The sequence below is a fragment of the Candidatus Nanobsidianus stetteri genome, assembly GCF_003086415.1.
Classification (GTDB): domain Archaea; phylum Nanobdellota; class Nanobdellia; order Nanobdellales; family Nanobdellaceae; genus Nanobdella; species Nanobdella stetteri_A.
In genome coordinates, this window is sequence record NZ_QEFP02000004.1 from 1 (window position 1) to 95961 (window position 95961).

The window sequence follows — 95961 nt, forward strand, 5'->3', positions numbered from 1 at the left end:
GATCATCTATTTTTTCAGTTTTTGCTTCATGATTATAATAATTTTTATTATTATAAATTTCCATTCTTGGTATAGATTCTGCTATTCCATTTCCTTCTATTAAAGAGTCACATTTAGATATAATAATATTAAATAGTAACTTTGCTGAAAAATTAGAAAATACTGGAATAGGAAAAATAGTTAATTAAACTTATAAAATTATTTAATATAATTATCTTTAATGAAATTGCCAAAGATTGTTAACAAATATTGCCCATATTGTAGAAAAGTTACCGAACATAAAGTAATAATTATAAAAAGTGTAAAAGCTAGGACTGGTTTGGTTTGGGGTTCTAGAAGAGCTAGAGAAGGAAAAAAAGGTAGAGGAAATAAAGGAAAATATAGTAAGAGACCTTTAACACAGAGAAAAAGAGGTGTCATAAAGACATCTAAAGGTGTTGATATAAGATTAGAATGTAATATATGTAAAAAACAAACTATATGGAGAATAGAAGGTAGATACAAAAAAGTAGAGCTATCAACTTCTATAAAATGAAGTCAAAGCTATATTTTGAAGCATTTTCTAATGATAAAGACAAATTAACAGAATTTTTAAATAAAACATTTGAGGCGATATCAAAATTCAAGAATTTCCAAGTAATAGATAAAAAAATTGCTGATCCTATAACAAAAGATATAAAAACCCCTGATGGAAAAACTATAAGTGGCTGGTCTTCTTATTTAGAAATATATGCAGATTTCAAAGACTTTGATTCATTAATAGATTTTATACTATTTTATACACCATCAAGAATCGATATAGAAGATATAAAAGAAATGAAAATTATAACAAAAGATAATGAAATAAAATATAACAAAGAGAAAATTAATTTATTATTAAATCAAATACCTCAAGCTATAAATATGAAAGTATCTGCATTATTGAATATATATCTTGCTCAAGTTAAAAAGGATTCTAAAGGACCAGACAATCCAGCATTAACAAATTTAAAAATAAAATAAAATTCTATCCATAATAATATCCAGAACTTTTTTCCCTCTTCATTTTTTCTTCCTCTAATTTCTTAATCATATTCAAATCTTTTTCTATTCTTTCTTTTAATTTCTTACCCTTTTCCTTTAAATCACTTGTATCAACCTGAAAATCATATAACTTACCCAAAATTTCCAATGCCTTTGAAGCACCAAAATATCCATTAATTTGATTCGATAGATACGTTTCGACTAACAATAAATAAGCTGGTTTTTTGAATAGTTGAGAATAATATAAAAATAGTCCACTCATTCCAATAACATTATTTGATTTATATAAGTTTAGTTCCCCCAATTTTTCTTTTATCTTATTTATATCATAATATTTATTTAATGCAAATAAATAGTTTGGATTTTCTGGTTCTAATTGATGTGAACCTATTCCACCAATTATACTTATCTCTAATAAATTAAACTTACTTATTATTCTAAACAGTCTATTCATAAATTTATATCTAAAGTATAAAGATAATCCAGGATCTTCTAGAATCATTATTTGAAAATCTCCATATAATACTAGAAAATTATAATTACCAATTGGAACAGAATACAATTTATAACTTATATTATCAGATATATATCCATCTTTATTTATTCTAACTACATCTGGAAAGAAATCTGTAATTATTCTTCCAACAACTTTTCCTTTATAAGTATCTATTAACTTTTTTCCAACTATTTTTGACAAATTTCCATATCCCCCGCCTATTGAATAAAGAAAAACTATGTTATTCATATTTTTTATTTTCTCTTTATCAATTATGAATTCCATAATATATTATAATATATTATTTTTATATAAAGTTTCTTTTTTCATTTTTCTTCTATAATCACCCCACTTATCATCTGGAGAAAATTTTGGGGGTATTATTCTAGATGTTTTATTACCGCAAATTGGACAGATTTCTTTAAATGTATATATTTTACAATTTTTACATTTTCTAATCTCCTTCATATTTATTTATTTCATAAACTATATTATAATTTTTAGCTTCTTTACTTATTAATTCTAACATTTCTTTTTCCTTTTTTTGTAGATCAGATGGGCTCGTAGTAACATATTTTAACATATAAGTAGGTGATCCCAAATATTTAATCATTATATTTAGATCCTTTATTTTTTTAAGAAATTCCTTTATTTTATATATTCCATCTCCATCTAAACAATATGCCTGCATTATATATGTAAACTCATATTTTGGTGGATTTAAATATTCAATTATATATTTATATAGTAAATCAGAATATTTTTTACTTATTTTATATTTATCTAAAACGCTTTTTCCATTTATATAAGTTTCCAAAAATACACTATAAAGTTTATTTTCTGGAACGATTTTAAATATTATATCTTTTTCCAATTTACTCATATCTATATTTTCCTTCTCACTCATTATTTTCAATATATTATAAGCAACCATCTCTCTTTTATATTCGAAAATCTTTGCTTTTTGTTTATTTTTGTCAACTCTCTTTAAAGATAAAGTAACCAATCTATTTTGCTCATCTACATCAAGTACTAAACATACAATCTTTTTACCTTCTCTAACCAAAATCCTAGGATTTGTAATTCTTTTATTCGATAATTCATCTATTGGAATTATTCCATTAAAATTTTCATATTCGTCTAAGCTAACTTTTACATCTACATCCGATATATTTTTTACAGTACATATGACATAATCATTCACCTTTGGAGAATCTTTCCTCTTATACATTTTTTAAAATATATTAAAAATACTTATTAAATTTATATACTGCTCTAGGTTTTTGTTACTGGAATATTATATATATCTTCTTCATAACAGTTATATGAAAGATTCATTAAAACATATGCTTGTAATTCTAAATTTGAATTTAGTATATTTTGAATTTCTGGATTATTTTGTGCTAATTGTTGAATATTTATACTACATGATATTGTAGATGAATTTATTGGAACATTTTGTGTTGGTGTACATGAAAAACCTTCCTCTCCATTTGGTATATTTATTTTATTTGCTGCAATAATATCTAATTCTGCATTTACATTAAATGTAGCCTGATTATTGGAATATACATTACTGAAGCATCCAACAGAATCTTGGAAAGCTATTGAAAAATATACATTTCCATTAGTTTCATTCACATTAATATTAGAATATTCTGGTGTTATTGGGGATGATGAATAATATACAGGTTCAGTTAATGTTATCTGACTATTAGAATAATTTAATTGTAATGGAATTAATATATTAGTAACAACATTTGATATATTATATTCTACAACTATTGGTATTTGAGTTGGTACTGCTTGAAGACCTGGACTCAGAGAAACTTCAATATTTCCAATGGTAGAATTTGAAGGAATAAGTTGATTAGAAGAAGAATTATAAATTGCTGGTTCTGCATTAAAATTACCTGAGTAAGGAGAAGATAAAGCATAACTATAAATATAATATGAAACTTCTAATTGGGAATTTGACATTGTATAAATATTGTTAACATAAATAATGGGTAATTCATAATTTAAACCATTTGATTCACTATAATTTAATGAGGAAGGAGCTTGAACATATAAATATATATTTCCAGGTTGATTTAATGCCCAGGAAGGTTGGTATAAATTAGAATTTCCACTATTAAAGAATCCAGAATTTCCAGATCCAATATTACCAATTGGACATGTAGAAAAATAAAATAGAGTAGTACCTGCAAATAATATTGGTAACATATATATAAATCTTCCAGACTTCATTAATTATATATTTATTTTATCAATTAAAAATTTTTGTGATAATATTAACTTGATGTATTTGTATTATTTTGATTACTAGATGTATTTGTATTATTTAAGTTAATATTTCCATTTAATGCATTTTGAACAGTATTATAGGCTTGCTGACTTTCATTGATAAATTGCATTGTACTATTTTTGATATTTTGAAAAATTGTATTATTTTCTAAATATCCAAGGATTTGATTGTGATATAAATAGGCTACTACTATTAAAATTATTAGAATTAATAAAAAGATCACCCCACTTCCAGAGCTTTTAACTCCTCTCTTCTTCATAAAGCAATTATAAATTTCTTTATTTATAAATTTTAAGATATTTGTAAATAATCTATCTCAAGATAATTATCTGTCTTTATTTCTAATAGATTCTCTGGCAATAGACAATTATATATATTTATTGCATAAGCACCTACGGATGAACTTATATTGTATATGCAATTATTATTTAGTATAACTTCTCCAGATCCTTGACCAACTATAATATCTAATATATAATTTGTTAAATTATTTGGAAATGCTATATAAAATATGTTACTCTTTGATTCTATATATAGATTATTTATATTAACTGGATATGATGATACTAAACTAATACTATTTTCTCCAACATTTAAATATGGAGTTAAATAAAATAAACCAGAACAAGAAGATAAAGGAATTGATAACCCATTTACAATTAATTCTACATTTTGAGGAGAATATGGACAAAAATCATAAAACATATATACATCTCCAGATATATAATAATAATTAAAATTTAATGATGAAAACTTTAGATAATTTACATTTATATTATTCAATACACCATTTCCATTGAATATTATACTAGATGGGGAAAATTCTATTTTTAACTCATTATCACCATTATATAGATAATTTGGAGGGACAAAAATACTTATTTCACCATTTTGACATCCAGAATATAATTCATAATTATTTACGTATATATTAAAGTTTCCATTGTTACATGTAGAATAAGCAGTAATATTTATTCCGTTATAATTATTGGAATAATAAAAATATAATGTCTTACTAACTGTTCCATAAAATATATTTGTTTCAAAATTTAAAGTTCCTAAATTAATATAATATACTGGCGTATAGATTCCTATTGTATAATTACTTGCTATATAATAATAATTTTGGCTTTTTGATAATTGTATATTTTGAAAAACATATTGATTACTAATATTTGTATATGAAGAATTTGAAGAAGAAGACAATGTTATATTAGTTCCATTAATTAATTGTTGTATTAAATATTGTTTATATTGATATGGAAGAATTGCCCAGTATACAAAAATTATTATACCCAGTAATATGAAGAATATACCCAAACCTGTTGTTTGCAATTTTTTCATATTTTAATAAGATATCTTTAATATTTATATTTTATACCTTAATTTTCCAACAATACAAAATCTATCAATTAATTCGAAATTATTGACATTATTATTAACAAAATATATTTCCGCATCTATTTTATCAAGAATATTAAATAAATTTATAATTTTATCAATATTATTTTCTTCTTTCATTTTTTTAAAGCATTCTTCAGAAATTAAAACATATTCTATATTATTATACATTGCATTATTATATACATCATCATATCCAAATGCTACCATGTTTTTTTGTATTAAATATAATATTTCTTCAATTAATTTATTTATTTCTAAAATTTCTAAATTTTTTAATGTTTCATAATATTCTGTTCTCCTAACAAATTCATATATACCATTTACACCTCCGTTAGACACTTTATATATTTTTATATTTTTTATATTTAATTTATCCTTTATATAATCATAAAATTCTTCAGGATAAAATAATGGACCAATTATACATAGAAATTTAATATTATAATCTCTTAATGCATTTAAAAATTCTGAAAATATTTTATATAATTTTGCTTTTTCTTCTGGGTCTCCCTTATTTATCTTATAATATTCTTCTTTTATAATTTTTATCCCATTATTTATTATACCTAAAGCTATTTCATTACTATCTATAGATATTACAAAAATATCTTCCTTTTTTCTAGAAGATTTTTCCAATATCTTTTCTTCATATTTCTTTATCTCTTCCTTTTTATATAATGTAAATTCTGTAGATATTCTTATATCAAATGTATGATAATGGCCAATAGAATCTTTATCATTTGAATCAATTATTTTTCCAGAAATCCTTAGCGAATCTCTATATTCGGAAAATTTAATATTTTCAACTTCTATTTTTATCCTTATTTTTTTCTTTTCTTTCTCATTCTCAAATTTTAATGTTCTATAATCATATCCTTCTATTATATCCCCAACATTAACTATTTTATACAAATATAATAAATCTACTTCATCTTCCACCCTAATTTTTATTGTTTTCTTATCTATTATTTCATATTTCATATTAGTAATAATATTAAAGAAAGAAATATTGGAGGAATAAATGGCGCCCCTTCCTTTACTTTTACTTTTATATCATTATATTCTCCCAATTTTTTTAATATATTTATTTCTTCTTTTGAAAGACCAAATCTTCCAATAAACAATTTATTCTGGAATATATGATAAAATATTATGATAAATGGCATAGAATAATAAAAGAAAATTTCATTTAAAAAATAAAATATCAATGGTAGAATTACAATAAATAAGATAATAATAGAATTTATTAATTTATTATTGCTCTTAAATTTCAATATATACTTATTTTCATTTTCAAAAATATCAAAATATTTTATCAATATTTCTTTATCTTCCTTTTTTATATTATTAACTTCTATTCCATCTTCTATCCAATCTCCCTCAACCAATTCATTTACATTTCTTATAAATGTTAGTTTTTCTTCCAGATCTTTTGATATATATCTAAATAGAAAATATGGTATATATACAAAAATTAGAGAAATTAATAGATAATAAATGTTAAAATATAATATGAAAAGGTTGATAAAATATATAGAGATCAATATTAATACAATATTAAAGATAGAAATATAATATTTTTTTCTATTTTCTTTATATATTTTGATAGCCTCTATATTGTGAAATATAAATCCAAATAATACTAGATAAAATAAAAATAATAACATCTTATATGGAGAAAAAAATGATAATAGAAAGAATATTGAAAAGAAAATATACAAATCTCCAATGGCCAATAATCTAAATAAATATAGTAATACAAAAAATAAAAGAATAAGATATGAAAATATAAGATTTTCTGAGTAAATATTTTGAATAATTAAGTATAAAAAATAAAATACATTAAATATTAATAAAATATATATTATTATATCATCTACAGATTTGTATTTTATATCCTGGTACGATGAATATAATAATATTATCATATCAAATATCAATAAAGGGAGTATTTCATTCATATAAAAAATAAAAAATAGAATTCTTATAAATAATTATTATGATGATGTGGACACAATCTGAATTAATGATGAAAGGAGTAGCTACTGATTTTTAAATTTCCATATATTAATATTTATTATGCCATTAATAATACCATCTCCAGAATATGCTAAAAGAAGGAAAATATTACAGATTAATAACAAAATTAAAAAATTGGAAAAAGATAGGACTGGAAAGATAACTTTAGTATTAAAAAAGGAAATAGATCTAAACAATCTCAATGAATCATTAAAATTTATATCTATGTTAAAAGAATTGGAGGGAAGAAATTTCTTTGACGAATTATATATTGTTAAATCCGATAGAGTATTTGATTATTTAGATATAGAAAGAGGATTAGACCAAAAAAGTATAGAAAAAGAAAAATTAATAAAATTGTATAATATAATAAGTAGGTTCTCAAATATAATAGATAAAATTAAAAAAATCTATTAGTATTTATATTCTTTTTCTACTTTTATATTTTTAGATAATAATAATCTCTTTATATTTTCTATATCATTCTCTATTATTTTTATTTTTTCTATTTCATTTATTATATATTCAAAGTTGGTCAAATCAATAAAATTCTCTATTTTCTTTATTTTATTCATTAAATTTTCATAATCTGATAATACAGATTCCAATATATCTTTAGAATCATATAATTCTACTTTTATCTTTCTAATTTCTTCTTTAATATTATTTAGACCTTCCTCCAATTTGTTATATTTTTCATTAAGCTCTTCTATTTTATCTATATCATTTACTTTTGATCTTAAATCTACAACCAAATTATTTAATTCTTCAAATAATGCATATATACTATTTAATCTATTTTCGAAATTTACATATTTGTTATATAATTCTTCATAAGCCTTAAATTGTTTTATATTTTTAATATCATCGTTTGTTAATTGTAATAAGTAATTCATATTACTTATTTTATTATTAATTTCAGAATATTTTTCTTCATATTTCTTTTCTATCTCTTCCAATTTACTATTAACATTATATAGATCTTTTTCCCTTATCTCGCTTATCATTTCAGATATTTTATTGTACTGTAATAGATCTTTAGATAAATTATCTAGTGTTTTGGATAATAAATTTGTTAAATTATCTACTTTTAGTTTTAAATCATTAAAATCATTAATATTTTTATACGAATCTTCTATTTTATTTAACTTATCAGTTAAATCTTCTATTTTATTTCTTAAATCTTTTACGCTATTTATAACATCTTCATATTTTGTTATTTTATTACTTAAAGAATTTATATCGAGCTCTAATTTATTTATCTTTGATTTTACATTTACTATAGCAGAATAATCAACAAAATTTTTCTGATTATTTTCTAATACATCTACTCTTAGTTTTAAATCGTTTAAATATCTTACTTTATCCAATAAATCTTCATTTAATATTTCCTTATAATTATTTAATATTTTTTCTACATTTTCTAATTCTTCTTTCAAAGCTTTTAATTGATTATTGAATTCTTCCCTACTTACAAAATTATTCAAGTTTCTTTTTATTTCTAATATCTTATTGTTAAAATTTTTTACATATGAAAAAAATTCATCTATTATATCTACATTTTTATTTAAATCCATAAACTATTATTTATAATAAATTTTATTAAACTTACCAAATACTTTTTAATAATTCCTTTCTTATGTCATCAATTTCTTTCTTTATCATATCATATTTTAATTCTAAATTATATAACCTCTTTTTAATATCATCTATGTCTTTGAGTTTTAAGTTTATTTCTAATAAAATTATTTTTAATTCATCCAATAATTTATTGTATTCATTATTTTTATCAAAAATATTTTTTAATTTTAAATATTTATCATAAATCTCTTCTTTTATTTTTTTATTTTTTTCCAATTCTTCTTTTAAATTCTTAATTTTATTTTCTAGATCTTCTATAATTTTTTCATATTCGCTTATTTCATCCATTTTTAAAAAATGATAATATATCTTTTTGAGCTTTTCCTATATTTTCTATAGATATATTTAATGCCCTTAGTATTGGTTCTATAGCCGGTAAGACTTGTTTATATATATAATATTCGGGATCATATTCATTATCTTTAACTTCATCTAATATCCTAACTTTATCAGAAATTTTTTCCCCACCTTTTGCTATAATATATTCGACTATAAATCCTCTTCTAACATCATAGCCCCTTTCCTTATATTTTTTTGCTGCTATAATATGAGGAGCAGTAACTTCATATTCTGATGGATCTTTTCTTAATTGTTCTCTTAATATAAATTTCTCTTTGGGATAAACATGATATCTTATATTTTTAATAACTTCAGACAAATAATTATTTATTTCTTTTATTTTTCCTTCTAATGCTAATTTAATTACCTTTTCCTGAACCTCTCCAGCAATTTCTGACCAATCCCTTCTAACAACTTCAAAACCTCTCAATTTAATATTTCCATTTTCAGATAATAATGCATATTTTTTTCTAGCACCACCTTCTCCAGATCTTTTTTCTACAAATATTCCTGATATATAATAATCTTCAAATTCCATTTCCAATGGTTTTGGTAAAATATTATTTATTTTATTTAATAAATTTAGAGCATTTTCTTTATTATCTACAATAACAAATATAGAATCTGTATCTCCATATAATATTTTATATCCATTTTTTTCAATAAAATCTTTTACTTCTAATATATGTTTTCTACCTAGAGCAGTTACTGAAGCTGCACATTCTAAACAATACCATCTAGAATTTGGAAATCCCAAATAACCATATGTAGAATTTATTATATATTTTAATGCTGTTTGCCTACTATCAATTATTTTATATTCTTCAGAATTCTTATCTAAACCTTTTAAAGCTTTCTTTAAATTTGCCCTTTCTTCAAACACTTTTTCTAATACTGTAGATATAAATCCTTTTTTCTTTTTACAATACCATACTTCAGATTTTCCTAGACTTGTTTCAATATTTATTTTATCCTTCATACATTCTTCATGTTCACATTTCAATGTATCTGGAGAAATATTATATCTAATTATTATTGATGGATATAGAGATCTAAAATCAAAAACCGCAATATTTTTATACAAACCCGGTTTTGGTTCTAGTACAATAGCACCAGTGTATGTTACTCTTTTTCTATTATTTACTTCATTTGGATCCGGTCTGTTTGGTATTATTTCATTAAATTCTTTTGCCCTTTTTATTAGATAATTTTCTACAAGAATTCCATATGTACTTCCTGATAATTCATATAAAGTAATTCCAACCAATCTCGCCAATTCTAATAAAATTCCTTCAAAATGTTTATATAATCTATAAGTTAATTCTACATCTTTTCTATTATATTCTATTAGATAATTGAAATCTTTTTTATTATAAATTATATCTGACATTTTATCCAAATTCATGTCCAATTTTCCTTCTCCCAATATTTCCATAGCAACTTCATCTAAAGAATATGTTTCAGAATTTAACTGAGGTGCAAATATTGTTGTAACAATATCATATAAATCTACATTTTGTATTCCAACTATTCTATATTTTTTATCTTCTTCTCTTTTTTTAGTATATATTATTCCTTTTCCATCCCATCCAAAATCAAAATTAAATCCCAATCTTTTTGCTTTCTCATATAAAAAATATAAATCAAAATTATTAGAATTATATCCAACAATTACATCTGGATCTAAACTTTTAACTATTTCATTAAATTTTTTTAATAATTCTAATTCACTATTTACTTTTATTCCATCATTTGCTTCTCCTCCCCAATATATTGAATAATATTTTTGCCCATCATATATTGAGATAATATAAATATTTGCCTTTTCTGGTGATATTATGGATTTATTAGAAGCTGTTTCTATATCAAATGCTATAACCTTTAATTTATATTTATTTTCAACAATTCCGTTATTTTTCTTTAATTTGTAATAATCTATATTATCTCCTTTCTTTATTAATTCTAATTCCAAATCATATGTATATAACGGATATATATCATTATCTATTTGAAACTTTTTTATTATACTAATATCCCCCTCTTTTTTTCCAATTATTTTTCCTTCCTCCTTCAATTTATCAGCAAAGTTTTTTATTTTATCATAATCATCCTGATTCAAATAAACTTTTATTACATTATATTCTTTTCCTATAAAATTTTTCTTTGAAATTTCAAAATTTTTTACATATTTTTCATCTTTCAATTTATTCTTTATTTCTTCTAAATATTTTTCGTCCTTTAATATTAAATATACATAAAATGGTTGATCATATTCTATTCTTACTTTTTTTCCATTTTCATCCCTCCCATAAATATAAATTTTTTCTTTATCATGATCAAAATCTAATACAAATATTTTCATAAAAAATTATTGTAAAATATTAATTAAAGTTTAACCTTTTATAACTGCTATTGGTCTTAATCTTACAACCATTTTAGATATACCCAATTCATCAGTTACTTTTACAACTTCATCAACATTTTTATAAGCTTCAGGTACTTCTTCAACTACACCTTCTTTTGTTGTAGATTTTACATATATTCCCCTTTCTTCTAAATTTTTAATTACTTCATTATAATTAAATGATCTTCTCGCAGCAGCTCTTGACATATTTCTTCCTGCACCATGTGCTGAGGATCCAAAAGATAATTCCATAGATTTTTCAGATCCTATTAATACATATGATGCAGTTCCCATTGAACCTGGGATTAATACTGGTTGTCCAATACTTCTATAATCTTCAACCAATTCTTCTGAACCTGGCGGAAATGCTCTAGTAGCACCTTTTCTATGAACAACTAATTTTTTCTTTTTACCATCAACCTTATGTTCTTCAATTTTTGCAATATTATGGGCAACATCATATATAACATTTAATCCAATATCCTCTACTGGATGATTATATACTTTTTGGAAAGATTTTCTGATAAAATATGTTATTATTTGTCTATTATTCCATGCAAAATTTGCTGCAGCACTCATTGACTTCCAATAATTATTTCCATCTTCGGATTGAAATGGTAAATATACTAATTCTTTATCTGGTAATTTATTTATTTCTTCTCTATATTTTTTCAATCCTAGATCTATATAATCTGATGCAATTTGATGTCCAAAACCTCTAGAACCTGTATGAATTAATATTGTTACCTGCCCTTCTTCATATATTCCCAATTTATTTGCTATATCTTTATCAAATATTTTATCAACTATCTGTATTTCTATAAAATGATTTCCGGATCCTATAGTTCCCAATTGATCTATTCCTCTTCTAATTGCTAAATCTGATACATGTTCTATCGAAGCATCTTTTAATCTACCATAAGATTCTACATGCTCTAAATCCTCTTTCCATGCATAACCTTCTCTATAACTCCATTCTAAACCTTCTTCTACTACATCTTTAAATTGTCCTGGAGATAAAACAATTTTTCCAGTTTCTCCAACTCCAGCAGGTACATTTCTAAATATTTCATTAACAATTTCCTTTAATTTTGGTTTTATCTCTTCATATTTTAAATTTGTTCTTAATAACCTTACCCCACAATTTATATCATATCCTATCCCACCTGGAGATATTATTCCTTCATTTATATCAAATGCTGCAACTCCTCCAACTGGAAATCCGTAACCTTCATGACCATCTGGCATTACAATAGAATATTTTTGTATTCCTGGTAAACTAGCAACATTTTTTCCCTGTATTAATGTTTTATCTTCTCTCATCTTCTCTATTAACTTATCATTTGCATATACTCTAACTGGAACATTCATTCCTTTTTCTTGTGGTATTTCATATATATTTTCAGATATTTTTCTTAACTTTATATCCATAAAATATTATTGATTATAATTCTTTAAAACATGATTTAAGAAAAAGAAAGAAATTCCTAAAATGATAAATGACAAAAACAATCCATATTGAACTGAAATATAATAAAGTAATAAAGATCCTATTGTACCACCCAAATTTCTAAATAAATATATATTTCCAAATTTTTGTGGATAATTTAATATTATATAATTATCAAAGAAATATTGAAACATTGTCCATGAAAATGCGGCTAATATAAATAATATTAATAGTATTATAGCATTATATATTTTTGATAAAGATAATATTAGGGACAATAATATTATGATACCTATTAAAAATCTAGAAAGTATTCCTATTTTTATTTTTCTAAAATCAATTTCCCTTTTATATATCTTATATAATATTGATGTATATAATCCATTTATAAATAATAAAAATGGAAAAATTATAGATAAAGAAAATATATTTACGGAATAAACTAAAGATGTCCAGACTAATGAAAATCCAATCAAGACAAATAAATTATATAATTCTAAATATCCTATTCTCAACTTTTTTATATTCAGTGGAAATATTAAACCTTCAAATATAGGATATAGAGCCCCAAATCTATCTATATTATTTTCTGCAACTGAAAACATTTTATCAATTTTTTCCAATAAATTTAATTCATATGCTGATGAGAATAAGAATAAATATAATTTCCTATACATTATAACTATTATGGACAATAATAAAATAATGGAAACTATATATATGTTATAAATTATGGAAAGAAAAAGAAGAGAAATTTGTGGTATTATTTCTCCAAAAGTCCAATAAATATTAAAATGAAAATTTAAACTCACATCCTTATAATATAATAAAAATGAAAAGTATGTAGATGAATATGTAATAGTAAATAATAAAAATGATAATATTAATAGATAAATATTTGGATAAAATAATAATATAGAAGATAAAAGAGGTCCTATTACGCCAATCATAGCAATATTAATATAATTTTTCTCATTTATTTTAATATTTCCAAATATTGCAGAACTTATTATTGATCCTATATAAGATATAGCAACTAAAGAATAATATACACTAGATGAAAAATTAAAATAATATGGATAAACAAAAAATAAACTATTTAACATTCCTCCAACTAAATTATTACTAATTATAATAATTTTTTCTTTATAGTTCATTTTATTATTTCTCTAATTTTTTCTTTTAATATATCTCCTAATGCTATACCTATAGCAATTGAAATAGATATAACTATTCCGCCAAAAAGTATTATGAACATATAGAGAAGAACTGGAGATAGTATATTTAAATAACTAAGCGTTAACACTAATATAAAAAATAAAACAATAAATCTTATTGAACCTAATATAAAGTTTACATACTTAAAATTCTGGATTGCTGGATATAAAAAAGATCTCAATATAAATTCCATCATTGCATACGAAATTATTATTACTATTATTATTATTAGTAAACTGTTTAATATATTAAAAATAATAGTTCCTATATTACTAACATACGGAATTATATAAAATGAAAATCCAATAAAATAAAAGTATATAAAGAACTTAGTTATATTTACTATTAGATCTGTAAGAGAATATGTTGTCATTATTTGTTTATCATGCAACCATCTATCGAGACCAAGAACTTTTTTCAATATTATTTTAAGTATTAATGCTATAAGTTTTCCTATAAAGTATCCAATTATTATAATAGAAATAGAAATTAATATTATTTTTAATATATTATAGTTAAATATTTGAAGTATTTGATTGGTAATATTTTCCAGCATAATATTATCTAAAAAAATGGTAATTTATAAATTCATAGTCCTATTAAAATTGATATAACTTTTAAATAGTAAAATAATTTTACTGCTAGAGAGATCTTCAAAATATTTTTATGTTACCTAAATTTAGATAGCCCCGCGGGGATTCGAACCCCGGTCTCAGGGACCAAAACCCTGAATCCTAGACCACTAGACGACGGGGCTATATAGCATATCATGTTCTTTAAATTTAATAATATTTTTATTAAACAATTTTATATGAATGATACTGAAATGCTTAATTTTTTTAAATTAAAAGATAATCCTTTTAAATTAGAGGTAATTCTAGAAACTTTTGTTGGATATAATTTAGAAAGAACAAAATTATTAAATTCTATAAATAATAAAGAAAAAATTATTTTAGTTTCAGGTCCTACTGGAGCAGGAAAAACAACATTATTATTATGGATATATAATAATCTTAAAACAAAGAATAAAGTATATATTTATAGACCCTTTGAAAAAATGGAAGAATTTGAAAAATATTTTATTGATAAATTATCTTTCTTTGAAAGAATAATATATAAATTTAAGAAATTCAACATAGTAGAATATTTAAATAAGAAAAATCTAATAATATTTTTAGATGAAGCCACATTTTGCGATGATAATATCTTAGAATGGATAAAAGTAATATCGGATCAAACAAATTGTACATTTATATTAGCTGGCTTGCCAGAACTTGAAGAAAGATTATTAAAACAACATAGGACATTATATGAAAGAATTGTAACAAAAATATATTTAAAATCTCTTGACCCTGAAAGCGGTAAATTATTAATTAAAAAAAGGTTAGAACTTGCAGGTAATCCAAATTTATTTACAGAAGATGCAATAGAAGAAATATACAATTTATCAGGTGGCTTACCAAGGGAAATATTAAAATATTCTTATGAAGCATTATTAATTGCATATAGAGAAAAGAAAAATATTATTGATAAAGATATTGTAGAAAAGATATATGAAGCAAAGAAACCACCAACAGATTTATTAAAATTAACAGAAAAACAAAGATACATAGTAGAATTAATAACAAAATATGGTCCAAAAACAGTTAATGAATTATTAAAATTGTTTAAAGAAAGATATTCGGACACAACAATTCATGCAATATCAAATATATTAAAAAGAATGACTGAAAGTAAAATATTAATTAGGACAAAAGTAAAGGGTAAATTTGTATATGATGTTGTACCTGCAATAAAGGATTATTTCATAAGAGAAATAAATAAATGAAGTGTAGTTTTTGTAATAATAATGCAATATATAAAGATATTGATGGAAATTATTATTGTAAAGATCATTTTATAAAATATTTTGAAGAAAAAACAATAAATACAATTGAAAAGTATAAATTGATAAAACCTGGAGAAAGAATTGGCGTTGGAGTTTCTGGAGGAAAAGATTCAAATGCATTGTTGTTTTTCTTAAATAAATATAAAGAATATTTTAATATTGAAGTTTTTGGAATTCATATTGATGAAGGAATAAAAGGTTATAGAGATAAGGATACAGAAAAGTTATTGGAAATTTCAAAAAAATATAATTTAAATGTAAAAATATATAGATTCACAGAATATTTTAATATTAGATTAGATGAAGCAGTAAAAATATCAAAAGAATATAAATCATGTACAATTTGTGGTGTATGGAGGAGATGGTTAATGTGGAAAGCTGCAAAAGATTTGAATTTGGATAAATTTGCAACTGCACATAATTTAAATGATGAAGTTCAAACAATTCTAATGAATATTTTTGAAGGAAATTTAAAAGATTTATTAAAAGAAGGACCATATGTAGGAATAGTTGAAGGAGATTTTATTCCTAGAATTAAACCTTTCTATTTCAATACAGAAAAAGAAAATCTACTATATTCAATATTGAATAATTTAGAACCACCTTTTGGAGAATGTCCCTTTATTGTTGGAGAATTTAGGGATATAATTAGATCAAAATTATATAAGTTAGAAGATAAATATCCTGGATTTCATAGAAATTTCTTAAGAAATATTTTAGAAATAATATATAAAGCTAAAATCGATTATAAAATGAAGAATAATATAAAATTAAGAAAATGTAAAATTTGTGGATACCCAACTACTAGAGAAATATGTAGAGCTTGTGAAATAAAGTTAAAAATAAACAATATTTAAAAATATTTAATTATTTTTATATCCATGCGCAATTATATGTCTTGTCTAGATGAAAAAAGTTATGATGATTATTTTCAATGTATTAGAAATTGTGTAAATTATAAGAATTCATTTGAAGGAGCTTCATATATTATAAAAACTAATTCAGGAACGGAAGCAATAAAAAAAGAGGAAATATTTTATAGCATTTATGGACCTATAATATTAAACTATCACAGTTTAGCATTTCTTAGTAAAACTTATAGATTAAAATTAGAATATCCTTATTTACCAGAAAATTCACAACTTATAGTATCATTAAAGAAGAAAAATAAAACTGTAGAATATATTATAGATATCGGAAAAAGAAGAGAAGATATACATTTCGATGCTGATTTGAGAACAAAACTCCCTGAATCTATTTTATTAACAAATTTAGAAGATCCTGAAGATATTAAAAAATTGATAGAAGCCAGACCATATGGTTTTAAAACAAAAAGAGATATAGAAAAATTAAAGAATGCTTTAGCTAAAAGATATATCGATATTTTTTATGCTCCATTATCTTTATCACTAATATTACCACTTAAAAATCAAGAATATTTTCCAAATATATATTATATAAGTAAACCTTATACAATAAGTACTCCTTATGTATTTGAAATATTACTTGGAACTTGGGATATTATCAAGGTACCTAAAAAATTATATACTTATAAGTTGAATTTTCTTTCAATTATAGGATTTGAGAGATCTCCTACAATGGTGCCTCATTTAGTAGATCTGAATCCTTACTTTGAATTGAATCGAAAAAATCTCAATAAATTTGAAATACAAATAAAGTATGATGAGTTTCAAAATAGATTTTATAATTTTATGACTGAAACTCTAAAAGTAATTTCGATTTTAAAGTTTTCTCCAGCGGATATAGGACCACAACAGATGGTAATGAAGAACGGTAGGGTTATATTTATAGATATTGCATCCGGAAATGATATAGCAATAAGTCAAAAAGGATTAGAAAAAATCATAGTTGAAGCTACTAAAGATATCATAGAAGGAATTGAAAACTCTCCATTATTAAAACATTGTATAAAGAAAGAAAATTATGTTATTTGTAATGAAAAAATAAAAGAGTCTGAATTGTCTAAAATGTTAGTTGCAGATATAAGAAGATCTTTAATAGAAAATCTTAATTATAATAGAACTTATAACTTAGATAATTTACTTAAGAATATTAAAATTGGTGATCATAGATTAGATGATATAATTATACAATATAAAGATGATGAATTTGAAGAAAATAGAGAAATTGTATTAGGAGCATTAAAATTATACTTAGGAAGTCTTACTAATTAGTTTTTAAATTTTTCTATAATTCAAAAAAATATGAATAATATAGATATAATAAAGGAATTTTTGTATACTCTTTTACTATTATTTTCTGTAGAAACATTTTTAGACTTAATATCATTTATTATATATCCATCAATTTTTCCAAATTATGTTAATATTTCTGTTGAAATTTTCTTATTTATAATTTTTTTATTATCAATATTTTCAATTTATTTAATAAGAGAAGATAATTTATATGGTTATATAATTTCATTATTTATATCAATATTAATTTTGTTTTCGGCTTTTACATTAAATTCTAATAATATAATAGATATAGCAGTAAGAAATGTAGCATCTAATTATGGTATATATCCAAATCCAATAATATTGTTTTTCGGTATTTCAATATTTTTAATAAGTATAAGAAAAATAATTCAATTAAGAAAAACTAAAATTTCTTCAACTTAGCAATTATTTCTATTTGTTGAACGTGTCCTAGAAATACCTGTCTGCAACAAGCTCTTTCCAATCCCAATTCATCTAAAGCCTCTTTCATTGTTTTACCTTCATTTAATAATTTAATATATCTTTCATATAAATGTCCAATTGGTTTTCCACATGTAAAACATCTAATAGGTATTATCATAGTATTAGAATTTTTACAACATTTTTATAAATCTATGCATTTGCAACTATTTGAATCACATCTCTATGTTTTAATATATAATCCTTTCCTAAGAATTTTCTTGTCCTAACATCTATAGCTCTTACAAAATTCTTTGCTAAATCAGAATGTATTTTATTTGCAAAATCTATTACAGTACTCCCTGGAGGCATTAAAAAACAATCTGGCAATATTCTTCCTTCCTTATCTGCTAAAGAATCTACACCCCCAGGAAATACTGCTACATATTTTAGAACATCAAATACAGTTATATCTAAAATATTTTGAACACCAGTACTTCCAAATTCTTTAAATATATAATTTTCAATAAATTCTAAAGCTTTCTTTTCTTTATCATTTAAATCCCCTTTAATTTCAAAATAACTTTCTCCAGGTATATAAAATATCTTTCCCTGTTTATCCAATTCTTTTAATATTAATTCTGCATAACCTGAAGTAGGTATTATAACTTTATCTGGATATTCTTTCTTTAACCTTTCTAAATTTTTCTTTGCAATATCTATATTTATATCTATCCTATTTGCTGCAATAACAATTGGTTTTGATATTTTCCTAATTTTAGATGCAAGCTCAAATAATTTTTTATCATCATTTATTATATCATACTCATCTTGATTAATTTTCAATTCTTTAAATGCTTTTGATACATGTTCTTCTTTAACATTTAATCCAGAAATTAATTTTGCCAATTCTTTATCTAATTCCAAATGTTCATTTTTTATTTTTCTTATATTTTTTTCCAAATTTTTCTTTATTACACTATAAAACCACCAGTCTATTTCTTCTTCATACCATTTTACATCTTTTATTGGATCATAATTTCCAGGACCAATATATTGTCCCTCTTCATTTGTTGAACCTGAAATATCTATTACATGTATCAAGGCATCTGCCTGTCTTACATCATCTAAAAATTTATTACCTAAACCCCTACCTTCATGTGCACCAGGAACTAATCCAGCTATATCTAATATTTCTATTGGAACAAATCTATATTTTCCCTTTATAAAACCATATCTTGGATTTGATTTAACATTAAATTCTGGTCCAACATCTTCTACTCTAACATATCCATAGCCCTTATTTGGTTCTATTGTGGTAAATGGATAATTCGCAATTGCAACATCTTGTAATGTTATTGCTTTAAACATAGTAGACTTTCCAACATTTGGTTTTCCAGTAATACCTATTTGCATTATAATTTAATAAATAGAATCTTTTTAAAATAAATAGCGGGGGGAGGATTTGAACCTCCGACCTGGGGGTTATGAGCCCCCCGGGCACTCCTGGCTGCCCTACCCCGCTATATTAAATAAATAATTATCAAAAAATATAAAAAAGATTACTGTTTTTTAACAAGTACAATTTCTATACTTGATATCCTTCTCTTTTTACCACTTTGATCTACTTGCCTTTCTTCAGAATCTATACTTATACTCTTTATATCGACTTGTCCTGCCATAAATTTCTTCCTTACAACTTCTGCTACATCTACTGCTCTAGATATATATCTTCCCCTTGCCTTTATTACAACTTCTTTTGCATCCTGGCTTGTAAATTGCATTGCTACAGCTGTTACATAGTTCATAAATGGCTTATTTCCTATATATATTATTGTTTGTTCTGCCATCATGAGCTTTGTAATTTCTTAATTTGCCTTGTTATATATCCAGCCAACATATTTCTTAATCTTTTTGATGGAACTTCAGCCACAACTTCTAATATTTTTACATTTTTCTTATAATCCGTAGTAAATAGATTGGAATATTTTTCTAATATTTTATCAGCCTCTCTTCTAAATTTACCATGAAGTATTCTGCCCATAATTCTTTATTATAAAAAATAAATTTATAAAAAGATAGTAAACTATAATAAAAATGAAGGCTGGAAAACAACCTCCAGAGGATATAAATGTATTCATAGAAATACCAAAGGGTAGCAATATAAAATATGAATTCGATGAAGAAGAGAAAGTAATAAAGGTAGATAGAATATTATATACAGCAATGTTTTATCCATTTAATTATGGATTTATACCAGAAACTTTGGAAGAAGATGGTGATCCATTAGATGCTTTAGTTATTACATATGAATCATTCATTCCTGGAGTATTAATAAGGGCAAGACCAATTGGTGTATTAATAACAGAAGATGAAGAAGGAATTGATAGAAAGATAATTGCAGTACCACATGAAAAAATAGATCCAAGATTTTCAAATATAAAGGATATAAAAGATTTGCCAGAAGCAATATTAAATCAAATAAAACATTTCTATGAACATTATAAAGAATTGGAACCTGGAAAATTTGTTAAAGTTAAAGAATTCAAAGGAAAGGAAGAAGCATTAAAGATAATTAATGAGGCTATAGATAGGTTTAAAAATAAGAAATAATAAATATTTTTTAGTGAGGAAGCATTACGCTTCTGAAAAATGATGAAAAAATATTTTTCTGATGATAATTAAAAAGAGTTTTGAAGAACATTTCAAAGAATTATTGGGAGATAAATATGAATTGTTTTTGGAATGGTCTTTTAAATTATTAAAGAAATCTATAAGAATAAATACAATAAAAGTAAAGGATAATATAAATTTTGAAAACTTAAAAGAAATATTATTATCAAAACAAGATCATTTAAAAGAGAAAGAATTGGAAGAAATATCTGAAAAAATTGATAATTTATATAATTTAAAGCAAAATCCTTTTAATTTAAATATAAATGCAAAAGAAATATTATCAAGATTAAAAGAATATGGATGGGAGATTGAAAGGATACCTTTTTATAAATATGGATTTTGGATAAAGGGAGAAAGAAGAGATATTGGAAATACTATAGAATTTCAATTGGGATATTATTATCCACAGGAAGCTGCATCAATGATACCACCTTTAGCATTGGATTTAAAAAAAGATGATTTGGTTTTAGATGTAGCAGCAGCACCTGGTTCTAAAACAACACAAATTGCAATGCATATGGAAAATGAAGGATTAATAATTGCAAATGATGTATCAATTGATAGAATTAAAGCATTAAGTGAAAATTTACAAAAGATGGGTGTAATAAATACAATTGTAACAATGATGGATGGAAGAAAATTATATAAGTTAAATTTAAAATTTGATAAAATTTTATTAGATGCTCCATGTTCTGGAACTGGTGCAATAAGAAAATCATATAAAACATTAAAGATATGGAATGAAGATACAATAAATAGATTAGCAAATTTACAAAAGAAATTATTATTAACTGCATTTGATTTATTAAAGGATAATGGAATTTTAGTTTATTCTACATGTTCTGTTGAACCATTAGAAAATGAATTTGTAATAGATTATTTATTATCTAAAAGAGAAAATGCTAAAATTGAGAAAATAGAAATATCAAACTTAAAGAAATCTGAAATAATTTCTGAATATAATGGATATAAATTGGAACATGAAGAAGAAATAAAAAATACAATAAGATTATGGCCTTGGGATAATGATACAGAAGGTTTTTATATTGCAAAGATAAGAAAAACATAATTTTAAATGCCCCCGAGGGGATTCGAACCCCCGATCTCCAGGACCGAAGCCCGGAATGTTGTCCTGGCTACACTACGGGGGCTTTATTACATATTATTTTTTTATATGAATTAAAATATTCATCAAAATATTGATCAAATGTATAATTTATATTATATTTCTTTGCTATTTTATTATATATATCTATTAATCTTTTTGGATAATTTTTATCCGGAATTGAATTAGTCAATTTATGATATTCAAATATCTTAGAAAATCTTTTTTCTCTTTTTACATTTAATCCAATATTTTCAACATTATCTACATTATTTACTTCATAAGTTGATTCAAATTTTCCAAAATTAAATCCCGAATATTCAACTGGATTCATTACATTCATTAAATAATCTGAAAAATATTTATCATATATTAAATTTGGTAAAAACAATCCTAAAGAAATATATGGATTAAATACTGCAGAACTTTTATTATTAAATGGAATATAAACTGAGATATCATTTAAATCAAATAAATTAGAAATATATCTTATATCTTTTCCCAATATTGATAATTCTCCATATGCATCTTTTTCTATTAAATATTTTGCAATATTATAATTTATTTCTGAAGATTTATCTAAATTATTAAAATCAAATAATGATTTATTTAAATCTTTAATTGATATTTTTCCAATATATAACCCTTCTAGAATTATTCCTAAAATATATCCTAAATATAATGTATCTAAACCATATCTATTTGATAATTCAATTAAATCTCTTATATATTCCTCATTTAATATTCCCAAAAATGGTCCTAAAATATTAAAAGGTTCATATGGGTATTCTTTCTTTAAATTATTAACTAAAGGGTAAATATAATCATCAAATATCTTCTCATTTTCTTCCTCAGATAAATATATATTTTTATAATTTAAAATTGGAATTTTATCTGGTATAGATTGATAAAAATCCCTTATTGATTCTCTTCCTTCTTCTATTAATTCTATATCTAATCTTTTATTTTCAATTTTATTATCTCCTCCAATTGATAAACCAGATATATTATGATATCTATATAATACAGATCCAATTCCACCTTTTGTAACTTTTATTTTATTATTTTCAAATATAATTAAATTTCCATATATTGTAAATTTTGATCCCAATCCATTTAATAAAATAATAAAATCTTTTCCACCATATATATCTTTTAAAGTATTGTATAACTCTTCTTTTCTTTTATATATATCTTCAGATATATCGTTTTCTAAAAATATAACATTATCATTTTCTATAATTAGAAAATATTTTTTATCAGATTTTCCATATAAAACTATTATATCATTACCCGTTAATTTAATATACTTACCAAAAGAGGATAAATTAATATCTAGAGAACCTGTTATTGGAGATCTATAAATAATTAATGAATTTATATTATCTTTATTTTTTTGATGTCCAACAGAAAATATTGTTAAATTGTTTTCAAATGGTTCCTTTTCATATGTTTTATAATCAAAATGTAAATCAATTGAATGATCCAATGTTTTTGAATCAGTTACATAATTTCTTGATTCTTTTTTATACAAATCTATAAACAATACCCTAATCATATAAGATAAATAATTCTTTAAACTATATTAAATTATGGACCCGTGCCCGAGTGGACAAAGGGGATCGGTTCAGGTCCGATTGGAGAGATCCTTCCGGGGTTCGAATCCCCGCGGGTCCATTAATATTCAATTTTATCTTACTAATATTAGTACAAAACTAATATAATATAAAATATTGTAAAGTTAAATATAATCTATAACTAAATTATAAAAAATATAATTATTTATTTAATCTACTTTCCTTTAATTTATTTAAAAATTCTGCAAATTTTTTTGCAGCTTCTTCTAATAATCCTTCTTCATTATTTATTACTTCTACTATTGTTCCATATTCAAACATAAATATTGTAGTAAAATATATTGTCAAATTTTGCTGAATTTCAATTCTTTTTAAATTTTCTATATCCCTTCCTCTTATTTGAATATCTTTTAATCTTCTAACAAAAATTTTATCTGGATCTGATATTATTACTGCAATTCCATCTGGTCTTAAAATTTCTGCATACTCTCTTAACATACCTGGAATATATCCTTCATATGATTCTATTACTAAGTGTGTATCCAAAATTATATCACTTTCCTTTTCCATTTCTTTTATTCTCTTAATTGCTTCCTTTTGTATTTCTTTTTGTTGTTCGAATGTTAATTTCTTTCTTATTTCATCTCTGTTATTTATATTATATTTTTCTTTTGCTAATTCAAACATGATATCTCCAGTATTTACAACTTTAAATTCGTATTTTAAATATTTTCTAGCTTCATTAATTACTGAAGTTTTTCCAACACCTGGTACTCCTACAACAATTACTATCATAAACTAAATAAATACTATGAAAAATAAAAATTTATTGAAAAGATAATGATAATTTTTTTATAACAATCTAAAGTAATTTCCAATATTCTGAATTATAAAGAATATAATTTTAAATGCGGCGGAGGGGATTTGAACCCCTGGCGGATCTTATCCAATCGGACCTCAACCGACCCCCTTTGGCCTCTCGGGCACCGCCGCGTATTTTATTTTATATCTTCTAAAATTTTAAAATATAAGAAATCATATTTACAAACAAATAAATAATTGTAACATAAAATCCTTTTTATATATTAAATTAATTAAATTTTGGAGAAATATATAATATTAGCATTATCAACGACAGTATGAATCTTCTTTATTATTTTTTGAAATCTTTAACTTTTTAATATCTTTTCTTTTATTTAATCCTAACAAAAATATTAAATTAACCATAAATAAAATATCACTGACAATTAATAGAATTTCTCCAAATTCAAATATATTTAACCCTAATATTGGGGCAAGTGTTGCAACTATAATAGCAAAGTAACCTGTACTACATCCAACCAAACATGCCTGAAATCCAGCAAAACCAAATATTGCAGAAATAAAAGATAAAATATTTCCTGCATAAAATTTCCTATAATTAATTATCATAAAAGAAATTAAAGCAAAATTTAAAGAAAATAAAATTACATATAAGCATGCAAGAATTTTTATATAAATTGATGCTAATAACAAACCTAAATATATTGATTTAATATAAAAATAACCAATTATAAAAAATGTTATAATTAAAATAATTCCAATTTTGCTTTTTATCATATCCTTAAAAATATTATTCATTTTTATAATATTCAAAATATCTTTTTAAATATATTTTTATAATTATTTGAAATGGATGCCAATCGGTGTAATTTATATATATAATACGCTAACGAAGAAAAAAGAAATATTCGAGCCAATAGAATATCCTTTTGTAAAAATATATCATTGTGGGATAACACCATACGATACATCACATATAGGTCATTTAAGGTCAGAAATTTCTTTAGATATTATAAGAAGAATATTCAGATATTTTGGATATATAGATATAGCAATTAGCAATTTTACAGATATAGATGATAAAATAATAAAAAGGGCAAGAGAGTTAAATTTATTAAATGATTGGCAAAAAATACCTGAAGAATATATAAAATATCATTTAGAACAAATAAAAAGATTAAATAATTTACCATTTTATATAAATCCAAGGGTTACAACACATATTAATGATATTGTAGACTTTATAAAAGATTTAATAAATAAAGGATATGCATACAAAGGAAAATATAGTATATATTATGATATAGATAAATATCCATATTATGGACAATTGTCTGGAACAAAAAAAGAACAATGGGAACAAGAAACAGAATTCTTAGAAGATAAAAAACATCCATATGATTTTGCATTATGGAAATTTAAAAAAGAAGATGAGCCATATTGGAATACAGAAATTGGAGAGGGAAGACCTGGTTGGCATATTGAATGTTCTACAATGTCATCAAAATATTTGGGCCCACAATTTGATATACATTCAGGAGGTCAGGATTTAATATTTCCACATCATGAAAATGAAATTGCACAATCGGAAGCTAGATTTAATACACATCCTTGGGTAAAATATTGGTTACACTTTGGATTTATAAAAATTAAAGGAGAAAAAATGAGTAAGAGTTTGGGAAATATAATACCTGCAAAAGAATTTTTAGATAAATATGGAGAAGATATTACAAGATTTTATATTGGATCTTATCATTATAGAGAACCAATTGATATAAATGAAGAAAGTATAAACCAAGCAAAAGAAAATTATAGATATATAACTTCAACAATCAAAACAATTGTAAATGAAATAAATAGTTTGGATAGAACATTTTATTTAGATGATAATAAAATAAAAATATGGAAAGAATTATTAAATTATGAAAAAGAATTTATAAATAGTATAAAGGATGATTTTAATACAAGAGAGGCTACAAGAATATTATTAGAAGCGACAAATTATATAAATAAAAATGTTATTGGATCTGAAACATTTACATTATATATTACTTCATATAATTTCTATAATATTGCTTCAAGGATTTATGGATTATGGGAAGATATATTTTATGGAAAAGAAAGTAAAGAAAATTTAACAAATATTTTACTAAATATAATAATAGATGTTAGAAATGAATTAAGAAAGAATAAAAATTATGAATTATCCGATAAAATAAGGGAAGAACTTAGAAAAATTGGTATAGATTTATTAGATCAAGGAAATAAAACAATATATAGATTTATATAAAAATTATTATTTTTTAACTTTTTTATTAAAAATAAGTGAATGGATGATATAATATATCCTGATCTATCGATAATAATATTAGGACATGTTGATCATGGAAAAACAACATTGGCAAAATCATTAACGGGTCAATGGTTATCTAAACATTCTGAAGAAATAAAAAGAGGATTAACAATAAAATTAGGATATGCAGATTTTACAATATATAAATGTGAAGAACATGGATATTTTACAGAAAAAATATGTCCAATATGTAATAAAGAAAATAAACCAATTAGAAAAATATCTATTGTAGATGCACCTGGACATGAAAGTTTATTAATGGTAATGTTAACTGGTGCTGCGATTGTTGATGCTGCTATATTAGTTATTGCCGCTAATGAACCAGTACCACAGCCACAAACATTAGAACATTTAGTAGCATTTAAATATTTGGGAAATAAACCATTAATAATTGTGCAAAATAAAATTGATCTAGTAACAAAAGAGGAAGCAATGAAAAATTATCAAGAAATATTAAATTTACTAGATAAATTAAATATTGATAAAAATAAAGTAAAAATTATCCCAATATCCGCAATAAATAATGTAAATATAAATTATTTACTAGAAGAATTGGTTAATTTACCAAAACCTGAAAAAGACGAAAATTCAGATCCAATATTTTTAATATCAAGATCTTTTGATGTAAATAAACCTGGTACAGATATAGAAAAATTGGTTGGAGGAGTTTTGGGAGGAAGTTTACTAAAGGGTAAGTTAAAATTAAATGATGAAATAGAAATAAGGCCAGGATTATTTATTAATAATAAGTGGATTCCTATAAAAACAAAAATAGTTTCATTAAAACAAGGTAATCATGATATAGAAGAAATATTACCAAGGGGAACTGCTGGAATTGGAACAACTTTAGATCCTTCAGTTACAAAAGATGATACATTAGCAGGTCAAATTGCAGGATATACAAATAAATTACCTCCACAATATGATGAAATAAAGGTAAAGTATGATGTAATAAAAGAATTGTTTAATGAAAATGAGAAAATTCAAAAGGGTGAAACAGTAATTGTAGGGTTATATAATATAATTTCTGATGGAATTGTAAAAAACATAGAAAAAGGAAATATAATTACTATAAAATTAAATAAACCAGTTTTAGGATATAAAGATGATAAAGTAATAATATTGAGAAATATTAATAAAAGATGGAAGATATTTGCAATTGGTAAACTATTATGAAATATAAAATATTAATTGATACAAACATATTTTTTATCCCCTTTTATGAAAACTTTGATGTAATAAATGAATTAAAGGATTTTTTAATGAAAAATAATATTGAACATGAAGGTTTTTATACATTAAGAAAAAATATTATTGAAATTGAAAATAAGATAAATAGTTCAAAATCAGAAAAGTGGAAAAAGATATATAATCTAGTATTAGAATATATAAAAAAGAATAATATAAATATTATAGAGACAAAGGAAAATTATGAAAAAACAGATAGACTTATAATAAAAACTGCATTATCCGATAAATTCATTGTTTGTACATTAGATAAAAATTTAAGGATGATATTAAAGAAATTACATATACCAGTAATTTTTTATTCAAATAGGAGATTACATATAATATGGTAACAAATGCTGGGGCAGAATTTTATGCTGCCAAAGAAAAATATGAAAATGCTAAAACTCCTGAAGAAAAATTAAAATATTTATATGAAATGTTAAGAACTGCCCCAAAACATAAAGGATCTGAACATTTAATTGCATGGATAAATAAAAAAATATCTGAATATGAAAAGATAATTGAAGAGGGTAAATATAAAAAAGGTGGAGGTAGTATAAAATTAATAGAAAAATCTGGTGATATTTTAATAGGTATATTGGGAATAGAAAATTCTGGAAAAAGTTATTTTTTAAGGAAATTTACAAATGCAAATGTTGAAGTAAGTGAAATACCCTTTTCTACAATAAACCCCGCAATTGGTACTATATTTTATAATTGTGTATATTATCAATTTGTTGAAATTCCATCTACATTTGAAAGAAAATTTAGATCAATTTTATCATTATCTGATTACTATATATTAATATTAGATGAAAAAAGAGATATAAAAGAACAATTGGAAAGAATAAATAAATTTTCTGAAGGAATAATTGAATTTAGTACAATTCTAAATAATAAATATAAAATAATATATAATAAATTTGATGATTTTAAAGATGTAAATTTACAAGAAATATTGGAAAATATAATTAAAGATTTAGATTTAATAAGGATAAAACCAGTAGATTCTGATCATTGTGTAATATTAAATAAAGAATCTACTGTAAAAGATTTTATTGAAAAAATAAATAAAAAATGGATAGATAAATTTAGATATGCAAAGATAATTAGAGAAAATAAAGTTATAAGAGCTGGATTAAATTATAAATTAGAAGATAAAGATATTATTGAATTAAAATTAAAAATATAATTATTTCTTCTTTTCAAGCTTTTCCTTTAATTCTATTATATCCTTTCTAGTATATTCTATTAATATTGCAATTATAGATAACCATAACACTCCTAACCATGTAAATAAAGATGCTATAACTACAGCAGCTGAACTTTGCAATCCAAGTGGTAGTTCTATGCTCTTAAATAATAAAAGATATCCTAATATCATATTAATAAAAAATCCTACCAGCAATATTATTTCCAACAAATTTGGCGTTTTGTAATCAAAGTTAACCATTATTAATTTTTAAATTAAATACTTATATATATTTCTATGAAAAGTTTAGATAAAAAATCAAGAAAAAATTTAATTGAGATATTAAAAAACAATTATAAAATAGAATGTGAAAAATTAAAAAACGAAAACATTTTTTTAGATGAAGAAAATAATATTTACATATATAATAATATTCCAATAGCATTTATAAAAGATAATAAAATATATCCAACAATATTTTTGATAAATGAATGTGAAACAAATATGAATTATATTAAAGTAAATATTGGAGCAAAAGAAAAAATATTAAATGGTGCAGATGTATTTAGACCCGGAATAATTGAATTTTCGGATTTTAAAAAAGATGAAATAATATTAATAATATCTGAAGATAATAAATTATTGGCAATTGGAAGAGCATTATATGATAGTAATGATGCTATAAAGATGGAGAAAGGGAAAATAATAGAAAATATACATTATTATGGGGATAAAATAACAAAATATTATTTAAATAAAATTAAAAATTGATTTCTGCTTTAATAAATTGCTATATTTTTTCAATTTATATACAGAAACATTATATTTATTCATAAATTTATTATTTAAATATGATATTAGTTCATTATAATTATTGAATTTTTCTACTAAATTATTTAGCATATACTTTGTCCCTTCTCTAACAACCCAAACACCCAAAGGAACTTTATATTCTCTTGTTACAAATCTAAATACAACCAAATTTCCAACCATTTTATAATTTCTCATAAATTCTGCAAAAGATAATTTTAGAGCACTATAACCCCCAGATTCATCATCTCTACCAATTATACTATATTTAGAGTTTAAATTATATATAGAACCTGGTATTAATGTTTCTATTAATTCACAATTTCCATTACCTGGAAAAAATACTCCATAAAAATCATTTCCATATAAAGAATAATAGAATAAATAATATTTATCATTAATTTTAGAATAATCTTTTATTTCTTCCTTTATTTTTCTCTCTAAGATTTCATGAACTGCAGTTATTGCCCACTTACTAGGAACCAATTTTCTATTTATCTTATATCCAAAAAATCCCATTGAAAACAATCTTGATAAATAATAATCGGACATTCCAGATTTATATAAATAGTATATGGAATCTTCAGCCTTCATTTCTTCTACTTTATATATTTCTTTTGGTATTTTTGGATTTTCATTTATTTTTATTTTATCTATTATTCCAGAATATCCATATAAACCAATTATCTTAGAAATTCTCATATTTTCACTTATTTTATTAAAATATATTTCCAAATTTATTGATTTAACTGATAACATCGAATCTAAAACTTCATTATATAATTTATCATTTTTTCTTGGTAAATTTGCATCTACAACTTTCTTTGCATTTATTAAACTTATTCTACTCTTTATAATTTCTTCAACATCTATATTATTCTTTGCCCAATATATTGGATTATCATATAATTCTATTTTTTCATTATAAGATGTCAATATACCTAAAGATAGTTTTGGATAATTGATTGGACTAATTAAATTTGATGGAGGAGTATAACCATTTATATCCTTTTTTAATATTATAGATTTTCCATATAATTTCTTGTATTTTTCTGCAAGTTTTTTTGCATTTATAACATCTATCATTAGATTTTTATTTATTTTTTAAATTATAAGTTTGATGGATATAATAAATATACCAACAAAATATAAATTGAAAGAAATTAAAAATTTGGATGAATTGAAAAAATATTTACCAAAAAAATTTGCCCTTGTATCTTTAACACAATATTCTGAATATGCTAAAAAAATATATGAAATATTAAAGAATGATTATGAAATAATATTAAAAGAGGGATTATATGGGATAAATGTTTTGGGATGTTATTCAGAACCTGCAAATATAAATGATATAGATACGGTATTATTAATTGGAAATGGAAAATTTCATGCAGAAAATATTATAAGAAAATTAAAGAAAAAGGTAATTGTTTATGACCCTATATATGGAGAAATAAAAGTTTATGAACCAGATTATAATTTCGATAAAATTATAGAATTTTTATTAAATAAAATAAAAAATTCAAAGAATATTGGAATAATATTATCTATAAAACCTGGACAATATTATTATTTAGAAACATTAAAGGTTAAAGATAAATTGGAAAAATCTGGAAAAAATGTGTACTTATTTATTGGAGATACAATTGATACTTTACAATTATTGAATTTCCCATATATAGATTTCTGGATTTTTTCTGCATGTCCAAGAATGATTGATGATATAATAGATAATAGTATAAATGGCATAACAATTGATATTTTAATTAAAAATTTAGACAAAGTAGTTAATATTTAATATTCCCTGTATGAATATATATAATCCTATTGAAGATAATGTAGAGAATATAAAGAATATTGTTATATTCATTATATAATATTTGTATAAATAGTAATAGAATCCCAATTTATCTCCACTATTTTCTATACTATTAATTGCATATATAATTACAAAAGCTATTGCCAAATTAAATATTCCAATTATAATTATCATTGTAGCTGGGGAAGTAAGAGAATTTAAGTTAAATATATTAAATATAACGTTTGGTAATGAATTTATATATTGAGAAAAATTAGAATTAGATGAAGCTAAATTGGATATTTGACTAAATTGAAAAGATAATTTATATAAAATTTCTATAATCATTACACTGACTGCACCCACTATTCCTAAAATAATTGGAGCTAAAATTCTTAATAAAGATTTTAATTGAGATAAATCTTCTGCTACAAGATCTTTAATTCTCTCTTTTACTTTTGACATTAATAAAAAATATTTTGCAATTATACTGGTTATAACAGCAGCTTCTGAAGGAGATTGACCGCTGGCTTCATATAATAATTCCATTGTAGCTCTCAATTGAGATGATGGAATTTTGGATAGAGCTCCGTATCTCATATCAAATATTGAATCATAAAACGATAAACCCGCCCTTAAATTTTGATATACTTTTGATATAAAATCTCCAATTGGACTACCTTTATATTTAGGGTAAACATATATCATAGCCTTTTCAACTGGATAACCTTCATTTAATGCTGAACTTAAAGATAATAAAAATGGTGGTAAATCTGTCGCTATTTTTTCTAAATTTTTATATAAATCTTTATAATGTGAATAATAAATAAAAGCAATTAATGAAACAGATAAACCCATCAAAAATACTAAAAATTCTGATAATAATATTCCTGAAACATCAAATTTATACAAATATTGAAATATTACAAAAAAGATTATGAAAAATAATAATATACTTACTGAAAGTCCACTTGCTATTGATATTAATTTATTTGTTAGATCTTCTCTCTTTAAATAATAAAATAGATATATATCATCATTTGAAAAAACATTAACAATTTTTGAGGAAATTGAATAGTTAATTGAATAAAATGCTAAAACGGGTATTAAAATATCAAATAATATAAATAAAACAAGAGGACTAAATATATTTTCTAAGAATATTGATGCAAGGGGAAATACTGTTAATAGCATAACTGGTAAAGTTATACCCAACATAGATACAAGATTTATTGTAGATCTTATTTCTCTAGAAAATTCATATAGTTCATTTACCAATTCTTCTAAAGCCTCTTCTATAGATTTATCTATCTGGAAATTTCTTCTATCCTTATCTGGATCATATAAAGCACTTAATATAAGCATAATACCGGTATAAAAGAATTTTGCATTTTTTTCCCAAGATCTTGAATACTCTATTAAAGCTTCCGATGCAGAAACATATTTTCTATTATATATATCTCTTAACAATCTTAACAAATCTAATTTTAATGGTAAGTTAATATTTTTTGCAGCAAATAGCATAGCTTGTTCTACATTTGGATTTTGTCTTAATTTAATAGCTAACAATAATAATAAACTTACTAATTGAGATTTCTTCTTCGTATTTAAATTATTGTATAAAATAATGTAATAATAATCTACCAATATATATGATAATAAACCAAGAGAAGTAAATAATAAGAAGTATAAGGGAGATATTATTAGTGTTGAAATTATTCCTATAAAGATAAACAATAGTAGAAAAAATATTGCTGTCGAATCTATTTGATCAATATTTACATCTAAAAATAATTCTTTATTTATTTTTTCAAAATTTCTTTTTTTATTATTATTTGATTTAATTTTTATTATATTTCCAAATGTTTTAACAATTTTTTCATAATATTTTAATTTATTACCAAAATAAAAATATTTATATAATTTTAATTTGCCTTCTAAATTCTGAGTATCTAATCTATTTAACTCAACTTCTGATATATCCATTTCTTCATATTATCTAATATATATTCTTTTACAATTTCATTATATTCTTTAATACTTTTGTCTACATATTGATAAAACACTTCATTATATGCAGAAACAAAATCTGCTTCTAAAATATCTTTCCTATTTTTTTCTCTTGCTATATCTACTAATATCTTTTTTGACAAACCTATTGTTTCTATCATATTCCATATCCTTTCCCAAGATTTTGACAAATATCTTATTCTAGATGCAACAGCCTTTAATATATCAGAATCTCCATTTATTAATTCTAATGTTGGTTCTAAATTATCCTTTTCTGCATCATAAACCATTAAATCAACAAAACCTTTTTCTCTTAATGGATCCTGATCCCATAATTTTCTTACTTCAGTTATCCTTAATACCCTTCTATATCTTTTTAAACCCGAAGGTTCTTTAATTGGATTTACAATTACTATTATATCTGTAGCTTTAAATGATGTTTTTGGAACTCCCAAATCATTTACAACTCTATCATATACTCCGTAAGGACTTTCTGCATGTAAAGTACCCATTACTGCATTCGCTACAGCACCAACTCTCATAGCTTCATACAATGTTAAAGCTTCCTTTGATCTAACTTCTCCAACAATTATAGCACTATCTCCCATTCTTAAAGATACTCTCAAACCTTCCTCAGCAGATAATTCTGCAGATTTTAGTGAAAATGGGCTCCTAACTTTCATAGGAACTATATTATATCCTATTGATCTGAAAAATTCTGTAGGTATTTCTAAAGTGTCCTCTACAGTTACTATCCTAACTTTTTTAGGTATTTCTAACATTAAAGCTGTTAATAATGATGTTTTACCACTTCCCCTTGTACCAGCAATTAAAATTGTCCTTCCATTTGCAACTAAAAAAGATAATAAACCTGCAGCCTGATAATTTAGCATTTTATTATCTATAAATAAAGGTAAGGTCCATGGTTTACTTCTATGTCTTCTAATTATATATGATAATCCAAAGGGAGATAATGGTGGAGATAATGCTGCAACTCTTAATAATATATTATTTCCAATTACTAAATCTGTATCTAAAACAGGATTTGCTTCATCAAAGGGTCTTCCAGATATTAATCTCAATTTTGTGGCCCATGATTCTACTTCCCTCCTAGTTGGAGTTACATTTGTAACACACATTTCATATTTGGAATGCTGTAAATATATTGGAGTTATACCCGCTGGTGGGTTTATAAATAAATCCTCTAAATTTTCATCCAAAACTATCTTTTCTATTATTCCAAAACCAATTGTATATCTAATTATTATACTTTTAATTAATTCCAACCTACTTTTATCTATATTTATATTATATATAGACATTAATTTCGCTAATATATTATTTAGTATATTATTATATATTTCTCTTAATCTTTCTACATCTAGATAATCTTCCTTTCTAGGTTCATATTCTTGTAAAATTTCTATTGCCTTATGGGATAAAAATGTTTCTTCAGAGAATATTTTATATTCTTCTGGAAATATATAATATCTAAAAACTGTTTCTTCAGGATTTTTTAATATAAAAACTTCTGTATTTTTATCCAATCTATAAGAATCTACAATATTATAACTTTCTGAAATTTTATTTATATATTTTGTATCTATAAATTTTGGTTTTATATCTCCCAATAATATTCTTCTATATATTTCCCTATTTCCAATTTGATATCCAATTAGAAATGGTTTAATATATTTATATATTGGTAATGATTCAAATTTTATTAAAAAATTATCTATTAATGATATTAAATTTGATATTTGATTTTCTAAATCCTTATTATTTTTTAATATTGACATCAATTTTCTTTTCATTCTTCTTATAAATATATATGTACCGATTGGATCTTTCAAATATTCCTTATCCAAATAATCTATTATAGTTTTTATTTCTGAATATAATGGATTTCCAGTCAATAAATACCTATAATATTCTGATATATTATTTTTAATAGAAAGATATACATCAAGAAAACTATTTAATACTTTTATACTATCTTCATAATATTCTATATTTTCATCTTGCTCAATTATTATAGTATTTACAAATGGATCTATAGACAATATATTTAATATATATTCCATTATATTTGGATCATCTTCAATTGTAGCAATATTATTATAATTTTTAGCATTTACATATAATACTCTTTCTTTTCCATTCATTTTAATTTCATATTGTAAATTATTTAGCATATAAAGATTAATATATATTAAAATATAATAGTTTTACTATGAATGATCCAGAGACACTTAGAAGATTAAAATATTTAGAAGAGAAAATTTCAATATTCAATAATATATTACAAACTATGGATGTAACTACTAGAACTTCTTTAGATGATTTTAAATTAGAGATAGAAAATATTAAGAAAGAAATAAATGATATAAAACAAGAAATAAATGATATAGAAATAAAAATAAAAGCAATAATGGATCAGTTATCAAATTTTGCTACTACAGATCAATTAAAAATTATAAATTCCATTCTAGATTATATAAATCCATTTGATTTTGTTACTAAGAAAGAACTGGATAAATTAATAAAAGAAAAAATTATGGAATACTTTGGTAACTTATACAATCAGAAAAGTTAAATTTATAATATTCAATATTTTTATTAAGAATTATGAGAAGCTTACTTGGTCTATTTAGTAAGAAAGGTAATAAAGATCACGATAATCAACAGAATTTAGACAACCTATTTCAGGACTTTAATAATTTAATACCACAAAATAATGAGTTATTCAATCAATTTCAGCAAAGTAATAATATTAATCCCATATCAAATAATTATCAGAATTTTTCTTTTGGTCAAACAAATCAGCAAATACCATTACAACAAAATACTCCAGGTCAATTTAATCAGCCATGGAATTTACCTCCACAACCAACTTCGAGTCCAAATCAATTTATACCATCCCAACAACAAATTCAAAGCCAACCAGAATTTGGACCAGGTGGTTTTGCTATAGATGATAGACTCGAACAATATATAAACAATACAATAAATGAAATATTAAGAGATAAATTGAATGAATTACATGATGAATTATCACAAATAAAAATATGGAAAGAGAAAGTAGAATATCTTATTAATAAAATGCAAGAACAAATTGATAAATTAGACAATAGAATAACTGAAATAAATAATCTAGCAACTAAGAAATTAGAAGAATATGATAAGGGAATGCAAGAGGCAACAACAGAAATACAAGCATTACACAGATTGATAAGAACAATGATACCCGCCATATCTGAATCTACAAAAGAATTAAAAGAAACAGTAGAAGAATTAAAATCTTTAAGAGATTCAATTAAAAAACCTTAAATTTTTTAATCCTTTTTAATAAATTTTATTGATGGATAAGAAGGAAACCATAATAGTTGGAATAATACTATTAATATTATTAGCATTAGGATTCATAATTGCTCCATTATTATATCCAATAAATAATAACCAGAATTTAAATCAGAATCAATTATATCAAATATCTCAGATTGCACAATATTGTCAAGCTCTATGTATATATGCAAAGTACAATTTATCTATAAATAACTTAAGCAATACTTGTCTAGTATCGGAAAATTCAATATTATATCAATCTTGGATTTCTTATCCGAATGCATATAATTGGGGTTGTGAAGTATCAGATAATAATTTGAATTTATGCAATAATAGTAATTATATAGTATTGGATGATAATTGTTCAATAATTAATATATATTATCAAAATAAACAATTAAATATAACATGAAGTATATAGATTCTCATTGTCATCTATATAAATTTAACGAAATAGAAACTAAAAGAATATTAAAAAATAAAGATATAATAATATTATCAGTATCTGAAGATTTAGAGTCCTCATTAAAGAATTTGGTTTTATCTCAATTAAACGAAAATGTAATACCTGCAATAGGAATTCATCCATGGAATATAGACAAAGTAAATGAAAATACATTTAAAATAATAGAAGATATAATAAAGGATAATAAAATAAAAATACTTGGAGAAATTGGATTGGATAAAAAATTTAAGCCAGAAACATTTGAAAAACAGAAAGAAATTTTTGAAAAATTCCTAAATTTAGCAAAAGAATATGATTTAAATTTAAATCTTCATACTCCAAATGCTTCAAATGAAGTATACGATCTTTTAATAAAGTATGACATTAAAAAGGCATATTTTCATTGGTATAGCGGGGATGAAAAATTATTGGAAGAGATAATCGATAAAGGATATTTTATAGGAATAAATGTTGCAACAATAGTAAATGAAAAATATAGAAAATATATAGAAATTACAAATATGAAAAATATAATAACAGAATCTGATGGTCCATACAATTATAAAGGTATTATACTTCATCCAGATATGTTAAAAGATCTTTATAAATTAATTTCAGATATAAGAAAAATAAATCTAGAAGAATTATCAAATATTATACAAAACAATTTTGCCAGGTTTATATATTAACATTTTGTTAACGTCATTTAACATGAAGTTAATATTTATAAATTTTAAGATAGATATTCATTAACGTTATATTAAATATGATTAACATGGTGTTAATCAATAATGCTTATAAATGTCAAAAAACCTTATAGGTATTATGAGCTACTTGCTCAATGAAAACTATTTAAAAATATTAGAATATATAGCGGATAAAAAGGAATTTACAGAAAAAGAAATAAAGAAACAATTAAAGATAAAGGAAGAAGAAATTAGGAAACTATTATATATATTAGAAGAAAATAATATAGTATATCCAATAAGCATAATAAATAATAATGGAAAATTTGATTTTAGATGGGGAAATAGAATACAAGATAAAGAAAAATTATTTAGCTTATTGATTAATAAAGAGATTGATAGAATTAATGAAGAAATTAAAAATACACCAAAAACATTATATTATTGTAATGAATGTGGAAGTGCATATACCTTCGATGAAGCATATGAAAATGATTTTATATGTAAAGAATGTGGATCATTATTAACTGAAAAGGAAAATTTCAGAATAATAGAATTGGAAAATATAATACATAATTTACAGATATTATTAGATAAATATTCTTCAAAGGTTACAAAGAAAGGAAAAGCATCAAGAGCAAAGGGTAAAAAATAATTTTTTATTTTTTATTTAAATTTATATTTAATGATATTTAAGGTTAAGATATATGATTTAACCGAAATATTTAAGGAAACAAAATCAAAACTAGTTAAAACGAATATAGATAATGGAGCAAGAGTATATGGAATAAAACTTGATAAAATGAAGGGAATGATTGGATTTGAAATATCACCAAATAGAAGAATAGGAACTGAACTTTCTGATATTGCAAAAAAATTTGGGTTAAAAGGAATATTACATTCTGATGAGTTACCAAACTATGGAATATCTGAAGAGGAAGTTAAAAATGTTAAAAGAATGTTAAACTGCTCAGATGAAGATGCTTTCATATTATTAATATCAAAAGATTATGAAGTAGCAAAGAAAGTTTTTAGTTTAATAATAAATAGAATAAACGAATCAATTAAAAGAGTACCAAGGGATACTAGACAAGCAAATGAAGATGGAACAACATCTTTTTTAAGACCTCAACCAGGTTCTGAAAGAATGTATCCAGAAACAGATCATCCTTATATATATATTAACAAGGATATTATTGAAGATAATGAATATAATATAATAAGATATAATATAAATTATGGAGATATTAAAGAAACATTTGATATATATTATTTAAAAAAATTTGATAGAGATTTATATATTAAATTGTTAAATGAAGGTAAAACAATGTTAAATACTATTGATCCAGAATTTATTAAACAAATGTTAAAATCTTTTGGATATAATGAAAAACAAATTGAAAATATAATATGGAGTGAATATATATATGATATAATAAAAATATCTTTTGATATAGATCCAAATACTGTATATTATTTATTTTTTCAAATGATTGGAGATACTGAAAATTTATTTAAAGAAAAAATAGAAAAATTTGATTTAGATTTTATATATAAAATAAAAGATTATTTAAAAGATAAAAAAATTGTAAAAAATGCAATTCCAATAATATATTATCATTATATTAAATATAATAAGGATATTGAAGATATAATAAGAGAAAATAATTTATATAAAAGAAATAGAGAAGAATTAAGGAAGGAAATTGAAGAATATATAAAATCTTTAAATAACAATGATAAAAAGGTTATTTTTTCAAATGTATTTAGTAAATTTAAATACGTAGCAGATAGTGAAGATATAAAAAGAGTATTAGAAGAAATATTAAACATATAAAATTTTTATATATTAAATTTTTATGGAGGAATGCATATTTTGTAAGATAATAAATAAAGAAATACCTTCATATATATTATATGAAGATGAATACTCTATAGCATTTTTAGATATAAATCCAATAAATAAAGGACATACATTATTTGTACCAAAAAAGCATTTTGAGAGAATATCAAATATTGATAATGAATATATTAAAAATTTCTATGAGAGTTTTACAAAGTTCTTAAAATTATTTGAGGAAAAAATATCGAAGGACTATAATATAATAGTAAATAATGGAAAAAAGGCTGGACAAGCGGTATTTCATGCACATATACATATAATACCACAATATAATGAAAATGGATATAAAAATATATTTAATTGGAATACTCATAAATTATCAAAAGAAGAAGCTGAAGAAATAATAAAAAAATTTAATTCTTAGACTTCTTTATATTCAATAATTCCGTCATTTACTATTTTAAATTTTACAGATATTCCCTCTGGCAAATATCTATGCTTTCTTAATATTGCTTCTCTAATTCCATTATCTAAAATTCTCAATTCAACCAAACATTTTGACCAATATTTTATTAAATCACCTCCAACGATTCCGATTGTATCCCTATTATCAAACAATGAATATACCTGATTTATAACTAGAACTGGTATATTATATTTCCTAGAAATTTCTGAAAATATTTGTAATTGCTTTGCAAGTTCTATATTTACTTCATTTACATTACTATCACCCCTCTCCAATCTATATAGCATTGATATAGAATCTACAACAATTAATCCAATATCATTAGAATTCTTTTTTACATAATCATATGTTAAATATATTGCCTTTTTTTGTTCAGAAAAATTTACAGGCTTATATAATAATATATTTTTCATTACATTCTCAAAATCCTCTTTTGCAATTTGTTTTAATCTTTCAAGAGAAAAACCACCTTCAGTATCTATATATATTACCTTTTTTCCCAATCTAGAAACATTATAAGAAGTTATTATTGCAATATTTGTTTTTCCAGATGCGGAAGGACCATAAAATGATGTAATAATATCTGTTTCGATTCCTCCATCTAATAATTTATCTATAGGATATATTCCAGTAGAAATTTTACTCATATAAAAATTTTTTTATTATTTTTTAAAAATATAACTAATACTTAATTTCAATTTCTTTTTCCCCTATCTTAATATATAAATACTTAACTTTTTTCCTAATACTATTTTTATAATTATTTATTATAAATTCTAATGCTTTATATATATCATTTATTTTTCTCTTTGTAACTGCATATATTTTTCCATTTCTAATTATTAGTTCTTCATTCTTATGTTTCTCATAAAATCTATTATAATTTTTTTCTTCCCATAACAATGGACCCTCTCTTATTTCATATTCTGGTAATTTATCCGGATAATATAATATATAACCATATAAATAATTTTCATCGAAAAAATAATAATAATTGAAAATTTTGAATCCAATATTATTTATCCACTTTTTAATATTATTAAACAATGATAAAGCTTTACTATTTTTTATATCTTTATTGTTTGAATCTCCTTCAATTTTTAAATATATCGTATTTACATTATATTTTTCAGCCAATCTTTTTATTTCATCATAATTCATATATATTTTATTAAAGAAGAATTTTTCTTTATCCTCTGATAATAAAAATATCCTAGAATAATATATAAATTCTGAAAATTTTTGTAAAGAAACTGAAGCCGCAACATTTCTATATTTATCAGTTGGATCAATTATTATTATTGGAGATTTTATTTTATCTTTAGATAAATTTTTCTTTATTTCATCATAGTTTTTATAATATTTTTCTAAATCTATTATTACTTTTGGTCTCCAATTAGATACATTTTTTATTGTATTTTCAAAAGATCCATAATTTATTAATATTAGTTCTAGTGCATATCCAGAAAATCCTCTAACATAAGATTCAGCCCCATAAACGTTTATATTTTTTGTAAATAATTTTAGTAATCTAACTTCATCCTTCATTTTTTCATCTAATTTGCTTATTACATATTTAACATGAAATGGAGAAAGATCTGTAGTATTTTTAGCTTCCTTTATATCATTTATCTTTAATATTGGGACTAATTCGAATATTAAACCTTTATAACTTACTTTAAAATAATCCCTAGAACCCCTTATCCTTATATAATCTAAATTCTCTTTCTTTAATACATTTTCAACAATATTAGATATATTTTTATCATCTTTAAATAATAAGAAAGTATCCACATCAAAATCATTTTTTATCCATGTATCCTTTGCAAAAGATCCTCCCAAAAATGGTTCTAAATTATTTGATCTTAATATATCAAAAAATTCATTTATTATATTATATACTTTCTTTTTTTCTTCTTCAGATGGTTTTATTTTAGATAATATTTTATTATAATCTATCATATTTTAAATCTTAATATTGCACCTATTTTAAAGTTTGAAAATTGTTCCCCTTCAGGATGATTTTTTGATATTATTTCAACTTTTGCATTTGTTTGTTTCATTAAATCCATTAATTCCTTAATTTTATCTTTATAATCTTCGGATATTAATATTGTATCTACTGCACCAATTTCTAATGCTCTTTTTACATCATCAAATCCATAAACCACCAAACCAGTACCTTTTCCAAGATGTTCAAAAAATAATTTTACTAATTCTATTTCTCTTACATATTCTGTTTTTTCTAATATATCTTTTGCTCTTTCCAATAATTCTTTTAATCCATATTCATTCGAATATGCTGTATCATATACACCCAAAATTTTTTGTTTAAGATGATATGGTAAATAATCTCCATTAACAAATTGTTCTTTAAGCAATCCAGGTCCTCCTACTAAAATACCAACCAATTTATCTAAATCTTTTTCAAAATAGTTTCTAACTTCATCTGCTAAATATTTTAACCATAAATGAACATCTTGTTCTATTAATCTTTGAAACCTTACAGAAGATTGTCCTCCTGCCCTTATTTTACCAGGAACCCATGATTGTTTATTTTCTAATATTATTAGTTGATTACCTTTTAATACTCCTATAGAAGCTTCTCCCCTATCTAAAACAATCAATCCATATATTTGTTTTGGTAATATTAGTTCTTTTAACGGATCTAATAAAAACCTAGAATCACATCTATATAATCTAATATTTAATTTGTCTGGAGGTTCTATTGCCCATAACCTTATATCAACATCTCCAGGTTTGTTTGAAATATTTCCACAGAATACTACTAAACCGTTATCGGGAAGTTTTTTTAATCCTTTTAGATAATTTATAATTTTTGCCAATGCATCCATTACATGCTGCCTAGTATTTTTATCTTTAATGTTTTGTGCAGTTGAATATTCATAACTTAAATGGTCTAAAACCTTTGTTAAATCATATCCAGCTGGTATATAGTATGAAATTAGTTCTGTAGCTCTACCATTATATTTACTTAATTCTTCTATTAACATTTGTAATTCAAGTTCTTCAACATCCATTATATAGAAAATTATGAATAATTTTTAAATACCAATGTACTCTCTTATATATTTCATATCATAATTTAAGTTCAATTTCTTTGATATATTTAATATATTATTTAAATCTCTATTGAGAAATTCTTCAGAATATGGAGAATCAATTGGTATTGATTGAGATACATCTATTATATATGGAACATTATTAAATATAATTATATTATATTCTGAAAAATCCCCATGAATTAATTTGGCTTTATTATATATTTTTTTATATTGATCTAATATATCGAAAAATAATCCTTCCTTATTTTCAATTGAATTATAACTATCATGCAATAATAATGGCCCATTTTCATAACCTATATATTCCATTACCAATATATTTCCCTTATATAGGTATGGAATGGGGACTCTTACCAAATTTTTATACATTTTTCTTAAATTCATATATTCTTTTTTTACCCATGTATATATTATCCCAATCTTTGTCCTTGGAAATTTATATATTCTAGGATCTGCTTTTAAATAATTTACTTGTTCTTTATAGCTTATTGACATTATTTTATATATCTTTATTGCAAATTTTCCAGACCTTACAACAATTGCCTCTTTACCTTCAGATATTAATGTTAAATCATCCTCAATATAATGATCTTTATACAATTTATCTAAATAGTATAGTGTATTTTTATCAAATACCTTTCCATATACTTTCCATATTTCCCTATATTTCATATTAATATATCTATAAGACTATTTCTTAAACCTGGTAGAAATCCCAAATAAAATAACATTAAATATATTACATTTCCTAGATCATCCTTTAAATAATATTTTGTATAAAGGGCAATAAATAATGTTAAAGATAATTTTAATCCATAAAATAATAAAGGATTATTATATTGAAAGATAATGATATTTAATAACTGATGTTCAGATTGTAAATTAAAATAATATATTGAGATAATTGAAAAAATAATCTCATATATTTCTCCAAATATTGATAAATAAAATAATTTTTCCTTATATGATAAATAAATTAAAATAGAAAATAATAAAATGAATATTAAAAATGGTAATAAATTTATTGGTCTTCCAAAAATAAAAAGGGGAATTTCCAATATTAAAATTGCCAATAATATATATAAGTAATATTTTCTATATTTGTATAAAAATAGAACTGGTAAAAAAGATATTAAAATCCATAGTTCTAATAGAGGTGTAAATAATAAATATGTTTTTATTGTATAACCGAGATCAATATTTACTCTTGGAATAATAAATATTAAAGTTAAGATAATTAGATCTAATAAAAAATATCTATCAATAATTACTTTTTTATTTTTTACAAATAGATAATAAAAGAGAATAAAACCTATAACAAATAATAATCCATATAAAAATGTATTATATATATTATATTGATATTGATATCCTATTACTGGATATATAAAATATTGATAAAAAATTTGATATAAATTCATTAACGCCTATAATATTGAAAATATTGGAGTAAATTATTTAATAGAGCAATTATATTATCTAACTTTGTTGCAATTGTATCTAACTTTGTACTTAGCATTTGTATTGCATTATAATCAAAATTTTGATATTGATTATTATATCCATAATTTTGTGGAAAGTTTGGTAAATATGCTTGAGGATTTAATTGTCCTGGGAATTGATTTTGTTGGAATACATTTTGATTTTGAACTGGTGGTGGAGGTGGTAATAATGGTTCATTTGGATATGGACCTGGAGGATAATTTCCTGGTCCTCCTGGTGGATAATTCATAAAATCTTCTTGCTGGTTTATATCATAATTTTCATTATCCTTTTTTCCAAAAAGATTCTTTATAAAATCCAATGCCATATAATATTATAAAATTTCTTAATATATAAAATTATTCTTCCTCCTCTTCCAAACCCTTTTCCATAAATTCTTCATAAGATATGGGTAATTCTCCCCTTTTAGATAATAATCCCCTATTTCTTAAATATTCCCTAGCAATAATATAATATAATAAAGCTAAAGATTTTGCTCCTCTATTATTTGCAGGTATAGCAATATCTATATAACTTAAAGAATTGTTTGTATCAACAAAGGCAATTGTTATTTTTCCAGTTCTATATGCATCCAATAATGCATTTCTATCAAGTATAGGATCTGTTATTATAACAACATCAACATCCTTAAATATATCTAAAGCAGGATTTGTTAATAATCCTGGAGGATATCTCTTTGGATAAACATTTATTCCAGTATACTTATTTAACATTTGAAGTGGTTTTCTTGCAGTTTCTCTTCTTCCAACTGCTAATATTTGATATGGCTCATATTTAGATAATAACTTTGTTGTTAATCTCAATCTTTCATCCAATTTTATTACATCTATAATTGCCAATCCGTCAGATCTTATTCTAGCAATAAACTTTTTTGTTTGTTTATTCTTTATTTTTGTACCTATATGAACCCCTGCCTTTATATATTCTTCTAAACTAACCAACCAAATATTTTCTTGCGCCATTTTATATTGCTTTCTTTCTTCCAGTCCTTCTTGAGCCATATTTACCATACTTTATTGGATATCCATGTTTAGGTAATGGAGTCATTCCACCCTTATTTCTCTTATGCTTACCTCCCAATGGATGGTCTGCAACATTTCTTGCAGTTGGTTTACTAATTGGCCATTTTCTATGATGGGCTTTTTTAAAGTAATATTTATTTCCAGCTTTAACAAATGGTTTATCTGTTCTTCCACCTCCGGCAACTGTTCCCAATATTGCTCTAGAATATAAATTGACCATCTTTGTTTTTCCAGATGGTAATTTTAATATTGCATATTTGTCTGTTTTTTGAACTAATATACATGATGTACCAGATGTTCTTGCAATCTTTCCACCATCACCAGGAGAAATTTCTACCATACAAACACTTGATCCATCCGGAATAACCTTTAATGGTAAAATATTTCCATTTTCTACTGGAGCATTTACACCTGCATAAATTTCTTTTCCAACATATAAACCTTCAACAGCAGGAACTAAAATTTCTTCCCCAGTTTCAAATTTTATCTTAGCAATTGGAGCATAATGAACCTTATCCTTTATTATATCTACAACAACACCTTTTACCTTATCTTTCATTTCTTTTTCATCTAAAGGTCTAAAGGAAAATTTTCCTATTGAATAAAAATCTGGGACCTTATATATATTCTTTCCTTTACCTAACCTCTGCTGTAATATTGTATTTCCACCCATTTTATATTAATCCTAATTTAGATAATATATCTTGGGCCTTATATTCCTTTTCTAATATAACATATGCCTTTTTTCTTCCTTTATAATCTATCAATGTATTTACTTTTTTTACTTTAACATTAAATAGTTTTTCAACAGCCTCTTTTATATCTTTCTTCGTAGATAATCTATTTACAATAAAAATAACCTTATTATATTTATCAAGTAAATACATATCTTTTTCTGTTAATTCAGCATAAAGTATAACATCTTTTATATCCATCTTATAATTTCATATGTATAAATTTCTTAAATCTTCTATTGCCTTTTCACTCCATATAATGAATCTACCTAATTTACCACCAGGAGCCAATTTTTCTATATTTAATTGATCTACTTTTGAAAACTCCACACCATCAATAGAAACCTTTGGTAATTGAGAATCAGAGGATAATACAAATAAAATTCCTCTATATTTTTTTATTCTTCTATTTCTCATTTTTCCTTTTCCAGCTCTTTGTTTTTTATTTTCTTTTACATATTCAATAAAGTTTATTATCTTTAATTTATTAAATAAATTCCTATATTCTTTTGCTTTCTTTAATTCTTCTAGATTGGATATAACAATTGGTAGACCAAAAGTATTAATTGCTTCATTTAAATAAATAAAAGATTTTGTATATCTATTTTTTATATAATCTAAATTTGAAGATGCAGAAATTGCAGATAATATTGCTAATCTTTTTTCTTTTTTATTTATTTTTCTATGCCAATCTTTTTCTGGTTTTGGTGGATGTGCTCTTCTTCCCTTTACAGAACCTGGTATTACTCTAGCTATCCATATAAAATTACCAGCAATTTTTGCAAATATTGATCTAGGAACCCTCGATATACCCCTTTTATATGAAGATCTATATGTATATCTCCTCTTTGATGTCCATGCGGAAGCTTCCATACCTGCATATTTATATGAACCATATGGTACTCTATGGCTTAACATATATGCTCTAAATACTTTATATACTATATCCTCTCTTATTTCATATTTAAAGTGTTCAGGTAACTCTATTTCTTTTATTTTATTACCTTCCTTATCATAAACAGGTATCATATTTTCCATGGCTATATTTTATATATAAAACATATTTAAATCTTTATAATAACTCACATTAACTATTAAGATATGTATGAACTTATTAATGATATTATAAAAAAGAGCCTTAGAAAGATTACCATAATATTTAGTATAATAATTGCATTAATAATTATAATAGGAAAATATTTACCAGTATTAAAAATATATTATCCAATTTTATATTTGTCTGCTGTTGTTTTTTCATTAGAAGTTATATTTCTAGAATATTATAAAACAAAAAAATCATTGGATAAATCTTTACTATATTATATAGCATATTTGTATTCTCTTTCATTTTCTACAAGCAATATTAAAAGATTATTAGAAATTGCAATTGAAGAAAAAGCAGAATTTAAAGATATAAATTATTATATGTCAAAGATACTTTTTTTAACAAAAAAATATAATTATACAATCCCAGAAGCTATAAGATATGTATTACCATATATTCCAAATAGTAATTTCAAAAGTTTTTTAGAAAGATTTGCAACTTCAATTGATATAGGTGAAGAAATATCAGAATTTTTATATAAAGAATATGAGACACAATTGGCAATATATGAAGCAAATTATGAAAAAGGTTTAGAAAATATAAGATTATTAGATGAATTTATAATATCTTTATTATCATCTTTAGGATTTGCATTTTCTATAATATTATTTATTCCATTCTTAATAGGTGCAAATATAATATTTTTACTGGCGGATTTCTTTATAATATTCATTGTAATTAATTTACTTATATATTATGTATCAAAATATTATATCCCAGATGATGGATTATGGTCTCATTCAAAAGAAAAACCAAAAGAATATATTACAATAAGATATTTATTTTACCTTCTATCTTTTTTATCCTATATATTATTTTTAGCATTATTTTTAGTATTAAAATTACAATTATTAGAGGCCTTTGCAATAGCAGTTACACCATTAGCATATGTAAGTTATAGGATGATATTATTAGAAAGAGCATTAAAAATAAAAGAAAATCATTTCCCAGCATTCTTTAGTAGTATAATAGAATATTCTGAAATATTTGGAAGTAATCAAACAAAAATATTGGATAATGTTATTATACATGATTTTGGTTTATTAAATGAAGATATTAATAGATTAAGGAAAAGGATAAATATAACAAAAAATTATTCCGAATCCTGGAGATATTTTATAGTTGAATTGGGTAGTTCTATCGCAGAAAAAATAATAAAGGTATTTGAAAAAGTTTTATCATATAATGGAGATACAAAGAAGGCAGGAGATATGTTATATAATATATTAATAAAGATAATTGAACTTAGGTCTAGAAAATCTCAATTTATATCAAATTTAAGGGGTATTATATATGGAACATATATAGCATTTATAGCAATTTTATTTATAATTGCTCAAATATTATATTTATTAAACCAGATGTTTCAGGGTATATCTACAGCACTCGGTACTGCAGTAGCTCAGATAGGTATAAATATATATACATTTTCAATACCTCTATATATATTGCAAGATTATATATTTGTAATATCTATTATTGAAGCTTTTATCTTAGCTGGAACATTAAAAAATATAGATGGGGGATCTAAACTTGGAATGTTCTTAGATGCGACAGTTATGATATGGTTAAGTGCACTATTAAATATTGGGGTATATTATTTATTTACATATGTATTCTCTGGTCTATCTTTAGTAAAAATATAATTTATTTTTCTTTCCTTTGGTATAAAATCTTTCAATATATTATTTTTAACATAAACACTACATAAAATATCATTATTATCTTTTGCTATATAAAAACCATTTTCATAATTTTTTTCCAATTTTATATTTTCATTATATTTATAAAAAAGATTTTCCTTTTTTATTTCAATATTTTTATTAGAATTTATTCCAAAAATTTGTGCACCTTCTATACTAAATCTGTATATATTATTTTTCTCTATTTTAATTACATATAAACCATATTTTTTTATATATTTTTCATCTAAAAAATCTGGAAAATTTTTATTAAACATATATATTTTATCTTTATTAATAAAAAATCTATATTTCTTTATTATTGATTTATCTATATTTGTATTATAATATTCTTCTATTTTCTTAAATATTTCTTCTATATTCTTTTTATTTAATTCTTTCATAATTTTTCTATAGCACTCTTTATATATGATATTTCATTTTCATTAAATCCTAATATTTTTGCATATTCTTTTCCTACTTTTTCATTTTCTTTCATTAAAACAATTAATGTATTTATATATACTTCTCTAATTCTCTTTTTTGATGTATGAACCTTCTTTTGTAAATTTTTTGATAATTCTTCAATTTTTTCTCTTATTTCTTTATTTTGTGATAATTTTTTTACATATTGTGGCATTCTATATTTTGTAAATTTATTATATCTTTTTTCTTTTGCCAATGCAACACCAGCATACATTAATGTTGTAAAATATTTTAATAGATCCCAATATTGTCTTCTATAAATTCTTCCATAAAATACAACTGCCAAAGATAACCAATTATAAGCTTCATATATTTCTTTTATATTTTCATATTCATTTGATATATTCTCTTCAACCCATGCTTTAATTTCTTCAGGGTCCATATCTACATCTGCAAATGGTAATGTAGCACCCATTATTGTATTTGCCTTAAACATCTGACCCAATGCTCTAAATATTGTAATTTCTCTTTCTCTATAACCTAAAACTTCTAAATCTTTCAATGTAATATGGTTAGTCATTGTTGCCAATGCTTGTAGATCATTTATTGCACTTCTTAAATCTCCAGAAGATCTTTCTACAAGTGCAGATAATGCATTTTCATCAATTGTTATCTTTTCATTTGCACAAATTCTCTTTAATTGTCTTATTATATCGGCATTTGATAATTTTTTGAATTCAACCATATCACATGAATCTCTTAATTTCTTAAATTTTGGATCCCATGGATCATTTGCAGTCAATATTATTGGCCACCTTGATTCTTCTATTATTTTTACCAATGCCCCAACTCCTCCTCTATCTTGAAATCCTGCTAATCCATCTACTTCATCAACCAAAATTATCCTTCCTTTTTTGAAAAATGGTTTTCCCTTTATTGCTTCTCCCAATTTCTCATGTATAACCCTTGCATTTCTATTATCTGAAGCATTTAATTCTACAACTTCATAATTTAAATCATTTGCAATTGCATATATTGATGATGTTTTTCCAACACCTGGAGGTCCATATATTAATAATGCCTTTTTACTTACATTTGGATATTTTTCAATAAAGGATTTTATTTTTCCAATAGCCTCTGATTGATTAATTATTTCATTAATATGTTTTGGTGCATATTTTTTTATCCATGGCTCAACCATTATTTATATTTTTATATCAAAATATATAGATTAATATTAGGTTATCTAATAGTTACTATTTGATGATAGATAGTAACGATAGATTTAAAAATTTTTTCCAACAATAATTATAGTATGGTAGATGAAGATCTATCAGAATTAGAAAAAATGTTAAAAAGAGCCCAAATAGATAAAGAATATAGAAGGGATAATAAAGATTATTTAGAAGAAACAAAAAAGTTATATGATGAAATATTAAAAAGAGCTCCACAAGCAGAAACAACATTAGAACTACTATTAAAAAGAATAAATAGCTGTGACCTATGCGATAAAGGAGAAGAATCTGGTGTATTTAAAGCTAGTATAATGAGTGCTTTTAGAGAATATGTTGAAGAAATAGATCCTACAAAACCGGATTATAAACAGAAAGTAAATAATTTAGAGTATAGTATGTTACATTTATCAACTAAATTGGTATTTACTGCAACATATATAACCTTCTTAGAAGAATTGCAAAATAATCTACGTAAATATGATTCATTAGAAGAAGCATATAGGTGGACATCTGAATACATTAAATCAGCTATAGGATATCTACTTGAAGATCCTATAGGACACAGAAAAAGATTTGAAGAGTATATGCAAGTTGACAAATTATTAAGGTAGATTATTATATAAAAAATAGAGAGTTCTTACATAAAAATATAAAATCTTTTTTATTTAATTTTTATTTAATGACTAAATAAAGATAAAAGTCTACTTAATATAACACTCTTTTTGTTGTATATTTTTATCCAGCTTAATCATTATTTAATATTTCTAATTAGAATATTAAAATATGTAGGATATATCTGCATAACTTCTATCTAGTGATAGATAGTAACGATAGATTTAAAAATTTTTCTAACAATATTTTTAGTATGGTAGATACCTCCTCATATCAAAAACAATCTAAAACATCGGAAGAATTAGTAACGAAAAAACTCAATAAAGCTATAGCAGCATATACTTCTTATCTATTTACAAAGAGTAACGTACTGGAGAGAGTATCAGAAAAAGAAATACGCGCATTAAGACCATTAGAAAGAATAATAAAAAAGTTAGATGAATTTGGTGAATGTAAAAGTTTTTTAACCAATGATCCAGAAACTCTCCAAAAGTGTATAGATGAATATGAATTTAAGGATGGCTTACTTAGAGGTATTTCTGCATATCACATATGGGAACGTACACCAGAACAAATTGAAGAATTTACAAAAGGTTTAGAAGCATTGTCAAGAGGAGGAAAACGAGCAATAAAAGATTTATATCAACGATTCCAGCAATATAAAATTACTTCAGTACCTCAGGAAGATTTAGATCCCAGATTATTTGCAATAATACCCGAAATTAGTGCTATTGAATCTCTTATACTTCGATATTTAGAGAATCCCAGAGATTATAGAGAACGAGTTAGTAAATATTTAGGAAAAAAACCATTAGAAGCAAGAATAGAAAAAGGAAAAGAAGTAGAATCATATGATGAATTAAGGAGGGCCATAAAGGGATACACCCTTTACTTATCTTACAAAGAATTTGCACTTAAGGTAGTATCAGAACATATACCAGAAGCTTTACCATCGTTAGTAAAATTAATAGAAAACTTAGAAGAATGGAGAAAGTACAGAATTTTTTCATATATCGATAAAAAATATCTCAAAGAGTATGCAGATAAATATTACGTTATGGCTCACATCCTTTCAATTATTCCAGAATGGTGGTTATCAAAGCATGAGCATACACTAGAGGAAATTAAAAGATTTACAGAAGGTTTGGAATTTTTAGCAAGAAAAGGCAAAGAAATAGCAAATGGTCTATATAAACTTTATAAAGAAGCATATAGATTGGCATTAGAAGATATATCAAAAGGTAAGCAAACTATATATCCATATGAGCTAGAAAATGTACGCTCAATTGCGGCTGGAAGGATAAGATATCTTCTAGAAAAGTATTTTAGGAATCCTGAAGAGTATGAAGATCAACTTATGAAATATGCAGGATTGAAGCCATTAGACTGGTTTGATAGAGCAATATGTAACTTATATGGCGGCTGTAAAACAGAAAATCAAAGTACATAAGACTTTTTGATAAGATCATTTTTTATTTAATCTTTTATTTAATGACTAAATAAGAAGAAAAATTTTCTTGATATACTAAACTTTTGCTATATATTTTTATCCATAATTCAACTCTAGATATTAAAATTATGGGATATATTGTATAACTTCTATCTGGTAATAGATAAAAACAATAAGTTTAAAATTCTTCCAATATAATATATATTATGGTTAAAACACTAGATGAAAAAATAGAAGAAGCTAAACGAAAAATAATAACAACAGAATCCAAATATGAGGATTATGCAACAGCAATAAGACATGCATATGAACAGATAAGAGAAGTAGATCAAGAAAGTATTCCATTATTGTGGAATTTAATAAAAACTATGGAAAAATTTTCAACCTTTGACATAGAACTTAAAGAGTTCATATTATCCAATATACGTAAAGTGGCATCTTATGTTGAATTATATCCATATTTCAAAGAAAGAATTATTCAAAACTTAAGAAGAGGTATAGAAATCTTAACAAATGAGGAAGGACTTCTTAAGATGAATGAATTATATTCCCTTATATTAGATGGAAAAATACCTTTACAAAATTTTGACAAATATTTAAAAGAAGTACATGATTGGGCCTATAGAAATAACCTAAAATGGGATCAAGAAACTAAAATAAAGTATGCACGGCAAAAAGGAGCATATGAGTACATTGGAGTTATTATAAAAGGTTTATTAATGGATCCAACTAAGTATGAACCATTATATAAACAACTTATAGAAACATATGATTTAGAAAAATTTGTTGAACATTTACAAAAAGAATATGAAAAGTTAATCCCAAAAAAAGATGTAACTTTTTAAGATATAATCATAGCATATTTTTAATAAAACTTTTCTAATTTTTTAGTGATTAAATAAAGAGAAAAATTTCCTTAATATACTAAACTTTTTGTTATATCTTTTATCCATGGCTCAACCATTATTTAATATTTCTAATTAGAATATTAAAGTATGTATAATGAATTTAATATAATTATTGCCTAATAGTAGATAATAACGATAAACTTAAAAAATTTTTAATAATTAATTAGTTATGGCGGACAGACCCTCTGATAAGAAACTTCTCGCCGAACTGTTTGCTAATGTATATCATAACATAGTCTCTGCCGAACGACATCAATGTAAATCATCTTTAGAGGATACACTAGCCGAATTAAATCGACAAATAGTATATATCGAAGTTGAAGTATTTGAAAATATGGGTGCTGAAATGTTCTATAAAGTGAATAAAAAACTTCGACCATCATTAGATAAATTAATGCGAACTATAAGAGAATGGATAAAATACGGAAAATCTTTAGAACCATCAATACCGATTATTAATAGATTATATTATACAAATATATGGAATATTATAGATAAATGCTATTTTGCAACCAGTATATTAAGACCTATTAATCAATACTTAGAAGCGGTAAGTTTCGAATCTAACAAATCGAATTTTGAAAAGAAATTTGATAATTTAAATAAAGTTATAGGTTATTTATTATCTCTAGAGATACTTAATGCTTTGTATGCAAGATTTTATAATAACGCTAAAGAAGTACTTGATAAATTAGATGAACCAATTGGAAATGATAAATTTGAAGATAGACCAATTAGCTATTCAGCAGGACTTAAGGATGTTATTGATGAAATTAGGCTTAGTTTTCAGGAAGCATCTAATGATATTGAAGGTATCATAAAGTATCTATTAAAAAATCCTGAAGAAAATATAAAACAAGTTAACAAAATTATAGGAATTAGTGAAGATTATAGAAATAATAAAAAATAGTTTGATATGTATAAAACTGAAAGAATTCTAGCATCTTTAGAGGCTTACCATTACTAAAAGATATGCGTATTTTTTATCCTTAGTTTAGTCATTATTTTTATTTTAGAATATTAAAGTTACATTGAATATATTAAAATAGTTACTATTTGATGCTAAATAAAAACAATAAATTTAAAAATTTTTCTAACAATATTCTTTAGTATGTCAAAGACCTCCAACAATTTAAATCCAGAAGCCTATTTTCAGATATTTAAATTATTAAGTACATTTAGTACAAGGATGTATGAGGAAGAGTTAGGAAAAGAGTTTGTAAAAGAATTTGGAGAAAAATTAATAGAATATGCAAAAAATTCATATGAAGAGTATCAAAAAGAGTTACAACAAGCTCATAACAAACTACCTCAAACATATAGAGAGATGCTAGATGTATTACTAAAAAAGATAGATGACTCAGTTCCATGTAAAGAAGAAAATTGTCTAAATTCATATGAATGGTCGGATATTTATCAATATATATATAAAAATCACTTTAAGGCCAATGTAATAAGAATTATTAACAAACATCTCGAAGGATTGGATTCTGCACTACCAAATTATAATAAAGAAATTAAAAATATAAGAGATGTTTTAATAACCCTCTCAGAGACGGAGGTAAATAAAACATTGTTTGCAGCTTATATGTTAACAGAATACAATGCCTTAATCGATATCCTAAGCAATCCAGCAAACTCATCAATTAATGATAAAATATTTAAACAGATAAAAAATTTAAAGGCATCTAATGATGTTCAAAACTATATTAATGCTATCCAAAACTATATTGAGAAACAAATGGAATGGATTGACTTATCATATAAAAAGGCATCTGAATATATTGAAGATACTATAGAAGAGCTTTTCCACAATAATGCAGAAGGATTTGTCGTAAAAATGTTAAGTGCATTATTTAAATATATTGCTTAAATATAATAGAAATAGTTTATAAGATAAATTGGTATAAATCTTTTTTATTTAATGACTAAATAAAGAGAAAAGTCCACTTAATATACCACCTTTACTTTCAACTATTTGGCATGGTAAAATTGCCTCATATTGATTACCATTCACAGTATAATATACTCTTACATATGCATTTAATATAATAATATTATTATTTACACTGCATGCATTCATAGATCCATAATTTATATTTCCTAAATTGCATGTTGAATTTTCATAGAAATTATATACTGTTACATTTTCCAAATTTTGTTTTGCAGTAATTATAACAAGGGATGTTCCATTTGCGTATTGACAACTATATGTAAAATATTCCAAATATGGAGGTAAATAAGATGTTACATAATAAATATATATTGCATATAGAACAACCAATATAAAAGCTGCTACACCAACCCAGATTACAAATTTTGGTATCTTTGATATATCCATAAAATTAATTTTGATCTACATATATATAAACATAGATATATTTGTTCCCCCTGTCTTCGATCTTCATATTTTTTATAATCTCTTCATATTTTTTACTATCTATATCAAATAGATCTGGATATTTATTTAATATATAATCCATTATCAATCTTTTTATCATAATATCCTCATTCTTATGCACATTTTCAGAATTATACTCATCTAAAATCCCTTCTATTATATATTTTGGAATCTTAAATTCATATTCAATATTATACGGCATGTAAGATTTTACTATTTTCCAAAATATAAATGATTGCTTTATATTCTTGAATTTCAAAAATGATTATCAAAAATTATTTTCTACTTTGTAAACCTCTAAGTCCTATATATGCTAGCAAAGCACCTAATTGTATTATTGGATCTGAACCCTCTAATAATCTATATTCTATCTCTCCAGCATAATATATTATATCTAATTTTTCTTTTTCTGGTATATTCATTGAATAAACTTCCTTAGATAAATATTTAATTATATCTTCTCCAGCAAGACCATATTTTATCATTAAATCAATTAATTTTTCTCTAGCCTCAACAAATTTTCCTTCATATGCCAATTTTAATACTTCTTGTAATTCCTGTGGTTTTGCTACAGAGGCAACTTCATATATTAATTCTGGAGTTATATCTTTAGAATATAAAGCCGCAGCTTGTAACATATTTATTGATTTTCTCATATCACCTTCTGAAATATAATATATTGCTTCTAATGCATCATCGGTTATATTTAAATTTTCTTTTTCAGCTATTGACCTTAATAAATCGAATACATCCTTTTTATCTAATTGTTTAAATCTAAATATAACAGTTCTAGATTGAATTGGTTCTATAATCTTTGATGAATAATTACATGCCAATATAAATCTTGTTATTGAAGAATATTCTTCCATTATTCTTCTCAAAGCTTGTTGTGCGTCTCTTGTCATTGCATCTGCTTCATCCAAAAATACAATTTTAAATGGAAAATCTCCAATTGGTTTTGTTCTTGCAAATTCCTTTACCTTTTCTCTTATTACATCAATCCCTCTATCATCTGAAGCATTTAATTGTAATACATTTTGTTCCCATTTATCCCCATACAATTCTCTTGCTAATGCTAATGCAGCAGTTGTTTTTCCAACACCCGCAGGTCCTGCAAATAATAAATGAGGCATATTTTTATTTTCTACAAATGCCTTCAATCTTTTTACTATTTCATCTTGTCCTTTTATATCATCCAATCTTTTTGGTCTATATTTTTCAGTCCATATTTCATTCTCTGGCATAAATTAATAATTTAAATTAAAACTTAAATATAATGTTATTATGGACTTCGAATATGTAAAACATAATGATCTAATAATATATTATAAGATTTATGATCTTGAATGTTATCCTCCAAAAGAAGATTCCTTTTTATTAAATGATCATATAAAAGAATTTGCTAGAGGTAAAAAAGTATTAGATATTGGATGTGGTTCTGGAATCCAAGGTTTAGAAGCATATAAATATACAAAAGATGTATCTTTTTCAGATATATCTGAAGAATGTTTAAAATTATCTAAAATAAACTTTTATATAAATTATATAGATAAAAATTCTGATCTAGATTATCTATATAAAAATATAGATAAAATAAATTTACCAGTAAAATTTTATCTATCCGATTTATTTAATAATATAAATGAAAAATTCGATCTAATATTATTTAATCCCCCATATTTACCAGAAGTAAGTTATGAAGGAATAAAGGTCAAAAGATGGGTTTCTGGAGGAAAATTTGGATATGAAACAATAGATAGATTTTTATATCAAAGCATAACTAAATTAAATAATTTTGGAGAAATATTAATAATAATGTCTTCAATAACAAATCCCCAATATATATTAAATAAATATTCAAAATTTTATAATTATAGAATAATAGATAACATACATTTTTTCTTTGAAGATATATATTTAATATATTTAAAGAAAAAGTTTTAATTATGATAGTTGATGACCATGCCCATTTATTTTTATATAATAATGTAGATGAAAAAATAAGGGAAAATATTGAAAGAAATGTAAAATATATAATTGAAAATTCTATAGATATTGAAAGTATAAATAAAGTAATTGAAGAATCTAAAAAGTATGATATAATATATTATGCTTTGGGATTATATCCTGAGGAAATTGAAAAAATGAATGATAATGATATAGAAAAAATATTTGAATTTATTGAAGAAAATAAGGATAGAAAATTTTTAGCAATTGGAGAAGTTGGATTGGATTTTTCTAATATAAATGAAGATAAAATTAGAAAACAAAAAATATATTTTGAAAAATTTTTAGAATTGGCTGATAGATTAAAAAAACCAGTAATAATTCATGCTAGAAAAGCTGAAAAGGAAGTATTAGATATATTAACAAGTTATAATAATAAAAAAGTATTACATACATTTTGGAAACCTTCTTTAGTAGATAAAGCAATTGAAATAAATTGTTATTTATCAATACCGGCAATTGTTTATAGAGATCCTGGATTTCAAAAAATTGTAAAAGATGTACCATTAGAATTTATTTTAACCGAAACAGATTCCCCATATTTGGATCCGATAGAAAAAGGTAAAGCAGTAAATAATTCATGGAAAATAATGTATTCCTTAGAAAAGATATCTGAAATAAAAGATATAGATAAGAAAGAGTTAGAAGAAATAATATTTAATAACTTTGTTAAAGTATATAATATAAATAATGATGAATAAATATAGGCTGAAAAATGATGTAGAACCCGGAAACTGATAAAATGAAGATTATATCATGGAATGTTAATGGATTAAAATCAATAATTCAAAAAGGTTTAATTGATTTTATTAAAAAATATAATGCAGATTTTTATCTATTTCAAGAAATAAAAACAAAAGAAATACCATTAACTTTCCAATTTCTTGGATATAATGTATATTCATTTCCTGCAGAGAAAAAGGGATATAGTGGGGTACTAACATTATCAAAAATAAAACCAAATAATATAAAATATGGAATTGGAATTGAGAAATTTGATATTGAAGGGAGGGTTATAACAATGGAATATGATAAATTTTATTTAATAAATGTATATTTTCCAAATGCTGGAGTTGGAACACTAAAAAGATTGGATTTTAAATTGGAATTTGATAAAGAATTTGAAAAATATGTATTATCTTTAAATAAACCATGTATAATTTGTGGGGATTTTAATGTAGCACATAAAGATATTGATATATATGATCCAATAAATTTGAAGGGCTATGCAGGATTTACAGATGACGAAAGACGATGGTTTGATCATTTTTTATCTTTAGGATTTATTGATACATTTAGATATATAAAAGGAAATATAATAAAATATAGCTGGTTTTCATATTCAATTATTGCAAGAAAGAAAAATGAAGGATGGAGACTTGATTATTGTGTAGTAAGTAAAGAATTAAAAGATAAAATAGTTAATGCAGATATTTTAGATAATATATATGGATCAGATCACGTTCCAGTATTATTAGAAATAAATATATAAAAAATAAAAAACATTTTTTATTTATGGGTATAACTTTGTTACCTGAAAAACCAAAAATTGAGATAAAGAGTGAAGAATTAAGAAAAATAATAAAATACGATAACGATGGTCTACCAATATTTCCATCATTTATTAATGGAGAATGGTATTATGGAAATGGAGAATATATAACTATTAATACACCAATAGATTTATCACCTGTTGCAAAAGTTCCAAAAGTTCAATATGAAATTGTAGAGAGAGAAATTGATAGATTATATAATGAAAGATTTAATGCGAGAAATTATTCAGGATATTTAAGGGTTGAAAAATTATTAAAAACTGCAGAATTATTAGAAAAATATTCGGAAGACTTTGCAAATTTATTAATTATAAATGCCGGAAAAACAAGAAAACAAGCTTTGGGAGAAATAGAATCTACAATTAATAGAATAAGAAATATTGAAATTGATTATAGAAAAATTGCTGGAGAGTATTTACCAGGTGAATTTGGTAAAGATTATTTAGAATCCGAAGGAATTATAAAAAGAGAACCTTTAGGATTAGTTTTAGCAATAGCTCCATTTAACTATCCATTATTTGACTCTGTAAATAAAATAATATTTTCACTATTACCTGGAAATGTATTAATTATTAAACCTCCATCTTTAGATCCATTACCAGTAATATTATATATTAGGTTATTAGAATTGTCAGGTTTTCCAATGAAATATATATCATTAATAACAGTACCTGGAAAAGATATGAATAAAATAACACCAAATAAAAAGATATCTTCAATAATATTTACTGGATCCACAGAAACTGGAGAAGAAATAATAAAGAATTCTGGAATTAAACAATATTTAATGGAATTGGGTGGAGGAGCTCCTGCATTTGTATTAAATGATGTTGATATAAATGATACAGCAAAAAGGGTTGCATCTGGTATTACATCATATTCTGGACAAAGATGTGATTCTATAAAAATAATATTTGTAGAAAAAGAAATATATGATAAATTTAAAGAAAAATTAATAGAAGAAATTTCAAAGGTAAAAATAGGAGATCCTAGAGATGATAATACAACATTTGGACCGATTGCAGATCCTAAGACTGTAGATGAATTTGTATATTCTATAGAAGATGCAAAACAAAAGGGAGGAAGAATATTATATGGAGGAAATAGATTAGATAAAACATATATTGAACCTACTTTAATAGAAGTTGATAAAGAAAATGTAGATAAATTATATTTATTTAATAAGGAAGTATTCTTATCTGTAGCATTATTAGTAAAAATAGATAATATAGATGAAGGATTAAAAATTATAGAAAAGAGAAGATATGGATTAGATGCCGCAATATTTGGAAATGACATAAATAAAATTAGAAAAATAGCGGAATATTTAGAAGTTGGGGCTGTATATATTAATGATATGCCAAGGCATGGAATTGGATATTATCCTTATGGAGGTAGAAAAGATTCTGGAATTGGTAAAGAAGGATTAGGATATGGAATTGAATTTACTACAACATATAAATCAATAGTATACAATTATAAGGATAAAGGCATTTGGAATTATAAGATATAATTTTTGTAATTAATTTTAGATCATTTGCAACGAAATTATTTTTATAAATACTAAAATTTATTATAGAAAATTAGTAACGATTATTTATATGTAAATTTGAGCAATTTGCATATATCAAAAGGTTTATATTCTTGATATTGAATATGCTACAATGATTGGTTTTCATCATTACATATATAATATGGACGTACGTAGTGATATGGCTGAACTAGTACTAAATTATTTACCACAAGGTGGAGTAGCTGCTGATCTTGGTTGTGGAGCAGGTAGGTTTTGTAAGGTGTTATTAAATAAAGCTAGCAAAGTTTACTGCGTAGATATAAATGACTATGCAATTAATATGGCAAAAGAAAATATTAAGGATGAAAGGGCTATATTTTTAAATGAAGATGCTTCATCAACATCAATACCTAATAGCTCTGTAGATCTAGTAATAATGGTTAATGCATTCCATGATATGGAGAATAAAAATAAGGTAGCTTTAGAAGTAAGTAGAATTCTTAAACCAGGTGGTTTAGTTTTAATTATAGAATCTAAACCAGGTTTAGCATCGTATGGACCACCTCCATGGTTAAGAATGAGTCCAGATGACGTAATTAAATACTTCAATAATCCTCAATTTAAAGTAGAAGGTATAAAGGACTTGGGTGATTTTAACGCTATATTAATTAAAAAGATTTGATCTTTTTAGCTATAAAAATTTTGATCAATATAAAAGAATGAAAAATAATTTTTAAGTACAATTTAGATAAATAATTTATAATGAAAAAAGTAGGTGATGTAGAATTAAGATTGGCAAAAGGACCTGTTCCACATTATAAAGAATTAAAAGAATTAGAAAGAAGTATAGTAAAAGTAATTATTGAAGAATTTGGGACAGAGGAATTAATAAAAAGATATTCAAACCCATTATGGTTCAATTCTTTAGCATGTTTACTCGGATTTGAATGGAATTATTCTGGAATGACTACTGTAACACTAAAAGCATTAAAAGAAATATCTATAGAAGATAATTTACCAATAATTGTTTTGGGAGGAAAGGGAAAAGATTCAAAAATAACTGAAGAAGTAGAAACTAAAGATATAAAAGATAAATTAAAAGACAAAATAAAGGATGTATCAATAACTTCTGCAAAGGTTGATAATTATTTAATTCAAGATGGATATAATTTATATTTTCATTTTTTAATTTCTGATGATAGAGGTAATATGACCATTATAAATCAAAAGATGTCAATAAAAGAACAAAAAGTTAGAAGATTTCACTGGATAAATATAAATTATTTTGATGATTCCCAAATTGGTTTTGGATCAAATACAAAAACATTAAATTTATCATCAAAAGAATCTGAAGAATTAAGAAAGAATATTTTAGAAATAATTAATAATGAAAGAACAGAAAAAATAAAAGAATATATAATAAGATTAAAATCATATCAAAATAAAAATAATACTATATTAAAATATATTAGTAAAGAAAATAATGATTATATATTTTATCAAGAATTGCCTTACTATTTAAAGATACCCGATAAAATATATTGGAAAGCATTGGAAATTAATAGAACTGTAGAAAATTTCAAAGATTTATTATTTATAAAAGGTCTTGGACCTGGATTATTAAGAGCACTAGCATATACTGCAAAAATAATATATGGAAGTGAATTATCATGGAGGGATCCTATAATATATACATTCGCACATGGGACAAAGGTCGGAAAACCATATTATGTTAAAAGAGCATTAATGTTAGAAGAAGCAGAATTATTAAGAAATGCAATTGAAGAAGCAAAAGTTAATAATAATTTTAAGTTAAGATCTTTGAGAAAATTAAATGAATTAATAGATATATGATAAATTTATAAAATAAAGATGTTATATATTATTAAATGGCTGAGGAAATTTTAAGTGAAGAAGACAAAAAAGCATTAAAAGAAATGTTTGATAAAAGTTTAAAAAATCCGGTAGAAATAACTGTATACTTAGATGAAAAAAATAATAAGGAAACAAGTGATTTTGCAAAGAAAATTGGAGAAGTATTAATGCAAATAAATGATAAGATAAAGTTTGAATTCTTAGATGCATATGATCCAAAGGTAGAAGAAGAAATGAAAAGTAAAAATTTATTAATAGATAAGTATGGAAATAGGAGAGGTCCAATATTTGTATTCAAAAAATATCCTGGGATTATATATTATGGATTGCCATCTGGAGAAGAATTTCCAATATTTTTAGAAGATATAATACATGTATCAAATGACCATTTTGACATAGATGGAGCTACAGCAAAGAAATTAGCATCAATAAATGAACCAATAGATATATACGTATTTGTAACCCCAACATGTCCATATTGTCCATATATGACACATCATTCCCATCAATTTGCAATGGTAAAAAATAATATTAGAGGTATAATGATAGAATCATATGAATTTCCAGAATTTGCTGAAAAATTCAAAGTATATGGTGTACCACATATTGCAATAATAAATAAAGATGGAAATGTTTTAACAGAATGGGAGGGGGCTATTGGAGAAATGGAAATATTTGCTAATAAAATAAAAGAAAGTTTAGAAAAAGCTTCTAAATAATTATATTTTTATAAATTTTAACATACATATTGGATTTTGATGTTGTATAGATATAAATTATCTACTATAGAAAATGGGCCAATAACTGCAATAAGTTCTGACCTATATATTGTTAACATACCCAGAGCTTCATATCTAAATATTGAAAATTTAGAAAACTCAGTTGAAGTAATTGGTAGCATTTATGTTCCTGAGAAGTCTTACAAAGAAATTATAGATAATTTATCTAAATATAATAAAAGATTATCTTATTCATATGGAGTAAAGGGATCTATTGTTGACATCTATTATGGAAGATATCAAGATAATAAATTAGAAGAAAATATAAAAGGAAAACCAGTAGAAATATTACCAGATCGTGACTTAGACTTAGATAATAAAATAGAGATGATAACAAATGATTGGAATTTATATCAATTAGCAAATAACGGAAAAGGTCTTGATATGATAGTTAAAATACCTATTTTCCAAGATTATCAAAGATTACATTTATAAAAATTTTTGAATAAATTTTTTTATGCCAATAAGTTTATCACTGGGTAATATATCAAATGTAGAGAATTTAGATAAAGAATGGGATGTAATTATTGTTGGAGGAGGTCCCGCGGGTTATACTGCTGCATTATACTCTGGAAGATATAGATTGAAAACATTGGTAATAACAAAAGATGTTGGAGGAACATTAAATGAGGCAAACGTTATTGATGATTATCCTGGATTGGAAAACTTTAAAGGACCCGAAATGGGAAAATTATTTAAAAAACATGCAGAAAAATATGGGGCAAAAACATTGATAGAAAGTGTTGTTAGAATTGAAAAATTACCTGATGGAAACTTTAAAGTTCTTACAAATTTAGGTAAAGAATTTATTGCAAAAGCAGTTATAATTGCAACAGGTTCTCAAAGAAGAAAACTAGGTGTTCCTGGAGAGAATTTGAAAGGTGTATCATATTGTGCAGAATGTGATGCTCCACTTTTTAAGGATAAAATTGTTGGAGTAGTTGGAGGAGGAAATAGTGCGTTCCATGATGCTCAAGTACTTGCTCAACATGCAAAGGAAGTATATATAATTCATAGAAGAGATGAATTTAGAGCAGATCCTGTAGAAGTTGAAGAAGCAAAAAAGAATCCAAAAATTAAATTTATACTAAATAAAGTTGTAAAAGAAATAAAAGGAACAGAAAAAGTTGAAGAAGTAGTTTTACAAGATACAAAGACTGGAGAAATAAGTTCAATGAAATTGGATGGTTTATTTGTAGCAATAGGATTAGTTCCATTATCTGAAATAGTTAAAGGTTTAAATGTAAATATGGATGAAAGCGGGCATATAGTTGTAGATCAATGTGGAAAAACAAACGTAGTAGGATTACTTGCTGCAGGGGACGTAACAACACAAATATGTAATTTAAGACAGGTTGTTACTTCAGCAGCACAAGGTGCTGTAGCTGCATATAGTGCTTTCCTATATATTAAAACAAAAAAGTGGTAAAAATTGAAGATATATTAAACAAATTAAGAGAAGTAACAGATCCAGAACTTGGATATGATATTGTATCTTTAGGAGAAATAGAAGATGTTAAAGTAGAAAATGGGTTGTATATTATAAAATTTTTGCCTACTTCTCCTCTTTGCCCATTTATATCTGCAATTTTAGAACAAATAGATGAAAAATTGAAAGAATTAAATATATATGAAAATTCAAAGATAGAGATAGATTTTGAAAATAAATGGAGTTTAGATAGAATAAGCCCAGAAGTAAGAAAACAATTGGGAATATAATGGAAAATAAGATTAAAAAAGAATTTGAAATGTTTTGTAAAATAAGTGGGGGAGAATATAGAGAAGGAACATATATAGAATGTGTAAGAGATAAATATTATATTAGATTATCTGAAGAAAATGGATTAACATTTATGGCGGGTTCAAATATAACTTCCGATTTCGAAATATTAAACATAAAAGATTGTAAAATAATTGATTGCGAAAGGCTAACAAAAAATAATGAAATGAATGAATTGGAATATTATATATTTAATATTTATTTAGATAAGGGTTTATTATCAATAAGAAGAAAAATAAAAGAAGATAAAATTATTGTATATTTAAAGACTTCAGATATTGAATATGAATCTTCAATAGTATTTTAAAATTTTTACAAAAATATTAAATGAAAGGGACCGTGGTCTAGTGGCTATGACGCCACCCTTACAAGGTGGAGGTCCGGGGTTCAAATCCCCGCGGTCCCAAAATTTATAAATAATTTTTATAAAAATCTTACATGCTAGAAATATCATTATTAGAAAAATCTACTGATAAATATGCAGTCGATAAAGATAAGAAAATATATAAGTTAAAATTATTGATAAGGGATGTAACCCCGAATTTCCTAAATGTTTTAAGAAGAGCAATCTTAGAAGAAGTAAAAACATTGGCAATTGAGGATGTTTATATTATAGAAAACAATTCTGCAATGTGGGATGAAATGATAGCACATAGATTGGGTTTAGTTGTATTAAATACCCCTGAAAATATTAAAGAAAATGAAGAAATAAAACTTTATTTGGAAAAAAATGAAAAAGGATATATATATGGTTCTGATTTAAAGACAGATAGAAAAGATGTATATGTAGTTTATCCGGAAACAATGATCGCATATATTGATGAAAATCAAAAAGTAAAATTAGAAGCTGTTGCAATACTTGGTAATGGAAAACAGCATGCAAAATTCATACCTGGACATGTTTATTATTATAGAACTGGAGAATTGAAATTGGAAGGAAAACTAGATGAAAAGGAATTAGAGAATTTAAAATTATTAGGAGTAGAGATAAAGAAAAATAAAGTACAGATACCAAAAGAAAAAGAATATGATAGAACCTTTTTGGATGCAATAGAAAGAGCATCAAATGAAAAAATAAAGGTTATACCGAAGGATGAATTTGTCTTTGTTATAGAATCCTTTGGTCAATATTCAGCAGAAAAATTAATACCATTGGCTATTAAAGAATTGCAAAATAAATTAAATAATTTGTTAGAATTTTTATCTAAATAAACTTATAAATAAATATTATATAATTTATTAATGGATTGGAGAAAGGTTGTTTTAGTTTCTGTATTTTCTGTATTAGTATCTTTTTTATCGGGAATAGGAATGGCAATAGCACTATCATTACTAATATATATGTTAGTAAAAGGTATGGATAAATGCATTTTATCAAATCTAGGATTAGTATTAGAATTTGCAGGACTTCTAATATATATAATGGGAACTCTATTACAACCAGTATATTCAAATACACAATCAATAATGCAAACTGGAGTTTATCTATTAATAGGAGGTCTTGTATTATTATTAATAGGAATGCTAGTAGTTATGTTGGTTAAAAACAAGGTAAAGGAAAATATATACGAAGTATAGTCTTTTATATATTTTTTATATATATATTTTTGAATGGATAAAAGACCTGATTATAAAATAATTGAAAAAGAAATATTAAACTTATGGAATAAAAATAAGGAAATTTTTAAATTTGATATTAATAAAGATCAAAGATATATAATAGATACTCCGCCACCATTTACTTCTGGAGAGGCACATATGGGTCATGCTCTAGAATTTATATGGATAGATTTTTTGGCTAGATATAAAAGATTGGAAGGATACAATGTATATTTTCCTTTGGGATTTGATTGTCATGGTTTACCAACAGAATTAAAAGTTATAAATAAATTAAAGATATCTAAAGAAAATAAAGAACAATTCATAAAAGCATGTATTGATTGGACAAATAAAATGATCGAATCTATGCATAAAACATTTGAAAGATTGGGATCATCATTTGATAGAGATAAAGTATATAAAACAATTGATAGAAAATATGAAGCATTTGTTCAATATACATTGATAAAAATGTTTAATGATGGTTTAATTGAAAGAAAAAGATATCCAATAATGTGGTGTCCAAAATGCCAAACAGCAATTTCAATGCAAGAAGCTGGATATTTAGAAAAGGAAGGATATTTAATATATATAAAATTGCCAACAAATAATGGAAAATATATATTAATAGCAACAACAAGACCTGAATTGATTAATTCATGTTCGTTAATATTAATTGCAAAAAACAAATATGTAGAAACTGAAAATAGTTTAATTGTATCAAAAATATATGCAGAAAAAAATAATTTAAAAATTATAAGGGAATATGATTATAAAGAATTAGAAAACTTAGAAGTTACAATTCCATTAATAAATAGAAAAGCAAAGATTATTTCTGATAATGATGTAGATTATAATTTTGGAACAGGAATTGTTTGGATATGTACATATGGGGATCCTTATGATATAAAATGGAAAGAAAAGTATAATTTACCTGAAATAATTTCTATATCGGAAGATGGGAGAATAATATCAAGTATAAATGAAATAAATGGATTAAAAGTTGAAGAAGCAAGAGAAAAAATGAAAGAAATATTAAAGGATTATATATATAAAATAGAAAAGATAAATCATAATGTATTATCACATACTGAGAGATCTGATTGTTTATCACCATTAGAATTCATTCCGAAAGAACAATTCTTTATAAAAATAAAAGATTTAAAGGAAAAAATATTGGAATGGCAAAAAGATATAAAAATAATTCCTGAAAGTGAAGTAAAAAGATTAATTGATTGGATAAATAATATAGATCAGGATTGGAATATTTCTAGGACAAAAATGTTATGGGGTCTTGCATTCCCATTTTATGAAAAAGATGGAAAAATATATCCAGTAAATATAGAAGATTTACCAATTGATCCAAGAATAGATAAAGAAAAAGTAAAAAAATATGCTGGTAAATTCTTTGAAGATGAAACAGTCGATGTATGGATTGAATCTTCAATAACACCTTTAGCAATATTATATTATGCGTTGACAGAAAATAAAGAATTTAATCCAAAAGAATTACCAGAATTATTTGATAAAATAAAGGAATATCTACCTGTAGATTTAAGACAGCAAGGATATGAAATAATAAGAACATGGCTATTTGATACAATTGTAAGGGTAAATTTATTAAAAAAATAAAAATCCATGGAAATATGCATTAATTCATGGAATGGTACTAGATGAAAAGGGAAGAAAGATGTCTAAATCTTTGGGAAATGCTATAGATCCAAATGAAATAATGGATAAATATTCTCCAGATGCTTTAAGATATTGGGCTCTATTAGCTGCACCAGGTAATGATTATAGATTTAATATAAAAGATATTGAATCTGGACAGGCTTTTATAATAAAATTATGGAACATTGGTAGATATATTGAAATGAATATAAAAGAAAAGCCGGAAAAGGTTCTAGAATTAAAAGATGAAGATAGAGAAATAATAAAAATATTAGAAAAAAATATTAAAGAATCTAAAGAATATGTTGATAAATTTAGATATTCTGAATATGTAAAATTATGGAGAAAATTTGCATGGGAAGATTTTGCAAATAATTATTTAGAAAAAATAAAGGAAAGAATAAAAAATGATGATAAAACTGCAAAATATCTATTATATACAATATATAAGATAATATTAATTATGTTACATCCAATATTACCATATATAACAGAATATATATATCAACAATTATATAAGGAAAATAAATTAATAATCGAAAATAAAATTGATGAAATAATGAAACTTATTTTATAAAGGATAGAATTAAAGATAATATTATGAGGAGATGTTGAATTATGGTTAAAGCAATCTTTGGAAGATTTAGATACAGCAAAAGTATTATTAAATAATAATAAATATTATGCTTCTGCATTTTATTCACATCAAGCAGCAGAAAAATGTTTGGAAGCCTTATTATTATATTTTGGAAAGTATGTAAAAACCTATGACTTAAGTAAAATGCTTGATATAATTAAAGAAGAAGTAAATTTAAATGTTGAAGAAATAAGAGAAGAAGCATTAAAATTAAATCCAAATTATACTATTTCTAGATATCTAGACACAGCAAACAGTTTACCATATTTATTATATGATAAAAATGATGCTAGAGAGTATTTAAATATGGCTGAAAAATGTTAATTGAGTTAAGAAATTTATTAAATGAAGGCAAAATCTGCTATTGAAAGTCAGAAAGATCTATTAAAAAAGGCTATAGAAGTAGTAAATAATATAAAAAAGAAATTAATATAATTGATGTTTATGTTGTAGGTTCTAGAGCTAGAGGAGATTATTTAGATACAAGTGATTTAGATTTAGTGATAATATCTGATGACTTTAAAAATTTAAGATATATAGAAAGGTTAGAAAAACTATATAAATATTCTAAAGGGGATATTGAATTTTTTGCATTTACAAAAGAAGAATGAGATAATCCAAAAAGTTTATTTATAATTAATATGAAAAAAGAAGCAAAAAGATTAGAAGATTTAGCAAAATCTTATGAAATAAATTTTTAAATTATTAAAAATAAACTAAAGGGATATATTTTTTTACTATTATTTATAATTCTTTCTCCACAATAATTTTTTGTAACAATTATAGAAAATTTACTATAATATCCTCCAAACTTTATATATTCATTTAAATACCAGAATTTTATTATCCTCTCAAAAATTATGTAAATAATAGGATCTTCATAATATCGTAACTACTATTTTATAATAGATGATAACAATATATTTAAAAATTTTTCTAATAGTTGATATATTATGGAAGATAAATATGATCCTAAAGAAATTATAAAAAATAGCTACAAGTATCTTAATCAAACAATAGAAGAGGCTTGGAATGTATTAAGCAAAAATGCTCCAGCAACGCTAAGATCATTAGATTCTTTAATTAAATTTATGAAGAAAAAGACTGTATCCTATAACAATGCTTTATTTAATTATGTAGAAGCAAAAAGCTGGATAGATGAAAAACATAATAAGAATGAATATTATGCAGATCGAATTCTATGGTATATTCTTGATAACTACTTCATGGCTGGTATGGTAAAAGGTATTAGCGAATATGCAAAAAAATTGGATCCCAAAGAATCAGATTATTACAAAAAAGTCAATCATATAACAGGTTTTATAAATTATTTAATAGATCTAGGAGAGTTTTCTACAATTTATGCAGCCTTTACAGAAAAGACTACTGAGGAATTAAAAAGTAAAGGAAAGAAGTCTCTTAAAGATTACAATAATGCACTCCAAAAAATGTCTGACTACCTCGCAAATATAGTAGAAAATCTATTAGAAGATCCAATAAAAAATAGAAAACAATTCTATAAAAGTCTGGAAACTAGAAGTAATTATATAAGTAAATTGATCGAACTTTTATATGAAGCATCCAAAAAAATCAAAAATATATTTTATCATAGATATAATTAAAGTATAAGTTTGATATATTGTAATTTTTTATTAAATATAACAAAATAAGAATTATTTTTTATTTAATAGATAAGTAAAGAATTATTATTATAATATTTTTTAACTATAAAAATAGTTATTTTTAATAATTTTTTCTTTCCGGACTATCTTAATCCTTAATTGATATAATTTCTCTTATAAATATAATGTAAGCTATCATACTTTTTCTGAAAACCTTTTAATTTTGGCATGGTCAAAATTAAAACATATTTAAAAATTATCTTATAAAACCTTCGGCCAATTCTTTTATTTTTTCATAAAAATTTTTAGCCTTTGTAACTGCAGATGCCAATAAAACACCCTCAGCTCCATATTCTAATGATTTCTTTACATCTTCTTTATTACTTATACCAGCTCCTACTAATACTTTAACATTTGGATTTACTTCTTTAATCATTTTAACAGAATTTATTACTATTTCTGGTTTAGCAGTTGATACAGAAATTCCCGTTCCTATTAATTCCGGTGGTTCTACTGCAACATAATCTGGATTTAATTTTGCAATTGCAGCTCCTACAATTTCATCATTTGCACATACTATTGTAGTTAAACCCAATCTTTTTGCCATATTTATTGCCTTTTCTATATCAATAATTTTCATTGGTTTTTCCGAATGATTTATTAAGGTTCCAACAGCACCAGCTTCTTTTACAGCTTCTGGTAATATATATCCTGTATGAGCGCCTGGTTCAATTGGATCTATATGCTGTGCAAATATTTTTACTTTCTTTGCATTCTTTGCCAATAAATATATATCAGTAAATTGTGGGGCAATCACTATATTAATACCATATTCTTCAGCAACCTTTTCAGCAGCTTCTAATAATTCTAACCCTCTTCTTCCAATTGTTTCTATGTAAGATTTCAAATTTATAACTAACATTTAATAATTTATAAAATTCGTAAATTTATAAGAATTTATAATGTGGCATTCTTTATCCATTGAAGAGGTATTAAAAAGGCTAAATACATCAAATAAGGGTTTAGATGATTATGAAGCTGAAAGAAGGTTAAAAATATATGGAGAAAATAAAATAAGATTAGAAAAAAAGAATTTTATAGAAATTATAATAGAATATTTAAAAAATCCCTTCTTATTATTATTTATTGTTGCAGATATATTATCAATTATTTTTGGTGGTATTAGTGAAGGTTCTGCAATAACATTATTTCTAATATTGTATATAATATCGGATTACTTACATGATAAAAAATCTGAAAAAATAATAAAATCTTTAGAAGAAAATATAGAAAGTAATGTTTTAGTTATTAGAAATGGAAAATATGAATATGTAAAATCATCAAAAATTGTTCCTGGAGATATTATTGTATTAAAATATGGACAGAGAGCTCCTGCAGATATAAGGATAATAGAATCAATTGATCTAGAAGTTGATGAAAGTTCCCTAACTGGTGAATCCGAACCTGTAAAAAAATATAATACAATATTACCAAAGGACATTCCAGTAAAAGAAAGAAAAAATATGATATATCAGAATAGTTATATAATAAAGGGAATTGCAATTGGTGTTGTAGTTGAAACTGGAAATAATACATATTATGGAAGTATATATAAAAATATAAGTAAACAAAGAAGGAGTAAATCTCTATTACAAGAAGAATTAGATAAATTTTCATATTATATGATAATAATTATATCAATAATTGTAATTATATCTTTTGTAATATTATTAATAAAAAATATACTAAATTTATATCAACTAATAATATTTGTAATAGCTTTGGCTATTGTTGTAATACCTGAGGGATTACCTGCAGCATTAGTATTAATATATACAATAAGCAGTCAAAAATTAGAAAAAGATAATATATATATAAAAGATCCAAATATATTGGAAGATATTAGCAATATAGATACCGCTGTTTTAGATAAAACAGGTACAATTACATATAATGAATTAATTATAGATAAATTTTTCTATAATGGTAAATTTTATGATGTAAAATATTATAAAGATAAGGCAGAGATAATATATAATAAAAAAATAATAAATATAGATGAAGTAAAAGAATTCTTAATATTTTTGTATAATTCAATAGAGGATTATTTAACAATAGATATAGAAAAAAATATTGGAGATCCTATAAATTTATCAATATACAGATTGGCAAAATATTTTAAGATTTCTAAATTTTTAGAAAGATATTCTGTAAATTATTTTGATCCATATAGAAAAAGATCTTCTGTAATAGTAAAATATAATGATAAGAAATATTCAATAATAAAAGGCTCTCCATCTTCCATTTTATCTATTTCAAAATATATAATAATAAACAATAAAATATTTAGAATAGATAAATATAGAGAAAAAATTGAAAAAATTGAAAAAGAATACGGAAAAAGGGGTTATAAAATATTGGCAATTGGTATTAAAGAAATAAAAGAAAATGAAGATCCAGAAAAGGATATAACATTCTTAGGATTATTATTTATAAAGGATAAAATAAGGGATGGAGTTTTAAAATATATAAAAGAATTGGAAGATCTTGGTATAAATATATATATAGTAACTGGGGATAATAAAGATCATACACTAGGAATATTGAAATTATTAAAATTAAATTATAAAATAATAGATGCAAATGAGATAAAAAAATTAAATGAAAATTATTTATACAAAATATTAAAGGATTATCATGTTATAGTAAATGCGGATCCTTTAGACAAATATAGAATTGTAAAAACACTAAAGGATAAGGGACATAGAGTATTATTTGTTGGTGATGGTACAAATGATGCTATAGCATTGAAGATATCCAATGTAGGTGTTTCATTTTATAATGCAACAGACATAGCAAAAGACTCTGCAAATGTTATATTAATGGATAAGGGAATAGATAATATAACAAAACTAATTATGGAAGGAAAAAGGATTATATATAATTTAAAAGTATATATTTTAGTAATGTTATCTGAATTATTGGGGATATTTTTATTTATTTCAATTGGATTTTTTATATATAATCAAATATTTTTACAAGCTTTACAATTATTATTATTAAATTTAGTAATTGAAACAATTAATTCATTATACATGGGTTCCTCAGATGTCAAAGATAAAAAAATATTAAAGAAAATGAAGGTTAAAATATTTGATAGATCTACAAAATTAGAAATAATAAGAAATATGATATTTATTGGACTTACTTCCTTAATTGTTGCTCTAGCTACAAATGATAATAGCTATATAATAATATTATTCTTGATAGCAACACAAGGAATATTATATATACATTATGAAAAAATATTCTCATTAAATATAACAAAAACAAAAGAATATTATTTATCAATATTTTTATCCACATTTATAACATCTATATTTTTAATTGGATATTTAAGAGAAATTATTCAATTTATAATACCATCTTTAATTGATATAGCAATATTTACAATAGTTTCCTTATATTTCTTCTTTATATATTGGGTAATAGAAAGAGTAGAAAATGTCAGAGGTATCTGAATTTCATCATGTATCAGCTAACTCTGACCTTCATCACTATTTTTAATAATATTAATATAAAATATAATTTTTATGGATCTCCCTAAAATATCAATTATATTTCCTATTTATAAAAAAAGTAAACATTTGGAAAATAATATTAAAAAAATATTAGAAGATCCTTATCCAAATGATCTAAAAGAAATAATAATATCAATAGACTCGCCGGAAAATGATTTTTTAAATAAATTAATGGAATTAAAAAGTAAGTATAAAAATATAACATTGGTTATATCAAAAGAGAGACGGGGAAAGGTTTCTGCAACTAATGATGCAGTAAAAATATCTTCTGGAGAAATTTTATTTTTCTTTGATTCAGATGTTTTCATTGATTATATCGATATAAAAAGTATTGTTAATGAATTAAAAGAATATGATATAATAGAATTTTATAAGGAAATAATTAAAAAAGGTTGGCTTGGATATCTTATGTTCATAGAATTTTCTTTATATTTTGATATTATTGATCCGATATTAAATAGGACAAAAAAACCATTATTCTTAAATGGTAGTGGATTTGCAACTAAAAAAAATGTATGGAATGATGTTGAAGGATACTCTAAAGTATATGTAGAAGACGTTGATTTTGCCATGAAAGCTGGAAAAAAGGGATATAAATATCATATGTCAAAAAATATAAGATTACTAATTGAACCATTAAAAAATTTAAGGCAATGGATTGATCAAAGGAAAAGATGGAGTTTTGGGTTGATAGAAGTAATATTAAATCATCTAGATTATATGGTAGATTTTTTTATTCACAATATGTTAACCTCTATATTTATAATTCTAATTTTATATTTACCATATTTAATATGGACTTATATATACATTTACCTACCAGCCTCTTTCTTATATCAGGTTGCTATAGGTATGTACGAAAACTTATCTAAAAATATTAGTTTTATATACTTAATAATATTAAATCCTACATCCATTTTCCAAACATTTTACATTCTATATCTAACATTACTATATATAATGATAACATCTTCTTACATATATTTATTAATTTCAGTAAAAAGAAGAAAGTTGTATAATTTTCTTTCATTTATATTATTTTCAGTATTATATATACCATTATATGAGATTATCTTAATATATGATATAATATATTATGGAATATTTGAAAGGGCTCCAAAGATGAATTGGAAGGTTTGATGATGAAAAGAATAGTAATATTGGGAACTTCATCTTCAATGCCTACTAAAAGTAGAAATCATCCAGGGATATTTATAAAATTCAATAAGAAAGGAATTTTACTAGATTGTGGAGAAAATATACAAAGACAATTAAGAATAATGAAAATCTCACCAACTGATATAGATTATATATTAATTACACATTGGCACGGAGATCATATTTTAGGATTACCAGGTATTTTTCAAAGTTTATCTAGCATGAATTATAATAAAAAATTAAATATAATAATTCCAAAAGAAAATATAGAAAATTTAAAAAAAATAATTGAGGGTTTTATTATTCCGATAAACTTCGATATAAATATAATAGAAGCAAGAGAGGGTTTAATAGTTGATGAAGAAGATTTCCAAATATATGGGATAAAAACAAAACATTCTACAATATCTTATTCATATTATATTATAGAAAAAGATTATATTAAACTAGATAAAGATCTTCTAAATAAATATAATATAAAAAATAAAGAATTAATTAAAAAATTAAAAGAAGGAAAGGAAATAGAAATAAATGGTAAAAAAATATCTTATAAAGATGTAGGATATATAAAGAGAGGGATTAAAATTACATATATTACTGATACAATATTTTTTGATAAATTGATTGAATTTGCGAGGGATAGTACAATATTAATATCTGAATCTACATATTTCTTCCAACCAGATCTTGCAAAGAAAAATATGCATATGGATTTTTTAGAAGTTAGAGAGATATTTAATAGAAGTAATAGCAAAATATTATTATTAACACATTTTAGTCAAAGATATGAGGAAGAAATGGAAAATATAAGGAAAGATATTGAAGAAAAAAATGAAAATATTTATATATTGGACGACTTTGATGAAATATATATCTACAAAGATAAAATAGAATTAAAATTAAAGAGAAAGGAAATTATTTATAAATATGATGAAAAAACTGGAGATGTATTAAGACTCAATTAACTTTTTCAATTCTTCCTTTAATTCTTCTAATTCTGCAGATATGTCGTCAAGTTCTTTTCTAATTTGATTATTATTTTCCTTATTTTCTTCATTCATTACTTCAACTTTTGGTTTCTTTCTTACTCTCTTTTTTTCTTTAATTTCTACCTTATCCAATTCTTCAGAATTAATTTCCTTATATAGTTCTTCTATACCTTTTGTTTCTGGTAATGAATTTAATAGTTCGTCTATTATATCTTTTATAGACTTTATATTTTCCAATAATTTATCTAATCTCTGAATCCTAATTTCATGATTCTTTATATCATGCAATACATCATATAGTTGCAAATATATATTTCTTTTTACTCTCTTAATTACTCCCAATACATCTTTCTCGGATTTTATTCCAACATATAGATCATCTAGAGACATTGTATGAACCATTTTATGCGCCGGCCGGGATTCGAACCCGGGTCTTAGGCTAGGCAGGCCTACGTCCTACCACTAGACTACCGGCGCTCTCCATTCTATCTAAATATATCTAACACACTATTTATATTACTTTTCGATTCTTCCAATTTTTCTTTTAATCCTTTTATACTTTCTAATCTCTTATTTTCATCTTCCTTTAATTCACTAACTAATTTTTCTACTTCAGACATCTTTTCCTTTAATTGTTGTAATAGTTCTCTAACTCTTTTATAATCTTCTACCTTTATTAATAATTCTTTTCTTACTTCTAATGGTTTTTCTTCCTTTATATGTTTTTTATGAACACTTTCTTTAACTTTTTCCTTCAATAATGGTTTATTTTCCTCTAAAGCTGGTTGTTGACTAAATCCTTGAGATCCAAACATTGGTTGTTGATTTCCAAATCCTCCAAATTGTTGGTTATTAATATTCTGAACTCCACCGATATTTTGTTGTCCCATTCCTGCAAATTGTTGTTGACCAAATCCCTGGGATCCGAATGCTGGTTGCTGGTTTTGGTTTCCTAATACGCCAAAACTACCCGGGTTGTTGTTATAATCATAAAGATTCTGGCCAGTTCCTGGAATATTATAATTATTACCCATATCCATTGACATACCGCCCATTCCTCCAAGTTGGTTTTTTAGATTGTCTAGGTCTCCATAAAAGTCTTCTTCATTCTTATTCTTTTTCTTAAATAAACTTATTACCATATAATATAATTAATAAGTCATAAAATATAAATCTTATTATTCTAAAAATACAATAGCTGGTTTATATGGCATTGCCCTATTCTTTTTAGATTCTTCTGATTCCTCTTCATATTCTATAATTATATCTTTAACATTTAATTCAGATTTAAATAAATCTACAGCAGAATTTAATAGTTCATATTCTTTTTCTCTATCTAGAAATTCGTCAAGTATGTATATATTCTTCTTTACAAACGATAATATATCCCTGTAGTTTGGATAATTATTTAAAAATTCATCAATCTTATTTTTATTATTTCTTAATTCATTAAATAATTCATATTTTTCTTTACTTGCAATTATTATTTTTACTTTATTAAATATTTTATTATTCATTAATATTTTTAACTTTATTAAATCATCTCTTACAGATTTTACATATTTCTCATACTTTTCATATTCATCTGTATAACTTAAATTTTCTGGATATCTTATATTAAAAGGATCCAGACCAATTTTTTCAAATATTTCAGAAATAATATGGGGAACAATTGGATATAAAAATATTGCCTTATATTCAATATATTTATTTACAATTTTTCCATTTATCTTACCAGAAGCTCTCTTTAAATACCATTCAAAAGAATTATCCAATTCAAATATCTTATTAATAACATTCATATAATTTAATTTCCCATATTCATCTTCAATTTCTTTTGCCAATTTATTTAATTTATTTTCAAACCATAGATCTATATAACTTTTTTCATATTCTTTATGTTTATTATAATTTTCTATTGAATAATTATAGAATGATATTAAATATTTCATTACGAATTCTGATTTTCCTAAATCTATCTTTGCATCATCATAGGATGAATTCGCAGACATTGCGATAATAAATCTTAATATATCTGCAGAATATTTTCTTAAAGCATCTTTTAATGATATATAATTTCCCAAAGATTTTGACATTTTTCTTCCCAAAGCATCTACGGCATATCCATTTATAGCAATACCTCTTGGCCAATATTTTTTATCAAATATTGCTACATGATGAAATATAAAGAATGATAGATGATTTGGAATTAAATCTTTTCCAGAACTTCTTAAATCTACAGGATACCAATATTCAAATTCTTCTTTCATCTTCTTTACAATATCTCCATATTTTCTTATTATTTCTTCCTCATTTCCTTTATTCAAAAATATATAATCAAATAAATCATCCTCAATTTTATCTGGATTTATATTTTTTATTAAATGAGCAATTGTATAAAATGCCATATATATTGTAGAATCTGATAACGATTCTATTACCCAGGATTTATCCCAGGGTAAAGGTGTTCCCAATTCATCCTTATTATGTGCACATGCCCAATCTTTCAACCAATCAATTTTTTGATGGAAATCTTGTCTTACATTTTCTGGATAAAAGTTCATATTATCTACACATTCATGAGCAAGTTTTTTCCATTCAGGATCTGAATATTTTAAGAACCATTGATTATCTATAATTTTTACAATACATTGATTACCATACCTAGATTCAAATCTTGGTTTTAATGTATAATGTATCTTTGCTATATTTTTATCTATAAAATCTTTAGCAATATTATCCTTTGCTTCATATATTTTCATACCACTATATTTTCCAAAGATATCAGTTAATACTCCATTATAATATTCTAAAGAATATACTTCTTTTGTTGCATCTTCCAATTTTTGTACATCTTTTTGATTATTTATTTTCATTTTTTCAACAATCTCCTTTGCAGGTATATTATATCCAGGAACCTTAAATAAAACTTTCATATTATCTAAACATTTCTTTGCTATTTCTTTATATTCTGTATTTAATAAATCTCTCAATCCAATATAATCATATGGAGCATGAGAAGGAACACTCATAACAATACCAGTTCCAGTTTTTGTATCAACAAATTCTGCAGGCAATATTGGTACTACTTCATTTGTTAATGGATTTATACATTCTTTTCCAATTAATTCTTTAACATCAATATCTTTAATTTTCTCTAATTTATATCCTTGTGCATTAAATTCATCAACAACTATTGTATCTGGTAATATATATTTATTACCACTTTCCTTATCTAAATATATTGAATATTTTCTATTTGGATTTATCCATATATTAGTTACTCCATATAATGTTTCTGGTCTTAATGTAAATGCTGGTAATATTATATTTTCATCCTTTAATCTAAATAAAATTATATAACCTTCTGTAGGACCTATTCCAGCATATTCATCAGGTCTATCATGATCTCCAACAGGTATATTTGCAACTGGATCATATACTACAGGATGCTTTCCAGTTATAACTAAACCTTTTTCTTTCAATTTTCTATATTGCCATTCTATAAATTTATTATACCATGGATGTAAATATGTTGTATAAAATTTTCTTCTCCAATCTATTGAACATCCCAAATTTTTTATATCTTCCTCAGCTTTTTCTACAAAGTATAAAGCCCATCCTGCTGGATCTTTTAATTTTTCTATATCTTCATCAGAAACTCCTTCATCTTTTAATTCCTTTATAAGTTTTTTATCACCATTTCTCAATCTCCATGATTTTGCAACAATTGGTGATCCAGTTAAATGAAAACCTTGGGGAAATAATACATTATAACCCTTTAATCTTTTATATCTAGCAATAATATCTACTCTAGTTAAAGATAAGGCAGTACCAATATGAAGAAATCCACTTACATATGGATAAGGAAATGTAACAAAAAACTTTGGTTTTCCTTTATCAGGATTCGAATAATATATTTGTTTTTCATCCCATATCTTTTGCCATTTTTTCTCTATCTCTTTAAAGAATTCTATATTATTTTCATTCATAAAGTAATTTAAATATAAAAATACTTTTAAAATTATTTTTTATGATTTTATTAAATGGCATATAATAAAAAGTATGCTGATTGGGGTAAAAAGGTATGGGTAGATATATATGCACCTGTAGAAATATTTAATGAAAATAAAATTGGAGAAACACCAGTAAATAAGGATAATATTGAAAATGTTATTGGAAGAACTGTAGATTTAAATCTTGCATTTGTATTGAATAATTTTAAGTATCAGAACTATAAGGTTATATTTCAAATAAATAAAGTATCCGGATTAAAAGCTTATACAGAAGTAAAGGAGGTAATGTTGTATCCATCATATATAAGAAGAATAACCATGAAGGGAACATCAAAGATAGAAGATTCATTTATAGTAAAAACAAGTGATGGATATGATGTAAGGATAAAACCATTAGTTATTACAAGATTTAAAGCACATAGATCACAAAGAACTGAAATAAGAAAAGTATATAGAAAATATTTAGAAGAGAAAGTTTCTTCATTAAAATATTATGAACTCATTGAGAAAGTAATAAATTATGATTTACAAAATGAAATAAAGCCAGCATTAAATAAAATATTTCCTGTTAGTTATGTTGAAATAAAGAGAATAACAAAAATAAGTCAAGCTAAACAAAGAATTCAACAAGCAGTAGAAAATAAATAGTTATTTTTTAATTTCTATTAGAAATCCTTTAAGATATGATAATTCTTTATGTGGAAATATAACTTTATGATCTAAAGCTTGATTAAATTTATACAATATTTCAAATTTCTTATTTTTTCTTCTTATTAATGTTCTAATTAATGAATAAAATTTTCTTTCATTTAAATCTTGAGAACATGAAAACGTTATTAAATATCCTTCATCAATTAAATCTAAGGCAATGGAATTTATTAATATAAAACTTCTAATTCCCTTTTCATAATTTTCTGCCAATAGATCTGGAGGATCCAATATAATTATATCAAATTTCCTTTTTTCTAAATAAAATTGTTTTAATATTTTATATGCATTACCATTTATTACATTATAATTTTCTATATTATTTAATTTCAAATTTCTATATAACATGCTAGTTGATTCTTTATTTTTTTCAATAAAATATTTTTCCTCACCATTAATAATTATACCAAAAGATCCTGAATATGAAAATACATCCAAAACTCTATCTCCATATAATTGACTAACAATTTTCCTATTTTCTCTTTGATCTAAAAACCATCCGGTCTTTTGCCCCTTTAATATATTTATATAAAATTTTTTATTTACTTCCTCTATTTCAGTTTCATATTTATTTCCATAAATAAACCTCTCTATAGGTTTTAAATATGATCTTTCCCTTTGTTTTCCAATACTCTTTTCATAAATTGTAATATCTTTTCCATATACATCTATTAATGCATCTCTAATTATATTAATATTTTTGTCAAAAAAAGCATTTGAATTTTGTATTACAAATATATTATTATATTTATCTATAATTAAACCAGATAAAAAATCTGATTCTGAATATATCAATCTATAATGATCTTTATAATTTATTGTTTTTTCTCTATATTCTTTCGCTTTCTTTATTTTTTCCTTTATCTCATTATATATATCTATATCTTCATTATATGAAAATATTCTAATATAATGATATTGATCTTTTGGATTTATTATCCCCCAAGCTAAAAAATTATTATTATATTTTAATTTAACCAATTCGCCAGGTTCTGCCTCAATTTTTTTAATCCAATTTACAGAAAAAACCTGTCTTCCTTTTTTTATTTCTCTTTTTACCCTTTCTCCAACTTCAATTTCATATTGCATATTCGGTTGATAATATTAAATAATACAAACCAGAATTTATATTGCCCATATTTATTAAATCTTTTCCAAATTGTAAATAATTATAAGAAGTTATAGAAAATCCATATTTATTATAGTAATAATAATCTAACTGTTCTATCGATTTTATAGTATCATTACTAATATAATTTGTACTATTTGTTATATATAAATAATATAAATTAGATAAATAGTCCATTTTTTCAAAACATGATAAATTTAATGGCAATTGATATTGATATAAATATTGCATTAATGTATATTGTTGATCTATTAATGAACATTCATTTTCTTTATATATATTATCTGTTATTGATAAAAATTGAGCCCAACCAATTGCTGAATAATATCTCCAATATGATTCTTGTAAATTATCTAAAGTTTCATTAGCATTTTCTAATCTTGATATTACTTGATATTTTATTTCTTCACATTCATAATTTCCAAAGCATTGATAATTATTTATATAATTGTAAAAATCTGTTATATCTTTTTCTAATTCTTCTCTAGTTATATTTGGATAAAATTTTGGATTAGTAACTTTTTGTTCAAAACATAAACTTGCCGCTGTATAATAATCTCCCAAAGAAATATAATAATTTACAGTACTATTATTTATTCCACTACATATTTCATTTGTTATATTTTTCATAACATCTATATAATCTTGAGGAACATTATATGTACTATTAAATTGCTCTCCAAAATATATTTTTTCCAAATCTAGTATTGTATATACAGGAATTATGTTAGAATTATTATAATATGGAGCCACCATATATGGAAAATATTGTAAAGTTGCATTTAGTTTATATCTAATACCTTCAACTGGTGCTATTATTCCATTTGGTAACATAAAACCTGTGATTGGATAATCAACTATTGCAGTTTTATTTGATAAGGCTTCTAAAACAAGTAACGTTAATCCTGCAGTACCTGAAAATCCTTCTGCAAACAATACATCATTTGAACTAAAATAATAATCATAATTATTACATTTATTTGGATATATATTACATGCAGCAACCTTTGCAAATAAATATGCTAACTCATAATCATCATATGATATTGGAGGAATACTTGCATACACATTTCCAGAACCTGGGGATATTCTTAAGAAAAACTGTGTAACTTCTCCAGATAAATTATTTGATTGATTTAGAACCGCAGGAATATATACTGAATATTCATTACTATATGAAAAATTAAATCTTTCACTATATAATATTAATAGAAATCCTAATAATACTATAAATAATGCAATTAAGTAATATAATATAATTCTTTTGCTCATTTTATTCAAAATATAGGAAATCTTTATAAATTTCTATTATCCACATAATTTGAAGATTTAATTATTTCATCTAGATTTTTTAGATAATATTTTACTATTTTTTGATTATAATATACTCTAAAATCAATTTCAAAGTAATATATTTTTTTATTGTTCATATTTGTAGTTCTTATATCTTTTAAACTTAAATTATAGACATTATATTTTATTGCACCTCTTTTAATTATTTTGAAATTCTGTTCTATTGTTTTTTTCGCCCAATTCACATATCCCAAATTCTCAGAATAAAAATAAATTATTCCATAAAGATTAATTTTATCTGTTTTTCTAATTAAGTCAAATTCTTGTGTCCTCTTTAATAAATATTGATATAACATTAATTGGCCTGAATTTATTTTTATTAGTCTGAAAATTTCTCTATTTAAAATATCTTCCCTTGATTCTTTTACATGATCGATAAAGTCAGTAAGATTAAAAGACTTTACTTCATGAATCTTTGCTTTATTATACATATCACCTTCAAAACTTAATCCATCAGGTTCTCCAACTATTAATATACGATATCCGTTACGGTATTCAATCGATATTAGAGGATATACTTTAGATTTTGTTTTTAATATTAACATTTTTTCAAAATGACTTGCAAATTCTTTATTACTAGCATACCAACGATTTTCTTTAGATATTTCATTGCTTCCTTTTTTATTATGTTTAACAAGAAGACTTGCAGCTACTACAGGTATATTTCCATATTCTTTTTTTATTTTATTTTCTAAAAAATCCTCTAATCTCTTTAGATATGAACTATCATAATTAGGATTATTTGTTTTTTCTTGTAAGTCTCCTATTAAAATTTCTAATATTGATACTCCGTGATGATGGTACATAATTATAGTAATTTAGTAAAGTTTATTTATAAAATAAACGCCGCGGGTGGGATTTGAACCCACGCCCCCTTTCGGGGAATGGATTAGCAATCCATCCCCTTGGGCCACTCGGGCACCGCGGCATATTAGATTTTTTAAAAATTATTATTTATAACTTTAAGTTGTTATGTTATACTCTATATCGTATAAAACATTATCAAATGTATACAATAATTGAATTAATGTATTATTCTCAATAATTATATTTTTTACATAGCATAATACTGATTGATTTGAATATATTATTTCTTTTTCACATGTTAAATTGTATATATTATCGGTTATATTTAATATAAAATTAGAAGTATTTATATATGGCAATTGATAATCAGTTATATTTAAATATAAAATATTATTTATATAATTTGCATTATATTGATATGGATTTGGATAAAATGTTATATTTATTGGCATATTTTCTGAACTACTTATATTTTTGCCAAATAATTTATAAAAGGCTATATAAAATATTACAAAGAATATTACTGCAAGCGCAATAAATGTTATTATGTCTTCTTTTTTCATTAAAATTTTTTAAGAATAAAACTTAAAAAATATTAATGAAAAAAATAAGGGTATTTATCGAAAGATATTATACTGAAAATAATATTGAATTTAATGGAAATACTGTAAAAGATTTATTAAATATGTTAAACTTAGATCCTTCAAGATTTATTGTTGTAAAAAATGGAGAAATTGTAACAGAGGATGATATAATAAATGATGGAGATTATATAAAAATATTGGATTCTGTTTCTGGAGGATAAATTTATAATATCTAAAATATTTTTCTATTTTATGTATGATCCGTTTTATTTAGATTATTATTCAATAATTAAAAAATATGAAAATATTGAAGAATTAAATTATAAAAAGGTATTAATATCTGGAATGGGGGGTTCTGGAATTTATGGAGATTATACAAAACAAATATTAAATGATAGAGAAATAGTTGTTTGTAAAGATTATTTTTTACCAAAATTTATTGATAAAGATTGGTTAACAATATTTATCTCATATTCTGGAGATACTGAAGAAACATTAAATTGTATGAACGAAGCAATAAACAATGGAAATAAAATTATAGCAATTTCTTCTGGAGGAGAAATGGAAAAAATAGCTAAAGAAAAAAATTTATATTATATAAAAATAGATAACAATTATCCAGCAACAAGATATACATTTCCAGTAATTTTAGGAATAATTTTATCTATATTAGATAAGAAAAAATATTATGAACTATTAGAAATATTAAAAAATTATAGAGAAAGATTAAAAGATTTATCAATATTTGTAAATGATGTAAAAAATCCAATAATGATTTATACAGATGTAAAACATGAACCTGTTGCTTTAGCATTAAAGATGCATCTAAATGAAGATGCAAAATGGTTTTCTGAATATGGAATAATTTCAGAATATAATCATCATGATTTAGAAGGTATATCAAAATTAAATATAGATTTTATTTTATTGAAATTTAATTATTATGAAAGAATTGAATATAGGATAAATTATATGAAAGATTTATTGGAAATGTATGGAAATAATGTTCTTTTATTTGATTTAAAATATAGAAATTTAATGGAAGAACTTGTTTTAGGTACATTATCATTAAGAACTTTTACATTAAAACTGGCAGAAAGGAATAATGTAGATCCTTATCATAGTAAAAATATTGCAGGACTAAAAGCATTTTTAAAGAATATTAAATAAAGTTCTGATTTTGTTTGATGATAATTTTTTAACTTATAAATTAATATTTAGTTTATGGAATGGTATAATAAAGATGAGATGAAAAAGTTAATAACTAAGAAAAACTCTGTTCTTGTAGTATGGGATGTACAAGAAGCTCTAGTTAATTCAATATTTAATAAAGATGAATTTCTTACCAAACTTAAAGAATTAATAAACTCTGCAAGACAATATAATATTCCGATAGTTTACACTAAGATAACACCTTTACCAGAAAGATTTCAGCCTCCATATTTAAAAAGGAGATTTAACCCAGGAGATATAGTAAAAGAAGTGTATCCTACAGAAAATGATATAATAATAAATAAAAACACGACTTCTATATTTGTAGGAACTAACTTTGAACTTATGTTGAGAAATGCTGGAATTAATGTTATTATTTTTACAGGAATTGCTACAGATATTGGGGTAGAGACTTCAGCAAGGCATGCCCACGCTTTAGGATTCTTACCAATAATAGCTAGAGAAGCGGTATCTTCTTCTGACAAACAAGCTCATGAAAGATCTTTAGCCAACATGAGTAAACTAATGTTAGTTCTAGACAACAAAGAAATAATAGAAAGGTGGAGTTCTGAATAATAAATTTTTTAAATCATTTTAAACTTTATTAATCATAATAATTAGTACTTAAGTAGCTATTTATAAACAAAATCTTTATCTAAATAAAAAAGAGAATAAAGTAGCAAATACAAAGCTTAAATATATCAGTGTTGTTAATGTAGATATGAAAATAGAAATAGATGGTAAGTTAATACAAATAATAGAAGGATCAAATGAAAGAGTTAGGGATTATCTAGATTTTATGAATAAACTTTCTCATGATCCTGACAATTATACATTAAGTAGATATAGTAAAATAGATGAACAAAAAATTATTGAATGGTCCAAATCTTGGGGAAAGAGTACTATTATGATATTAGCATACAATGATTCTAAAGTTGTAGGGTTTTTTCAAGCAACACGTGGTAAATATTTTGGTCCTGATAGACAATTTCATGTTGCAGAAATAGCCTATGCAGTTGATAAAGAATTTAGAGGTAAAAGATTAATATATATTTTATTTAATGAAGCAATAAAAAGGCTTGAAAACGTTAAAATACTTACTGCATGGGTAGATGAAAGGAATATAAGATCCAGGAAACTTTTAATAAAGTTGGGATTTGAAGAAACCTGTAAAATTAATAAATTTATATATTCTGAGAAAGAGAAAACGTTCTGTAATCTTATAATGTATATAGGAAATATAGATATAGTTAAGACTAAATTGGAAGAGGAGCTAGCAAAGAGAAATTATAATTTATATGAAGAATAATTCATATTATTAGAATTTGAATATTTCAAATTTCTCATGAAATTTTACTTTGTCAATAAAAGATTTTTTCCGAAAAAGAATACCAATCTCTTATCTTTCTTTCAACCCAATAAATATTAAACAAAAGGGAAAAATATTTTTAAGAACTAATATACTTCCATGATAAAATTATACCAACTATAGAAAGAACTGTGGCAAATATTATAAGATATATAAAATCTATTGTTAGGTTTGTTTGTATACCGAGTAACATTCCTCTTATTACCGCATTTGAATAAGTTAATGGATTTATTTCTGCAATTGGTTTTAACCATGAAGGCATTGAATTTATAGGATAAAATGCATTGCTAGTAAATAGTAATGGTAAATTTACTAAATTCATAACTGCCATTTGTGACTGCCACGAACTTGCCCTAATAGCTATCATCAAAAATAAAGAAGAAAGTCCAAATGACATTAAAAATAGAGCAGCATAAGCTCCAAGAAAGTCAAATATATTTATTCCAGGATAAAAGGACATTCCCAATAATACTGCAACAATTAGGACAATGGTGGCTTGTACCAAAGATCTAATTACTGAAGATAATACTTTACTTATAATTATGTTACTCCTTGATACTGGGGTTGTTAAAAGTCTATCCAATACACCCAGCCTTCTATCCCATACCATTGACATACCGCTTTGCATTGAAGTAAACAAAACTATAAAAGATAACATTCCAGCAGCTAGATAAGAAAAATAATCTGTTGTTCCAAAAGTTTGTTTTAATATTTCTTGCCCAATTTGATCAATTATTTCTTTTGGTATATTCAATCCTGGTATTGAAAGAGTTGTACCTGAGAAAAGAGCTTGTAAGTTCATTGCTTTCCCGAATAGTGCTATCCAAAGTATTGGTTGTATAATAGATAATAAAAGAATTACTGGAGCCTTGTACCATTTCTTTAACTCTCTATTTGTTAAAGTCCACAAACCATGGAAAGGGGATCTATCTATATCCTCTTCTCTATTTTTTATTTCCTTAACCATCTTTATTCTCTAGCTCTTCTCAAAGTTCTTCTCATTGCAAATACTTCTTTCGAATCAGCCTCCTCATCCCTCATTTTTCTACCTGTATATTCCATATAAACTTCATCCATTGTAGGTTCTGTTATTGACATTTTTAATACTTTTAGACCACTTTTTATTAATTTTTCAAGAATTTTAGGAGCCATTTCTTCTCCATCCTTTACTTTTATCCTTAGCATATTATCAACTTTCTTTATATCAATTATACCATCAAGATTTTGTAATAACTTTATAGCTTCATCATCATTTGAAGTACTCAAAGTAATTACATCACCTCCTATACTTTCTTTTAATTCTTTAGGTGATCCTATAGCAAGTATCTTACCATGATCAATTATAGCTATTCTATCAGCATAAAGATCAGCTTCTTCTAAATAATGGGTAGTAACAAATATAGTCATACCATATTCTTTCTTAAGCTTCATAATATAGTTCCAAATTGCACTTCTAGTTTGAGCATCTAAACCTATAGTTGGTTCATCTAAGAATAAGATCTTTGGTCTACTAATTAAAGACATTGCTATTTCTAGTCTCCTCCTCATTCCTCCGCTATATGTTTGTACTTTTCTATTCATTGCTTGAGTTAATTCAACCATATCTAATAATTCCTTAGCTCTTTCCTTAGCTACATCCTTCTTTATACCATAAAGCCCTGCCATTAACATCATATTTTCCCATCCTGTCAAATCTTCATCAGCAGTAAACTCTTGAGGTACTACTCCGATAGAGTTCCTTACTTTTGCTGGTTCTTTAATTATGTCATAACCATTAACTATAGCAGTTCCTTCAGTAGGTTTTAATACGGTAGTTAACATTTTTATAGTGGTTGATTTTCCAGCACCATTGGGTCCTAGAAAACCAAATATTTCTCCCTCTTTAACTTCAAAATTTATATGATCAACCGCTACAAATTTGCCAAAAGCTTTAGTAAGATTTATTGCTTTTATTGCTTCACCCACTTTTATGATTTTATCAATTTTCTTTAAAAGCTTTCCTATTTCTTATCTATTATATAAAGTTGGTTCTACATAAAATAAATTTTGTTAGATGCTTTTTCTATTCTAGACATTTATATAGCAAAAATAAAGTTCTTTCCAATAGAATATGAAAAATTTTATATAATGATTATGAATAATAACTTGAGAAATTGAAATATTGTAAATTTAAAATACATTAAAGTTAGAAGAGATAATTAAATCATTAAATCTTAAATTTGTAAAGACTGTTTTTCTAATTATTAGACTTAGAAATATATATTTAATAAAGATTAATAAAAACTTTTAAATACTTCTAATATAAAACTTAATATTCTTCATATTTATCAATAAATTTTGAATACCAATTTTTATATTCTTCTTCAGATATTATATGTAATTCTATAGGATCTTCTATACCTAATTTTTTATATATTTTTGCAGCAATTTCTGCTCTTTCAAAATTATCCTTAATATTTGGTAATATTATCAATATATCTATATCACTATCTATTCTATAATTTCCTCTAACAATTGATCCGAATAAAATTATTCTACAATTTTTATCTATTTCATTAACACAAATTTCTTTAATTCTTTTAACATATTCTCTCGCATTTTTTAATATTTTAATTCTTTCTTCCCACTTATTTTTAAAGTATTCCAAGTACATTTAATATATTTTTAACTACTTGATAAGCCTTTTCTGCAAATTTTTTATCATATGTAAATGGTAAATATCTTGAAGAAATATATGCTTGTTTTATTAATTCTAAAGTTGTATATTCTACATCCATTATTTCTTTTAATTTATTATCTTTCGCTAATTCAATAACTTTATTTAATAATATAATAATATCATTTGTTTTATCATATGTTCCAGTTAGTTCATATAATTTATATTTTAAACTTAATTGTAATGATTGTTCTAAATGAAACATAGCTAAATTATATTTTCCTTCATTTAAATTTCTTTCTCCTTCTTTAAAGAAATCTATTGAATTATTTTTAAGAAAATCCATATAAATTTTTTATTTTATAAGTTTTAAAATCTTCTTTTTTATTATTCGAATTATTTATTTCTTCTTTTAATTACTAGAAAATTTATTTATAATAATTTATATAAAAATTTGTTTAAGAAGCTATCTATAGTTTTTATAAATTTAATTCTCTAAAAACATTTAAAAACTTTTAAAATTTTACTACCATAATATAGTAGTATGAGTAAGTTATATGAAGAATATAAATGGTCAGAATTAGTAAATGATGAAGTAAGAAAATATAGGGGTAGCATAAGAGAGGGATCTCTCTTAGATGAATTCTTAGAACTTGCTAAAGAAAAGAAAGAGAAAGATCCAACAGTATATATAATAGATCGTTCTCTATTAAAAGAAATTGTAGGATGTGCTTTAACTGATGGATATAAAATACAAGACCAACAAGCTAGATTAGAATACTGTGTTAATGAACATTATTCTGAACTACCTGCAGATATTAAAGATATATTGAAAAGTATTTCTGAGGATGGTATACCACAAGAAAAAATTTACCTAGATAAAATACTACAAATGGACTCAAAATCTTTAGAAGACTTTATAGATTTATATACACAAAATATCGGTACAGGATATACTTTTTGGAGTCCATCAAAAACAAGAATAGTAATAATAAGAGATGACTTATTTTCCGGATCTGACCCTTTACTTAAAACAATTATACATGAATATGTTCATTCAACTGGTAAAGACAGTTCTGATATTTTCCCAATGACTTATCCTATGATAAATGATATAATTGAAAAGCATATAAAACCTCACGATCCTAGATATAAAGAATATGATTATAAGAAAATAAAATATTTGATGTTGAACCTTGAAACTACAACAGAACTATCAGCAATATATATATTGCAAGATTCTGACTTAATAGAGCCAATTATAAATAGAAAAGAATTCTTAGAGAAAAAACTTTATCAAATTAATCAACTAAAAGAAAAAACTGGAATTTCTAAAATTCCAAGAGAAGATGCAATCCTTGCTTATTTGGTAGGACATTTTATATTTGAACAAAAAGATAAAAATGATGATATAAGAGAAATATCGAAAAAGACTAATAAGATCATAGAAGATGTCTTAAGATTATATATTAAAGAAGTAAAGAATAAATCCGAAAAAGAAAATAGATCTTAGATTATATATTATGACTTGATATATTTTTAGAAGAATAAATAAAATCCAAAACAGATATATACGAAATATAAAAATATATTTTTTAGGGACATAAGAAATTTAAGTTAGAAAAGATTTTTAATATAAATGTTATAATCAACTTACATTCTTTGGTTAATTTAAATACCATCTAACATTAACATATAAAATTATAAGTATAATGAGAGCATAAAAAATATAGTAAAATAATTATATAAATTCCTACCTACTCATCTTTTCTATTTTTTTCGTAAAATTAATAAGAATCCACTTATAATATGTACTTTCATGTGAAAAATAATTACACCAAGCCCCAATTTTTCCTATATTATCTTTAATATGGAATAATCTGTATGCAAGAATCGTAGATAAATAACCTGATTTATCAAATTTATTTATTTCTTCAATAGCATCTAATATTTTTGTAATTAATTTTCTTTTCTTTCCATATTTTTTAACTATATGATCCAAAAGTTTTATCAAATAATCCGAAGTTAAACTATATTTACTTATTATACCTCTATATATTTCTTCCAATATTTTAGAGTCAGTTATAAGTTCATAAGGATCTCTTTTATTTAATTCATTTTCTAAATATTCTAAATCTTTTTCAGAATTTATCAATCTATATAATCTAAAAGAAACAAATTGAGGATAATATTTTAGTATATTTGAGTATTTTGTAAATAGATCCTTTCCTATTAAATTTATAACATTGTATAATTTATCATAATCTATAAAATTATACTTTTTATTATTTGTATGAATTATTATATATCTAACAATTCTTCCTCCTTTATTTATTAACTGATTAAATATTTCTAATTTTATTTCCTGATTTATTTTTTCATTAAAATATATATTTTCAAAGTACTTTGTTAGAATAAATAAGAAATCTTTTGCCTTTATTTTTTCGAAATTTATATTATCTATAAGATCAATAATTGAAGGATTTCTAACAACCTGATTTAAAATTAATATTAAATCTTCTTCATTTTGTACTTTATAATATAAACCATTGGAAGAAAATATATTTAATAATTTTACAAATTTTTCCTTCGGAATTTTATCTTTTAATTTTATTATAAGATAAGGTTCTCCACTAAAACTTCCAATAACTTTTATTATAAAGTCTCTTACTATCTTAATATCTATATCTTTATCAACAATTAAATTTAAACTCTCAGATAAAGCTGTATGCATAACTATTCTTAGTTTATATTTTTCTTTTATTAAATAAGCCAAAGTCTCTAATAAAACTTTTATTCTTTCTTTATCTAAATTTTCTATATTTTTTCCAATTGTTTCTATTATAGACATTGTATTTATTTGGTATAAATCTTCAAATTTCCTTAATATACGTATCAACCTCTTCAATATTTTTTTACCAAACTTTTCTCTAATTAAATATATATACGTTAAAAATTCTTTTGGAATATCTAAGATCTCTTTTACTAAGAATAATCTTCGAAAATATATAGTAACTACATCATTATTAATCATTTCTTCAACAGCTTTTTCACCTTTTAATCTAATTAAGTGATCTATATTTTCACAAATAATTCTTCTCATTTTTTCTATATCTAAATCTTCATAAACTTCAGGATATCTACTCAATGTTATTCTACTTAAAAATTCCTCACAATATTTCATAATATTAATATTTAATTTTAAATTTTAATTTCTTTATTATTTATTTATCGAGATTTCTAAGACTGAGGATCTACAACCTGGCCAATAAATAATATTTCTTTTGTCCTTAAATCAATTATCATAAATATAAATGGTCTATTTATTTTTATTATTGTTTGTCTTGGAATTATATTTATTGCTGCTCCTATTCCAACTTCTGTAATAGTTACTGCAGCAGCTTTGGTTCCTTCTTCATTATTTTCAATATAAGCAGCCTGCTTAAATAATGAAACATATAAATTCTCATTAGAGCCTTTAGAATATACTATATTTGAAAGATTTGAAGATCCTGGATTAAATATTGTATTTATACCCAAGGATTCGAGATATGGTATTAAATTGTATTCATCACTAAAACTAAACTTTGGCATGTATAATTCATTTGCTACAGTTCCATTTAAATTATTTAAATAATAATATAAGTTATTTAAAGTAAGATTTGATAATATATCTGATAAATTACATAAATTTTGTCCTTCTAATCCATCACATGGATTAGCTACATAACCGTATAAATCGTAATAAGGATTATATGGAAGAATTACAACCATAGCCATATCATTTCCTTTATAAGGTATTTCTATAACCCATATATTACCAAAAACCCCATCTTCTAATGAAACATCATTTGCAACCATTGTTGGCACTTTTATAACATTTGTTGGCGAAATATAGAAATTTCTAGGTTTAGTATCCCCCTTATTAAATTGTGTTGCCCATTTTCCATAGAAATATATAGCATTTACTATAACTAATAATGTATTTTCATCAATATCACATGGTGATATT

At 23.7% G+C, this 95961-nt stretch carries 107 protein-coding genes, 8 tRNA genes and 2 pseudogenes; 57 read left to right on the forward strand and 60 right to left on the reverse strand.

Annotated elements, in window-relative coordinates; all coding sequences use genetic code 11:
• The first annotated feature begins 220 nt into the window (after positions 1-220).
• Together DDW03_RS00535 and DDW03_RS00540 are read left to right on the forward strand one after the other, a co-directional pair.
• The gene (locus tag DDW03_RS00535) at positions 221-535 is read left to right on the forward strand and encodes an eL42 family ribosomal protein (RefSeq protein ID WP_228615109.1); all 315 of its coding nucleotides are present in this window, start codon (positions 221-223) and stop codon (positions 533-535) included.
• The gene (locus DDW03_RS00540; RefSeq protein ID WP_228615110.1) at positions 532-1002 is read left to right on the forward strand and encodes a hypothetical protein; all 471 of its coding nucleotides are present in this window, start codon (positions 532-534) and stop codon (positions 1000-1002) included. The genes DDW03_RS00535 and DDW03_RS00540 overlap by 4 nt, the downstream gene beginning before the upstream one ends.
• Positions 1003-1006: 4 nt before the next feature.
• On the opposite strand, the gene DDW03_RS00545 is transcribed toward DDW03_RS00540, so the two are convergent.
• The 8 genes from DDW03_RS00545 to DDW03_RS00580 are packed head-to-tail and all read right to left on the reverse strand — an operon-like array spanning position 1007 to position 7192.
• Positions 1007-1804, reverse strand: a complete 798-nt coding sequence (locus DDW03_RS00545) for a PAC2 family protein (RefSeq protein WP_228615111.1) — start codon at positions 1802-1804, stop codon at positions 1007-1009.
• A gap of 6 nt (positions 1805-1810) precedes the next feature.
• Complete coding sequence (locus tag DDW03_RS00550; protein ID WP_004578218.1) at positions 1811-1987, reverse strand: RNA-protein complex protein Nop10; 177 nt, start codon at positions 1985-1987, stop codon at positions 1811-1813.
• The gene (locus DDW03_RS00555) at positions 1974-2750 is read right to left on the reverse strand and encodes a translation initiation factor IF-2 subunit alpha (RefSeq protein WP_228615112.1); all 777 of its coding nucleotides are present in this window, start codon (positions 2748-2750) and stop codon (positions 1974-1976) included. The genes DDW03_RS00550 and DDW03_RS00555 overlap by 14 nt, the downstream gene beginning before the upstream one ends.
• A 44-nt stretch (positions 2751-2794) precedes the next feature.
• A complete protein-coding gene (locus DDW03_RS00560; protein WP_228615113.1) occupies positions 2795-3769 on the reverse strand; it encodes a hypothetical protein in 975 nt (324 codons plus the stop codon).
• 44 nt (positions 3770-3813) lie between these two features.
• On the reverse strand, positions 3814-4086 hold the full coding sequence (locus DDW03_RS00565) for a hypothetical protein (protein WP_228615115.1): 273 nt from the start codon (positions 4084-4086) through the stop codon (positions 3814-3816).
• 32 nt (positions 4087-4118) lie between these two features.
• Entirely contained in the window at positions 4119-5171 is a 1053-nt protein-coding gene (locus DDW03_RS00570; RefSeq protein ID WP_228615117.1) for a hypothetical protein, read from the reverse strand.
• Between the two features lie 24 nt (positions 5172-5195).
• A complete protein-coding gene (locus DDW03_RS00575; RefSeq protein WP_228615119.1) occupies positions 5196-6212 on the reverse strand; it encodes a pelota family protein in 1017 nt (338 codons plus the stop codon).
• Complete coding sequence (locus DDW03_RS00580) at positions 6209-7192, reverse strand: hypothetical protein (protein WP_228615122.1); 984 nt, start codon at positions 7190-7192, stop codon at positions 6209-6211. The genes DDW03_RS00575 and DDW03_RS00580 overlap by 4 nt, the downstream gene beginning before the upstream one ends.
• 118 nt (positions 7193-7310) lie before the next feature.
• Here DDW03_RS00580 and DDW03_RS00585 point away from each other — a divergent pair, with 118 nt between their 5' ends.
• Complete coding sequence (locus tag DDW03_RS00585) at positions 7311-7667, forward strand: hypothetical protein (RefSeq protein ID WP_228615124.1); 357 nt, start codon at positions 7311-7313, stop codon at positions 7665-7667.
• Here the strand turns inward: DDW03_RS00585 and DDW03_RS00590 are convergent.
• From DDW03_RS00590 to DDW03_RS00620, 7 genes are all read right to left on the reverse strand, one after another.
• Positions 7664-8827, reverse strand: a complete 1164-nt coding sequence (locus DDW03_RS00590; RefSeq protein ID WP_228615127.1) for a hypothetical protein — start codon at positions 8825-8827, stop codon at positions 7664-7666. The two genes, DDW03_RS00585 and DDW03_RS00590, sit on opposite strands and share 4 nt — an antisense overlap.
• A 31-nt stretch (positions 8828-8858) precedes the next feature.
• Positions 8859-9179, reverse strand: a complete 321-nt coding sequence (locus DDW03_RS00595) for a hypothetical protein (protein WP_228615130.1) — start codon at positions 9177-9179, stop codon at positions 8859-8861.
• Positions 9172-11592 carry a DNA-directed DNA polymerase gene (locus DDW03_RS00600; protein ID WP_228615132.1) on the reverse strand — a complete coding sequence of 807 codons (2421 nt, stop codon included), beginning with the start codon at positions 11590-11592 and terminating at the stop codon, positions 9172-9174. Before DDW03_RS00600 ends, DDW03_RS00595 begins: the two co-directional genes overlap by 8 nt.
• A gap of 30 nt (positions 11593-11622) precedes the next feature.
• A complete protein-coding gene (locus tag DDW03_RS00605) occupies positions 11623-13065 on the reverse strand; it encodes an RtcB family protein (protein ID WP_228615134.1) in 1443 nt (480 codons plus the stop codon).
• 6 nt (positions 13066-13071) lie between these two features.
• Positions 13072-14241, reverse strand: a complete 1170-nt coding sequence (locus DDW03_RS00610) for a hypothetical protein (RefSeq protein ID WP_228615136.1) — start codon at positions 14239-14241, stop codon at positions 13072-13074.
• A complete protein-coding gene (locus DDW03_RS00615) occupies positions 14238-14858 on the reverse strand; it encodes a hypothetical protein (RefSeq protein WP_228615138.1) in 621 nt (206 codons plus the stop codon). The genes DDW03_RS00610 and DDW03_RS00615 overlap by 4 nt, the downstream gene beginning before the upstream one ends.
• A gap of 128 nt (positions 14859-14986) precedes the next feature.
• A tRNA-Gln gene (locus DDW03_RS00620) sits at positions 14987-15059 on the reverse strand.
• A gap of 54 nt (positions 15060-15113) precedes the next feature.
• On the opposite strand from DDW03_RS00620, the gene DDW03_RS00625 reads away from it, so the two are divergent.
• Genes DDW03_RS00625 through DDW03_RS00640 form a run of 4 tightly spaced genes read left to right on the forward strand, consistent with a single transcriptional unit; the run spans position 15114 to position 18832 of the window.
• Entirely contained in the window at positions 15114-16130 is a 1017-nt protein-coding gene (locus tag DDW03_RS00625) for an ATPase, T2SS/T4P/T4SS family (RefSeq protein WP_228615139.1), read from the forward strand.
• Entirely contained in the window at positions 16127-17047 is a 921-nt protein-coding gene (locus DDW03_RS00630) for a TIGR00269 family protein (RefSeq protein ID WP_228615140.1), read from the forward strand. The genes DDW03_RS00625 and DDW03_RS00630 overlap by 4 nt, the downstream gene beginning before the upstream one ends.
• 24 nt (positions 17048-17071) lie before the next feature.
• Complete coding sequence (locus DDW03_RS00635) at positions 17072-18385, forward strand: hypothetical protein (RefSeq protein ID WP_228615141.1); 1314 nt, start codon at positions 17072-17074, stop codon at positions 18383-18385.
• Between the two features lie 30 nt (positions 18386-18415).
• The gene (locus DDW03_RS00640; RefSeq protein WP_228615142.1) at positions 18416-18832 is read left to right on the forward strand and encodes a hypothetical protein; all 417 of its coding nucleotides are present in this window, start codon (positions 18416-18418) and stop codon (positions 18830-18832) included.
• On the opposite strand, the gene DDW03_RS00645 is transcribed toward DDW03_RS00640, so the two are convergent.
• The 5 genes from DDW03_RS00645 to DDW03_RS00665 form a co-directional block, all read right to left on the reverse strand.
• A complete protein-coding gene (locus DDW03_RS00645) occupies positions 18813-19010 on the reverse strand; it encodes a DNA-directed RNA polymerase subunit N (protein ID WP_228615143.1) in 198 nt (65 codons plus the stop codon). The genes DDW03_RS00640 and DDW03_RS00645 overlap by 20 nt on opposite strands.
• 32 nt (positions 19011-19042) lie before the next feature.
• The gene (locus tag DDW03_RS00650) at positions 19043-20245 is read right to left on the reverse strand and encodes a redox-regulated ATPase YchF (RefSeq protein WP_228615144.1); all 1203 of its coding nucleotides are present in this window, start codon (positions 20243-20245) and stop codon (positions 19043-19045) included.
• A gap of 34 nt (positions 20246-20279) precedes the next feature.
• Positions 20280-20354: transfer RNA gene (locus DDW03_RS00655), tRNA-Met, on the reverse strand.
• Positions 20355-20391: 37 nt separating this feature from the next.
• Positions 20392-20679 carry a DNA-binding protein Alba gene (albA, locus tag DDW03_RS00660; protein ID WP_420887677.1) on the reverse strand — a complete coding sequence of 96 codons (288 nt, stop codon included), beginning with the start codon at positions 20677-20679 and terminating at the stop codon, positions 20392-20394.
• Positions 20679-20873 (reverse strand): hypothetical protein, encoded by a 195-nt coding sequence (locus DDW03_RS00665; protein WP_228615146.1) that lies wholly within the window; start codon positions 20871-20873, stop codon positions 20679-20681. The genes albA and DDW03_RS00665 overlap by 1 nt, the downstream gene beginning before the upstream one ends.
• Before the next feature lie 47 nt (positions 20874-20920).
• Here DDW03_RS00665 and ppa point away from each other — a divergent pair, with 47 nt between their 5' ends.
• Both ppa and DDW03_RS00675 read left to right on the forward strand, forming a co-directional pair.
• Entirely contained in the window at positions 20921-21442 is a 522-nt protein-coding gene (gene ppa, locus DDW03_RS00670) for an inorganic diphosphatase (RefSeq protein ID WP_420887678.1), read from the forward strand.
• A gap of 61 nt (positions 21443-21503) precedes the next feature.
• Positions 21504-22574 (forward strand): RsmB/NOP family class I SAM-dependent RNA methyltransferase, encoded by a 1071-nt coding sequence (locus DDW03_RS00675; protein ID WP_228615148.1) that lies wholly within the window; start codon positions 21504-21506, stop codon positions 22572-22574.
• 7 nt (positions 22575-22581) lie between these two features.
• On the opposite strand, the gene DDW03_RS00680 is transcribed toward DDW03_RS00675, so the two are convergent.
• Positions 22582-22656, reverse strand: a tRNA-Arg gene (locus tag DDW03_RS00680).
• Entirely contained in the window at positions 22642-24168 is a 1527-nt protein-coding gene (locus DDW03_RS00685) for an aldehyde ferredoxin oxidoreductase N-terminal domain-containing protein (protein WP_228615149.1), read from the reverse strand. The genes DDW03_RS00680 and DDW03_RS00685 overlap by 15 nt, the downstream gene beginning before the upstream one ends.
• A 36-nt stretch (positions 24169-24204) precedes the next feature.
• On the opposite strand from DDW03_RS00685, the gene DDW03_RS00690 reads away from it, so the two are divergent.
• Positions 24205-24287, forward strand: a tRNA-Leu gene (locus DDW03_RS00690).
• Between the two features lie 101 nt (positions 24288-24388).
• Here DDW03_RS00690 and DDW03_RS00695 read toward each other — a convergent pair.
• The 3 genes from DDW03_RS00695 to DDW03_RS00705 form a co-directional block, all read right to left on the reverse strand.
• Complete coding sequence (locus DDW03_RS00695; RefSeq protein ID WP_228615150.1) at positions 24389-24982, reverse strand: adenylate kinase; 594 nt, start codon at positions 24980-24982, stop codon at positions 24389-24391.
• 114 nt (positions 24983-25096) lie between these two features.
• Positions 25097-25180: transfer RNA gene (locus DDW03_RS00700), tRNA-Leu, on the reverse strand.
• 135 nt (positions 25181-25315) lie between these two features.
• Positions 25316-25807, reverse strand: coding sequence for a hypothetical protein (locus DDW03_RS00705; protein WP_228615151.1), 492 nt, complete (start codon positions 25805-25807; stop codon positions 25316-25318).
• Between the two features lie 55 nt (positions 25808-25862).
• On the opposite strand from DDW03_RS00705, the gene cysS reads away from it, so the two are divergent.
• From cysS to DDW03_RS00725, 4 genes are read left to right on the forward strand one after another with little or no spacing between them, the layout of a single operon-like run.
• On the forward strand, positions 25863-27299 hold the full coding sequence (gene cysS / locus DDW03_RS00710; RefSeq protein ID WP_228615152.1) for a cysteine--tRNA ligase: 1437 nt from the start codon (positions 25863-25865) through the stop codon (positions 27297-27299).
• 39 nt (positions 27300-27338) lie between these two features.
• Positions 27339-28538, forward strand: a complete 1200-nt coding sequence (locus DDW03_RS00715) for a translation initiation factor IF-2 subunit gamma (RefSeq protein ID WP_228615153.1) — start codon at positions 27339-27341, stop codon at positions 28536-28538.
• On the forward strand, positions 28535-28942 hold the full coding sequence (locus DDW03_RS00720; RefSeq protein ID WP_228615154.1) for a PIN domain-containing protein: 408 nt from the start codon (positions 28535-28537) through the stop codon (positions 28940-28942). The genes DDW03_RS00715 and DDW03_RS00720 overlap by 4 nt, the downstream gene beginning before the upstream one ends.
• Positions 28936-29784, forward strand: a complete 849-nt coding sequence (locus tag DDW03_RS00725) for a GTPase (protein WP_228615155.1) — start codon at positions 28936-28938, stop codon at positions 29782-29784. Before DDW03_RS00720 ends, DDW03_RS00725 begins: the two co-directional genes overlap by 7 nt.
• Here DDW03_RS00725 and DDW03_RS00730 read toward each other — a convergent pair whose 3' ends face one another.
• Complete coding sequence (locus tag DDW03_RS00730) at positions 29785-30045, reverse strand: hypothetical protein (protein WP_228615156.1); 261 nt, start codon at positions 30043-30045, stop codon at positions 29785-29787.
• Positions 30046-30081: 36 nt separating this feature from the next.
• Between DDW03_RS00730 and DDW03_RS00735 the strand changes: the two genes are divergently transcribed.
• A complete protein-coding gene (locus DDW03_RS00735; protein ID WP_228615157.1) occupies positions 30082-30555 on the forward strand; it encodes a DUF1947 domain-containing protein in 474 nt (157 codons plus the stop codon).
• On the opposite strand, the gene DDW03_RS00740 is transcribed toward DDW03_RS00735, so the two are convergent.
• A complete protein-coding gene (locus DDW03_RS00740) occupies positions 30535-31680 on the reverse strand; it encodes a hypothetical protein (protein WP_228615158.1) in 1146 nt (381 codons plus the stop codon). The two genes, DDW03_RS00735 and DDW03_RS00740, sit on opposite strands and share 21 nt — an antisense overlap.
• A 34-nt stretch (positions 31681-31714) precedes the next feature.
• Between DDW03_RS00740 and DDW03_RS00745 the strand changes: the two genes are divergently transcribed.
• Positions 31715-32392, forward strand: a complete 678-nt coding sequence (locus tag DDW03_RS00745) for a diphthamide synthesis protein (protein ID WP_228615159.1) — start codon at positions 31715-31717, stop codon at positions 32390-32392.
• Here the strand turns inward: DDW03_RS00745 and DDW03_RS00750 are convergent.
• Positions 32369-34378, reverse strand: coding sequence for a type II secretion system F family protein (locus DDW03_RS00750; RefSeq protein WP_228615160.1), 2010 nt, complete (start codon positions 34376-34378; stop codon positions 32369-32371). The genes DDW03_RS00745 and DDW03_RS00750 overlap by 24 nt on opposite strands.
• On the reverse strand, positions 34354-36597 hold the full coding sequence (locus tag DDW03_RS00755; protein ID WP_228615161.1) for a type II/IV secretion system ATPase subunit: 2244 nt from the start codon (positions 36595-36597) through the stop codon (positions 34354-34356). The genes DDW03_RS00750 and DDW03_RS00755 overlap by 25 nt, the downstream gene beginning before the upstream one ends.
• A gap of 38 nt (positions 36598-36635) precedes the next feature.
• On the opposite strand from DDW03_RS00755, the gene DDW03_RS00760 reads away from it, so the two are divergent.
• The 7 genes from DDW03_RS00760 to DDW03_RS00790 all read left to right on the forward strand — a co-directional run bounded on the left by DDW03_RS00760 (position 36636) and on the right by DDW03_RS00790 (position 41145).
• Positions 36636-36998, forward strand: coding sequence for a hypothetical protein (locus DDW03_RS00760; RefSeq protein WP_228615162.1), 363 nt, complete (start codon positions 36636-36638; stop codon positions 36996-36998).
• A gap of 32 nt (positions 36999-37030) precedes the next feature.
• Positions 37031-37732, forward strand: coding sequence for a hypothetical protein (locus DDW03_RS00765; protein ID WP_228615163.1), 702 nt, complete (start codon positions 37031-37033; stop codon positions 37730-37732).
• Positions 37733-37763: 31 nt separating this feature from the next.
• On the forward strand, positions 37764-38159 hold the full coding sequence (locus DDW03_RS00770) for a hypothetical protein (protein WP_228615164.1): 396 nt from the start codon (positions 37764-37766) through the stop codon (positions 38157-38159).
• Entirely contained in the window at positions 38156-38881 is a 726-nt protein-coding gene (locus DDW03_RS00775) for a TatD family hydrolase (protein ID WP_228615165.1), read from the forward strand. Before DDW03_RS00770 ends, DDW03_RS00775 begins: the two co-directional genes overlap by 4 nt.
• Before the next feature lie 136 nt (positions 38882-39017).
• Positions 39018-39533, forward strand: a complete 516-nt coding sequence (locus DDW03_RS00780; RefSeq protein WP_228615166.1) for a transcription initiation factor IIE subunit alpha family protein — start codon at positions 39018-39020, stop codon at positions 39531-39533.
• A gap of 30 nt (positions 39534-39563) precedes the next feature.
• Positions 39564-40715, forward strand: coding sequence for a GAD domain-containing protein (locus DDW03_RS00785; RefSeq protein ID WP_228615167.1), 1152 nt, complete (start codon positions 39564-39566; stop codon positions 40713-40715).
• 22 nt (positions 40716-40737) lie between these two features.
• Complete coding sequence (locus DDW03_RS00790) at positions 40738-41145, forward strand: HIT family protein (RefSeq protein ID WP_228615168.1); 408 nt, start codon at positions 40738-40740, stop codon at positions 41143-41145.
• Here the strand turns inward: DDW03_RS00790 and radB are convergent.
• Genes radB through rplD form a run of 10 tightly spaced genes read right to left on the reverse strand, consistent with a single transcriptional unit; the run spans position 41142 to position 48570 of the window.
• On the reverse strand, positions 41142-41834 hold the full coding sequence (gene radB / locus DDW03_RS00795) for a DNA repair and recombination protein RadB (protein ID WP_228615169.1): 693 nt from the start codon (positions 41832-41834) through the stop codon (positions 41142-41144). The genes DDW03_RS00790 and radB overlap by 4 nt on opposite strands.
• Positions 41835-41868: 34 nt before the next feature.
• Positions 41869-43149 (reverse strand): CCA tRNA nucleotidyltransferase, encoded by a 1281-nt coding sequence (cca, locus tag DDW03_RS00800; protein WP_228615170.1) that lies wholly within the window; start codon positions 43147-43149, stop codon positions 41869-41871.
• Entirely contained in the window at positions 43146-44228 is a 1083-nt protein-coding gene (gene prf1, locus DDW03_RS00805; protein ID WP_228615171.1) for a peptide chain release factor aRF-1, read from the reverse strand. The genes cca and prf1 overlap by 4 nt, the downstream gene beginning before the upstream one ends.
• Before the next feature lie 24 nt (positions 44229-44252).
• Positions 44253-44945 (reverse strand): RIO1 family regulatory kinase/ATPase domain-containing protein, encoded by a 693-nt coding sequence (locus tag DDW03_RS00810; protein WP_228615172.1) that lies wholly within the window; start codon positions 44943-44945, stop codon positions 44253-44255.
• Complete coding sequence (locus tag DDW03_RS00815; protein WP_228615173.1) at positions 44942-45694, reverse strand: DUF63 family protein; 753 nt, start codon at positions 45692-45694, stop codon at positions 44942-44944. The genes DDW03_RS00810 and DDW03_RS00815 overlap by 4 nt, the downstream gene beginning before the upstream one ends.
• Positions 45694-46083, reverse strand: a complete 390-nt coding sequence (locus DDW03_RS00820) for a hypothetical protein (RefSeq protein WP_228615174.1) — start codon at positions 46081-46083, stop codon at positions 45694-45696. Before DDW03_RS00820 ends, DDW03_RS00815 begins: the two co-directional genes overlap by 1 nt.
• 31 nt (positions 46084-46114) lie before the next feature.
• Positions 46115-46777 (reverse strand): 30S ribosomal protein S2, encoded by a 663-nt coding sequence (gene rpsB / locus DDW03_RS00825; protein ID WP_228615175.1) that lies wholly within the window; start codon positions 46775-46777, stop codon positions 46115-46117.
• The gene (gene rpl2p, locus DDW03_RS00830; protein ID WP_228615176.1) at positions 46740-47471 is read right to left on the reverse strand and encodes a 50S ribosomal protein L2; all 732 of its coding nucleotides are present in this window, start codon (positions 47469-47471) and stop codon (positions 46740-46742) included. Before rpl2p ends, rpsB begins: the two co-directional genes overlap by 38 nt.
• A gap of 1 nt (position 47472) precedes the next feature.
• Positions 47473-47733: a 50S ribosomal protein L23 gene (locus DDW03_RS00835; protein ID WP_228615177.1), complete on the reverse strand. Its 261-nt coding sequence runs from the start codon at positions 47731-47733 to the stop codon at positions 47473-47475.
• Between the two features lie 9 nt (positions 47734-47742).
• Complete coding sequence (gene rplD / locus DDW03_RS00840) at positions 47743-48570, reverse strand: 50S ribosomal protein L4 (RefSeq protein WP_228615178.1); 828 nt, start codon at positions 48568-48570, stop codon at positions 47743-47745.
• A gap of 63 nt (positions 48571-48633) precedes the next feature.
• On the opposite strand from rplD, the gene DDW03_RS00845 reads away from it, so the two are divergent.
• Complete coding sequence (locus tag DDW03_RS00845) at positions 48634-50283, forward strand: hypothetical protein (RefSeq protein WP_228615179.1); 1650 nt, start codon at positions 48634-48636, stop codon at positions 50281-50283.
• Here the strand turns inward: DDW03_RS00845 and DDW03_RS00850 are convergent.
• Positions 50235-50723, reverse strand: a complete 489-nt coding sequence (locus DDW03_RS00850; RefSeq protein WP_228615180.1) for a hypothetical protein — start codon at positions 50721-50723, stop codon at positions 50235-50237. The two genes, DDW03_RS00845 and DDW03_RS00850, sit on opposite strands and share 49 nt — an antisense overlap.
• Positions 50720-51946 carry a replication factor C large subunit gene (locus tag DDW03_RS00855; RefSeq protein WP_228615181.1) on the reverse strand — a complete coding sequence of 409 codons (1227 nt, stop codon included), beginning with the start codon at positions 51944-51946 and terminating at the stop codon, positions 50720-50722. The genes DDW03_RS00850 and DDW03_RS00855 overlap by 4 nt, the downstream gene beginning before the upstream one ends.
• Positions 51947-52060: 114 nt before the next feature.
• Between DDW03_RS00855 and DDW03_RS00860 the strand changes: the two genes are divergently transcribed.
• The 5 genes from DDW03_RS00860 to DDW03_RS00880 all read left to right on the forward strand — a co-directional run bounded on the left by DDW03_RS00860 (position 52061) and on the right by DDW03_RS00880 (position 56823).
• Positions 52061-52591, forward strand: coding sequence for a hypothetical protein (locus tag DDW03_RS00860; protein ID WP_228615182.1), 531 nt, complete (start codon positions 52061-52063; stop codon positions 52589-52591).
• Between the two features lie 254 nt (positions 52592-52845).
• The gene (locus tag DDW03_RS00865; RefSeq protein WP_228615183.1) at positions 52846-54042 is read left to right on the forward strand and encodes a hypothetical protein; all 1197 of its coding nucleotides are present in this window, start codon (positions 52846-52848) and stop codon (positions 54040-54042) included.
• A gap of 206 nt (positions 54043-54248) precedes the next feature.
• The gene (locus tag DDW03_RS00870; RefSeq protein WP_228615184.1) at positions 54249-54887 is read left to right on the forward strand and encodes a hypothetical protein; all 639 of its coding nucleotides are present in this window, start codon (positions 54249-54251) and stop codon (positions 54885-54887) included.
• A gap of 232 nt (positions 54888-55119) precedes the next feature.
• Positions 55120-55860, forward strand: coding sequence for a hypothetical protein (locus DDW03_RS00875; RefSeq protein ID WP_228615185.1), 741 nt, complete (start codon positions 55120-55122; stop codon positions 55858-55860).
• Positions 55861-56061: 201 nt separating this feature from the next.
• Positions 56062-56823, forward strand: coding sequence for a hypothetical protein (locus DDW03_RS00880; RefSeq protein WP_228615186.1), 762 nt, complete (start codon positions 56062-56064; stop codon positions 56821-56823).
• Positions 56824-56871: 48 nt separating this feature from the next.
• On the opposite strand, the gene DDW03_RS00885 is transcribed toward DDW03_RS00880, so the two are convergent.
• From DDW03_RS00885 to DDW03_RS00895, 3 genes are all read right to left on the reverse strand, one after another.
• Positions 56872-57291, reverse strand: a complete 420-nt coding sequence (locus tag DDW03_RS00885) for a hypothetical protein (protein WP_228615187.1) — start codon at positions 57289-57291, stop codon at positions 56872-56874.
• Positions 57292-57295: 4 nt separating this feature from the next.
• Positions 57296-57553, reverse strand: a complete 258-nt coding sequence (locus DDW03_RS00890; RefSeq protein ID WP_228615188.1) for a hypothetical protein — start codon at positions 57551-57553, stop codon at positions 57296-57298.
• A 73-nt stretch (positions 57554-57626) separates the two neighbouring features.
• Positions 57627-58595, reverse strand: a complete 969-nt coding sequence (locus DDW03_RS00895) for a replication factor C small subunit (RefSeq protein WP_228615189.1) — start codon at positions 58593-58595, stop codon at positions 57627-57629.
• A gap of 40 nt (positions 58596-58635) precedes the next feature.
• Here DDW03_RS00895 and DDW03_RS00900 point away from each other — a divergent pair, with 40 nt between their 5' ends.
• The 19 genes and pseudogenes from DDW03_RS00900 to DDW03_RS00990 all read left to right on the forward strand — a co-directional run bounded on the left by DDW03_RS00900 (position 58636) and on the right by DDW03_RS00990 (position 72387).
• A complete protein-coding gene (locus tag DDW03_RS00900; RefSeq protein WP_228615190.1) occupies positions 58636-59295 on the forward strand; it encodes a HemK2/MTQ2 family protein methyltransferase in 660 nt (219 codons plus the stop codon).
• A gap of 2 nt (positions 59296-59297) precedes the next feature.
• Positions 59298-60059 carry a TatD family hydrolase gene (locus DDW03_RS00905; RefSeq protein WP_228615191.1) on the forward strand — a complete coding sequence of 254 codons (762 nt, stop codon included), beginning with the start codon at positions 59298-59300 and terminating at the stop codon, positions 60057-60059.
• 41 nt (positions 60060-60100) lie between these two features.
• Complete coding sequence (locus DDW03_RS00910) at positions 60101-60850, forward strand: exodeoxyribonuclease III (RefSeq protein ID WP_228615192.1); 750 nt, start codon at positions 60101-60103, stop codon at positions 60848-60850.
• Between the two features lie 23 nt (positions 60851-60873).
• Positions 60874-62424, forward strand: coding sequence for an aldehyde dehydrogenase family protein (locus DDW03_RS00915; protein WP_228615193.1), 1551 nt, complete (start codon positions 60874-60876; stop codon positions 62422-62424).
• 199 nt (positions 62425-62623) lie between these two features.
• Complete coding sequence (locus DDW03_RS00920; RefSeq protein WP_228615194.1) at positions 62624-63106, forward strand: class I SAM-dependent methyltransferase; 483 nt, start codon at positions 62624-62626, stop codon at positions 63104-63106.
• Between the two features lie 80 nt (positions 63107-63186).
• Positions 63187-64278 (forward strand): DUF763 domain-containing protein, encoded by a 1092-nt coding sequence (locus DDW03_RS00925; protein WP_228615195.1) that lies wholly within the window; start codon positions 63187-63189, stop codon positions 64276-64278.
• Positions 64279-64313: 35 nt separating this feature from the next.
• Positions 64314-65018 carry a thioredoxin family protein gene (locus DDW03_RS00930; protein WP_228615196.1) on the forward strand — a complete coding sequence of 235 codons (705 nt, stop codon included), beginning with the start codon at positions 64314-64316 and terminating at the stop codon, positions 65016-65018.
• A 39-nt stretch (positions 65019-65057) separates the two neighbouring features.
• Positions 65058-65513, forward strand: coding sequence for a hypothetical protein (locus DDW03_RS00935; RefSeq protein WP_228615197.1), 456 nt, complete (start codon positions 65058-65060; stop codon positions 65511-65513).
• A gap of 22 nt (positions 65514-65535) precedes the next feature.
• Complete coding sequence (locus DDW03_RS00940) at positions 65536-66507, forward strand: NAD(P)/FAD-dependent oxidoreductase (RefSeq protein ID WP_228615198.1); 972 nt, start codon at positions 65536-65538, stop codon at positions 66505-66507.
• The gene (locus DDW03_RS00945; RefSeq protein ID WP_228615199.1) at positions 66501-66797 is read left to right on the forward strand and encodes a metal-sulfur cluster assembly factor; all 297 of its coding nucleotides are present in this window, start codon (positions 66501-66503) and stop codon (positions 66795-66797) included. Before DDW03_RS00940 ends, DDW03_RS00945 begins: the two co-directional genes overlap by 7 nt.
• Positions 66797-67165 carry a hypothetical protein gene (locus tag DDW03_RS00950; RefSeq protein ID WP_228615200.1) on the forward strand — a complete coding sequence of 123 codons (369 nt, stop codon included), beginning with the start codon at positions 66797-66799 and terminating at the stop codon, positions 67163-67165. Before DDW03_RS00945 ends, DDW03_RS00950 begins: the two co-directional genes overlap by 1 nt.
• A gap of 26 nt (positions 67166-67191) precedes the next feature.
• Positions 67192-67264: transfer RNA gene (locus tag DDW03_RS00955), tRNA-Val, on the forward strand.
• Between the two features lie 32 nt (positions 67265-67296).
• A complete protein-coding gene (locus DDW03_RS00960; RefSeq protein WP_228615201.1) occupies positions 67297-68070 on the forward strand; it encodes a DNA-directed RNA polymerase subunit D in 774 nt (257 codons plus the stop codon).
• 30 nt (positions 68071-68100) lie between these two features.
• Positions 68101-68436: a hypothetical protein gene (locus tag DDW03_RS00965; protein ID WP_228615202.1), complete on the forward strand. Its 336-nt coding sequence runs from the start codon at positions 68101-68103 to the stop codon at positions 68434-68436.
• Positions 68437-68469: 33 nt separating this feature from the next.
• Positions 68470-70089 carry a class I tRNA ligase family protein gene (locus DDW03_RS00970; protein ID WP_269140741.1) on the forward strand — a complete coding sequence of 540 codons (1620 nt, stop codon included), beginning with the start codon at positions 68470-68472 and terminating at the stop codon, positions 70087-70089.
• A gap of 31 nt (positions 70090-70120) precedes the next feature.
• Complete coding sequence (locus DDW03_RS02780; RefSeq protein WP_320412270.1) at positions 70121-70705, forward strand: class I tRNA ligase family protein; 585 nt, start codon at positions 70121-70123, stop codon at positions 70703-70705.
• Positions 70706-70750: 45 nt separating this feature from the next.
• Positions 70751-71089 (forward strand): annotated as a pseudogene (locus tag DDW03_RS00980) (HEPN domain-containing protein); the annotation flags it as partial.
• Between the two features lie 21 nt (positions 71090-71110).
• Positions 71111-71466: pseudogene (locus DDW03_RS02795) on the forward strand (nucleotidyltransferase domain-containing protein).
• Positions 71467-71718: 252 nt separating this feature from the next.
• Entirely contained in the window at positions 71719-72387 is a 669-nt protein-coding gene (locus DDW03_RS00990; RefSeq protein ID WP_228615204.1) for a hypothetical protein, read from the forward strand.
• Positions 72388-72643: 256 nt separating this feature from the next.
• Here the strand turns inward: DDW03_RS00990 and tpiA are convergent, their stop codons facing one another.
• A complete protein-coding gene (tpiA, locus tag DDW03_RS00995) occupies positions 72644-73309 on the reverse strand; it encodes a triose-phosphate isomerase (protein WP_228615205.1) in 666 nt (221 codons plus the stop codon).
• A 40-nt stretch (positions 73310-73349) separates the two neighbouring features.
• Here tpiA and DDW03_RS01000 point away from each other — a divergent pair, with 40 nt between their 5' ends.
• The 3 genes from DDW03_RS01000 (at position 73350) to DDW03_RS01010 (ending at position 78091) form a co-directional block, all read left to right on the forward strand.
• Complete coding sequence (locus DDW03_RS01000; RefSeq protein ID WP_228615206.1) at positions 73350-75908, forward strand: cation-translocating P-type ATPase; 2559 nt, start codon at positions 73350-73352, stop codon at positions 75906-75908.
• A gap of 72 nt (positions 75909-75980) precedes the next feature.
• Positions 75981-77108: a glycosyltransferase family 2 protein gene (locus DDW03_RS01005; protein WP_228615207.1), complete on the forward strand. Its 1128-nt coding sequence runs from the start codon at positions 75981-75983 to the stop codon at positions 77106-77108.
• 2 nt (positions 77109-77110) lie between these two features.
• Positions 77111-78091, forward strand: coding sequence for a ribonuclease Z (locus DDW03_RS01010; protein WP_228615208.1), 981 nt, complete (start codon positions 77111-77113; stop codon positions 78089-78091).
• On the opposite strand, the gene DDW03_RS01015 is transcribed toward DDW03_RS01010, so the two are convergent.
• The 4 genes from DDW03_RS01015 to leuS all read right to left on the reverse strand — a co-directional run bounded on the left by DDW03_RS01015 (position 78077) and on the right by leuS (position 82107).
• Positions 78077-78505, reverse strand: coding sequence for a hypothetical protein (locus DDW03_RS01015; protein ID WP_228615209.1), 429 nt, complete (start codon positions 78503-78505; stop codon positions 78077-78079). The genes DDW03_RS01010 and DDW03_RS01015 overlap by 15 nt on opposite strands.
• A 16-nt stretch (positions 78506-78521) precedes the next feature.
• Positions 78522-78592: transfer RNA gene (locus DDW03_RS01020), tRNA-Gly, on the reverse strand.
• A gap of 8 nt (positions 78593-78600) precedes the next feature.
• Positions 78601-79257 (reverse strand): hypothetical protein, encoded by a 657-nt coding sequence (locus DDW03_RS01025; protein WP_228615210.1) that lies wholly within the window; start codon positions 79255-79257, stop codon positions 78601-78603.
• 36 nt (positions 79258-79293) lie between these two features.
• Positions 79294-82107 carry a leucine--tRNA ligase gene (gene leuS / locus DDW03_RS01030; RefSeq protein WP_228615211.1) on the reverse strand — a complete coding sequence of 938 codons (2814 nt, stop codon included), beginning with the start codon at positions 82105-82107 and terminating at the stop codon, positions 79294-79296.
• Positions 82108-82161: 54 nt separating this feature from the next.
• On the opposite strand from leuS, the gene DDW03_RS01035 reads away from it, so the two are divergent.
• Positions 82162-82779, forward strand: a complete 618-nt coding sequence (locus tag DDW03_RS01035; protein WP_228615212.1) for an eS1 family ribosomal protein — start codon at positions 82162-82164, stop codon at positions 82777-82779.
• Here DDW03_RS01035 and DDW03_RS01040 read toward each other — a convergent pair whose 3' ends face one another.
• The 5 genes from DDW03_RS01040 to DDW03_RS01060 all read right to left on the reverse strand — a co-directional run bounded on the left by DDW03_RS01040 (position 82780) and on the right by DDW03_RS01060 (position 86691).
• The gene (locus DDW03_RS01040; RefSeq protein WP_228615213.1) at positions 82780-83928 is read right to left on the reverse strand and encodes a class I SAM-dependent rRNA methyltransferase; all 1149 of its coding nucleotides are present in this window, start codon (positions 83926-83928) and stop codon (positions 82780-82782) included.
• A complete protein-coding gene (locus DDW03_RS01045) occupies positions 83918-85240 on the reverse strand; it encodes a hypothetical protein (RefSeq protein ID WP_228615214.1) in 1323 nt (440 codons plus the stop codon). The genes DDW03_RS01040 and DDW03_RS01045 overlap by 11 nt, the downstream gene beginning before the upstream one ends.
• 23 nt (positions 85241-85263) lie before the next feature.
• A complete protein-coding gene (locus DDW03_RS01050) occupies positions 85264-86127 on the reverse strand; it encodes a hypothetical protein (protein WP_228615215.1) in 864 nt (287 codons plus the stop codon).
• A 38-nt stretch (positions 86128-86165) separates the two neighbouring features.
• Positions 86166-86249 (reverse strand) — tRNA-Ser (locus DDW03_RS01055).
• A 34-nt stretch (positions 86250-86283) separates the two neighbouring features.
• Positions 86284-86691 carry a hypothetical protein gene (locus DDW03_RS01060; protein WP_228615216.1) on the reverse strand — a complete coding sequence of 136 codons (408 nt, stop codon included), beginning with the start codon at positions 86689-86691 and terminating at the stop codon, positions 86284-86286.
• A gap of 35 nt (positions 86692-86726) precedes the next feature.
• On the opposite strand from DDW03_RS01060, the gene DDW03_RS01065 reads away from it, so the two are divergent.
• From DDW03_RS01065 to DDW03_RS01080, 4 genes are all read left to right on the forward strand, one after another.
• Complete coding sequence (locus DDW03_RS01065; protein WP_004578186.1) at positions 86727-86933, forward strand: MoaD/ThiS family protein; 207 nt, start codon at positions 86727-86729, stop codon at positions 86931-86933.
• 31 nt (positions 86934-86964) lie between these two features.
• Positions 86965-87882, forward strand: coding sequence for an SIS domain-containing protein (locus DDW03_RS01070; protein ID WP_228615217.1), 918 nt, complete (start codon positions 86965-86967; stop codon positions 87880-87882).
• Positions 87883-87936: 54 nt separating this feature from the next.
• On the forward strand, positions 87937-88500 hold the full coding sequence (locus tag DDW03_RS01075) for a cysteine hydrolase family protein (RefSeq protein WP_228615218.1): 564 nt from the start codon (positions 87937-87939) through the stop codon (positions 88498-88500).
• 145 nt (positions 88501-88645) lie between these two features.
• On the forward strand, positions 88646-89233 hold the full coding sequence (locus tag DDW03_RS01080; RefSeq protein WP_228615219.1) for a GNAT family N-acetyltransferase: 588 nt from the start codon (positions 88646-88648) through the stop codon (positions 89231-89233).
• A gap of 139 nt (positions 89234-89372) precedes the next feature.
• Here DDW03_RS01080 and DDW03_RS01085 read toward each other — a convergent pair whose 3' ends face one another.
• From DDW03_RS01085 to DDW03_RS01100, 4 genes are all read right to left on the reverse strand, one after another.
• Positions 89373-90260 (reverse strand): ABC transporter permease, encoded by an 888-nt coding sequence (locus DDW03_RS01085; protein WP_228615220.1) that lies wholly within the window; start codon positions 90258-90260, stop codon positions 89373-89375.
• A gap of 2 nt (positions 90261-90262) precedes the next feature.
• On the reverse strand, positions 90263-91258 hold the full coding sequence (locus DDW03_RS01090; protein ID WP_228615221.1) for an ATP-binding cassette domain-containing protein: 996 nt from the start codon (positions 91256-91258) through the stop codon (positions 90263-90265).
• A gap of 343 nt (positions 91259-91601) precedes the next feature.
• A complete protein-coding gene (locus DDW03_RS01095) occupies positions 91602-91946 on the reverse strand; it encodes a nucleotidyltransferase domain-containing protein (protein ID WP_228615222.1) in 345 nt (114 codons plus the stop codon).
• Positions 91927-92295, reverse strand: coding sequence for a HEPN domain-containing protein (locus DDW03_RS01100; RefSeq protein WP_228615223.1), 369 nt, complete (start codon positions 92293-92295; stop codon positions 91927-91929). The genes DDW03_RS01095 and DDW03_RS01100 overlap by 20 nt, the downstream gene beginning before the upstream one ends.
• Before the next feature lie 198 nt (positions 92296-92493).
• Between DDW03_RS01100 and DDW03_RS01105 the strand changes: the two genes are divergently transcribed.
• The gene (locus tag DDW03_RS01105; RefSeq protein ID WP_228615224.1) at positions 92494-93462 is read left to right on the forward strand and encodes a hypothetical protein; all 969 of its coding nucleotides are present in this window, start codon (positions 92494-92496) and stop codon (positions 93460-93462) included.
• 240 nt (positions 93463-93702) lie between these two features.
• Here the strand turns inward: DDW03_RS01105 and DDW03_RS01110 are convergent, their stop codons facing one another.
• Together DDW03_RS01110 and DDW03_RS01115 are read right to left on the reverse strand one after the other, a co-directional pair.
• Positions 93703-95133 (reverse strand): hypothetical protein, encoded by a 1431-nt coding sequence (locus tag DDW03_RS01110; protein WP_228615225.1) that lies wholly within the window; start codon positions 95131-95133, stop codon positions 93703-93705.
• A 56-nt stretch (positions 95134-95189) separates the two neighbouring features.
• Positions 95190-95961: serpin family protein (locus tag DDW03_RS01115; RefSeq protein ID WP_228615226.1), on the reverse strand; the 772-nt coding region annotated here is incomplete at its 5' end.

Coding starts and splice junctions, on each gene's coding strand:
- DDW03_RS00535 (WP_228615109.1), top strand. CDS start 221: ATGAAATTGCCAAAGATTGTTAACAAATATTGCCCATATTGTAGAAAA.
- DDW03_RS00540 (WP_228615110.1), top strand. CDS start 532: ATGAAGTCAAAGCTATATTTTGAAGCATTTTCTAATGATAAAGACAAA.
- DDW03_RS00545 (WP_228615111.1), bottom strand. CDS start 1,804: ATGGAATTCATAATTGATAAAGAGAAAATAAAAAATATGAATAACATA.
- DDW03_RS00550 (WP_004578218.1), bottom strand. CDS start 1,987: ATGAAGGAGATTAGAAAATGTAAAAATTGTAAAATATATACATTTAAA.
- DDW03_RS00555 (WP_228615112.1), bottom strand. CDS start 2,750: ATGTATAAGAGGAAAGATTCTCCAAAGGTGAATGATTATGTCATATGT.
- DDW03_RS00560 (WP_228615113.1), bottom strand. CDS start 3,769: ATGAAGTCTGGAAGATTTATATATATGTTACCAATATTATTTGCAGGT.
- DDW03_RS00565 (WP_228615115.1), bottom strand. CDS start 4,086: ATGAAGAAGAGAGGAGTTAAAAGCTCTGGAAGTGGGGTGATCTTTTTA.
- DDW03_RS00570 (WP_228615117.1), bottom strand. CDS start 5,171: ATGAAAAAATTGCAAACAACAGGTTTGGGTATATTCTTCATATTACTG.
- DDW03_RS00575 (WP_228615119.1), bottom strand. CDS start 6,212: ATGAAATATGAAATAATAGATAAGAAAACAATAAAAATTAGGGTGGAA.
- DDW03_RS00580 (WP_228615122.1), bottom strand. CDS start 7,192: ATGAATGAAATACTCCCTTTATTGATATTTGATATGATAATATTATTA.
- DDW03_RS00585 (WP_228615124.1), top strand. CDS start 7,311: ATGCCATTAATAATACCATCTCCAGAATATGCTAAAAGAAGGAAAATA.
- DDW03_RS00590 (WP_228615127.1), bottom strand. CDS start 8,827: ATGGATTTAAATAAAAATGTAGATATAATAGATGAATTTTTTTCATAT.
- DDW03_RS00595 (WP_228615130.1), bottom strand. CDS start 9,179: ATGGATGAAATAAGCGAATATGAAAAAATTATAGAAGATCTAGAAAAT.
- DDW03_RS00600 (WP_228615132.1), bottom strand. CDS start 11,592: ATGAAAATATTTGTATTAGATTTTGATCATGATAAAGAAAAAATTTAT.
- DDW03_RS00605 (WP_228615134.1), bottom strand. CDS start 13,065: ATGGATATAAAGTTAAGAAAAATATCTGAAAATATATATGAAATACCA.
- DDW03_RS00610 (WP_228615136.1), bottom strand. CDS start 14,241: ATGAACTATAAAGAAAAAATTATTATAATTAGTAATAATTTAGTTGGA.
- DDW03_RS00615 (WP_228615138.1), bottom strand. CDS start 14,858: ATGCTGGAAAATATTACCAATCAAATACTTCAAATATTTAACTATAAT.
- DDW03_RS00625 (WP_228615139.1), top strand. CDS start 15,114: ATGAATGATACTGAAATGCTTAATTTTTTTAAATTAAAAGATAATCCT.
- DDW03_RS00630 (WP_228615140.1), top strand. CDS start 16,127: ATGAAGTGTAGTTTTTGTAATAATAATGCAATATATAAAGATATTGAT.
- DDW03_RS00635 (WP_228615141.1), top strand. CDS start 17,072: ATGCGCAATTATATGTCTTGTCTAGATGAAAAAAGTTATGATGATTAT.
- DDW03_RS00640 (WP_228615142.1), top strand. CDS start 18,416: ATGAATAATATAGATATAATAAAGGAATTTTTGTATACTCTTTTACTA.
- DDW03_RS00645 (WP_228615143.1), bottom strand. CDS start 19,010: ATGATAATACCTATTAGATGTTTTACATGTGGAAAACCAATTGGACAT.
- DDW03_RS00650 (WP_228615144.1), bottom strand. CDS start 20,245: ATGCAAATAGGTATTACTGGAAAACCAAATGTTGGAAAGTCTACTATG.
- albA (WP_420887677.1), bottom strand. CDS start 20,679: ATGGCAGAACAAACAATAATATATATAGGAAATAAGCCATTTATGAAC.
- DDW03_RS00665 (WP_228615146.1), bottom strand. CDS start 20,873: ATGGGCAGAATACTTCATGGTAAATTTAGAAGAGAGGCTGATAAAATA.
- DDW03_RS00675 (WP_228615148.1), top strand. CDS start 21,504: ATGATAATTAAAAAGAGTTTTGAAGAACATTTCAAAGAATTATTGGGA.
- DDW03_RS00685 (WP_228615149.1), bottom strand. CDS start 24,168: ATGATTAGGGTATTGTTTATAGATTTGTATAAAAAAGAATCAAGAAAT.
- DDW03_RS00695 (WP_228615150.1), bottom strand. CDS start 24,982: ATGATAGTAATTGTTGTAGGAGTACCAGGTGTTGGAAAAACTTCAGTA.
- DDW03_RS00705 (WP_228615151.1), bottom strand. CDS start 25,807: ATGAATAATATTTTTAAGGATATGATAAAAAGCAAAATTGGAATTATT.
- cysS (WP_228615152.1), top strand. CDS start 25,863: ATGCCAATCGGTGTAATTTATATATATAATACGCTAACGAAGAAAAAA.
- DDW03_RS00715 (WP_228615153.1), top strand. CDS start 27,339: ATGGATGATATAATATATCCTGATCTATCGATAATAATATTAGGACAT.
- DDW03_RS00720 (WP_228615154.1), top strand. CDS start 28,535: ATGAAATATAAAATATTAATTGATACAAACATATTTTTTATCCCCTTT.
- DDW03_RS00725 (WP_228615155.1), top strand. CDS start 28,936: ATGGTAACAAATGCTGGGGCAGAATTTTATGCTGCCAAAGAAAAATAT.
- DDW03_RS00730 (WP_228615156.1), bottom strand. CDS start 30,045: ATGGTTAACTTTGATTACAAAACGCCAAATTTGTTGGAAATAATATTG.
- DDW03_RS00735 (WP_228615157.1), top strand. CDS start 30,082: ATGAAAAGTTTAGATAAAAAATCAAGAAAAAATTTAATTGAGATATTA.
- DDW03_RS00740 (WP_228615158.1), bottom strand. CDS start 31,680: ATGATAGATGTTATAAATGCAAAAAAACTTGCAGAAAAATACAAGAAA.
- DDW03_RS00745 (WP_228615159.1), top strand. CDS start 31,715: ATGGATATAATAAATATACCAACAAAATATAAATTGAAAGAAATTAAA.
- DDW03_RS00750 (WP_228615160.1), bottom strand. CDS start 34,378: ATGGATATATCAGAAGTTGAGTTAAATAGATTAGATACTCAGAATTTA.
- DDW03_RS00755 (WP_228615161.1), bottom strand. CDS start 36,597: ATGCTAAATAATTTACAATATGAAATTAAAATGAATGGAAAAGAAAGA.
- DDW03_RS00760 (WP_228615162.1), top strand. CDS start 36,636: ATGAATGATCCAGAGACACTTAGAAGATTAAAATATTTAGAAGAGAAA.
- DDW03_RS00765 (WP_228615163.1), top strand. CDS start 37,031: ATGAGAAGCTTACTTGGTCTATTTAGTAAGAAAGGTAATAAAGATCAC.
- DDW03_RS00770 (WP_228615164.1), top strand. CDS start 37,764: ATGGATAAGAAGGAAACCATAATAGTTGGAATAATACTATTAATATTA.
- DDW03_RS00775 (WP_228615165.1), top strand. CDS start 38,156: ATGAAGTATATAGATTCTCATTGTCATCTATATAAATTTAACGAAATA.
- DDW03_RS00780 (WP_228615166.1), top strand. CDS start 39,018: ATGAGCTACTTGCTCAATGAAAACTATTTAAAAATATTAGAATATATA.
- DDW03_RS00785 (WP_228615167.1), top strand. CDS start 39,564: ATGATATTTAAGGTTAAGATATATGATTTAACCGAAATATTTAAGGAA.
- DDW03_RS00790 (WP_228615168.1), top strand. CDS start 40,738: ATGGAGGAATGCATATTTTGTAAGATAATAAATAAAGAAATACCTTCA.
- radB (WP_228615169.1), bottom strand. CDS start 41,834: ATGAGTAAAATTTCTACTGGAATATATCCTATAGATAAATTATTAGAT.
- cca (WP_228615170.1), bottom strand. CDS start 43,149: ATGATAGATTATAATAAAATATTATCTAAAATAAAACCATCTGAAGAA.
- prf1 (WP_228615171.1), bottom strand. CDS start 44,228: ATGGATGTTGAAGAACTTGAATTACAAATGTTAATAGAAGAATTAAGT.
- DDW03_RS00810 (WP_228615172.1), bottom strand. CDS start 44,945: ATGAAATATAGGGAAATATGGAAAGTATATGGAAAGGTATTTGATAAA.
- DDW03_RS00815 (WP_228615173.1), bottom strand. CDS start 45,694: ATGAATTTATATCAAATTTTTTATCAATATTTTATATATCCAGTAATA.
- DDW03_RS00820 (WP_228615174.1), bottom strand. CDS start 46,083: ATGGCATTGGATTTTATAAAGAATCTTTTTGGAAAAAAGGATAATGAA.
- rpsB (WP_228615175.1), bottom strand. CDS start 46,777: ATGGCTCAAGAAGGACTGGAAGAAAGAAAGCAATATAAAATGGCGCAA.
- rpl2p (WP_228615176.1), bottom strand. CDS start 47,471: ATGGGTGGAAATACAATATTACAGCAGAGGTTAGGTAAAGGAAAGAAT.
- DDW03_RS00835 (WP_228615177.1), bottom strand. CDS start 47,733: ATGGATATAAAAGATGTTATACTTTATGCTGAATTAACAGAAAAAGAT.
- rplD (WP_228615178.1), bottom strand. CDS start 48,570: ATGGAAAATATGATACCTGTTTATGATAAGGAAGGTAATAAAATAAAA.
- DDW03_RS00845 (WP_228615179.1), top strand. CDS start 48,634: ATGTATGAACTTATTAATGATATTATAAAAAAGAGCCTTAGAAAGATT.
- DDW03_RS00850 (WP_228615180.1), bottom strand. CDS start 50,723: ATGAAAGAATTAAATAAAAAGAATATAGAAGAAATATTTAAGAAAATA.
- DDW03_RS00855 (WP_228615181.1), bottom strand. CDS start 51,946: ATGGTTGAGCCATGGATAAAAAAATATGCACCAAAACATATTAATGAA.
- DDW03_RS00860 (WP_228615182.1), top strand. CDS start 52,061: ATGGTAGATGAAGATCTATCAGAATTAGAAAAAATGTTAAAAAGAGCC.
- DDW03_RS00865 (WP_228615183.1), top strand. CDS start 52,846: ATGGTAGATACCTCCTCATATCAAAAACAATCTAAAACATCGGAAGAA.
- DDW03_RS00870 (WP_228615184.1), top strand. CDS start 54,249: ATGGTTAAAACACTAGATGAAAAAATAGAAGAAGCTAAACGAAAAATA.
- DDW03_RS00875 (WP_228615185.1), top strand. CDS start 55,120: ATGGCGGACAGACCCTCTGATAAGAAACTTCTCGCCGAACTGTTTGCT.
- DDW03_RS00880 (WP_228615186.1), top strand. CDS start 56,062: ATGTCAAAGACCTCCAACAATTTAAATCCAGAAGCCTATTTTCAGATA.
- DDW03_RS00885 (WP_228615187.1), bottom strand. CDS start 57,291: ATGGATATATCAAAGATACCAAAATTTGTAATCTGGGTTGGTGTAGCA.
- DDW03_RS00890 (WP_228615188.1), bottom strand. CDS start 57,553: ATGCCGTATAATATTGAATATGAATTTAAGATTCCAAAATATATAATA.
- DDW03_RS00895 (WP_228615189.1), bottom strand. CDS start 58,595: ATGCCAGAGAATGAAATATGGACTGAAAAATATAGACCAAAAAGATTG.
- DDW03_RS00900 (WP_228615190.1), top strand. CDS start 58,636: ATGGACTTCGAATATGTAAAACATAATGATCTAATAATATATTATAAG.
- DDW03_RS00905 (WP_228615191.1), top strand. CDS start 59,298: ATGATAGTTGATGACCATGCCCATTTATTTTTATATAATAATGTAGAT.
- DDW03_RS00910 (WP_228615192.1), top strand. CDS start 60,101: ATGAAGATTATATCATGGAATGTTAATGGATTAAAATCAATAATTCAA.
- DDW03_RS00915 (WP_228615193.1), top strand. CDS start 60,874: ATGGGTATAACTTTGTTACCTGAAAAACCAAAAATTGAGATAAAGAGT.
- DDW03_RS00920 (WP_228615194.1), top strand. CDS start 62,624: ATGGCTGAACTAGTACTAAATTATTTACCACAAGGTGGAGTAGCTGCT.
- DDW03_RS00925 (WP_228615195.1), top strand. CDS start 63,187: ATGAAAAAAGTAGGTGATGTAGAATTAAGATTGGCAAAAGGACCTGTT.
- DDW03_RS00930 (WP_228615196.1), top strand. CDS start 64,314: ATGGCTGAGGAAATTTTAAGTGAAGAAGACAAAAAAGCATTAAAAGAA.
- DDW03_RS00935 (WP_228615197.1), top strand. CDS start 65,058: ATGTTGTATAGATATAAATTATCTACTATAGAAAATGGGCCAATAACT.
- DDW03_RS00940 (WP_228615198.1), top strand. CDS start 65,536: ATGCCAATAAGTTTATCACTGGGTAATATATCAAATGTAGAGAATTTA.
- DDW03_RS00950 (WP_228615200.1), top strand. CDS start 66,797: ATGGAAAATAAGATTAAAAAAGAATTTGAAATGTTTTGTAAAATAAGT.
- DDW03_RS00960 (WP_228615201.1), top strand. CDS start 67,297: ATGCTAGAAATATCATTATTAGAAAAATCTACTGATAAATATGCAGTC.
- DDW03_RS00965 (WP_228615202.1), top strand. CDS start 68,101: ATGGATTGGAGAAAGGTTGTTTTAGTTTCTGTATTTTCTGTATTAGTA.
- DDW03_RS00970 (WP_269140741.1), top strand. CDS start 68,470: ATGGATAAAAGACCTGATTATAAAATAATTGAAAAAGAAATATTAAAC.
- DDW03_RS02780 (WP_320412270.1), top strand. CDS start 70,121: ATGGTACTAGATGAAAAGGGAAGAAAGATGTCTAAATCTTTGGGAAAT.
- DDW03_RS00990 (WP_228615204.1), top strand. CDS start 71,719: ATGGAAGATAAATATGATCCTAAAGAAATTATAAAAAATAGCTACAAG.
- tpiA (WP_228615205.1), bottom strand. CDS start 73,309: ATGTTAGTTATAAATTTGAAATCTTACATAGAAACAATTGGAAGAAGA.
- DDW03_RS01000 (WP_228615206.1), top strand. CDS start 73,350: ATGTGGCATTCTTTATCCATTGAAGAGGTATTAAAAAGGCTAAATACA.
- DDW03_RS01005 (WP_228615207.1), top strand. CDS start 75,981: ATGGATCTCCCTAAAATATCAATTATATTTCCTATTTATAAAAAAAGT.
- DDW03_RS01010 (WP_228615208.1), top strand. CDS start 77,111: ATGAAAAGAATAGTAATATTGGGAACTTCATCTTCAATGCCTACTAAA.
- DDW03_RS01015 (WP_228615209.1), bottom strand. CDS start 78,505: ATGTCTCTAGATGATCTATATGTTGGAATAAAATCCGAGAAAGATGTA.
- DDW03_RS01025 (WP_228615210.1), bottom strand. CDS start 79,257: ATGGTAATAAGTTTATTTAAGAAAAAGAATAAGAATGAAGAAGACTTT.
- leuS (WP_228615211.1), bottom strand. CDS start 82,107: ATGAATGAAAATAATATAGAATTCTTTAAAGAGATAGAGAAAAAATGG.
- DDW03_RS01035 (WP_228615212.1), top strand. CDS start 82,162: ATGGCATATAATAAAAAGTATGCTGATTGGGGTAAAAAGGTATGGGTA.
- DDW03_RS01040 (WP_228615213.1), bottom strand. CDS start 83,928: ATGCAATATGAAATTGAAGTTGGAGAAAGGGTAAAAAGAGAAATAAAA.
- DDW03_RS01045 (WP_228615214.1), bottom strand. CDS start 85,240: ATGAGCAAAAGAATTATATTATATTACTTAATTGCATTATTTATAGTA.
- DDW03_RS01050 (WP_228615215.1), bottom strand. CDS start 86,127: ATGTACCATCATCACGGAGTATCAATATTAGAAATTTTAATAGGAGAC.
- DDW03_RS01060 (WP_228615216.1), bottom strand. CDS start 86,691: ATGAAAAAAGAAGACATAATAACATTTATTGCGCTTGCAGTAATATTC.
- DDW03_RS01065 (WP_004578186.1), top strand. CDS start 86,727: ATGAAAAAAATAAGGGTATTTATCGAAAGATATTATACTGAAAATAAT.
- DDW03_RS01070 (WP_228615217.1), top strand. CDS start 86,965: ATGTATGATCCGTTTTATTTAGATTATTATTCAATAATTAAAAAATAT.
- DDW03_RS01075 (WP_228615218.1), top strand. CDS start 87,937: ATGGAATGGTATAATAAAGATGAGATGAAAAAGTTAATAACTAAGAAA.
- DDW03_RS01080 (WP_228615219.1), top strand. CDS start 88,646: ATGAAAATAGAAATAGATGGTAAGTTAATACAAATAATAGAAGGATCA.
- DDW03_RS01085 (WP_228615220.1), bottom strand. CDS start 90,260: ATGGTTAAGGAAATAAAAAATAGAGAAGAGGATATAGATAGATCCCCT.
- DDW03_RS01095 (WP_228615222.1), bottom strand. CDS start 91,946: ATGTACTTGGAATACTTTAAAAATAAGTGGGAAGAAAGAATTAAAATA.
- DDW03_RS01100 (WP_228615223.1), bottom strand. CDS start 92,295: ATGGATTTTCTTAAAAATAATTCAATAGATTTCTTTAAAGAAGGAGAA.
- DDW03_RS01105 (WP_228615224.1), top strand. CDS start 92,494: ATGAGTAAGTTATATGAAGAATATAAATGGTCAGAATTAGTAAATGAT.
- DDW03_RS01110 (WP_228615225.1), bottom strand. CDS start 95,133: ATGAAATATTGTGAGGAATTTTTAAGTAGAATAACATTGAGTAGATAT.